Genomic DNA, 114542 nt, shown 5'->3' with positions numbered 1-114542 from the left:
CGTCTTCGCGTTGTCGCAGACGGTCAGCGCCTTGTCGAGATCGGCGCGATCGTCGACGTACACGTGGCAGATGCCGTCGAGGTGCTTGATCATCGGCACGCGTGCCTCGTTGATCAGCCGTTCGATCAGGCTCTTGCCGCCGCGCGGCACGATCACGTCGACGAATTCGGTCATCGTGATCAGCTTGCCGACCGCCGCGCGATCGGCCGTCGCGACGACCTGCACCGCGTCCTGTGGGAGGCCTGCCGCCTCGAGCCCTTCGCCGATCAGCTTCGCGAGCGCCGCGTTCGACTCGAGCGCTTCGGAGCCGCCGCGCAGGATCGTCGCGTTGCCCGACTTCAGGCACAGCGCGGCCGCGTCGATCGTCACGTTCGGGCGCGATTCGTAGATGATGCCGATCACGCCGAGCGGCACGCGCATCTGGCCGACCTGGATCCCGCTCGGGCGGAACTTCAGGTTGCCGATCTCGCCGATCGGATCGGCCAGCGACGCAACCTGACGCAGCCCTTCGACCATCGTGTTCAACGCCTTGTCCGACAGCGTCAGGCGGTCGACGAACGCCGCATCGAGCCCCTTTTCACGGGCGCGGGCGACGTCGCGTGCATTCGCGTCCTTCAGCGCCTGCGCGTCGCGTTCGATCGCGCGGGCCACGGCGTCGAGCGCCGCGTTCTTCGCGGCCGTGCTGGCGCGCGCCATCGCGCGGGAGGCGTGCCGGGCGCGACGGCCCAGGTCGGTCATGTACTGATCGATATCCATCGTGTGACTCGAGAAGCGAGCCGCGCGGAGCGGCATGAATTCGTGGGGGAAGCGGGGACGGCCATGCGGAGACGGCTATCCGGGACGACCATCCGGGCGGGGTAACGGCCGCAAGACCGCGCCGCGCAGGGCGGCGCCCCGGTCATCGAAGCATTGTAAGCGGGTTGCGCAGCGCGCGCTGAAGGCCCGAACGGGACTTAGCGTCGCACGCGACCCGCGGTCGGCGGTCGCTCGCCGCGCTCGCCCGCGACCGTCATCGCGAGCTGGAACAGCCCGTCCCACGGATCGGGCGGCGGTTCGTCCTGCGTGCGGCGGCCCGGCGTGACAGCCGTGAGCCCCTTGACCTGCCGGTCGAGCTTCGCGGCGAACGCGAGCGCCTTTTCGAGCACCGCTTCCGACACGCGGTTCAGCGCGGGCGCGATCAGCCGCTCGCGCGGCCCCCACACGCGATTCTCGCGCAGCAGCGTCGCGAGCGGCTTGCCGGCCGTCGTGCCGCGCTTGATCCGCAGCAGCGTGCGCAGTTCCTCAACGACGGCCCACATCACGAGCACGATCGCCTCGCCCTCGCCCTTCAGCCCGTCGATCATCCGCGCGAGCCGCGCGGCGTCGCCGGCGAGCATCGCTTCGTTGAGCTTGAACACATCGTAGCGCGCGACGTTCAACACCGCGTCGTGCACCTGCTCGAACGACAGCGCGCCTTGCGGATACAGCAGCCCGAGCTTCTGGATTTCCTGGTGCGCGGCGAGCAGGTTGCCCTCGACGCGCTCCGCGATGAACTGCAGCGCGCGGCGCCCGTCGTCGCCGGACGCGACGCGCTGGCCCTGCATCGACAGGCGCTGGCCGATCCAGTTCGGCAGTTGCGCGCGGTCGACCGGATCGATCTTCAGCGCGACGCCGCCGTTCTGCAGCGCGGTAAACCACGCGGATTTCTGCGTGGCCGCGTCGAGGCGCGGCAACGTGACGAGCATCAGCGCATCGGGATTGGGCGTGGCCGCGAGCATCTTCAGCGCATCGGCGCCTTCCTTGCCGGGCTTGCCCGACGGAATGCGCAGCTCGATCAGCTGGCGCTCGCCGAACAGCGACATTGCCTGGGTCGCGCCGAGCAGCACGCTCCAGTCGAAGCCGCGCTCGACCGTATGCACCGAACGCTCGGTGAAGCCGGCCGCGCGCGCGGCCGCACGAATGCGGTCGCACGCTTCCTGCGCGAGCAGCGGCTCGTCGCCGTAGACGGTATAGAGCCCGGCCAACCCCTTCGCGAGGTGCGGCTCCAGCGCATCAAGTCGCAATTGCATCGCTGCGTGCGCCCGCGATCAGAGCGGCGGCGGCGGCAGCGGCGCGCGCGGCGCCACGCCCGGCACCACGTCCTCCGGCGCCGGCGTCAGCGAATGGACGATCGCGAGACGCCGCATCAGCTGGTCGACCGCGTCGTTCTGCATGTCGCCGTACAGGATGTCGGCTTCCTGCGCCTTCGCGTTCGTGTACTGGTCGCTGTACGTCATCGCGCGGTTCAGCGCGATCGCGCTCGGCGGGATCAGCACGGTGCCGTCCTTGCTCGTCAGCGTGTAGTTCAGCGTGTAGAACAGCGCGTATTCCTGCGCTGAGCCGTACTTGTTGAGCGTCAGCGTGTTCTGGCCACGCGACTCCCACATGCGCAGCACGGCGTCGGCGTCGTCCGGCGACTTGACGATCTTCGTGTCGCTGCCGGCCTCGACGAGGCGCGTGAGCCGCGCCCCGACGGACGCCGGCGCACCGGCCACGAACAGGTGCTTGAACGCGTAGTCCTGCTGGCCGCGCAACTGGAAGCCGCATGCCGACAGCACGACCGCGCTGCCGACGAGCATCAAAAACGATCTGCGGATCACCTTCGCTCCTTCTGGGTACGTCCGACGGCCGGCGGCCGTCAGACGACGATGTTCACGAGGCGGCCCGGCACGACGACGATCTTCTTCGCCGGCTTGCCGTCGCTGAATTTCGCGAATGCCTCGTCGGCCACCGCCGCTGCTTCGATCGCGTCGCGGCTCGCGTCCTTCGCGACCTTCAGCGCGCCGCGCACCTTGCCGTTCACCTGCAGCACGAGTTCGATCTCGGCCTGCTCGAGTGCGGCCTCGTCGACCTTCGGCCACGGTGCATCGAGCAGCGGGCCGAATTCGTCCGCGTAGCCGAGCGCCTTCCACAGCTCGAACGTGACGTGCGGCACGACCGGGTACAACACGCGCAGCAGCACGCCGTACGTCTCGCGCAGCACGGCGGGCGTCGCGCCCTTCGCGCCGTCGATCGCGTTCAGCATCTTCATCGCGGCCGACACGACCGTGTTGTACTGCAGGCGCTGGTAGTCGAAGTCGGCCTGCTTCAGCACGCTGTAGATCTCGCGGCGCAGCGCCTTGTCGGCGTCGCCGAGCGTCGCCGCGTCGAAACCGGCGCGGGCGGCAAGCGCTTCACGATTGCCGGCGCCGAAGCTCCACACGCGGCGCAGGAAGCGGCTGGCGCCTTCAACGCCCGCGCCCGACCACTCGAGCTGCTGCTCCGGCGGCGCGGCGAACATCGTGAACAGGCGCGCGGTATCGGCGCCGTACTGGTCGATCAGCAGCTGCGGATCGACGCCGTTGTTCTTCGACTTCGACATCTTCTCGATGCCGCCGAGCACGACCGGCTGACCGTCCGCATTCAGCGTCGCGCCGACCGGGCGACCCTTGTCGTCGTGCGTGACCGTCACGTCGAGCGGGTTGTACCAGGTCTTCTTGCCCGCCGCGTCCTCGCGGTAGTACGTCTCGTTCAGCACCATCCCCTGCGTGAGGAGGTTCTTCGCCGGCTCGCCGAACTTCACGAGGCCGAGATCGCGCATCACCTTGGTCCAGAAGCGCGAATACAGCAGGTGCAGGATCGCGTGCTCGATGCCGCCGATGTATTGATCCATCGGCATCCAGTAATCGGTGCGCGCGTCGACCATCGTCTCGGCGTCCGGCGCCGTGTAGCGCGAGAAGTACCACGACGAATCGACGAAGGTATCCATCGTGTCGGTTTCGCGCTTCGCGGCCGCGCCGCACTTCGGGCACGTGCAGTTCAGGAACGCTTCGGACTTCGCGAGCGGGTTGCCCGAGCCGTCCGGCACGAGGTCTTCCGGCAGCACGACGGGCAGGTCCTGCTCCGGCACCGGCACGTCGCCGCACGACGGGCAGTGGATGATCGGGATCGGCGTGCCCCAGTAGCGCTGGCGCGACACGCCCCAGTCGCGCAGGCGCCACGTGACCTGCTTGTCGCCGAAGCCGCCGGCGTTCAGGTCGGCCGCGACCGCGTCGACCGCGTCCGCGTAGCGCAGGCCGTCGTACTTGCCGCTGTTCACGCAGACCGCGGTGTCCTTGTCGCCGTACCACTCCTGCCATGCGTCGAGCGAGTACGTCTGCCCTTCGCTCGCGATCACCTGCCTGATCGGCAAATCGTATTTCTTCGCGAACGCGAAATCGCGCTCGTCGTGGCCCGGCACGCCCATCACCGCGCCTTCGCCATAGCTCATCAGCACGTAGTTGCCGATCCACACCTCGACCGGCTCGCCGGTCAGCGGGTGCTTGACCGAGAAACCGGTCGCAACGCCCTTCTTCTCCATCGTCGCGACGTCGGCTTCGGCCACGCCGCCGCGCTTGCATTCCTCGATGAACGCGAGCAGTTCCGGCTTGTCCTGCGCGAGGCGCGTGGCGAGCGGGTGCTCGGCCGCGATCGCGCAGAACGTGACGCCCATGATCGTGTCGGCGCGCGTCGTGAACACGCGCAGCAGCTTCTGCTCGCCGTCGAGTTCGTACGGGAAACCGAAGTTCACGCCGAAGCTCTTGCCGATCCAGTTCTGCTGCATGATCTTCACGCGCTCGGGCCAGCCGAGGCCGTCGAGATCGTTCAGCAGCTCATCCGCGTACTGCGTGATGCGCAGGTAGTACATCGGGATCTCGCGCTTCTCGACAAGCGCGCCCGAGCGCCAGCCGCGGCCGTCGATCACCTGCTCGTTCGCGAGCACGGTCTGGTCGACCGGGTCCCAGTTCACGGTGCCCGTCTTCTTGTACGCGATGCCCTTCTCGAGCATCTTCAGGAACAGCCACTGGTTCCACTTGTAGTACTCGGGCTTGCACGTCGCGATTTCGCGCGACCAGTCGATCGCGAGGCCCATCGACTGCATCTGGCCCTTCATGTAGTCGATGTTGTCGTAGGTCCACTTCGCGGGCGGCACGCCGTTCGCCATCGCGGCGTTCTCGGCCGGCATCCCGAACGCATCCCAGCCCATCGGCATCAGCGTGTTGTAGCCGTTCATCCGCAGATAGCGGTACATCACGTCGTTGATCGTGTAGTTGCGCACGTGACCCATGTGCAGCTTGCCGGACGGGTACGGCAGCATCGACACGCAGTAGAACTTCGGCTTCTGCGAATCTTCCTTCGTCTTGTAGGCATCGGCTGCGCGCCAGTCGCCCTGGGCGGCGGCTTCGACGTCGGCGGGTACGTATCTCTCGTGCATGGTGTGGTTCGGGCTAGGCTTTAAGCGGCGCGACGGCTCGCGCGCAGGATTGGATCGAAAATCGTGCGTACCCGGCGCGGGAACGGGCTGACCGGTTCCGGGCCGGGAAAAACGTCGATTATACCGCCCGGGCGGGCCCGCACGGCCGGTCTCGCGGGCTAGGGCCTGTTCACGCTAATAACGGGCTTGCGCTGGCCCCGCGAATGAATTTTTCCAAACAGGGGAACGTGCCTTTGCGCCCGCAGGGCGGCGTATCAGGGTTTCGCGCCCGCGGCGGCCGGCGCGGCGGCGCTCCCGGCCGGCGGCACGTCGGTCACGAAGCCGATCCGCGTGAGGCCCGCGGCCTGCGCGGCGCCCATCACCTGCGCGATCACGTCGTAGCGCGTCGCGCGCGACGCGCGCAGCCGCAACTCGGGCGGCGCGGCGCCCGCGGCGGCGGCCCGGAACCGCGCGGGCAGCGCGTCGAGCGCCACGGGCGCGTCGTCCCAGTAGAGCTTGCCCGCGTCGTCGATCGACAGCGTGACGGATTGCGGCGTGTCGCGCGCGACGCTCGCCGCGACCTTCGGCAGGTCGAGCCGGATCGCGTGCGTCATCAGCGGCGCGGTGATGATGAAGATGACGAGCAGCACGAGCATCACGTCGATCAGCGGCGTCATGTTGATCTCCGCCATCGGCGCGGACGTCTTGTGGTGCTCGAGCCCGCCGAATGCCATGGTCGTTCCTCCGGAGCCGGCGCGTCAGGCACCCTGCGCGCACACGAATACGTGCAGATCGCGCGCGAAGCCGTCGAGTTCCTCGGCGAGCTGCCGGACGAGCCGGCCGAGGATGTTGTACGCGAGCACCGCGGGAATCGCGACGACCAGCCCGAACGCGGTCATGATCAGCGCCTCGCCGACCGGCCCAGCGACGTTCTCGATCTGCGCCTGCCCGCTCGCGGCGATGCTGCCGAGCGCGTGATAGATGCCCCACACGGTGCCGAGCAGCCCGACGAACGGGGCGGTGCTGCCGATCGACGCGAGCAGCACCTGGCCGAATTCGAGGCGCCGCTGCGAGCGCAGCATCGCATGACGCAACGCGCGCAGCACGCGTTCGCCGCGCTCGACGCGCGCGGCCAGCGCGGCCGGGTCGTGGTCGTCGGCCGCGTCGCGCGCGGCTTCGGCGAGCGGCACGAACACGCGCTCGCGATCGGCGCCGGCCAGCGCGGCGATGCCGGCATCGAGCGATGGCGCGCGCCAGAACGCGGCGAGCGCGCGCGGCCCCTGCCGCTTCGCGCGGACCAGGAGCCAGGTTTTCATCAAGAGGAAGCACCAGCTGGCGACGGACATCGCCAGCAGCACATAGGAGACGGCGTGCGTGATCGCATCGCCGCTTTCGAGGTAGTGGACAACGCCGGTGGGAATCGCCATCGGAGTTTCCTCGCGGGTCAGCGCAGGCCGAGCACGTCCTGCATGTCGAACAGGCCGGCGTCGCGCGCCGACAGGAAGCGGACCGCACGCAACGCGCCCTGCGCGTACGACACGCGGCTCGACGACTTGTGCGTGATCTCGATGCGCTCGCCGATCCCGGCGAACAGCACGGTGTGGTCGCCGACGATGTCGCCGCCGCGCACCGCGGCAAAACCGATCGACGACGGATCGCGTTCGCCGGTCGCGCCATGGCGGCCGTACACCGCGCAGTCGTCGAGCGAGCGGCCGAGCGCGCCGGCGACGGCCTCGCCCATCATCAGCGCGGTGCCCGACGGCGCATCGACCTTGTGGCGGTGATGCGCTTCGATGATCTCGATGTCGTAGCCGTGCGAGAAATGCTGCGCCGCGAATTCGAGCAGCTTCAGCGTGACGTTCACGCCGACGCTCATGTTCGCCGCGAACACGATGCCGATCTTGCCCGCCGCGGCCTGCAACTCGGCCTTCTGCTCGGCGGTGAAGCCGGTCGTGCCGATCACGAGCTTCACGTCGTGGCGCAACGCGGCCTCGATGTGGGCCATCGTGCCTTCCGGACGCGTGAAATCGATCAGATAGTCGGCCTGTGCGAACACGGCGTCGAGGTCGTCGGTCAGCTTGACGCCGGTGTCCTTGCCGACGAACGCACCGGCGTCCTGGCCGAGGAACGGCGAACCGGCGCGGTCGAGCGCGCCGACGAGCTGCGCGTCGGCATCGTTGAGAACGGCTTCGATCAGCATCCGGCCCATTCGGCCCGATGCGCCGGCAATCGCAATCTTCATGGCTTTCTACACGACAGGTCTAAAGGCGGGCGGCGCATGCCGCCCCGTTTCCGCAGGCCGGCCGCTTACTGCGCCGGGGCGGTGAGCGGCTGGTTCTGCAGGTTGTCCGAGCCTTGCGGGCCGACCGGCGGCGCCGCTTCGTTCGTCGCGTTCGGCTGCGGCGGACGATGGAACTGGAACTGCGGCTGGATCGCCGGCGCGGCGCCCGGCGGCTGGCCGCCCGGCACCGGCGCGCCGCCCGAGGCCTGCGCGGCCGGCGTGAACCGGCGCGACCCCGAACCCTGCCCCGACACCTGGTTGGTCGCACGGTTCGCCGCGCGCGCCGCCTGGGCGTTCGCATCCTGGTCGACCACCGCGCCGGGCGCCGGCTCGGTAGCCGGGCTCGCGGCAGCGGCAGCCTGCGCGGCGCTCGCGGCCGCAGCGGCTTCGGACGCCTTCTTCGCCGCGGCAGCGGCCTTCGCCTTCTTGCCGCCGCGGTCGCCGTCGATGTCGGCCAGCAGGTCGAGCTCGGACGGCAGGTTGTCGGCGCCGGTCCAGCTGGCGACGCGATCGCCCGCGAAGGTCACCGCGAGGTCGCGCTGCTGGACGATCGACGTCGAGCCGCGCTTGAAGTAAAAGAGGTAATCCCAGCGATCCGCGTGGAACATGTCCGCGAGCAGCGGCGTGCCGAGCAGCGCGCGGACTTGCTCGCGCGTCATGCCGACCTGCAACTGGGCGGCCTTCTCCTGCGACACGAAGTTGCCCTGCACGACGGTGATCCGATACGGCGTGATGCTCTGCGCGATGCGCTGCGTCACGCTGTCGTACGACGAACAACCCGCCAGCGCGACGACGGCGGCGGCAGCGATGATGGCACTCCGCATGCGACTCCTCTGAAAGTGCGAAAGCGATTCTGGGATCATTTCCTTCACCGTGCTGGCCCGCGTGCAGGCCGCGCGTATATCTGGAACGGCGAAAAGCCGGTAACATTGAAGCCCTGCATTGTACTCTAGGGATGCCTAGCCATGACCAATCCGACGGATCTCAAGAATATCGGGCTAAAGGCCACCCTACCGCGCCTCAAGATTCTCGAGATCTTCCAGCAGAGCCCCGTGCGCCACCTGACGGCCGAAGACGTCTACCGCAACCTGCTCAACGAGCAGCTCGACATCGGGCTCGCCACCGTCTATCGCGTGCTCACGCAGTTCGAGCAGGCCGGCCTGCTGTCGCGCAGCAACTTCGAGTCCGGCAAGGCGGTGTTCGAGCTGAACGAAGGTTCGCACCACGACCACCTCGTGTGCCTCGATTGCGGCCGCGTCGAGGAATTCTTCGACGCCGAGATCGAGAGCCGCCAGCAGGCAATCGCGAAGGAGCGCGGCTTCCGGCTCCAGGAGCACTCGCTCGCGATGTACGGTTCGTGCACGACCGAGAACTGCCCGCACCGCAAGCACTGAATCGCGCCACCCGCACACGGCACGGCCCGGCCGGCATCTCGCCACCCGGGCCGTGTGCTTTTTCGGCGCGCGTGCCGCGCGCCCGGCATGCTTACGAAAGCCCTTCGGCGCGCGCGCAGGCCGGCTCGAAATCGAGCGCCCACGCGCATTCCAGCGGGATCTCGTCACAGTTCGGCTGCGGGCCGCCACGATCGACGATCACGAAATCGCTGACCGCATCGAGCGCGAGCAGCGGATGGTGCCAGACGCCCTTCGCATAATTGACGCCCTGCCAGCCCTCGGCCAGGAACGCGCGCATCGCGTCGGGCCGGAATTCGCCGGCCGGCGCGACGACGATCGCGTAGCGCGACACCGCCGCGAGCGGGATGAATGCCTGGCTGCCGTGCGGGTGGCGCTCCATCAGCGTGACCGCGACCGGCAGCGCGCGCGGCTGCGCACGAAACACGCTGACGAGCGGCCGGCCGCCGTCCGCGCACACGTCGATCGTCGCGAGATCGTGAAAGCGCTCGGTCGTGCCGCCGTTGATCGGGAAATGCCGCGCGCCTTCGAGCGCGATCACGTCGCCGAACGGCGCGAACGCTTCGCGGGTCAGGCGCTCGACGCGCAGGATCGGAGTTCCGCTCATGCCGCTGCCCTCCTTCAAGCCGGCTCGCCCCACAGACGCAGGCGCGACACGCCGCCGTCCGGGAAGATGTTGAACCGCACGTGCGTGACGGGGCCGAGCGCCGCGAGCTGATCGAACGTGTGCACGTGGTCCATCTGCAGCTTCTGCTCGCCGAGCAGTTCGGCCCAGAACATCGCCTGCGTGACGAGCGAATCGTCGGTGCCGCCCGTCACGTGCGCGGCCTGCAGCGAGCAGCGGTCGGGGAAATTGCCCTTGAAGAACGCCGTGTCGACCTCGACGCGCCGGATGATGCCCGGCCGCGCGAGCGCGACGATCGCCCAGTCGTTGCCCGGCTCGCGGCGGCGCCGCGTTTCCCAGCCGTCGCCCATGTTCGCGCCGCGCCCCGGCATCAGCATCTGCGAGGCCGGGCCGAAGTGCTGGTTGTTCGCGGCCACCAGATAGCCGCCGTTCTCGATCGCCGCGAGATCGACGAGCTCGCCCGCCGGCACGTGGCGCCAGTCGCGCTGCGGCTGGCCGTACACGCGCAGCCGCGCGAGCCCGCCGTCCGGATACAGGTTCACACGCAGGTGCGTGACCGGCCGCGCATCGTCGACGCTCACGTAGTGATGCGAATTGCCCTGCAGCGTCGTCGCGGGGACGATCGTGCGCCACTCGGCGTCGTCCGGCGGCGTGTCGCCGTCCACCGCGCACGCGTCGATCGACGCGGCCGGCGGGAAGTTGCCGGTGAAGTGGCTCGTATCGAGATCGACGCCATAAATCACGCCCGGCCGCGCGAGACGCACCACGCAGAAGTCGTGGCCGGTCGTACGCTTGCGGCGCGTTTCCCAGCCGTCCATCCACTTGCCGTGGTCGTCGTACTTGCCGGGAATGAACACGGCCGGCTCGGGATCGAGCATCCGCTCCTTCGGCGCGAAGAATTCGTCGCTGGCGAAGAGCGCCTGCGCGCCCAGACGCGGGTCGGCGAGGTTCATGTAGCGCCGCGTGAAAGCCGGCGCGTTCGGATCGAGGATGGGGGCTGCCATGTCGTCTCCATTATGTTGAGAGGCGCCGGCGCGTCAGCGCGCCGGTCGCATGAAGGTCGGTCGCGCGGTGCGGCCGGGGAAGCCGCGCCGCGCGAGAGCGGTGTTCAAAGCGCGTGGGCCTGATCGCCGGCGACCGGTGCGGCGGCGCCCGGCGCGTCGGCCACGTAGCGCAGCTCGCGGTTCAGCACGCGCGTCGCCCGAGCGCGGTCGATGTCGTTCTCCCACACCGCGACGACCACCGTCGCGACGCAGTTGCCGATCAGGTTGGTCAGCGCGCGGGCGATGCCGACGAACCAGTCGACCGGCAGGATCAGCACGAGGCCGAGCACCGGAATCGCGGGAATCGCCGACAGCGTCGCCGCGAGAATCACGATCGCCGAGCCGGGGATGCCGTGCGCGCCCTTCGACGTCACGAGCGACACGAGCAGCACGACGATCAGGTCGTGCGTGGACAGCGGCGTGTTGGTGGCCTGCGCGATGAACAGCACCGCGAGCGTCAGGTAGATCGAGAAGCCGTCGAGATTGAACGAATAGCCGGTCGGGATCACGAGGCCGACCGTCGAATCCTTGATGCCCATGTATTCGAGCTTGCTCATCACCTGCGGCAGCACCGCATCCGACGACGCCGTGCCGAGCACGATCGACAGTTCCTCGCGCAGGTAGCGGATCAGCTTGAACACCGAGAAGCCCGCGAGCCGCATCACCACGCCGAGCACGACCGTGACGAACACGAAGCAGCTCAGGTAGAACACCGCGACGAGGTAGCCGAGCTGCTTGAGCGACGCGACGCCGTACTTGCCGGTCGTGAACGCGATCGCGCCGAGCACGCCGAGCGGCGCGAGCTTGATGATGAAGCCGATGATCCTGAAGAACACGTGCGACAGTTCCTCGATCAGCGAATTGACGCGCTGCGCCTTGTCGCCGAGCAGCGACAGCGCGGAGCCGAACAGCACCGCGAACACGAGGATCTGCAGGATGTCGCCCTTCGCGAACGCGTCGATCGCGGTGTCGGGGATGATCTTCATCAGGTAGCCGGCCGTGTCCTTCAGGCTTTCGGCGTTCTTCGCGTACGTCGACAGCGACGCCGCGTCGAGCGAGCGCAGGTCGATGTTCATCCCGACGCCCGGGCGCGTGACCCAGGCGAGGACGAGCCCGATGCCGAGCGCGAGCGTCGTCATCACCTCGAAGTAGACGACGGCCTTCAGGCCGACCCGGCCGACCTTCTTCAGGTCGCCCGCATTGGCCATCCCGCTGACCACGACGCAGAACACGATCGGGCCGATGACCATCTTGATCAGCTTCAGGAAGCCGTCGCCGAGCGGACGCAGCGACTCGGCGAAATGCGGGAAGAACGCGCCGAGCGCGACCCCTAGTATCAATGCGACGACTACCCGGCCAAACAGCGAATTGAGGAATTTCGACACGGCGCTCTCCCGATCCAACGGTTGCAGTTTCGTCTGTTCATACTGGTAAGACCAGTGATGTTATGGTGGATAGTAGGAAGCCGATATAGTCGCGTCAAGGACGAACAAAATAGGGATTTCCCGCCCCTCCAGCGGGGCCGGAACGCGCGGGAATCGGCTTGATCGTGGCTTACCCGTAGGCCGCTCATGCGCCGAGCGCGTGCGGATTACAATGCTGGTCAGACCGGCCATCACTCATATCATGAAGAACGTTCCGCACACCGTGACCGACGCCGCCATCGCGACGATCCGCGACCGGATCGAGGCAGGCGTGTATCCGGTCGGCAGCCTGCTGCCGGCCCAGCGCCAGCTCTCCGAGGAGCTGGAGATCAGCCGCGCGTCGCTGCGCGAGGCGCTGTCGACGCTCGAGGCGCTCGGGATGCTGCGCATCCGCGCGGGCAAGGGCGTGTACGTCGAAAGCGCGCAGGCGTCGGCCGCGCACCCGTGGCAATTCGCCGAGCAGTCGTCGCCGCCCGATACGTACCAGATGCGCTATGCGCTCGAAGGCTTCGCCGCACGGATGGCCGCGCACGTCGTCAGCGACGATGACATCGCGTGGTTCGAGGACAACCTCGCCGACCTGCACGTCGCGCTGACCGAAAGCGCGCTCGACGAGGCATCGCGGCTCGACTTCGACTTCCACATGCGGATCATTCATCTGGCCGGGAATGCGGCGATCGAGTCGATCCTGCGCAGCAGCGCGGACATCATGAAGGAAAGCCAGCGCATGCCGTTCTACCGGCGCGAGCTGCTGCTGTCGACGTGGCACGAGCACCGCGCGATCGTCGATGCGCTGATCGCGCGCGATGCGGCCGCCGCCGGCACCGCGATCGAAACGCACATCGCGAACGCCGCGCAGCGCGCAGGCGTGTTCTTCCCGACGCCCGGCGCGTAATCCTCCCGCGCCGCGTCGGCACGCGGCCGGTCACGCAGTCATGCGGCGGGCCGGCAATCCGTTTCCGCCGCACGACGAAAAAGGCACGCGCCGCGCATCGCGGGCGTGCCTTTTTGCAAAGGGCGCCGCTGCCGTCGCGACGCTAACGCCGCACCGTCACGCGGCCTCGTTCGCGAAATCGATCAGCACCTTCATCGCACGTTGGCGATCGCCGGCCAGTTCGAACGCGAGGTTCGCGTCGCGCATCGGGAACACGCGCGTGACGGCCGGCCGCAGATCGACGCGCCCCGCGTTGATCAGTTGCACCGCGAGCGCGAATTCCGCGTGAAAGCGGAACGAGCCGCAGATCGACAGCTCCTTCGCGACCATCACGTTCTGCGGCAGGCTCACGTCGCCGCCGAGCCCGAGCTGCACGACGACACCGCGCGGACGCATCACGTCCAACCCGTCGCGCAATGCACGCGCATTGCCCGAACACTCGATCATCACGTCGAACGTGCCCTTGTCGGCGCTGTAGCGCTCGACCCAGCCGGTATCGGCCGCCGCATTGATCGTGCGGTCCGCGCCGAGCGCGCTCGCCACCGCCAGCGGCGCTTCGACGACATCCGTCGCGACGATCTCCGCCGCGCCGTGCACGCGCGCCGCCGCGACCGCCAGCACGCCGATCGGCCCGCAACCCGACACGAGCACGCGCTTGCCGATCAGCGGGCCCGCGCGCGACACCGCGTGCAGCCCGACCGCGAACGGCTCGGCCAGCGCCGCGAGCGACAGCGGCACGTGATCGGCGACCTTCACGCATTGCACCGCGTCGCACACGAGCGCATTGCGGAACGCGCCCTGCACGTGCGGCATCCGCATCGCACTGCCGTAGAAGCGCATGTCGAGACACTGGTTCGGCAGCCCTTCGAGACAGTAGCGGCATGCGCCGCACGGCCGGCTCGGATTGACCGCGACGCGATCGCCGACCTTCACCGACGTCACGTCCGGCGCCACTTCCGCGACCGTGCCGGCGACCTCGTGGCCGAGCACCATCGGCTGCCGCAGCCGGATCGCGCCGAAGCCGCCATGCCGGAAGTAATGGAGGTCGGAGCCGCAGATGCCGCCCATCGCGACGTCGACGCGCACCTGGCCCGGGCCGATCTCGCCCGCGTCCTGCTCCTCGACCCGCAGGTCGTTCGGCCCGTGGATCACCACACACATGCAACGCATACGCACGACATTCTCCTTGTCAGACCGCACTCGTCAGCCCGCCGTCGACGAACAGCGTCTGCCCGTTCACGAAATCGGATGCGGCCGATGCGAGGAAGATCGCCGCGCCGCACAGCTCGTCGACCTGCCCCCAGCGGCCGGCCGGCGTGCGCTTGCACAGCCAGTCCGAAAACGCCGCGTCGTCGACCAGCGCGCGATTCAGTTCGGTTTCGAAATAGCCGGGTGCGAGGCCGTTCGCCTGGATCCCGTGGCGCGCCCAGTCCGCGCACATCCCTTTGGTCAGCATCCGCACCGCGCCCTTGGTCGCCGCATACGGCGCGATCGTCGGCCGCGCGAGCTCGCTCTGCACCGAGCAGATGTTGATGATCTTGCCGCGGCCGCGCGCGATCATGTGCCGCGCGACCGCCTGCGCGACGTTGAACACGCCGTCGAGATTCACGCGCATCAGCGCATGCCAGTCGTCCGGGTCGAAGGCGTCGAGCGGCGCGCGACGCTGGATGCCCGCGTTGTTCACGAGAATGTCGATCGCGCCGACGCGCGCCTCGAAATCGTCGACCGCCGCGCGTACCTGCGCGTGCTCAGCCACGTCGAACACCGCATGGTCGGCCGCGAAGCCTTCATCGCGAAACTGGCGCGCGAGCGTCGCGGCCTTCTCTTCATTGCGATCGTTGATGACGATTGCCGCGCCAGCTTCCGCGAGCCCGCGGGCGAGCGTCAGCCCGATCCCGCGGCCGGAGCCGGTAATCAGCGCGCGGCGGCCGTCGAGGCGGAACCGGTCAAGCGCGTGGGTCATGGATGTCTCCTCGTGCCAGTCGAGCCGGCTGCCCGTCGCGGCCGGTCTCGCGTTGACGGTATCTTCGGCCGCCGGTCGGGTCCGCGCCAATGGTCTTTTTTGATCCGGTTATCATGAAAATTGATTACCGTTCTCCCGTACTCGCCACCGCCCATGGAACTCAAGCAATTGCGCGCGTTCGTCACGCTCGCGGAAGACCTGCATTTCGGGCGCGCCGCGCAGCGCCTGTGCATCGTGCAGCCCGCGCTGAGCATGCAGATCAAGACGCTCGAGGCGGAACTCGGCGCGCGCCTGTTCGAGCGCGACCGGCACAAGGTCGAGCTGAGCGACACCGGGCGCGTGTTCCTGCCCGAAGCGCGGGCAACGCTGCAGCAGGCCGCGCGCGCGGAACAGATGGCGCGGCTGTCGAGCCGCGGCGAAATCGGCACGCTGCGGATCGCGTTCGTGTCGTCGGTGTTGCCGGCGCTGCTGCCGGCCGTGCTGCGCACGATGCGCGAACGCTATCCGTCGATCGCGCTCGAACTGAAGGACATGCCGACGCCCGACCAGATCGCCGCGCTACGCGACCGGCGGATCGACTTCGGGATGATCCGGCTGCCGGCCGCGTATGCGGGCATCGACACGCGCGTGGTGCTCGAGGAAGGGTTCGTCGTCGCGCTGCCGCTCGACCATCCGCTGGCCGCGCGCGATGCGATCGCGCCGGCCGACCTGCGCGGCCACCCCGCGTTCGTGCTCGCACGCCGCTATGCGCCTGGCTTTCACGACGACATGCTGCTCGCGCTGAGCCGTGCAGGCACGACGCTCGAGATTGCGCAGGAGTTCGGCGAATTCACGACGATGCTCGCGCTCGTCGCGGCGGGAATGGGGATCGGGCTGATCCCGGCGCAGGCGGCGAGCGCGCTGCCGCCGAACGTGCTCGCGCGGCCACTCGATCTGGCCGGTCACCGCAGCGGCATCGGCCTCGCGTGGACCGATCTCGACAGCCCGCTCAAACGGGCTTTCGTCGATGCGATCGAGCACGTGACGGCGAACGCCGGGCAATAAAAAACCCGGCCGGAGAACTCCGGGCCGGGTTCGTTCGCCACGCCGGCCGCCTTCCAGCGGCCGAGCGACGTGCGCGATTACTTCGCGTTCGCGAATGCGATTGCCGTATCGAGCATGCGGTTCGAGAAACCCCACTCGTTGTCGTACCAGCTCGACACCTTCACGAGGCGGCCCGACACCTTGGTCAGCGTCGCGTCGAACGTCGACGAAGCCGGGTTGTGGTTGAAGTCGATCGACACCAGCGGTGCGTCGTTGTAGCCGAGGATGCCCTTCAGCGCGCCTTCCGATGCTTCCTTCATGATCGCGTTGACTTCCTCGACCGTCGTGTCGCGCTTCGCGATGAACGACAGGTCGACGATCGACACGTTGATCGTCGGGACGCGGATTGCGTAACCGTCGAGCTTGCCGTTCAGTTCCGGCAGCACGAGGCCGACGGCCGATGCCGCACCCGTCTTCGTCGGGATCTGGCTGTGCGTCGCCGAACGCGCGCGGCGCAGGTCTTCGTGATAGACGTCCGTCAGCACCTGGTCGTTCGTGTACGCGTGGATCGTCGTCATCAGGCCGGTTTCGAGGCCGATCTTGTCGTTCAGCGGCTTGACGAGCGGCGCGAGGCAGTTCGTCGTGCACGATGCGTTCGAGATGACCGTGTGCTCGGCCTTCAGCACGTCGTGGTTCACGCCGTAGACGATCGTCGCGTCGACGTCCTTGCCGCCCGGCGCCGAGATGATCACCTTCTTCGCGCCGCCCTTCAGGTGCGCGCTCGCCTTTTCCTTCGTCGTGAAGAAGCCCGTGCATTCCATCACGACGTCGACGCCCAGCTCGCCCCACGGCAGTTCGGCCGGGTTGCGGTTCGCCAGCACGCGGATCTTGTCGCCGTTCACGACGAGGTAGTCGCCGTCGACCGACACTTCGCCCGGAAACTTGCCGTGCGCGGTGTCGTACTGGGTCAGGTGCGCGTTGGTCTTCGCATCGCCCAGGTCGTTGATCGCGACGATCTCGAGATCGTGCTTCTTGCCGTTTTCATAGAACGCGCGCAGCGTGTTGCGGCCGATACGGCCGTAGCCGTTGATTGCGACGCGAATCGTCATGGTTATCTCCTGATGGCTGAAAAAATTCGTTTCGTGCAGCTTCACGGTGCGACGCGCGCAACGGGTGGCGCGCGCCGCGTAGGCTTTTAGGCCAGCACGGCCTTGGCCGTCTCGACGACGTGCTCGACGGTGAAGCCGAAGTACTTGAACAGCACGCCGGCCGGCGCCGATTCGCCGAACGTGTCGATCCCGACGACGCCGCCTTCGAGGCCGACGTACTTGTGCCAGAAGCTCGTCACGCCCGCTTCGATCGCGACGCGGCGCACGCCGTGCGGCAGCACGCGTTCGCGGTATTCGGCGTCCTGGCGATCGAACACGTTGGTCGACGGCATCGACACGACGCGCGCCGCGATGCCCTGCTGCGCGAGCGGTTCGACGGCCTTCATCGCGAGTTCGACTTCCGAGCCCGTCGCGATCAGGATGATCTTGCGCGCGACGATCTCTTCATCCCAGTCCTTCAGCACGTAGCCGCCCTTCTCGATGTTGGCGATCTGCGCATCGGTACGCGGGTTGAACGCGAGGTTCTGGCGGCTGAAGATCAGGCTCGACGGACGGTCGGCGGCGACCGCGTGGGTCCATGCGACGGCCGTCTCGACCGTATCGGCCGGACGCCAGACGTCGTGGTTCGGGATCAGGCGCAGGCTCGACACGTGCTCGATCGACTGGTGCGTCGGGCCGTCCTCGCCGAGGCCGATCGAATCGTGCGTGAACACGAAGATCGACGGCACCTTCATCAGCGCGGCCACGCGCAGCGCGTTGCGGCTATAGTCGGAGAACGTCAGGAACGTGCCGCCGAACGGCTTGTGGCCGCCGTGCAGTGCGAGGCCGTTGATCGCGGCGCTCATGCCGAATTCGCGCACGCCGTAGTTGATGTGGTTGCCGAGCAGCACGCCCGCGCCTTCCGGATTCGCGCGCACCGCCTTCGACGCCTTCCAGTTGGTCAGGTTCGAGCCGGTCAGGTCGGCCGAGCCGCCGAGCAGCTCGGGCAGCGCGGCGGCGAGGCCTTCGATCGCCTGCTGCGACGCCTTGCGGGTCGCGACCGTCTCGGCGCGCTCGTTCGCGCCGGCGATGATCGCGGCAGCCTTCTCGGCCCAGTCGGCCGGCAGCTTGTTCGCCATCCGGCGCTCGAATTCGGCGGCTTCTGCCGGGAACTTCGCGCGATAGGCCGCGAACGTCGCGTCCCATTCGGACTCGGCGCGCTTGCCGGCTTCCTTCGCGTCCCATGCCGCGTAGACTTCCTGCGGAATCACGAACGGCTCCCACTTCCAGCCAAGTGCTTCGCGCGTCTTCGCGATTTCTTCCGCGCCGAGCGCAGCGCCATGCACGTCGTGGCCGCCGGCCTTGGTCGCCGCGCCCTTGCCGATCACCGTCTTGCAGCAGATCAGCGTCGGCTTGTCCGACAGCTTCGCCTTCGCGATGGCCGCGTCGACCGCATCGACGTCGTGGCCGTTCACGTTCGGGATCACGTTCCAGCCGTACGCTTCGAAGCGCTTCGGCGTGTCGTCGTGGAACCAGTTCACGACGTCGCCGTCGATCGAGATGCCGTTGTCGTCGTACAGCGCGATCAGCTTGTTCAGCTTCAGCGTGCCCGCGAGCGAGCAGGCTTCGTGCGAGATGCCCTCCATCAGGCAGCCGTCGCCGAGGAACACGTACGTGTGGTGATCGACGATCTTCGCGCCGTCACGGTTGAACTCGTCGGCCATCAGCGCTTCGCCGAGCGCCATGCCGACCGCGTTCGCGAGACCCTGGCCGAGCGGGCCGGTGGTCGTCTCGACGCCCGGCGTGATCCCGTATTCCGGGTGGCCCGGCGTCTTCGAGTGCAGCTGGCGGAAGTTCTTCAGCTCTTCGATCGGCAGGTCGTAGCCGGTCAGGTGCAGCAGCGAGTACAGCAGCATCGAGCCATGGCCGTTCGACAGCACGAAACGGTCGCGGTCGGCCCAGTGCGGGTTCGTCGGGTTGTGCTTCAGATGGCGCGACCACAGCGCGACGCCGATTTCGGCCATGCCCATCGGCATGCCGGGGTGGCCGGAGTTCGCTTGCTGGACGGCGTCCATCGCGAGCGCACGGATCGCGTTGGCCATCAGGGTGGTGGAGGCGGGAGACGAAGTCGTCATGTCGAGTCCGGAGAACGAGTCGAGGAAACGGGGGCACGGCGGCATCCGGAAGCTCGAGCGTCAATCGTTCCCGGCGCGCGGTGCGGCGCCTGACGGACGCGAAGCGGACGGAGCCAACGGACGGGGCTGCAAAGCTCGTCATTTTAACAGATGGGCCGACATTTCCCTTGTCGGCGCGTAGTGTTCCGGCACGGTTTTCCGTCGAACCGCCCGCCTCCTATAATTCAGGCGTCGGAACTGCCTGCCCCAGCGGCCCGCCCGTGAGCACCACCCTTCTCTTTCACCCGACGCCCGACGCCACCTACGGCTTCCCGAATGCGCGGCGGCTCGCGCACGTCGCGTCCGCGCACCAGCAGATCGAAGTCTGGGAAACGCCGCAGCTCGGCCGGCTGTTCACGCTGGACGGCCGGCCGATGACGTCGGTCGGCGACGAGTTCGTCTATCACGAGTGCATGACGCACCCGGCCGCGCTCGCGCATCCGTGCCCGAGGAAGGCGCTCGTGCTCGGCGGCGGCGACGGCGGCGCCGCGCGCCAGTTGCTCAAGCACGCGTGCATCGAGCGGATCGTGATCGCCGAACTCGACGACGAGGTGGTCGGGATGGCGCGCCGCTATCTCGACGACGTGCACCAGGGCGCGCTCGACGACCCGCGCGTCGAGGTCGTGATCGGCGACGCCGCGCATTTCGTCGAGTCGACGGTCGAACATTTCGATCTCGTCGTGTTCGACCTCACGCCGCCCGATTCGCCGGCGGCCGGCCTCTACACGCGCGACTTCTACGCACGGCTCAAGCGGATCCTGACGCCGCGCGGCGTGATCTCGATGCATCTCGGCTCGCCGGTGTTCCATGCCGCGCGCATCGCCGCGCTGCTCGACGACCTGCGCGCGCGCTTCGCGGTCGTCGATCTGCTGTCCGCGCACGTGCCGCTGTACGGCTCGCAGTGGCTGATGGCGATCGCGAGCGACACGCTCGATGCGGCGGCGCTGTTCGCGCACGACGTCGACGAACGGCTCGCGGCCCGCCGCGTCGGCGGCTTGCGCTATTACGATGCGCGGCTGCATGCGTCCCTCTTTACCCTGCCGCGCGCACTGCGCGATACACTGGGCGTTCGCCGCTGAACATCAGGACGGCCGCACCGTTCCGCTGCTCCAGCATGAGACCAGCGCAGGCGCCGACGCGCCGACACCGAGCAACAGGAGATTTTCATGACCGATCCACGTCCGGCCAACGTGCCTTGGTTGACGCCCTACCTGGCCGTACGCAACGCGCGCGCGGCCATCGAGTTCTTCAAGGCCGCATTCGGCTTCACCGTACGCGACGTGCACGACGAGGACGGCGCGATCATGCACGTCGAGATGGCCTATCGCGGCCAGCTGATCGTGATGTTCGCGCCCGAAGGCGCGTTCGGTTCGCCCGCGCTCACGCCGAAGCACGCGAACGCCACCGCGCCGCAATCGTTCTATCTGTATGTCGACGACGTCGACGCCACCTGGCAGCGCGCGCTCGATGCGGGCGCGAAATCGCTGAGCGCGCCGCAGGACCAGTTCTGGGGCGACCGGTTCGCGCAGATCGAGGATCTCGACGGCTACCGCTGGGCGCTCGGGTGCCGTCTCGACGCATGACCGAAACCGCCACACGCATGAACGAAGCCACCACCACCGCGGCCGTGCCGCGCTTTTTCGTCGATGTCGCGCTGCGCGCCGACGCCACGCTCGCATTGCCAGCCGACGTCGCGCGCCACGTGCAGGTGCTGCGCCTGCAGCCGGGCGACGTGCTGGCGTTGTTCGACGGCACGGGCGGCCAGTACCGCGCACGGCTCGTCGAGGTCGACAAGCGCAGCGCGCTCGTGCAGGTCGATACGTTCGAGCCCGTCGAGGCCGAGCCGCCCTATCGCGTGACGCTCGCGCAGGGGATCGCGGGCGGCGACAAGATGGACTGGGTGATCGAGAAGGCCGTCGAGCTCGGCGTCGCGGCGGTCGTGCCGCTGTCGACCGCGCGCGGCGTCGTGAAGCTGTCCGGCGAACGGGCGGACAAGCGCGTCGCGCACTGGCGCGGCGTCGTACGCGCGTCGTGCGAGCAATGCGGACGCAACCGCGTGCCCGACGTCGCACCGGTGGCCGGCTTCCACGCATGGCTCGATGCGCGGCAGGCCGCGCCGGCCGACGGCGAGCTGCGGCTGCTGCTGTCCCCGCGCGCGAGCATCCCGTTCGCGTCGCTGCCCGACGCGCCGCCCGCGGCGGCCGTCACGCTGCTGATCGGGCCCGAAGGCGGGCTGTCGCCCGACGAGGAAAATGCGGCCCGCGCACGGGGGTTCACCGCGCTGTCGCTCGGGCCGCGCGTGCTGCGTACCGAGACGGCCGGCGCGGCCGTGCTCGCGGCGTTGGCGGCGCGCTGGGGCGGGTGGTAAAGCGCGTCAGCGCGCCGCGCCATGCAGCCGAGCGCGAATCGCACACGCAAAAAAGCCCGCTCGAAGCGGGCTTGTTACCGAATCGGCCGCGCGGGCCGACCGTGCGCTTACGCGAACGAGTAGAACACGCGGAACGCGACCTTGCGCTCGGCCCAGAATTCGGCCGCCTCGCGGAACACGTCGAGCAGCGTTTCGCGCCCTTCCTTGTCGAATTTCTGCGCGATCGGCAGCCCTTCGAGGACGATCACGAAACCGGGCTGCGCGCCGGCCTTCGCGACGAGGTCGGTGAGGCAGTCGTACAGCGCGTCGTAGTTCTTCCCGAAATGCTTCGGAAACAGGAACGAGGTCGCGATCGTTTCCATCACTTCCTGCTTCGACTGCGCGGCGCCGCAATACGCATACAGGAAATGCTGGCCGAGCCGACCGGCTTCGTCGGCGAGATCCTGCACGCGGAACGCGCGGATCGACTGCACGAGATTGGGTCGCACGGTCGTGAAAAGGCTCATAGGCTCCTCGTTCGATGAAAGCCCGGGCTCGGCTTCCTGTTGCTCCGGCGTGCCGCCGGCCTGCGCCGCCGCGTGCAACTGAATCACACGCTGAAACAGATTGCCGTCGCCGGCCGCGAACAGTTCCGCCGCCGCCGTATCGTGCGCGTAGATGGAGTCGCTCATGCCATTCGTCCCGAAGTCATTCAACAATACGTTTAAAACTGGTGTAGTGGTCGCCCGTGTAATAACAGTTGTCGATCCGGCGCAACGGCCCGCCACAGACGATCCGGCGCGCGCCGCGATTGCGCGCACGCGGTGTCGGCACCGTGTACTCATGGTAGTAGCCGCGCTTCGCCTTCGGCAGGATCCGCTCGCGGTTGCCGAACACGACGCCGTCCTTCTCGTACGGATAGGGGCCGCCGGCGCCGATCAGGCCCAGCGTGGTCACGGCCTCGCGCGGAAGACGGGCGGTCGGGATCGTATCGAGCCCGCTCGCGGCCACGTCGGCCGGAACGGCCTCCCGTGCGTAAGCGGCGGAAACCAGACTGCCCGTCGGCGTGCCGACGATACCCATCGCGAACATCGCGAAGACGGACGCGAGCGCGCCGTTGCGGAGCCACTTGCGTGCCATGAACCAGGGTTCCCGCTGTTAAATCAAGTAGTTGACGACCAACAAAGGCGTTAGCGTAGCGTTATTGGCCGCGCGAATCAATGTCCGTTTGGGAATCGAAAGCCTCTCGGCACTCGAGATTCCGTATTTCTTACCGAAATTACACTACATTTATCTTGCATGAGATAAAATGCGGGCGGCATCGCTCATATGGCAAGACCCTGCCTCCTTGCCACACTCGCTACCCGGAGTGGAGAGATGCTGCTGTTGCTTTATGGGAAGCGCGGTTGCGCCCTACCCGCGGCGTGCCCCTTGCGGGCACGCCTCTTTTTGCCTTTGTTTACAATTTCGCCCGACCCGGGACGCCGGTTCGACCGGCGCCGCGGGTTCGTTCCGGCTCAGCGTGCGGCGTTGACGTCGGCGACCAGCAGCGCCGCCATGTTGACGATGCGACGAACGGTCGCCGATTCGGTCAGCACGTGCACGGGCTCCGCGGCGCCCAGCAGAATCGGCCCGATCGCGATGTTGTTGCCCGCGGCCGTCTTCAGCAGGTTGTACGCGATATTCGCGGCGTCGATGTTCGGCAGGATCAGCAGGTTCGCGTCGCCTTCCAGCGTCGATTCCGGCAGGATTTCCTTGCGCAGCGCCGCGTCGAGCGCGACGTCGCCGTGCATTTCGCCGTCCACCTTCAGCTCCGGCGCGGTTTCCTGCAGGATCGCGAGCGTATCGCGCATCTTCTTCGCCGAAGGGGCGTTGCTCGTGCCGAAATTCGAATGCGACAGCAGCGCGACCTTCGGCTCGATGCCGAAGCGGCGCACTTCTTCCGCGGCCATGATCGTGATTTCGGCCAGTTCCTCAGGGGTCGGATCGACGTTCACGTGCGTATCCACGAGGAAAATCTGGCGGCCGGGCAGCACGAGGCCGTTCATCGCCGCGTACACGCTGCAGCCCGGGCGCTTGCCGATCACTTGGTCGATGAAGTGCAGATGGCGGTGCGTGGTGCTGATCGTGCCGCAGATCATCCCGTCCGCTTCGCCCTTCTTCACCAGCATCGAGCCGATCAGCGTCGTGCGGCGGCGCATCTCGACGCGCGCAAGCTGCTCGCTGATGCCCTTGCGCGCCATCAGCTTGTGATACGTCTGCCAGAAGTCGCGGTAGCGCTCGTCGTGCTCGGTGTTGACGACCGTGAAGTCGACGCCCGGATTCAGGCGCAGGCCGTAGCGCTGGATACGGTGCTCGATCACCGACGGACGGCCGATCAGGATCGGCTTCGCGAGTTTTTCGTCGACGATGATCTGAACGGCGCGCAACACGCGCTCTTCTTCGCCTTCCGCGAACACGACGCGCTTCTTCTCTTCCGGCGCGGCGCGCGCGATCTGGAAGATCGGCTTCATCGTCGTGCCGCTGTGATACACGAACTGCTGCAGATGCTGCTTGTACGCGTCCATGTCCTCGATCGGGCGCGTCGCGACGCCGCCGTCCATCGCGGCCTGCGCGACGGCCGGCGCGATCTTCACGATCAGGCGCGGATCGAACGGCTTCGGAATCAGGTATTCGGGCCCGAACGACAGATCCTGGATACCGTACGCGGTCGCGACGATGTCGCTCTGCTCGTGCTGCGCGAGTTCGGCGATCGCATTGACGGCCGCGATCTCCATTTCACGCGTGATCGTCGTCGCGCCGACGTCGAGCGCGCCGCGGAAGATGAACGGGAAGCACAGGACGTTGTTGACCTGGTTCGGGTAGTCGGTGCGGCCGGTCGCGAGAATCGCGTCGGGGCGCACTTCGAGCGCCGCTTCCGGCAGGATTTCCGGCGTCGGGTTCGCGAGCGCGAGGATCAGCGGGCGCTCGGCCATGCCCTTCACCATCTCCTGCTTCAGCACACCCGCGGCCGACAGGCCGAGGAAGATGTCCGCGCCGTCGATCACTTCGGCCAGCGTGCGGGCGTCGGTTTCGCGCGCGAAACGCTCCTTGTCCGGATCCATCAGCTCGGTGCGGCCCTTGTAGACCACGCCGGCCAGGTCCGTCACCGTGATGTTCTCGAGCGGCAGCCCGATGTCGACCAGCAGGTCCAGACACGCGAGCGCGGCCGCGCCCGCGCCGGATGCGACGAGCTTGACCTTCTTGATGTCCTTGTTGACGACCTTCAGCCCGTTCGTGACGGCCGCGGCCACGACGATCGCGGTGCCGTGCTGGTCGTCGTGGAACACCGGGATCTTCATCCGCTTGCGCGCTTCGCGCTCGACGATGAAGCAGTCCGGTGCCTTGATGTCTTCGAGGTTGATCCCGCCGAAGGTCGGCTCCAGCGCGGCGATCACGTCGACGAGCTTGTGCGGGTCCGACTCGTTCAGCTCGATGTCGAACACGTCGATGCCCGCGAATTTCTTGAACAGCACGGCCTTGCCTTCCATCACCGGCTTCGACGCGAGCGGGCCGATGTTGCCGAGACCGAGCACCGCCGTGCCGTTCGTCACGACGCCGACCAGGTTGCTGCGCGCGGTGAAGCGCGCCGCGTTCAGCGGATTCTCGACGATCTCCTCGCACGCGTACGCCACACCCGGCGAATACGCGAGCGCGAGGTCGCGCTGGTTGATCATCTGCTTGGTCGGGGCGATCGCGATTTTGCCGGGGGTCGGAAATTCGTGATAGTCGAGCGCGGCTTCGCGGAGCTTGGCTTTGGAGGAGGCTTGGGTGGACATGTGTCTCGTGACGGGCGGATTAGAATAACTGTTCGACGGCATTGTAGCGCCAATCATCGGCCGCCAGACCGGCGATTCGGGTGCGACAGCCGCGACAAAAATGAACTGGACAGTACAGGCGCGCCGCCGCCCGCCTCGTACAATGCCGTTCCTTCAACCGTTTCGGATCGCCCGCCGTGCCAGCCGCCCTCTCCGAGTTCTCGCTGATCGAACGCTTCTTCACGCGCCGCGCCGCGCAGGGCGCCCGCGCGTCGACGCTCGGCATCGGCGACGATTGCGCGCTGATCGCGCCCCGATCCGGGAAATTGCTGGCCATTTCGACGGACATGCTGGTGGAAGGCCGCCACTTCTTCCCCGATGTCGCGCCGGACGCGCTCGGCCACAAGACGCTCGCGGTCAACCTGTCGGACCTCGCGGCGATGGGCGCCGCGCCGCGGGCGTTCACGCTCGCGTGCGCGCTGCCGCGCGCCGACGCGGCGTGGCTCGAGGCGTTCAGCGACGGCCTGTTCGCGCTGGCCGAGCGCTACGGTTGCGAGCTGATCGGCGGCGACACGACGAGCGGGCCGCTGAACCTGTGCGTGACCGTGTTCGGCGAAGTCTCGCCCGACGCGGCGCTGCGGCGCGATGCCGCGCGCGACGGCGACGACGTATGGGTGTCCGGCACGCTCGGCGATGCACGCGCGGGCCTCGGCGTCGCCCGCGGCGAATGGACGGCCGGCGCGGAAGAAACCGCCGCATTCCGGCGCGCGCTCGAGCGTCCGGAGCCGCGCGTCGCGCTGGGGCTTGCGCTCGCGGGCGTCGCGCATGCGGCGCTCGACCTGTCGGACGGCCTCGCCGGCGACCTCCAGCACATCCTGACGCGCTCGAACGTGCGCGCCGAGATCGACGCCGACGCGGTGCCGCGCTCGGCCGCGCTCGCGACGCTGCCGGCCGACGTGCAGCGCCGCTGCACGCTGGCCGGCGGCGACGACTACGAACTGTGCTTCACCGCGCCGGTCGCGGCCCGCGCAGCGGTCGAAGCGGCGGCCGCCACGGCCGGCGTGCGGGTCACGCGAATCGGTACAATACGCGCGTTGTCCGCGCCGTCGGCGCAACCCGCCATCGCGTGGCGCGACGCCGCCGGCGCGCCCCTCGCTCTCACGTTGCACGGTTTCGACCACTTCCATGCAGACTGATCCGACGCCCGCGCACGCCGCGGCCGAGCCCGGCGCCGCGCCGCCCGCGCCGACCCGCACGACGGCCCGCTTCATGCTGTCGCACCCGGCGCATATCGTGTCGCTCGGCTTCGGCAGCGGGCTCGCGCCGATCATGCCCGGCACGTTCGGCTCGCTGTTCGGCTGGCTCACGTTCGTCGTGCTCAACCGCTACCTGACGGTGCCCGAATGGTGGGCGCTGATCGCCGTCGGCTTCGTGGCCGGCACCTGGGTCACCGGTTTCACCGCGAAGAAGGCCGGCGTGTCCGATCCGGGCGCCGTCGTCTGGGACGAGATCGTCGCGATCTGGCTCGTGATGCTGTTCGTCACGCCCGCGACCTTCGTCGGCCAGCTGTGGGCGTTCGTCGCGTTCCGCTTCTTCGACATGCTCAAGCCGCCGCCGATCCGCTACTTCGAGCGCCGCCTGAAAGGCGGGCTCGGCATCATGGTCGACGACCTCGTCGCCGCGTTCATGACGCTGCTGGTGATCGCGCTGTGGCGCTCCGTCGCCGGCTGACCGATTTCCCGACTCCCGTTTCCCGACGCGCATGCCAACCGATTCCGTCGTCCACCAGCTTGCGATCCGCGCAGGCAACAAGCTGCGTGACGAGCACCTGACGCTCGCCACCGCCGAATCCTGCACCGGCGGCATGATCGCCGCGGCGATCACCGATATTTCCGGGAGCAGCCAGTGGTTCGAGCGCGGCTTCGTCACGTATTCGAACCAGGCCAAGATCGAGATGATCGGCGTGCCGGCCGACCTGATCGACAAGCACGGCGCGGTCAGCGAGCCCGTCGCGCGCGCGATGGCCGAAGGCGCGCTGCGCAACAGCCGCGCGCAGGTCGCGCTGTCCGTCACCGGCATCGCGGGCCCGGGCGGCGGCAGCGAGAACAAGCCGGTCGGCACCGTGTCGTTCGGCTGGAGCAACCGGCTGCATACCGACGTCGAGACGCTCGTGTTCAAGGGCGATCGCGAACAGATCCGCACGCAGGCGGCCGCGCATGCGCTGCGCGGGCTGCTGAAGCTGCTCGACGAGCGCGAACGCTGACCGGGCGGGGCGCGCGTGCCGCGCCCGCTCTACTCGCTTACTGGATCGCGTCGGGCTTCACGACGATCCAGTTCTTGTCCGCCGTCACCGGCAGCCCGAGCGCCTTCTGCTTCGCGGCCGATTCGTCCGACCACGCGCGGATCTGCGTCATCTGCTTGTCCTTCTTGTTGACCCACACGCGCACGCCGCCGCGCGCGACGTCGGTCGCGTTCAGCAGCATGTAGCCGTCGGACGTCGGCGTGTCGCCCGCGACGAGCACCGGCTTCTTCCACTGATCGATCCAGCCGACGATCGAACCGAGCTTGCCTTCGTACCACGTCATCGGGTTCATCAGGAACGGCGTGATCACGAGATTGCGGTTCGCAGCCTCGTCGTACTTGCCGGCCTTGATCTGCAGCCGCGACGTCGTCAGCGCGCCGGTCGCCGGGTTGCGCAGCAGCGTCGTCACGCCGATCACGTTCTGCGGCTTCACGTTGTAGCCGTACTTCGGGTCGGCCAGCACGAGCCGCGCGAGCTCCTCGTGCGCGGCCGTCATCACGTAGACGTCGATCCCGTTCTCGCGCAGCGCGTTGTACAGCTCCTGCATCCCGCGGAAGAAGCGCGGCGGGTTCACCGTGCCGTCGACCACCTTGTCGCCCTGCCAGTAGCGGATCGGAATCGGCTTGCCGTCGGCGAGCATCGCGTCGATGTGGCGCTTCAGGTCGGCGAGCGACTGCCCGGCAAACGCCTGCGCGATCCACGGATAGCAGACCAGATCGTCGATCTCGCAGAGCCGGTAGTAGTAGCTCGTCAGCGATTCCTGGTAGTCGGCGGAATCCTTGAACGGGATCAGCTTCAGCGACGGATCGAGCGAATCGCGCGTCAGCACCCCATGGTTCTCGAGATACGGCAGCAGCGCTTCCTCGAGGTCATAGCGGTAGGTCGTGTTGTCGGCGTCGAACACCGCGTAGTCGCCGCGGTTCGCGTGCGCGGCGATCATCGCGTTCAGCGCCTTCGCGCTGTCGGCTGGCCAGTGCGACAGATCCGCCGCATGGGCGAACGTCATGCATAGCGACGCGGCGAACGCGCTCAGAAGACGGCGGAACAGCTTGGGCATGGCGTCGCTCCTTTTCTTGACATTTTTGTGACGGATTGGTGACAACCGGCAGCATCGCGCGCCTAAATTGCGCATAGGCGATACGGAAGCGACGGGAAATTGTTCGTGTGCGCCAGGACGGCGAACACGCGATGAACGCGCGCGGCCCGCGGACGCGGGCGCGGCGATTGAAGGCCGCCCGGGGCGGGCGGCCGGTATTTCAGCGATGCGCGTTGATCGTGTCGCGCGTCTTCTGCGCGGCAAGCGCCGCGGCTTCAGCGAAATCCTCGCCCTTGCTCGCGTACAGGATCGCGCGCGACGAGTTGATCATCATCCCGGTGCCGTCGGCCGTGCGGCCCGCGTTGACGGTCGCCTGCACGTCGCCGCCCTGCGCGCCGATGCCGGGGATCAACAGCGGCATGTCGCCGACGATCCCGCGCACGATCTCGATTTCCTTCGGGAACGTCGCGCCGACCACGAGGCCGAGCTGGCCGTTCCTCGCGTTCCACTTGTTCGCCGCGAGATCGGCGACGACCTGGTACAGCGGCCGCCCGTTCGTATCGAGGAACTGCAGGTCCGAGCCGCCCGGGTTCGACGTGCGGCACAGCACGATCACGCCCTTGCCTTCATGCTCGAAGTACGGCTCGACCGAGTCGTAGCCCATGTACGGGTTCACCGTGACGGCGTCCGCGCGATAGCGCTCGAACGCTTCGCGCGCGTACTGCTCGGCCGTGCTGCCGATGTCGCCGCGCTTCGCGTCGAGGATCACGGGCAGGCCCGGATGCTGGAGATGGATATGCGCGATCAGCCGCTCGAGCTGGTCTTCCGCGCGATGCGCGGCGAAGTATGCGATCTGCGGCTTGAACGCGCTCGCGTACTGCGCGGTCGCGTCGACGATCTGCCGGCAGAATTCGAAGATCGCGTCGGGCTGGCCGTCGAACTGCACGGGAAAGCGCGACGGCTCGGGATCGAGGCCGACGCACAGCAGCGAATTCGTGCGCTGCCACGCGGCGCGCAGCGATTCAATGAAAGTAAGCGGGGAAGACATGGCGGATACTCGCGGCAAACCGTTGGTAGACCGCGTATTTTACCCGCGTCGCCGGTGTCCCTCGCGTGTCGCGGCATGGCTGCGCACATCGGTGCGTCCGACGGTGAACGCGAAACGCCGCGTGAGCCGCTCGCCGGGCGCGAGCAGCGTCATCCCGTGCGCGGTCGCGCCGCCCGGCAGGTTCACCGCATTGATCGGATGATCGACCGGCTCGAAGCAGAAGAAATCCGCGCCCGGCGGCGTATAGAGCACGTACGCGTCGGCGTCGGCTGCGACGGTCAGCGACAGGCGGCGGCGCGGCCAGCTCACCGTCGCGTGGCCGCCCCAGCCGGTGAACGCGTGATTGACGAGCGTGGCCGGCAGCGGATACGCGACGCCGAACTGCCAGGCCGGCGGCACGCTGACGTGCCGCACCGGCAGGAAATCGGCGCCCGACAACCACAGCCCGCCCGCCGCCGCGGCCAGCTCCGTCACCGCATCGCGCACGAGGAACGGATGCACGCCGAGCCCGAACGGCAGTCGCGCGCGGCCCGCGTTCTCGATCGTCAGCGCGATCGACAGCGTCGCGTCGTCGAGTTCGAACGACTGGATCGCGCGGAACGCGTACGGCGCGCCGGCGGCGCGGTCGAGCGACAGTTGCAGCGACGTGTCGGTCGCATCGTCCACCTGCCACGGCGCGAGCCAGCCGTCGCCATGGATCGGCAGCGGCTCGTCGCGGCGGTTGCGCGGCACCGCGACCTTGCGCCCGTCGCATTCGAAGCGCCCGTCGCCGATCCGGTTCGAGTACGGCAGCAGCGGATAGCACGCGAGCTCGTTCGGGTCCGTCGCCGTCTCCGGGTGCTCGCACCGGCGGAACACCGGCATCAGCACGCCGTTGTCGCCGCGCCAGTCGAAGCGCGCGATGCCGCCGCCGAGGTGCGGCAGCACGTCGAGCCGCAGCGATGCGTTCGACAGCGTGACGACCGCCGCATGCGCGGCGCCGACGCCCTGCGCGAACACGGCCGTCTGCGGGCCGGGGCTGACCGGCTGGGCGGCGGCCGCCAGGCGCGCGCGGCGCGACTGGCTGGTGGACGACGATGCGCGCGAGGACGTGGCGGTCATGGTGAGCTCCTTTCCTTCGTCGAAGAAACGATGCAGGTCGTGCGAGCGGTCAGGCCCAGCCGCCGTCGACGATCACGTCCTGCGCGGTGATCATCCGGCTGTCGTCGGCCGCGAGAAACAGCGCCATCCGCGCGAGATCGGCCGGCAGCAGTTCGGCGTCGATGCACTGGCCGGCCTTGATCGCCGCCCGGCCCGCGTCGTCGAGCCACAGCCGGCGCTGCTTGTCGGTCATCACCCAGCCGGGCACCAGCGAATTCACGCGGATGCCGAACGGGCCGAGATCGCGCGCGAGGCCGCGCGTCAGGCCCTGCACGGCCGCCTTCGCCATCACGTAGACGGGATAGCCGCCGTTCTTCAGCATCCAGCTGATCGAGCCGAGATTGATGATCGCGCCGCCGCCCTGCCGCTTCATGTCGTCGATCACCGCCTGCGCGGCGAAGAACTGGTGACGCAGGTTCACCGCGATGCCCGCGTCGAACGACGCGGGCGTCACGTCGCCGATCGTGTGGCGCGTGTCGTTCGCCGCATTGTTCACGAGCACCGCGATCGCGCCGATGCGTGCGCGGATCGCGTCGATCGCGCGGCGCAGCGCGTCGATGTCGGTCAGGTCGCAGGACAGGAACAGCGGCGCATGCCGCACGTGCGCGAGGCGTTCGGCCAGCGCGGCGCCGGCCGCCGCGTCGAGGTCGACGAACGCGACGCGCGCGCCCTGTTCGGCGAAGTGCTCGACGAACGACGCGCCGATGCCGGTCGCGCCGCCCGTGATCAGCACCGCGCGATCCTCGAGGCTCGGGTAGCGCGCGTCGCTCGCCGCCGTGTTCGCGCCGTGCACTGATGTATCGATGGTCATGCGGATCGTCTCCGTGGAAACAGGTCGGTCAGTCGCGTACGCCGCGGTTCTTCAGCTGGTCGAGCAGCACGGCCGCGAGCAGGATCGCGCCGCGCACCAGGTACTGGTAGAACGCGTCGATGTTCAGCAGGTTCATCACGTTCTCCACGGTGCCCATGATCAGCACGCCGATCACGACGCCCGAGATCGTCGCGCGGCCGCCCATCAGCGACACGCCGCCGAGCACGCACGCGGAGATCACGTTCAGCTCGAAGCCTTGCGCGGCGTTCGGCTGGCCCGACGTGATGCGCGACGCGAGAATCACGCCCGCGAGCGCGGTCACCGCACCCTGGATCAGGAAGATGTACACGCGCGTGCGTTCGACGTTGATCCCCGCGAGCCGCGACGCTTCCGGGTTGCCGCCGATCGCGAGCGTGTTGCGGCCATAGACGGTCTGGTTCAGCAGCACGCCGAAGCCGATGAAGCACAGCAGCGTGACCCAGATCGGCAGCGACACGCCGAACATCGACAGCCCGCCGAGCGCGATGAACGTATCCGACGACACGCCGACCGCCTGCCCCTTCGACACGATGAAGCCGAGCCCGCGCACGATCTCCATCGTCGCGAGCGTCGTGATCAGCGCGTTGATCCGCAGATACGCGATCACCGCGCCGTTCACGAAGCCGATCGCGGCGCCGGCCGCGACCGCCGCGACGATCGCGACGAACGTGTTGTCGGTTGCGTTCAGCACCATCGCGCACAGCACGCCCGAGAACGCGACGGTCGAGCCGATCGACAGGTCGAAGTCGCGCGACGCGAGACAGAACATCATCGTGCACGCGACCATGCCGATCTGCGAGATCGACAGCGCGAGGCCGAGCATGTTGTCGATCGAGAAGAAGTGATCGACGGTCAGCGACATCGTGATGAACATCACCGCGAAGATCGCGATCAGGCTGTATTCGGTCAGATGCTGCCACCACTTCTGGCGGTCGCTCTGCTGCGGCACCAGCGCGTCGGCCGACTTCACTGCGGCGCTGGCAAGGTTTTCGTTGGCTTGCATGGTGTGTCTCCTGCTCCTGCATCGCGCGGCCCGCGCCGCGCGTGTTCGATTCGAATGTCCCGGGCTTGTCCGGACGTAGCCGGCCGCGTCAGGCTGCCTCGACCGCGCTCGTCTGCGGCAGCGCGAGGTTCAGCACCGCGTGCTCGTTCGCGTCGGCGCGCGGCAGCTCGCCGGCGATCCGGCCTTCGCGCATCACGACGATGCGGTCGGACACGCCGAGCACTTCCGGCAGTTCCGACGACACCATCACGATCGCGCAGCCGCGCTCCGCGAGCCGGTAGATCACGTCGTAGATCTCGTGCTTCGCGCCGACGTCGATCCCGCGCGTCGGCTCGTCGAGGATCACGACCTTCAGGTCGGGCTCCGCGAGCCAGCGCGACAGGATCGCCTTCTGCTGGTTGCCGCCCGACAGGAAGCGGATCTTCTGCCGCCGGTTCGGCGTCTTGATCTTCAGCCGCTGGATGAAGCGGTCGGCCGTCGCGCTTTCGGTCTTGCCGTTGATAAACAGCCCCGCGCGCAGCGAATGGCGGCGGCAGCTGATGTTGATGTTCTCGGCGACCGACGCGATCGCGATGATCCCTTCTTCCTTGCGGTCCTCGGGGCACAGCACGATGCCGTGGCGGATCGCGTCGCCGGTGCGCTTCACGTCGATGCGCTTGCCGTCGAGCGTCAGCACGCCCGCGCGCCGGCGGTCCGCGCCGTACACGAGCCGCATCAGTTCGCTGCGGCCCGCGCCGACGAGCCCGAAGAAGCCGACGATCTCGCCCGCGCGCACCGAGAAGCTCGCGGGTTCGCGCAATGCCGGGCCGTCGACGCCTTCGGCGGAGAACCGCACGTCGCCGAGCGCGCGCGGCGCGTAATGGTAGATGTCCGCGATCTCGCGCCCGACCATCTCGGCGACCAGCCGCTCGCGCGGCACGTCGGCCAGCGCTTCGTGCGACGCGATCTTGCGCCCGTCGCGAAAGATCGTGCACGCGTCGCACAGCCGGTAGATCTCGTCCATCCGGTGCGAGATGTAGATCAGCGCACGGCCCTGCGCGCGCAGGTCGTCGACCAGCTTGAACAGCACTTCCGTCTCGCGATGCGACAGCGAGCTCGTCGGTTCGTCGAGCGCGATCACGCGCGCATTGCGCATCAGCGCCTTGCAGATCTCGACCATCTGTCGCTGCGCGATCGACAGCCGCCCGAGCCGCGCGTCGGGATCGAGGTCCACGCCCATCTCGGCGAGCCGCTCGCGCACGTAACGCTTCGCCTCGCGCTTCCTGACCCAGCCGAACGCATTCGGCAGGCGGCCGAGCAACAGGTTCTCCGCGACCGTCAGGTCGGGCACGTACTGCAATTCCTGGTGAATCACCGCGATGCCGGCCGCGATCGACGCGGCCGCATTCGCGAACTGCACGGGCTGGCCGTCGACCAGCACGCTGCCCGCATCGGGCTGATATTCGCCGCCGAGAATCTTCAACAGCGTCGACTTGCCCGCGCCGTTCTCGCCCATCAGGCCATGCACCTCGCCCGCATGCACGTCGAACGAAATGCCGTCGAGTGCGCGCACGCCGGGAAATACCTTGCCGATATTGTCAAAACGCAGTGCCGCTGACACGTCGTCTCCCCACTTCCAGATCCATCGACCGCCGGCCGCCGCGTCGCCGCGGCAGCCGGCGGGCCGCTTACTTCGACGCGAGCCCCATCTCCTCGCGCACCTTCGACACGTTGTCGCGCGTCGCGAGCATGCCCGTCGTCAGCGTCAACGGCGGCGGCGCCTTGCCCTGCGTGATCCACGTGTACATCAGGTCCGAGGTTTCCTCGCCGTGGCGCTTCGGGCTGATGATCACGGTGCCGTAGAAGCCCGTCGGCTGCGGCTTCTTGAACTCGTTCAACGCCGAATCGGAACCGCCGATACCGATGCCGATCATGTTGTCGGCCTTGAAGCCGCGCCCTTCGGCCGCGCGCACCGCGCCGAGCACGGCCTCGTCGTTCAGGCCGTACGCGACCCAGTGCTTGAACTGCGGGTTCTTGGTCAGCGCGATGTTCGCCGCGTTGAACGCGTTCTCGGTGTCGGTCTTCGCCTGCGGCGCCGCGATCACGTTCGCCTTCGGGAAGCCGGCGGCGACCAGCGCGTCGGTCGCGCCGCTCGTGCGGTCGTGCGCGGTCGGCAGCTGCTCGTAGGTGATGTCGATCGCGCCGACGTCCTTCATGTCCCAGCCGCGCTTCTTGATCTCGGCCGCGATGCCGTCGCCGACCTGCTTGCCGATGTTGTACGCGGAAATTCCCATGTGCGGCACCGCGTCGATCGGCTTGCCCGCGCCGTCGACGAGGCGGTCGTCGACCGTCATCATCTTCAGGTTGTGCGACTTCGCCTTCGCGACGATGCCCGGCCCGAGCTTCACGTCGGGCGTGCAGATGATGAAGCCCTGCGCCTTCTGCGCGGACAGGTTGTCGATCGCGCTCATCACCTTCTCGCCGGACGGCGCGCCGATCTTCACGAGCGTGAAGCCCTTCTGCTTCGCGGCGATCTCGGCGAATTTCCATTCGTCCTGGAACCACGGCTCTTCCGGCTGCTTCACCAGGAAGCCGATCTTGACCGGGTCGGCCGCGTGCGCAACCGGGCTGCCCATCACCACCGCGGCCGCGGCGGCCAGCGTTACGAACGTTCTGCGTTTCATCTCCAGTGTCTCCTTGTTTTCATCGAACAGGATGCAGCCGCTTGTTGGTTTCGACGCAGCGTGCGCGCGGCCGTCGCACGTGCGGTCTTTCGAATCATTGCGTCAATCGTGTCAGTCGTGATACAGCGCCGCGCGCCCGCCATCGACGGTGATGCACGCGGCATTGATGAACGGCGCCTCGTCGGACGCGAGGAACACGGCCGTCATCGCGACCTCCTCCGGTTTTCCGATGCGCTTCATCGGCTGCAGCGCGAGCGTCTCGGCGCGCGCGGCGGCCGGATCGGGTTGCGCGTCCCACCAGTCGCGCGTCAGTTGCGTCTCGATGTAGCCCGGCGCGATCGCGTTCACGCGTACGTTGCGCGCCGCGTATTCGATGCCGAGCGCACGCGTCAAGCCGAGCACGCCGTGCTTCGCGACCGGGTACGGAAAGCAGCCCGGGATGATCCTGAATGCATGCGTCGACGCGATGTTCACGATGCTGCCGCGACCGCGCTCGACCATGCCCTCCAGCGCCGCGCGGCAGCCGTGCCACACGCCGTCGAGATCGACCGCGAAGCAGCGGCGCCAATCGTCGTCGGTCATCGTCAGCGGATCGGCGAACACGTTGATGCCCGCGTTGTTCACGAGCACGTCGAGCGGGCCGAACGCCGCTTCCGTCTGCGCGAGCGCGTCGCGCACCGCCTGCTGCCGCGCGACGTCCGCCTGCAGCGGCAGCACGCGCGCGCCGTCGCATTCGCGTGCGATCGCGGCGGCCGTGTGCTGCGCCTGCGGGAAGTCGAGATCGACGAGCGCGACGGCCGCGCCTTCGCGCACGAACGCACGCGCGATCGCGGCGCCGATGCCACGGCCCGCACCCGTCACCATCGCGACCTTGCCCGCGAGGCGGCCCATCATGCGGCTCCGCCGCGCGCGACGCGCAAGCCGGCCTGGAACGCGCGCGCATTCGCCGCGGTCGCATCCGCCGACTGGCCGGGACGGTACAGCGCCGAGCCGAGCCCGAAGCCGTTCGCGCCGGCGTCGAGGAACGGCTGCATGTTGTCCGGCGCGATCCCGCCGACCGGAATCAGCGGCACCGCGCGGTCGATCACCGCGCGCCAGGCCTTCACGACCGTCACGCCGAGCTGCTCGGCCGGGAACATCTTCAGCACGTCGGCGCCGTTCGTCAGCGCCGCGAACGCTTCGGTCGGCGTCGCGACGCCCGGCGCGCTCGCGAGCCCGCGCTCGCGCGCGCGGCGGATCACGGCCGCGTCGCTGTGCGGCATCACGATCAGCGCGCCGCCCGCGTCCTGCACGCGGTCGACGTACTCGGCGCGCAGCACGGTGCCCGCGCCGACGATCATGTCGTCGGGCAGCGCACGCCGCAGCGCCGCGATGCTGTCGAACGGCTCCGGCGAGTTGAGCGGCACCTCGACGATCCGGAAGCCGGCTTCGTACAGCGCACGGCCATGGTCGGCCGCTTCGGCAGGCGTGATGCCGCGCATGATCGCGATCAGCGGACACGCGGCGAACGCACGCATCAATGCGGCGTGGGGCATGTACGGTGCGGGCAAGGTCAGGTCGGACGGCATCGGCAATTCCTCTTCAAGCAGTTCACTGGTCAGCACAGACGGGCTCGCCGTCCGCGCGCACGAGCCCGGCGCGCGACGCGATCCGCCACAGGCCGCGCTCGGTCGCATGCGGGGCGACACGCGCATGCATATGGCCGAATACCCGGAGCGCATCGACGTAGCGCGAACACAAAGCGTCGTCGCCGATCAGCAGCAGCGGCTGGTCCGCGAGCGCGATGCCGCGCTCCGCGAGCATCGCGTCGAGCGCGTTCAGCTCATGGCCGATCAGCAAGCCGGACAGGTAGTCGCCCTGCGCATCGGGGGCGAGCCGGTCGGTCAGCCCCAGCGTGCGCGTGCTGAAAATCGTCGCGAGCAGGCCCGTGCGCTGCGCGCCGCGGGCGACTGCCACGCCGCGCAAGAACGCCGCGCGATCGGGTGATTCGCCCGCGCGCATCGTGCGGCCGAGGATCGTGTGGTCGCGCAATACCGCGAACAGCTCGCCGGTCATGAAGGTCTGGAAGCGTTCGATCAGGCCGTCCTTCACCCACGCCCATTTCGCATGCGTGCCCGGCAGGCCGATCAGTACCCCTGAACGATCAGCGCCAAGCGTGGGATCGCTCGCAAGCGCGCCGACGATCTGCGTTTCTTCGCCGCGCATCACGTCGGGCAATTCGCCCGTCGCGATCACGCCCGGCACGATCGAAACCGTCGTGCCGCGCGCCGTCGTCACGGTGATGAGACCTGCGACGAGCGCGTCGGCGCCGGCCGGCACCGCGACGTACGGCGCTTCGCGCCAGCCCTGCGCGCTGCCGACCATCCCGGCGGCGAGCACCGGCAGGCCGGGCGTACGGTCGAGCCAGTCGCCGCACGCTTCCTCGAACACCGCGTCGAACGCACGCGCGCCGCCGCCCGGCACGTGCATCACGCCGGCCGCCCGGCTGCGCGTGTCGATCGGCACGCCGTGCGCGTCGTACAGATACGCGCGCAGCGACGTGGTGCCCCAGTCGAGCGCGATCAGCGACGGGGAGGCGGAACTGGCATCCGGAACGGGCCGGGTCGAAGTCGTCATCGTTTGATCCTGCGGGTACCCTGCGGCGGGCTCCAGCCCAGCTCCGCGGAAATGGCTCGCGCTTCGCGCTGCACGAGCGGAATCAGTTCGTCCATGCGGTCGTGCGGCATGTACGGAATCGTGCTCGCGACCGACACCGCCGCGACGATCGCACCCGATGCGTCGCGGATCGGCGCGGCCACGCAGCGGATCGACGCCTCGTTTTCCTCGAGATCGAACGTATAGCCGCCGGCCGCGTAATGGGCCATGCGCTGCAGGAACGCGCTCGTCTCGGGCCGGTTGTCGGGCTTGAAGTTGACGCCGGCCAGCGCGCGCCGCGCGGCTTCGAACAGCGAGCGCCACAGATCCGGATCGAGGTCGAGCATCATCGCCTTGCCGATGCCGGTCGACGCAAGCGGCATCCGGTGGCCGACGCGCGAGCGCATCTCAAGGCCGCGCGTGCCGGGAATCTTGTCGATGTACAGCACGTCGTCGCCGTCGCGCACGCCGAGATGGATCGTGTCGAGCGTCGCTTCCGCGAGTGCTTCCAGATGCGGGCGCGCCACCGCGGTCAGCGGCATCTGCTCGAGCGCGATCGTGCCGAGCTCGATCAGCTTCGGGCCGAGCAGGTAGCCGCCCTGCACCTGGCGCAGATAGCGCGCCTGCACGAGGCTGCTGACGAGACGGTGCGTCGTGCTGCGCGTCGTGCCGAGCGCGGCGCCGATCGCGCGCATGTCGCGCGCACCGTTCGCGATCGCCTCGAGGATCGCGAGGCCGCGCAGCAGCGTCTGCGTGCCGGCCTGCTGCGCGGCGAGGTCGAGCGGCGTGCTGGTCGCGCCGATGCTGTCGGTCAGCGACGGTTCGGCCGGCATCGCACGCCGGGCGTCGAGGGCAAGAGAGTCTGGCATCTTGGTCATGGAACGTGGCGTCTTCAACGGAATCGGTGAAGCCGCTCGCGCGGCGCCGGAACTGCGTCCGGTGCGGCGGCGTGGCGGCGGTCGATGCACCGAGTAAGGCGCCCGGCGAACTTCATGGAAGGTGTCTCCGTGTGCGACGGGCGCCGCGCGATGCGTGGGTCCGAAGCTGTCGATGTGCTTCGGATTGTAGGAGCGCACGCACTCGTCTCCAATATTTGAATGCGTTGTCCAGATAATGAGAATTCAGGCGAAATCGGCGGCGGGCTCGATGTGCCGGCCGCGCCATGCATACGGGGACGGGACCTGCCGTGTCGCAGGTTCCGCCCCCGTTTGTCCATGCCGTACCGCGCTTACTGCTGGCTCGTGCTGCGCGCCTGCATGTAGCGCTGGACGTCGGCGAACGACACGCGGCCGCTGCCGCCCGCGTCGATCTGCCGGAAGTGGTTCGCGACATAGCCGAGGCCGGCCGCGCGCGCCTGCGACTCGGTGATCGAACCCGTGTTCTGCGTGTCGGCCGCGCTGAACTGCCGCGCGAGCTTGCGCACCACCTGCGCATGCAGCGCGGCGCCGGTGGTCTGCGTGCCGGCGGTCGCGTGGCGCGCGGCCGGCGGCACGTACGGATCGCCGAGCTGCGCCTGGCGCGCACGCGCCGGTGCGGCAGCGGCGTCGCTCGCCTGCGCGAACGCGGAAACGGATGCGGCGGCGCCGACGCATGCGAGCGCCGCGGCAACGACGATGAAACGATTCTTCATGTCAGGCTCCAGTCTGGAATGAGGTCGTCGACTGCCGGCGAGCGGCGCTGCCGAGGGCGCCCGTCGCCGGCGTGGCGCAATCAGTGCGCGGCCGCGTTGTAGAAGGTCACGAGGTCGGCTTTCTCCTGCGGACGCGACGTATCGTCGAGATAGACCATGTGCCCGCCCTGATAGTCCTTGATCGTCAGGTTCGGTTGCGTGCCGAGCCGCGCGAGGTCGAGCTCGGTCTGGTAGAACGGCGTCGCGATGTCGTGATAGCCGTTCAGCGACAGCACCTTCAGCGCCGGGTTCAGCATCAGCGCCGCGGCCAGATCGGGGATCGTGTCGGGCATCGCGAGGCCGTCGTGCGTCCAGTCCCACGTGTTGATCGCATTGCTGCTCACCGAGTAGGCCGACTGCGCGGTGTACTTCAGCTCGTTCGGCAGGTAGCTGCCGATCGTGTCGGTGAACGGCTTCGTGATGAACGAGCTGGACGGATCGCCGTCGGCCGCGAGCGGGCTCGACACGGGCACGTTCACGCGTGCGTCGTAGCGGCCGATCAGCGTGCCCGGCACCAGCGACAGCTGGAAGCTGTTGTCGAAGAAGGTCGGGACCACGTTGAAGTCCGCATTCCACAACGCCTGCTTCACGCCGGTCGAATTCGCCATCGTCGTGACGAGATTCGGCGGCGGCGGCGTATGGCTCGCGAGGTACGCGTTCACGGCGGGCGCGTAGCTGCCGGCCGTCAGCAGCCGCATCTGGTCCGCATACTGGGGCAGGTTCGACGGGTTCGGGTTGTCGAGCTGGTAATACGCGCCGACCGTGCCATACGACGGCACGAAGCCCGCGCAACTCACCGGGCTCGCGCCGTTGTTCGAGTTGCCGACATAGTCGCTCGCCATGTCGCAGTTCGTGTTGTAGTTCAGGATCGACGACTGCAGCACGATGCCGTCGAGCTTCACGCCGGCCGTCTCGAGCAGGTTCGCGAGCACGTCGGTGCGCGGCGTCCCGTACGATTCGCCGAACAGGTATTTCGGCGAATCGTTGCGCTGGTTCACGCTCAGGTAGCGCGTCACGAAATCGCGGAACGCGCCGGCGTCCTGGTCGACGCCCCAGAACGTCTGGTTCGTGTTCGGCGCGACCGCTTCCGAGAAGCCGGTGCCGATCGCATCGACGAACACGAGGTCGGTCGTGTCGAGCAGGGTTTCCTGGTTGTCGACGAACGGGAACGTCGACGCGTTCGCGTTCGGGTCGCCGGTCTGGATCCGGCGCGGGCCGAACGAGCCGAGGTGCAGCCACACCGACGCCGAGCCGGGGCCGCCGTTGTACAGGAACGTGACGGGCCGTTTCGCCGCGGGCTGGTTGTCGGCCGTGTACGCGACGTAGAAGAACGAGGCTTCGGGCGCGCCCGTCTGCGGATTGCGTGCGACGAGGTGGCCGGCCGTGGCCGTGTACCGGATCGTCTTGCCGTTCAGCGTGATCTGATGGTGCGTGACGGCGGCCTTTTCGACCGCGGCGGATGCATCGAGCGACGCGTTGGCGCTCGACGAATAACTGTTTGGATCGTTGTACGCGCGGTCGACCTGACCGGCAGGGTCGGCTGAATTGGCGGCGCTCGCTGCAGACGACGACGTCACGTCGTCATTGCAGGCCGTCAGTATCAGCGAAGAACACACCACTCCCAACAACAGCTTCGCTTTGCTCGCTGGCATCGTTGCGTCCCTTCTCGCATGTTTTTTTGTCGAGCAGCCGGATAAGCCGCCCCCCGCCTCGATTGCGGCCGATGAGCCGAGGCGCCGGCCAATATACGCGAGCCCGCCGGCTTTGAAAAATTTGGAAATATTCGGCGCGCAAGCAGTGCAGCGCACACCTTTCAGGAATGCTTCGATTCGCGAAACGTTGCATTTCACGTCGCTTTCATCGACTTTCGCGTTTACTGGTAACGACTAAAAAAGCACCCGTTTCGTGCGATGACGCTCAACAAAAACATGCAGTCGCCGATATTGCTCAGCAAAGCGAAATAGACGGATTCGTCTAAAGGATGCGGCCCGAAAGGGTGATGACACGAATGCGCTGCAACGCAGCAATCCTGCGCGAACGGCAGAACGGACAACGCAGCGACGCGGGCGCGCCGCTTACTCGGATTGCGGCAGCTCGGCCGCGCCCATCCGGCGTGCGATGATCGCCGCACGCTGCGCCTGGTAGGCCGAGCCGCGATGCGCATCGAACCAGCGCGGCTTCGGCAGCATCACCGCGAGACGCGCCGACTGCCACGCGCCGAGCCGGCTCGCGGGAATCTTGTAGTAATAATGGGCGGCCGCTTCCGCGCCGTACACGCCGCGCCCCCATTCGACCGAATTCAGGTAGATCTCGAAAATGCGCTCCTTGTCGAGCACCGTTTCGAGCATCCACGTGATGATCAGCTCCTGCCCCTTGCGGATGTAGCTTTTCTCGCGCGACAGGAACAGGTTGCGTGCGAGCTGCTGCGTGATCGTCGAGCCGCCCGCGACGATCCTGCCGCGCGCCTTGTTCTTCTCCCACGCCTGCAGGATCGCGTCGACGTCGTAGCCGTTGTTGGTCGCGAAGGTCGAATCTTCGGACGCGATCAGCGCACGCTTCAGGTTGCGCGAGATCTGGTCGTACGGCACCCACTGGTGCCGGATCTGCGCGGGCGGCGTGTCGCGCGACAGCCACCACGCGTCGGTGCGCATGAACGCGGTCGAGCCGGGATTCACGAACGACCACAGCGCGATCTGCGCGAGATAGAACAGCTGCGTCGCGAGCCACGCGAGCGCGAACACCGATCCCGCATAGACGATCCAGCGCGCGATGCTCACCGTCCGCGTGCGCTGCGTGCCGCTCACCGCCGCCACGTGCCGCGCTCCGTTCAGCTCGCCGCGAGCGCCTGGCGCAGCGCGGCCAGCACCGGTGCGCCGTCCGGCCGCACGCCGCGCCAGATGAAGAACGATTCGGCCGCCTGCTCGACCAGCATCCCGAGCCCGTCGGCCGTGCGCGCGCCGAGCGACGCCGCGTGCTGCATGAACACAGTCGGCTGCGCGCCGTACATCATGTCGTACGCGAGCGTGCCGGCGCCGAACGCGGCCGCGTCGCATTCCGGCAGCGCGGCATCGAGGCTGCCGGCCGTCGCATTGATCACCACGTCGTACGGCTCGGCCCGCACGACGCCGGGGCCACCGCCCACGAGCGTGCAGCCGGCATCGTGCGCGGCCTGCATGAACTGGCCGACGAGCGCCTCGGCCTTGCTCGCGGTGCGATTGACGATTCCGATCGACAGCGGCGCGCGGTCGAGCAGCGGCAGCACGACGCCGCGCGCGGCGCCGCCCGCGCCGAGCAGCAGGATGCGCGCACCCGCGAGCGACACGCCGAGATTCGCTTCGATGTCGCGCACGAGGCCCACGCCGTCGGTGTTGTCGCCGTAAAGGCGGCCGTCGGCGTCGATGCGCAGCGTGTTCACCGCGCCTGCCACCGCCGCGCGCGGCGACAGCGTGTCGGCGAGCGCATGCGCGTCGAGCTTGAACGGCACCGTCACGTTCGCGCCGCGACCGCCTTCGGCGACGAACGCGCGCACGGCGGCCTCGAATCCGTCGACCGGCGCGAGCCGGTGCGCGTACTCGATCGGCTCGCCGGTCTGGGCGGCGAACTGCGCGTGGATGAACGGCGACTTGCTGTGCGCCACCGGGTTGCCGAACACGACATAGCGGTCCGTTCCGCTCGTCGACGCAACTGCGTTCATGATGCGCGTCCCTCTTCGCCGTCGTTGCCGCTCGCGGCTTCGCCGCCCTGTGCCGCCGCGTCGCCCGATTCGGCCAGCGCTTCGGCCTCGGTTTGCGCCGACGCGTCTTCCGCGTCGACCAGCGTGTCGTCGCCGCCTTCGGCATCATCCTCTTCGTCGGCCTCGGCCGTATCGCCGCTCGTCACGGTCGGCGCGTCGAGCACGTTCAGCAGACGCACCGACGCCTCGATCGTCAGTTCGTCGAGCGACATCACGTCGAGCAGCACGCGCGTGCCGCGCGCATGCACGCCGAGTCCCGGCACGTGCAGCAGCAGCGGGATTTCCTCGAGGCGCACGAGATCGCCCTTGACGACGCTCGCGACGACCTGCTTCTTCTGCTCCTGCTTGAGCCAGCGCAGGCACCAGAAGTACTCCATCCGGCGCTGGTAGTCGGCGTAGGCCGTGTACGTATCGTCGAAGCCCTGCACGACCGCGTAGAGATCGGCGTCCTTCGGCTTGAACGGCGCGGCGAGCTTCGCGGTGACGCCGTGCTGCACGCACGCGAGCAGTTGCCACTGGTTCACGAGGTCGACGTAGCGGCGCAGCGGCGACGTGCTCCACGCGTACTGCGCGACGCCGAGGCCTTCGTGCGGCGCGGCCGTCGTCTGCATCCGCGTGCGCTTCGGGCCCGGCGCGCCGAAGCCGCGCTGGGACCGGTAGATGCCGGGCACCGTGTGATCGTGCAGGAACGCGCCCCAGGTCGAGTTCGCGAGGATCGCGAGCTCCGACACGATCAGGTCGAGCGGCGAGCCGCGGCGGCGCGGCGTGATCGTCACGTGCTCGCCTTCGACGTAGAAGTTGTAGTCGGTGTTGCGCTGCACTTCGCGCTTCAGGCCGTAGCCCGCGCGCGCGACCTGGCGCTTCTCGAACAGCGCCTGCGCGAGCGGCCACAGCACGGCGATGTCGTCCTTGTGCGGGTAGTCGCCGGTGCCCGCCGCGAGCGTCTCTTCGTTGACGAGCTCGTCGAGCGTGTTGTGGCGCAGGTTGTTCTTCACGAACACGAGCTCGGCGCGGGTCTCGTTCGCGACGATGTCCTGCGTGTCGCGGTTCACGATGATGTACAGCGACAGCGCCGGCCGGTAATCGCCCTCTTTCAGCGTGAACACGTCGACGACGTCGTCCGGCAGCATCGTGATCTTGTCGCCCGGCATGTAGACGGTCGACAGGCGCGCGCGCGCGATCGCGTCGACCGGATCGCCGCGCACGATGCCGAGCGCCGGCGCCGCAATGTGCACGCCGATCCGCACCCGGCCGTCGGCCAGGTGCTCGACCGAGAACGCGTCGTCGATTTCGGTCGTCGTGATGTCGTCGATCGAGAACGCCTCGACGTTCGCGCGCGGCAGGTCGTCCGGCAGCGGGCCGACCGTGACGGGCGGAAAGCCGGTGCCGTGCGGGAAAAATTCCGCGAGGAAGCGCGCTTCGTGCAGCGCACGCGGCGACTCGATGCCGCCGCAGTCGAGCATCAGCCGCGCCGGCGACACGCCGCGCGCGCCGGCCGCCGCTTCCATCGCCTTGTATTCGATCGAATTCTTGTCCGGCCGCGTCAGCAGCCCGAGCACCTTGCCCGCGAACGCTTCCGGCAGCTTGCCCGCCTTCAGCTCTTCTTCATACTGCGCCTGCACGAGCGCCTGCTGGCGCTTGCGCTCGAGCGACGCGAGCGCCATCTTGAGCTGCTCTTCCGGCGCGCGCTGGTACTGGCCGCGCCCCTTGCGGCGGAAATAGACGGGCGAGCCGTGCAGCCGCAGCACCAGCGCCGCGCGCTCGACCGGGCCGTACGTCGCGCCGAAGTATTCGGCGGCGAGCGCCGTATACGCGAACTCGTCGGCCGGCGCGCATTCCCACAGGAAGTCCAGATCGATCTGCTGCGCGGCCGTGTCGGCCTCCTGCATCAGTTCGCCTGCAGCCGGCTTGTCGAATTCGATCAGCACGTCTTTCGCGCGCACCTTCGCGCGCCGCCCGCCGGGCAACTCGACCTGAAATGCGTCGCCCTGACGCGACAGCACGCTGCCCGCCTTGAAACTGCCCGATTCCTCGAAGAAAACGTTCACTCAGTACTCTCGTTCAGACTGCCGGGCGCCGCGTCGGCGGCGCCGCATGATGATGGGAATTCGATTGGCACGTGGCCGGTTTATGACGTCTTTCCGTCGCAAAACGCGAGAACGTCGTCGACATAGTCGGCAAATTCGCTAATTCCGTGGTCGCTGCCGTCGATCACGCGGGTTTTCGCGCCCGGGTAATGGGCGAGCATCTCGCGGTAATCGAGCACTTCGTCGCCGGTCGCCGCGAACAGATAGTAGCGGTCGGCGCGCGTGATCGCCGGCACGCGCAGCGCGTCGAGTTCGTGCAGGTGGCGGCGCTCGACGACGATCGTGCCGCCGCCGTGCCACAGCGGCTGCTCGCCCAGATGTTGTTCCAGATCCCGCTGCGGCACGATCGCCGGATTCAGCAGCACGGCTTTCCAGCCATGCTTTTCGGCGAGCCACGTCGCGTAATACCCGCCGAGCGAGCTGCCGATCACGGTCACGTCGCGCGCGCCCGCGACCTCGGCTTCCGCCACCGCGATCGCCTCCAGCGGCGACACCGACAGCGACGGGCACCGCCACTCGTCGGCGCGGCCGAGTTCGGCCATCCGCGCGGCGAGCAGCCGCGACTTCTGCGATTCCGGCGACGACCGGAAGCCGTGCAGATACAGGATCACGGGCGGCTCCCGAGCGCGTCGAGCAGCTTCTGGTGCACGCCGCCGAAGCCGCCGTTGCTCATCACGAGCACGTGGTCGCCCGGACGCGCGGCCTCGACCACCGCCTTCACCAGCAGATGCAGATCGTCGAATGCGCGCGCGCGCTCGCCGAGCGGCGCGAGCGCCTCGGCGAGATTCCAGCCGAGCGCATCGCGCCCGGTCGGCGCGCCGTAGCCGAACACGAGATCGGCATCGGCCAGGCTCGCCGGCAGTTGCGACTTCATCACGCCGAGCTTCATCGTGTTCGAGCGCGGCTCGAGCACGGCGAGGATGCGGGCATTCTGGCGGCCGATGCGCGCACGAAGACCGGCGATCGTGGTGTCGATCGCGGTCGGATGGTGCGCGAAATCGTCGTAGACGGTCACGCCGTCCACGCTGCCGCGCACTTCCATGCGGCGCTTCACGTTGCGGAACGACGCGAGGGAAACCGCAGCCTGCGCCGGCGGCACGCCGACGTGGCGCGCGGCGGCGATCGCCGCGAGCGCGTTCATCCGGTTGTGGTCGCCTTGCACCTGCCACGCGACTTCGCCGACGCGCTCGGCTTGGCGATACACCGCGAAGCGTTCGTCGACCGGCACGCCGTCCTCGGCCGGCAGCGCCTGCCAGCCGCCGTCGACGCCGAAACGCTCGACCTCGCTCCAGCAGCCGCGCGCGAGCACGCGCTCGAGCGCATCCGAGCGGCCGTTCGTGAGGATCCGCCCGACGCCCGGCACGGTGCGCACGAGATGGTGGAATTGCGTCTCGATCGCGGCGAGATCGGGGAAGATGTCGGCGTGATCGAATTCGAGGTTGTTCAGTACCGCGGTGCGCGGCCGGTAGTGCACGAACTTCGAGCGCTTGTCGAAGAATGCCGTGTCGTACTCGTCGGCTTCGATCACGAAGAAGCTCGAATCGGTGAGCCGCGCGGACACGCCGAAGTTCAGCGGCACGCCGCCGATCAGGAAGCCCGGGTTCAGGCCGGCATCTTCCAGCAGCCATGCGAGCATCGACGACGTGGTCGTCTTGCCGTGCGTGCCCGCGACCGCGAGCACCCACTTGCCGGCGAGCACGTGCTCGCCGAGCCACTGCGGACCCGACACGTAAGGCAGGCCGCGATCGAGGATTGCCTCCATCAGCGGATTGCCGCGCGTGACGACGTTGCCGATCACGAACAGGTCCGGTTTCAGGTCGATCTGCTCGGCGCCGTAGCCCTCGATCAGCGTGATGCCCTGCGCCTCGAGCTGCGTGCTCATCGGCGGATAGACGCCCGCGTCGCAACCCGTCACCGTGTGGCCCGCCTCGCGTGCGAGTACGGCGAGACCGCCCATGAAGGTGCCGCAGATGCCAAGAATGTGGATGTGCATAGAGGAATGCTTTCGCGCCGCCGGGCGCCGTCGATTCGGAAAGGATGCGTGTGCGGCGCGCCGGCGAGGCCGTGCGGCCGGCGCCCGGCCAACGACCTGGCCGCGACACAAAGAGCAGTATTGTAACTGACGGCCTGCGATGCCCGGCGGCCCGAACGATGCGCGCGAGCGGCGCCGGCACCCTCGGACGGCGGGCCGCCGCACCCGCGCTCGGGCGCCGTGGCGATCGAGTATGATTGCCGGATCATGTCTCGCAAACCTCTTGTCGACCCGCGGCGCGTCCGCGAGGAAATCGCCCAGTCCGCCGCCCGCCTGATCGCGGAGGACGGCCAGGACTATGCCGGCGCGAAGCGCAAGGCCGCGCGCCAGTTACTGGGCGATTCGCGCGTTGCCGGCGAATGGCTGCCGGATAACGACCAGATCGAGGAAGAACTGCGCGAGTACCTCGCGCTGTTCCAGAGCGACACGCAGCCGGACGAACTGCGCCGCCTGCGTGAAATCGCGCTCGACTGGATGGGCCGGCTCGCCGAGTTCCATCCTTATGTGACGGGCGCCGTGCTGAACGGCACTGCGAACGCGCATTCGGATATCCATTTGCAGGCCTTCACCGACAACCCGAAGGACGTCGCGATCTACCTGCTGAACCAGAACGTCCAGTACGACGTGTCCGAGACGCGGCATTTCGCGGGCCGCGGCGACGTCGAGACGCTCAGTTTCCTGTGGCGCCCGCGGCGCGACGTGGATGCGATCGGCATCCATCTTGCGCTGTATGCGAGCGACGACCTGCGCGGCGCGGTGAAGGCCGACGCGCGCGGCCGCGTCGCCCGCGCGGACGCCGCGGCGCTGCGCGCGCTCGTCGATGCAGGCCAGGCTCCTTCCGAACCGGAATGATTCAACGATGATGATGAAACGCATGTTGGCGCTCGCGGTGGTCGCGGCCGCCGCCGTTGCCGGCGGTTTCGCCGCCGGCCACTGGTTCCGCGGCGGCAGCGCCGACGACGGTGTCGCCGTCGCCGCGCCGGCCGCCCACGGCAATCCGGTCGACCAGCTGTGGGCGTCGTCGCTGACCGGCGTCGACGGCAAGCCGGCGTCGCTCGCTTCCTTCAAGGGCCAGAAGGTTGTGGTCAACTTCTGGGCGTCGTGGTGCGGCCCATGCGTCGAGGAAATGCCCGAGCTCGTCGCGCTGTCACATCAGTACAAGCAGAAAGGCATCCGTTTCGTCGGAATCGGCGTCGATTCCGGGCAGAACGTGAAGAACTTCCTGCAGAAGGTGAAGGTCGACTATCCAGTCTTCGTCAGCGGCTACGCAGGCGCCGATCTGGCCCGAAATTTCGGAAATACCGCCGGCGCGCTGCCGTTTACCGTCGTCATCGACGAAACCGGCAAGATTCGCGAGACAAAATTGGGACAAATCCAACCGGCCGAGCTGAAAAAGACGCTCGACGCACTGTAATCGGTCCGAACGGCAGCCCGCACGTTGGCGGCGATTTGCAGGTCGATCGCGGCAATTTCGCGTGAATTCGCGGACACTTTGCGCCCGCGCCGGTAATTCTTGCAGGTCCGGCGCGCCTGGCCGTTCGGCAAAACTAGACAAATTTCTCTAAATAGCGCTAAAGTTCGCGCAATTCCGCAGAAATAGAAGCGACCATGACACGATTGCTGGTGTTGCACGGCCCCAACCTGAACCTTCTCGGCACCCGGGAACCGGAGGTGTACGGCCGCGTCACGCTCGCGCAGATCGATCAGGCGCTTGCCGCGCGCGCCCGGGAAGCCGGCGCCGAACTGTCGTCGTTCCAGAGCAACCATGAAGGCGCGCTGGTCGACCGCATCCAGGCCGCGCGGGAGGAACAGACCGATTTCATCCTGATCAATCCGGCCGCGTATACGCACACGAGCGTTGCGATCCGGGACGCGATCGCCGGTGTCGGCATCCCGTTCGTCGAGGTTCACTTGTCGAACGTGCATCGCCGCGAAGCGTTCAGGCACCACTCCTACTTTTCCGACCAGGCCGAAGGCGTGATCTGCGGGCTCGGCTGGAAAGGTTATCTGTACGCGCTCGAGTACGCGCTGGACAAGCTGCAAGGCGCGTCGCGCGGCTGATTTCGCGATCTAGATTCAGCGCCGGCCCCTCACCGGCGCTTTCACGTATTGAAAGGGGAATTCCCGATGGATCTTCGTAAGCTGAAAACTCTGATCGACCTCGTTTCCGAATCCGGCATCTCCGAGCTGGAAGTGACGGAAGGCGAAGGCAAGGTGCGCATCGTCAAGAACGCGCCGCCGGTCTACGTGCAGCCGACGGCTGGGTATGCCCCGCAAGTCAGCGCGCCAGCTCCGTCGGCCGCGCTGCCGACCGACGGCGCGGCGCCGGCCGCCGGCGCAGCCGCCGCACCGGCCGTCCCGCAGGGCCACGTCGTGACGTCGCCGATGGTCGGCACGTTCTATCGCGCGCCGTCGCCGGGCGCCGACCCGTTCGTGCAGGCCGGCGACACGGTCAAGGAAGGCCAGACGATCTGCATCATCGAAGCGATGAAGCTGCTCAACGAGATCGAGTCGGACAAGGCCGGCGTGATCAAGGAAATCCTCGTCGAGAACGGCCAGGCCGTCGAATACGGCCAGCCGCTTTTCGTGATCGGCTAAGCCCGCCGCGCGGCCCTGCCGGCCGCGCGCCGCCGAGATGCTCGCCAGGCGCCGTTCGCGCGCCCCTCGAAGAGACGAATACTCGCTATGTTTGAAAAAATCCTCATTGCCAACCGCGGTGAAATCGCGCTGCGCATCCAGCGCGCGTGCCGCGAACTCGGCGTCAAGACGGTGGTCGTGTACTCGGAAGCCGACAAGGAAGCCAAGTACGTGCGCCTCGCCGACGAAGCCGTCTGTATCGGCCCGGCCCCGTCGAACCTGAGCTACCTGAACATGCCGGCGCTGATCAGCGCCGCGGAAGTCACCGACGCCGAGGCGATCCACCCCGGCTACGGCTTCCTGTCCGAGAACGCCGATTTCGCGGAGCGCGTCGAGCAGTCGGGCTTCACGTTCATCGGCCCGCGCCCGGAAACGATCCGCATGATGGGCGACAAGGTCACCGCGAAGCAGACGATGATCAAGACCGGCGTGCCGTGCGTGCCGGGCTCGGAAGGCGCGTTGCCGGACGATCCCAAGGAGATCGTCAAAATTGCGCGCGCGATCGGCTATCCGGTCATCATCAAGGCGGCGGGTGGCGGCGGCGGGCGCGGGATGCGCGTCGTGCACACCGAAGCCGCGCTCGTCAACGCGGTCAACATGACCCGCGAGGAAGCCGGCCGTGCGTTCGGCAACCCGCAGGTGTACATGGAGAAGTTTCTCGAGAACCCGCGCCATATCGAGATCCAGGTGCTGTCGGACGCGCACAAGAACGCGATCTGGCTCGGCGAGCGCGACTGCTCGATGCAGCGCCGCCACCAGAAGGTGATCGAGGAAGCGCCTGCGCCCGGCATTCCGCGCCGCCTGATCGACCGCATCGGCGATCGCTGCGCGGACGCATGCAAGAAGATGGGCTACCTCGGCGCGGGCACGTTCGAATTCCTGTACGAAAACGGCGAGTTCTACTTCATCGAGATGAACACGCGCGTGCAGGTCGAGCACCCGGTATCGGAACTGATCACCGGCGTCGACATCGTGCAGGAACAGATCCGCATCGCGGCCGGCGAGAAGCTCACGCTGCGCCAGCGCGACATCCAGTTCCGCGGACATGCGATCGAATGCCGGATCAACGCCGAAGATCCGTTCAAGTTCACGCCTTCGCCGGGCCGGATCACGTCGTGGCATACGCCGGGCGGCCCCGGCGTGCGCGTCGATTCGCACGCCTACAATGGCTATTTCGTGCCGCCGAACTATGATTCGATGATCGGCAAGCTGATCACCTACGGCGCGACACGCGAGCAGGCGATCCGCCGGATGCGCATCGCGCTGTCGGAAATGGTCGTCGAAGGCATCCAGACCAACATCCCGCTGCACCGCGAGCTGATGATCGACGCGAAGTTCGTCGAAGGCGGCACCAGCATCCATTACCTCGAAAACCGGCTCGCACAGAAGCAGCAGGTCGCACCGGAAGAAGCGTAAGCATGAGTTATCGCGAACTCGTCGTCGAACTGGCCCGCGAGCATGCGGAGGCCCTGTCCGACGCACTGCTCGATCTCGGCGCGCTGTCGGTGTCCGTCGAGGACGCCGACGCCGACACGCCCGACGAACAGCCGCTCTTCGGCGAGCCGGGCCTCGTGCCCGATCGCACCGCGTGGCAGCACTCGCGCGTGGTCGCGCTGCTGTCGACCGATCACGAGCCGGCCGTGCTGCTCGCGGCGGCCGCGAACGAGATCGGCCTCGCCGAGACGCCCCAGTTCGTCGTGCGCGAAGTCGAGGAGCAGGACTGGGTGCGGCTCACGCAGTCGCAGTTCGAGCCGATTCCGATCGGCGAGCGGATCTGGGTCGTGCCGTCGTGGCACGACGCGCCCGATCCCGATGCGCTCGTCCTCGAGCTCGACCCCGGCCTCGCATTCGGCACCGGCAGCCATCCGACGACCCGTCTGTGCATGGAGTGGCTCGAGCAGTCGGTGAAGCCCGGTCAGTCGGTGCTCGACTACGGCTGCGGCTCGGGCATTCTCGCGATCCTCGCGAAGAAATGCGGGGCGAACCCCGTGATCGGCATCGACATCGATCCGCAGGCAGTCGAATCGGCGCGCCAGAACAGCGAACGCAACCGGGCGGAAGTTACGTACGGGCTGCCCGATGCGTGCCCGGACGGCGAATTCGACATCGTCGTCGCGAACATCCTGTCGAATCCGCTGAAGCTGATGGCGTCGATGCTCGCATCGAAGGTCAAGCCGGGCGGGCGCATCGCGCTGTCGGGCGTGCTCGCGCGCCAGGCGGACGAAGTCGCGGCCGTTTATGCGCGCTACGTCGACATTTCGGTCTGGCGCGAACACGAAGGCTGGGTATGCCTTGCCGGAACGCGCCGCGAAAGCCATTAGAATAGCGCTGTCCTTCACTCTGGCCAGCAGGCCGCCCGGCTCGACATGCTTCTTGCGACGCGCTGCCCTCATTGCGAAACCGTCTTCCGGCTGCAGCAGGAACAGCTCTCGCTGCATCAGGGGCTCGTGCGCTGCGGCCATTGCCACGAAGTCTTCAACGCCGCCGAATCGCTCGTCCCCGAGTACGCGCCGCAGCCCGAGCCGGTATTGACCGAACCGGCTGCCGCGCCGCACGGCGGCGACGCACATCCGCAGGCCACCCCGGCCCGGCTGTTCACCGCCGACGCGCCGCCCGAATTGCCGACCGGCGCCGATTACAAGCCGGAAGGCTGGGACATGTGGGCGCCGTGGCTCGACGCCGGCGTCGATCCGTCGCTGCAGCACAGCGTCGAGACCGTGCGAACCGAGCCGTTGATACCGCTCGCGCTGCCGTCCACGGAAGCGGGCGTCGTCCACCTGTCGGGTACGCCCGAGCCGTTCGCGTCGTCGCCAGCCGAGCTCGATGCTTCGGCTGCCGTCGAGCAACCGGCCGAACCGCATTCGCCGCAGACGCGGCACGAACCGCACGAAACCGAAGAAGCCGCGCCGTCGCCCGTACCCACCGCGCCCGTCGAGCGCGATCCGCGCGAGCCCCGCTTCGTCGCTCACGTTCCGTCCGACACGGAAACCGCCGCCGGACCGGTCGAACCCGCGCCGATCGAACCCGTCGTCCCCGCGCACTTCGTGGCGCCGGACGACGAACGCGCGCCACGCGAACCCCGTTTCGCGTTCACGCCCGCACCGGCCTTCACCGAAGCCGAGACCGCATCGGAACCCGGCACCTTCACCCGGCACGACAACGCGTCGACGGCGGCGGCAGCCGATGAACCGGTCGCCCGGACGGTCACCCAACCGCCGGCCCAGCCCGACGCCCAGCCGGTCGCCCCCTTCCCCGCCGCCCTGACCGACGACGATCGCCCGCACTTCGCCGTCACGCGCGAGACGCGCGCGCCGCAGCGACACGGGATGCTCGGCGGCTTTTTCGGCGGCCTCGTCGCGGCCGCGCTGGTCGGGCTGCTCGTCACGCAACTGGCGTGGTGGCAGCGCGAGACGCTGATGATCTACTGGCCCGTCACGCAGGGCTGGTTCCGGCAGGCGTGCGCGCCGCTCGGCTGCACGGTCACGCCGCCGCGCGCGATCGACGGGCTGCGGCTCGACCCGACCGACCTGCGCCAGCTCGACGGCCCGCGCGAGCTCGAACTGAAGGTGCCGCTGACGAACCGCTACCGCGTCGCGCTCGCATACCCGTCGCTCGAGCTCACGCTGCTCGACGACACCAATCACGTCACCGTGCGCCGCGTGCTCGCGCCGCGCGACTACGTGCGCCCGGGCACGCCGATCGACGCCGGGCTGCCGCCCGGCACGACGCAGACGATGGTCGTCCGCCTCGAAACGAACGGCACGCCCGCCTCGAATTTCCGCGTCCAGATCTTCTATCCGTGACGCGCCGCGGCGCGCTTGCGCGCCCGTCTCAACCCGCGCGCCCGAGCGGCGCGCTATTTCGGAGCACGAACATGAGCAAAGTTACGCTGGGTGGCAACCCGATCGATCTCGCCGGCACGTTCCCGGCCGTCGGCGCGCAAGCCGCCGATTTCAAGCTGGTCGGCAAGGATCTCGCCGATCTGACGCTCGCCAGCTTCGCCGGCAAGCGCAAGGTGCTGAACATCGTGCCGAGCCTCGACACGCCGACCTGCGCGACGTCGACCCGCAAGTTCAACGAAGCCGCGTCGTCGCTCGACAACACGGTCGTGATCGTCGTGTCCGCCGACCTGCCGTTCGCCGCCACGCGCTTCTGCACGACCGAAGGCCTCGCGAACGTCGTGACGGCATCGACGTTCCGCACCGGCCGCGCGTTCGCGAACGCCTACGGCGTCGACGTGACGAGCGGCCCGCTGAACGGCCTGACCGCGCGCGCGGTGGTCGTGCTCGACGCACAGGACAAGGTGATCCACGCGGAACTCGTCGGCGAAATCAAGGACGAGCCGAACTACGATGCAGCGCTCGCCGCACTGAAGTAAGCTTTCTTCCGCTTTCCCCTGCCGCGCCGCGCCCTTCGCGCGGCGTTGTCGCGCAGGGCCCCTCATTTCTACAGGAACGCACACCTTGGCTACGCTGATTTGCGGCTCGATCGCCTACGACTCCATCATGACCTTCGAAGGGCGGTTCCGCGAGCACATCCTGCCCGACCAGGTGCACCTCATCAACCTGAGCTTCCTCGTGCCGACGATGCGCCGCGAATTCGGCGGCTGCGCGGGCAACATCGCCTACGCGCTGCACCTGCTCGGCGGCGATGCGCGCATCATGGCCACGATGGGCGCGTTCGACGCGCAGCCGTATCTCGATCGGTTCGACCAGCTCGGCCTGCGCCGCGATCACGTTCGCGTGCTACCCGATACGTACACCGCGCAAGCAATGATCACGACCGATCTCGACAACAACCAGATCACCGCGTTCCACCCGGGCGCGATGATGCAGTCGCACCTGAACCACGCGGGCGACGCGCCGGACATCAAGCTCGCGATCGTCGGCCCGGACGGCTTCGACGGGATGGTCCAGCACGTGGAAGAGCTCGCCAAGGCCGGTGTGCCGTTCGTGTTCGATCCGGGCCAGGGCCTGCCGCTGTTCGACGGTGCGACGCTGCGCCGCAGCATTGAACTTGCGACCTATGTCGCGGTCAACGACTACGAGGCCAAGCTGGTGAGCGACAAGACGGGATGGTCCGAAGATGAAATCGCCAGCCGGGTCGACGCGCTCGTCATCACGCGTGGCGAGCACGGCGCGACCATCCGCCACAAGCAGGGTGCGGAGCAGATTCCGGTCGTGCCGGCCGAGCGCATCGCCGATCCGACCGGCTGCGGCGACGCCTTCCGGGGCGGCCTGCTGTACGGCATCGAGCACGGCCTCGACTGGGCAACCACCGGCCGCCTCGCGAGCCTGATGGGCTCCGTCAAGATCGCCCATCAAGGGCCCCAGACTTACGACCTGACGCGCGCCGAAATCGACGCACGCTTCGAGACTGCGTTCGGTTACAGTCTCAAATGAATATTGTGGGAGAGCAAAGATGTTGACGAAAAAAACCCTCACGCTCGCGGCCATGCTGGCGGCCACGCTGACTCTCGCCGGCTGCTTCACGGCACCCGGTTCGGCGGATGTCTATAGCGTCGGCCAGGCGCAGCGCGAACAGACGGTCCGCATGGGCACGGTCGAAAGCGTCCGTGCGGTGCGCATCCAGTCCGACGGCGGCGGCAGCGCGATCGGCACGCTCGGCGGCGGCGCGCTCGGCGCGGTCGCGGGCAGCGCGATCGGCGGCGGCAAAGGCTCGATCCTGACGGCGATCGCCGGCGGCCTCGTCGGCGCGGTCGCGGGTAACGCGGTCGGCGAAAACCTCAGCACGGCGAACGGTGTCGAAATTACCGTGCGCCTCGACAACGGCGATCTGCGCTCGATCACGCAGGCAGCCAGCGGCGAAGCGTTCCGCGCCGGCGAGCGCGTACGCCTGCTGTCGAGCGGCGGCGTCACGCGCGTCACGCACTAACCGGTATCCTCAGCACGCGGCGCAAGCCGCGGTCGAACGCATGTGCGAAGCCGCGCATGCGTTTTTTTTCGTCCATGCGCTTTCGTCCACGTTCGCGTCGGCCGGCCGATCGACGACCCATACGGACGAAAAAAATCCCGCCACCTGAGCCAGATGGCGGGACTGATTGAGTAGCGCTACTCAACCCACGGACACCACGTGAGTGTCCGGGTGATGCTGCTCAGCCGCGATTACGGACGGCTGCCGGTCGGGAACGGCCATGCCGCTGCCGGGTTGAGCGCGGTCTTCACGCCCGATGCCGGCGCAACCGATGCGGTCGACGCGGTCGTTGCCGGCGCAGCCTTCTTCACGACGGCCTTCTTCGGCGCAGCAGCCTTCTTCGCCGGTGCGGCAGCCGTCTTCGCAGGGGCAGCCTTCTTGGCGGGCGCAGCCTTCTTCGCGGCAGCCTTCTTCGCAGGCGCGGCCTTCTTGGCAGCAGCCTTCTTCGCCGGCGCAGCCTTCTTCGCAGCAGCCTTCTTCGCCGGTGCGGCCTTCTTGGCGGCAGCCTTCTTCGCCGGTGCCGCCTTCTTCGCAGCAACCTTCTTCACTGCGACTTTCTTGGCTGCAACCTTCTTCGCAGCGGCCTTCTTGGCCGGTGCCGCCTTCTTCGCTGCGACCTTCTTGGCTGCAACCTTCTTCGTTGCGACCTTCTTTGCAGCGACCTTCTTTGCAGCGGCCTTCTTCGCCGGTGCTGCCTTCTTCGCGGCAACCTTCTTCACCGCGACCTTCTTCGCAGCAACCTTCTTCACTGCGGCCTTCTTCGCCGGCGCAGCAGCCTTCTTCGCAACGGTCTTCTTGGCAGCAACCTTCTTAGCAGCCGGTTTCTTCTTGGCAGTAGCCATGTTGTTCTCCTTCAGGTTCAGATGAGAGTCAGTTCAAACTACACCCTTCGTCAAAACCCGCTTCCCGCGGACGCTGTTCAGGACGTGCGCTTCGAAGCGGGCTATTCATCGGCGTACGCAGATACCGCGCGCTTACGCTAATGAATACGGTATGGCGCGCGTGACCCCATGGCCTCGCACGCCAAATCAAGTCGGTAGCCGGCGCACCTCGCGCCGCTACCCCTAATCGCTTGATCAAGCGGACCGCCACACGGCCGTCCGCTTTTTCCGGAGGGAAGTTTGCCCATCCCACTGAAGGGTTCGCAAAGTGCCTGTCGTATCGTTGGGCCGTTAAGGCACCGGGCATGCTTTGCATCAGGCGTTCTTGCTCCTAAACCTTGGGCCAGGGCCGAGAGGCCACCGGCTGCTCCATCATGTAACGGGTTCGCTGCTGCGGGTTATTCCCAGGACAGCGCGCCCCCCGTCTGATACTCGATCACACGCGTCTCGAAGAAGTTGCGTTCCTTCTTCAGGTCGATCATCTCGCTCATCCACGGGAACGGGTTTTCCTCGTTCGGATACAGCGGGTCGAGGCCGATCTGCTGGCAACGGCGGTTGCTGATGAAGCGCAGATAGCTCTTGAACATCGACGCGTTCAAACCCAGCACGCCGCGCGGCATCGTGTCCTCGGCGTAGCGGTATTCGAGTTCGACAGCCTGCTTGAACAGCTCGCGGATCTCGGCGCGGAATTCCGCGGTCCACAGATGCGGGTTCTCGAGCTTGATCTGGTTGATCAGGTCGATGCCGAAGTTGCAGTGCATCGACTCGTCACGCAGGATGTACTGGTATTGCTCTGCAGCACCCGTCATCTTGTTCTGGCGGCCGAGTGCGAGGATCTGCGTAAACCCGACATAGAAGAACAGGCCTTCCATGATGCAGGCGAACACGATCAGCGACTTCAGCAGCTTCTGATCCGCTTCGAGCGTGCCGGTCTTGAAGGCCGGGTCCGTCAGCGTATGAATGAACGGGATCAGGAATTCGTCCTTCGCGCGGATCGACGTGACCTCGTGATACGCGTTGAAGATCTCGCCTTCGTCGAGGCCGAGCGATTCGACGATGTATTGGTACGCGTGCGTGTGGATCGCTTCCTCGAACGCCTGGCGCAGCAGGAACTGCCGGCACTCCGGCGCCGTGATGTGGCGGTACGTGCCGAGCACGATGTTGTTCGCCGCGAGCGAATCGGCCGTCACGAAGAAGCCGAGGTTGCGCTTCACGATGCGGCGCTCGTCCTCGGTCAGACCGTTCGGGTCCTTCCACAGTGCGATGTCGCGGGACATGTTGATTTCCTGCGGCATCCAGTGGTTCGCGCAACCGGCCAGATACTTTTCCCACGCCCACTTGTACTTGAACGGCACCAGCTGATTGACGTCAGTCTGGCCGTTGATGATGCGCTTGTCGGCGACATTGACCCGCGCTTCCGACCCGCCGGCGGGAACAGCCGATGCTTGCGGCGGCACCGCAAGATCGCCTTCGAAAATGTCGCGGACCTGATGGGCGGCAGGCGTTGCAGCCTGCATTCCGACAGCCATCCCGGCGGAGGTGCGCATCGCGTTTTGCTGCGCTCCGCTCGCGGGGGTTACGGCAGTCTTCTCGTCATCCCAGTTGAGCATAAATTCTCACCATCAATTTAGAACGGTTTGTACCATCTTTTCCTGAGCGATAAAAGGGTTCGCTCACGAAAAATCCTTTTTTCGATTCGCGTTGCGACCTCGATACAACACTTTGAGCAACGCATCGTCGTTCATGCAGCGCGCGATGTGAGTCGCGCGTGTATCGCGAGGTGCGCTCGACGCATCGAACGCCGATCGAAACGCGACGCCGTCGGAGATGTTTCGATCGCTTGTCATTGCCTGCAACGCAGGTGTCGCGTTACAGATTCCTTATCATTTTTTTAGTTGAGCGCGGCGCACACTTCAACCTCGATCGGTCGTCGTGTGCGCCGCGCAGGCCTGCTTCTCAGGTCAGGCGCACTGCGTTACTGGCACGCTTCGCACTCGTCGAAGCCGGGGTCGCCCGGACGCATCGTGCACACCGGACCATCCGCTTCGACCGGCGCGAGTGCCGGCGCCGCGTTGACCGCGCCCGACGACGCACCGCCGCCCGCCGCACCGAAGCCGCCCGCCGCGCCTTGCGCGCCGCCGCTGCTCGAGCCGCCACCCGCACCGCCCGTCGGCACTGCGTTCAGCGCGCCGTGTGCGACCGTCGACTTCTCGACGTGCGTCGCCGCCATCGTGCGGAGGTAGTAGGTCGTCTTCAGGCCGCGCAGCCATGCGAGCTTGTAGGTCTCGTCGAGCTTCTTGCCCGACGCGCCGCCCATGTAGATGTTCAGCGACTGCGCCTGGTCGATCCACTTCTGGCGACGCGATGCCGCTTCGACCAGCCACGTCGGGTCGACCTCGAACGCGGTCGCGTAGATCGCGCGCAGGTCGGCCGGGATGCGGTCGATGCGCGACAGCATGCCGTCGAAATACTTCAGGTCGGCGACCATCACTTCGTCCCACAGGCCGCGTTCCTTCAGATCGCGGACGAGGTACTCGTTCACCACCGTGAATTCGCCCGACAGGTTCGACTTCACGTACAGGTTCTGGAAGGTCGGCTCGATACAGGCCGACACGCCGATGATGTTCGAGATCGTCGCCGTCGGCGCGATCGCGACGCAGTTCGAGTTGCGCATGCCGTGCGCGGCGATCCGCGAACGCAGCGTCGTCCAGTCGAGCGATTCCGACGTGTCGACCTCGACGTAGCCGCCGCGCGCCTCCGTCAGCAGCTTCAGCGTGTCCTGCGGGAGGATGCCGCGATCCCACAGCGAGCCGCGGTAGCTCGAGTAGCGGCCGCGCTCTTCGGCCAGCTCGGTCGACGCGTAGTACGCGTAGTAGCAGACGGCTTCCATCGAACGGTCGGCGAACTCGACCGCCTCTTGCGACGCGTACGGCGTGCGCAGCAGGTGCAGGCAGTCCTGGAAGCCCATGATGCCCATGCCGACCGGGCGGTGCTTCAGGTTCGAGTTACGCGCCTTCGGCACCGCGTAGTAGTTGATGTCGATCACGTTGTCGAGCATGCGCATCGCGACGCTGATCGTGCGCTTGAGCTTGTCGTGGTCGAGCGCGTAGCTGCCGTCGGCCTGCTTCACCAGGTGGGCGACGAGGTTCACCGAGCCCAGGTTGCACACCGCGATTTCGGTGTCGCTCGTATTCAGCGTGATTTCCGTGCACAGGTTCGACGAATGGACGACGCCGACGTGCTGCTGCGGCGAGCGCACGTTGCACGGATCCTTGAACGTGATCCACGGGTGGCCCGTCTCGAACAGCATGCCGAGCATCTTGCGCCACAGCTGCTGCGCCGGGATCTTCTTGAACAGCTTGATCTCGCCGCGCGCGACCTTGTCTTCGTAAGCCGTGTAAGCCTTCTCGAATTCGGCGCCGAACTTGTCGTGCAGGTCCGGGCAGGTCGACGGCGAGAACAGCGTCCAGTCGGCGCCTTCCATCACGCGCTTCATGAACAGGTCGGGAATCCAGTTCGCCGTGTTCATGTCGTGCGTACGGCGACGGTCGTCACCGGTGTTCTTGCGCAACTCCAGGAACTCCTCGATGTCGAGGTGCCACGATTCGAGGTACGCGCAGACCGCGCCCTTGCGCTTGCCGCCCTGGTTCACCGCGACGGCCGTGTCGTTCACGACCTTCAGGAACGGCACCACGCCTTGCGACTTGCCGTTCGTGCCCTTGATATGCGAGCCGAGGGCGCGCACGCGCGTCCAGTCGTTGCCGAGGCCGCCGGCGAACTTCGACAGCAGCGCGTTTTCCTTCAGCGCTTCGTAGATGCCGTCGAGATCGTCCGCGACCGTCGTCAGGTAGCACGACGACAGCTGCGAGCGGTGCGTGCCCGAGTTGAACAGCGTCGGCGTCGAGCTCATGAAGTCGAAGCTCGACAGCACGTTGTAGAACTCGATCGCGCGCGTTTCGCGGTCGATCTCGTTCAGCGACAGGCCCATCGCGACGCGCATGAAGAATGCCTGCGGCATTTCGATGCGGGTGCCTTCGACGTGCAGGAAGTAGCGGTCGTACAGCGTCTGCAGGCCGAGGTAGCCGAACTGCAGGTCGCGGTTCGCGTCGAGCGCTTCGCCGAGGCGCTTCAGGTCGAACTGCAGCAGCTTGTCGTCGAGCAGGCCGGCGTCGACGCCGCGCTTCAGGAACTGCGGGAAGTATTCGGCGTAGCGGGTCGACATCTCGGCCTGCACGACTTCCTCGCCGAGAATCTCGCGACGGATCGTGTGCAGCAGGATGCGGGCCGTGACCTGGCTGTACGCCGGGTCCTTTTCGATCATCGTGCGCGCCGCGAGGATCGCCGAGTCGTAGACCTGGCTCATCGGCACGCCGTCGTACAGGTTCTTCACCGTCTCCGCGACGATCGGGTCAGGGTTAACCGCAGCGCCGAGGCCGTCGCACGCCGACACGATCAGCGCGCGCAGCGCGTTCAGGTCGAGCGGGCGCGTGACGCCGTTGTCGACGACGTTGATGCCGGTGGTCGACTCGCCGCCCGCTGCCGCCGCTTCCTCGCCCGCATGCTGGCGCTCGAGGTGACGCTTCTCGCGATACAGCACGTACGCACGCGCGACGTTGTGCTCGCCGCCGCGCATCAGCGCGAGTTCGACCTGGTCCTGGATGTCTTCGATATGGAACGTACCGCCGTTCGGGCGGCTGCGCACGAGCGCGCGAACGACGTTGTGCGTCAGTTGTTCGACCTGCTCGCGCACGCGCGCCGATGCCGCGCCCTGCCCGCCATTGACGGCCAGGAAAGCCTTGGTCACCGCGATCGCGATCTTCGAAGGTTCGAACGACACCACGCTGCCGTTGCGGCGGATCACCTTGTAGTCGGCGAACGTGGCCTGCGGCGCGAGCGCCTTCGCGCCCTGTTCGGTCCCGCCGAGCGGACGGCTCGAGGCGCTCTCGTACTGGGACGTCGCGTTGTCGGTGGTTTGCATGTGCAAAGCTCCTGGTGTTGGATGGTGCGGAGAGAACCGCGGATTAAAACGAACGCTGCGCAATGCGGTGCGCGAGCGGTAAGAGGCGAGCGATGCGCCGGGGAAGCCGGTTCGGTCGATGCGCGACAACCCAGCCGGTCGTGTGCTTCGTCATGTGTACCCTGCCCCGTCGATGTTCGCTGCGCTGGTCGCGACGCCCGGACCGCCCGGCCTGACGCGCCGCCGTGAGAACCCTGTCCGCCGACGTTGCCCGCCGGCCGGTGCCGCTCGGGTTTTCCCCTGCGACACACACTATATCTAGTACAGAACTGCTCAACTGGCACCAAGTATAGTGGACATTCGGAGGACGTCCAAACGGATAATTTGCGGCGAAGGTCTTGACATCGCTCGCGCGCAGACACGGCAAGGCATTGGTCGGAGAAAAAACTTTCTCCGCTCAAAAAACCCCGCGATCAGTGCTGACGGAAAGGAAAGTATTCGGCGGAAAAACCGGCATCGCTCGCGAAGCGTTGCCAATCGAAGTGCGGGCCCGGGTCGGTCTTGCGGCCCGGCGCGACGTCCGAGTGACCCGCGAACGCGTCGACCGGATAGTGCGCGGCGAGCGCGCGGGAGAGCGCGGCGAGCACCGCGTATTGCGCATCGTCGAACGGCACGTCGTCCGCGCCTTCGAGCTCGATGCCGATCGAGAAATCGTTGCAGCGGGTGCGGCCGAAGAACTCGGACGAGCCCGCGTGCCACGCGCGCTCGTCGCACGACACGAACTGCACGAGTTCGCCGCCGCGGCGGATCAGGAAATGGGCGGACACGCGCACGCCGCGCAGGTGGCGCTGGTAATAGGGGTGCGCATCGCAGTCGAGGCGATTCAGGAACAGCGCCTCGATCGCGTCGCCGCCGAATTCGCCGGGCGGCAGGCTGATGTTGTGGACGACCACGAGCGTCGGCGCCGCACCCGCGGGCCGCGCCTCGAAGTTCGGCGACGGCGCATGGCGCGCTTCGCGCACCCAGCCGTTCGCGTCGACCGACAACACCGGCGCGTCGCTCATCGCGCGTCGCGGCCGTTCACGCGCGTGGCGTGGCGCTGCGCATGCTCGGCGCTGCAGAAGTATTCGCCGCTCGCGGCGACGGCGTCGCCCTTCGGCGCGTGCACGCCGCATTCGGCGCAACGCACCATCGGCTCGGGCAGCGACCGCGCGTCGCCGTTCGGGCGCGCGGCGCCACCACCGGCACCGGCACCAGGCGCGCCGTCGTAACCGGCGCCGCGGCCGGTGCGCGCCTGCGCCTGTTCCTGCGCGTGGCGCAGCTTGCGCGCGAGCCAAGAACCGGCGAAGAAGAGAAGGATCAGGAGAAGAATCTGTCGCATCGGAAACCTGCGGTCAAACCACGGAGCGGTGCAGCAGCACCTCGAACACGAATCGGCTGCCGACATACGCGAGCAGCAGCGCGGCGAACGACACGAGCACCCAGCGCGCGGCGCCGCGGCCGCGCCAGCCCGACGTCTTGCGGGCGACCAGCAGGCCGCCGAACATCAGCCACGACAGGATCGCGAACACCGTCTTGTGGTCGAGCCGCAACGCGCGCGCGTCGACCTGTTCGCTGAACAGGATGCCCGACGCGAGCGTCAGCGTCAGCAGCACGAAGCCGGCGCCGATCAGGCGGAACAGCAGCTTCTCGAGCGTGAGCAGCGGCGGCAGCGTTTCGAGCCAGCTCGCGATCCAGCCGGTCGAGCCGTCGCGCCCGCCGTGCCGCAGCGACTGCAGGCGCCGCTCGACCATCAGCATCAGGATCGCGTGCAGCGCGGCGATCGCGAAAAGGCCGTACGCGATGTTCGCGATCAGGAAATGCAGCTTGAACAGCGGCGCTGCGGCATAAGGCAGCACCCGCACGCCGCCGAACACGAGCGGCAGCAGCGACGCGCCGCACGCGAGCGGCAGCACCAGCAGGCGCAGGCTGTCGAGCGGGAAGAAGAAGCTCTCGATCCAGTAGATGCCGGCGCCGAGCCAGAACATCGCGGACAGCGCGAACGCGAAGCCGAACACCATCGCGTCGTTCGGAAAGATCGTCATGTGGAGCAGCACGCCGTGCGCGAGCAGCGCGGCGAACAGCAGCGCGCGACCGGCCCCGCTCATCCCGGACGCGGCCGATGCAGGGACCGGCACGGCCGGCACGCTCGCGACGAGCGGCGTCGCGCCCTGGCGATGCGTGCGCCAGCCTGCGACGGCGAGGCCGCCGTACAGGAATGCGGTGAGGGCATACAGTACAATATCCATGTTCGAAGTTTACACTAGGCCCCCTTCCCGCGACGGCTCCCTTTGTTCGGTTCCGCCGCGCCTTCGGGCCCCACTGTCCATCGCTCCCCATGCTCGACAATCTCACTCAACGGATGGCGCGCGTCGTCAAGACGCTGCGCGGCGAGGCCCGGCTCACCGAGGCGAACACGCAGGAGATGCTCCGCGAGGTGCGTCTCGCGCTGCTGGAAGCCGACGTGTCGCTGCCGGTCGTCCGCGAATTCATCGCCAAGGTCAAGGAAAAGGCGCTCGGCGAAGAAGTGATCAGCAGCCTGTCGCCGGGCCAGGCGCTCGTCGGCGTGGTCCAGAAGGAACTGACCGCCGTGATCGGCGGCGACTACGAAGGCAAGGCCGCCGAGCTGAACCTCGCGGTCACACCGCCCGCCGTGATCCTGATGGCCGGCCTGCAGGGCGCGGGCAAGACCACGACCGTCGGCAAGCTCGCGAAGCTGCTGCGCGAGAAGTACAAGAAGAAGGTGCTCACGGTGTCGTGCGACGTGTATCGGCCGGCCGCGATCATGCAGCTGAAAACGGTGACCGAGCAGGTCGGCGCCGACTTCTTCCCGTCCACGCCGGACCAGAAGCCCGTCGACATCGCGCTCGCGGCCGTCGACTGGGCGAAGCGCCACTACCATGACGTGCTGCTCGTCGACACGGCCGGCCGCCTCGGCATCGACGAGGCGATGATGCAGGAAATCGCCGCGCTGCACGGTGCGCTGAAGCCGGCCGAAACGCTGTTCGTCGTCGACGCGATGCTCGGCCAGGATGCCGTCAACACCGCGAAGGCGTTCAACGACACGCTGCCGCTCACCGGCGTCGTGCTGACCAAGCTCGACGGCGACTCGCGCGGCGGCGCCGCGCTGTCGGTGCGTCACGTCACGGGCAAGCCGATCAAGTTCGTCGGCGTCGCCGAGAAGCTCGACGGCCTCGAGGTGTTCCACCCCGACCGGATGGCGAACCGGATCCTCGGCATGGGCGACATCCTCGCGCTCGTCGAGGAAGCGCAGCGCGGCGTCGATGTCCAGGCCGCGCAGAAGCTCGCCGACAAGGTCAAGAAAGGCGGCGATTTCGACCTGAACGATTTCCGCGCGCAGATCTCGCAGATGAAGAACATGGGCGGTTTGTCGTCGCTGATGGACAAACTCCCCGCGCAATTCCAGCAGGCGGCTGCCGGCGCCGACATGGGCCAGGCCGAGAAGTCGATCCGCCGGATGGAAGGCATCATCAGCTCGATGACGCCCGCCGAGCGCGCGAAACCCGAAATCATCAAGGCGACGCGCAAGCGCCGCATTGCGGCCGGCGCGGGCGTGCCGGTGCAGGAAGTCAACCGGATGCTGAACCAGTACGACCAGATGCGTACGATGATGAAGAAGCTGAAGGGCGGCAACATGCAGAAGATGATGCGCGGCCTGAAAGGCATGATGCCCGGCATGCGCTGATTACGTCCGTCGGCCGGCGCGCGGGTTTTTGCCGTAGCGCGCGCCTGCCGTTCTGCTTCATCCTTATTTGTATACCGACTGCCCGCCAGAACACATGAACCGCGAAGAAGCCCTCCACATTTTCGACCACTCCGAAGAGATCGTCTCGGCCGACGCCGTCAATGCGTCGATCTCGAAGATGGCCGACGCGATCCGCGCCGAGATCGGCGACGCGTTCCCGCTCGTTCTCTCGGTGATGGGCGGCGCTGCGGTGTTTACCGGGATGCTGCTGCCGCATCTCGATTTCCCGCTCGAATTCGACTACATCCACCTGACCCGCTACCGCAACACGACGCAGGGCAGCCCGGAGATGCACTGGCGCGTCGCGCCGCGCGAATCGGTGAAGGACCGCATCGTGCTCGTACTCGACGACATCCTCGACGAAGGCGAGACGATGGCCGCGATCCGCGACCGCATCCTCGACATGGGCGCGAAGCGCTTCATGTCGGCCGTGCTGTGCGAGAAGACGCTCGCGAAGGCGAAACCGCTGCACCCCGACTTCTGCGGCTTCTCGGTGCCGGACCGCTACGTGTTCGGCTGCGGGATGGACGCGAAGGGCTACTGGCGCAACCTGCCGACGATCCGCGCGCTGACCGCGAACGTCTGATCGCCGCGCTGTCCGCTATATAAATAGAAAGCGGCGCTCCGGTTGCCCGGAGCGCCGCTTTTTTTCGTCGGCCCGCCGCGCCGCCCGCGCTACGGCTGCAACTGGTGCACGAACGCGCGAATGCCCGCGAGCAGCATCTCGACCGAGATCGCGACGAGCACGAGGCCCATCAGCCGCTCGAACGCGGCGACGGTCCGCTCGCCGAGCCACGCCTGAATCCGTTCGGCCAGCACCAGCGTGATCGCGCAGACGATCATCGTGACCGTCAGCGCGCCGACCCACTCGAGCATTTTGCCGGGCGCCTGCGACGTCAGCAGCATCACCGTCGCGAGCGCGGACGGCCCGGCCAGCGCCGGAATCGCGAGCGGCACGATGAACGGCTCGCCGCCCGCGCGCGGATCGCTGCCGAGCGCGCCGTCCGGATGCGGGAAGATCATCCGCAGCGCGATCAGGAACAGCACGATCCCGCCGCCGAGCCGCAGCGACAGGTCGGTGAGGCTCATCATCCGCAGGAAGCGGTCGCCGACCAGCATGAAGAACAGCAGGATCACGAACGCGATCCCCACTTCGCGCAGGATCAGCTTCACGCGCCGCTCGCGCGGCACATCCCGCATCGCCGTGATGAACAGCGGGATGTTGCCGAGCGGATCCGTGATCAGCACGAGGAGCACGGTGGCCGACAGGAACGTGTATTCCATCGTGTCCCCCGGTCGCCGCGCTTAGTGCGCGAGCGCAGCGCGGATCTTTTCGGCGACCGTCGCCGCGGCCGTGTCGGCCGGCAGCAGCGTCGCTTCGGCGTCGCGGCGGCCCTGGTACTCGATCTTGCCTTCCTTCAGGCCGCGCTCGCCGATCACGAGACGATGCGGCACGCCGATCAGCTCCCAGTCGGCAAACATCACGCCCGGGCGCTCGCCGCGATCGTCGAGGATCACGTCGATGCCGGCCGCGACGAGTTCCGCGTACAGCTTGTCGGCCGTCTCGCGCACCATGTCGCTGCGGTCATAGCCCATCGGGCACAGCACCACCTCGAACGGCGCGATCGACTCGGGCCAGATGATCCCGCGGTCGTCGAAGTTCTGTTCGATCGCCGCGCCGAGAATACGCGTGATGCCCACGCCGTAGCAGCCCATCAGCATCGGCTGCGGCTTGCCCGACTCGTCGAGGAACGTCGCGCCCATCGCTTCCGAGTACTTGGTGCCGAGCTGGAACACGTGGCCGACTTCGATGCCGCGGCAGATGTCGATCGCGCCCTTGCCGTCCGGCGACGGATCGCCCTTCTTCACGTTGCGCACGTCGGCGACGTCCGGCTCCGGCAGGTCGCGGCCCCAGTTCACGCCCGCGATGTGATAGTCGACCTCGTTCGCACCGACGACGAAATCGCTCATGTTCGCGACCGTACGGTCGGCGATCACCTTCACCGGCTTCTTCGTGCCGACCGGGCCGAGATAGCCCGGCGGCGTGCCGAACCACTCGACGATTTCCTGCTCGGTCGCGAAGCGGTGATTCTTCAGGCCCGGCAGCTTCGACACCTTGATCTCGTTCAGGTCGTGATCGCCGCGCAGCATCACGAGCCAGATGGTCGGCTCGGCGCCTTCGTTGTCGGTCGCGAGCACGATCGACTTGATCGTGCGCTCGAGCGGGATCGCCAGCAGTTCGGCGACGGCCTCGCACTTCGCCTTGCCGGGCGTCGCGACCTTTTCCATCGCTTCGGCCGGCGCCGCGCGCTCAGGCGTCAGCGGCAGCGCTTCGGCCGCCTCGACGTTCGCCGCGAATTCGGACGTCGGGCAGTACGCGATCGCGTCCTCGCCGGTATCGGCGATCACGTGGAACTCGTGCGAGAAGTTGCCGCCGATCGAGCCGCTGTCGGCCGCGACCGCGCGGAACTCGAGGCCCAGGCGCGTGAAGATGCGCACGTACGCGTCGTACATCTTGCGGTACGACTCGTTCAGGCCGGCCGCATCCTTGTCGAACGAATACGCGTCCTTCATGATGAATTCGCGGCCGCGCATCACGCCGAAGCGCGGGCGGATCTCGTCGCGGAACTTCGTCTGGATCTGGTAGAAGTTCACCGGCATCTGCCGGTAGCTCTTGATCTGGTTGCGCGCGATGTCGGTGACGACTTCCTCGTGCGTCGGCCCGATCACGAAATCGTTGTCCTTGCGGTCCTTGAAGCGCAGCAGCTCGGGGCCGTACTGCTCCCAGCGGCCCGACTCCTGCCACAGCTCGGCCGGCTGCACGGCCGGCATCAGCAGCTCGATGGCGCCCGCCCGGTTCATTTCCTCGCGCACGATCGCCTCGACCTTGCGAATCGAACGCAGGCCGACCGGCAGGTAGTTGTAGATGCCGCCGGCGACGCGACGGATCATGCCGGCGCGGACCATCAGCTTGTGGCTGACGATCTCTGCGTCGGCGGGTGCCTCTTTCAGGGTGCCGATAAAGAAACGGGAAGCTTTCATGCGGACGGTTCCAAAAACGGCGCCCCCAGGCGGGGCGCCCGAAAAAGTTTCAAGGTGAAAAAGCGGCGCGCCGCGAACGACGATGGCGCAGATGACGTAGCAGACTAATCAGGGACAATTCAGCCGGTGTGCCCCGCGCGGATTCGCTCCGTCACGGTGCGCAGCGCCCGTTATCTGTTTATAATCAAAGCAATTTTAAAGGATTCGAAGGTGGTTGTATGCTGGATCGTGAAGGCTTTCGCCCGAACGTCGGCATCATCCTCTTGAACGCGCGCAACGAGGTGTTTTGGGGCAAGCGGCTCCGCGAGCATTCCTGGCAGTTTCCTCAAGGTGGGATCAAGTACGGCGAGACCCCCATGCAGGCGATGTACCGGGAACTGCACGAGGAAACGGGCCTGCATCCGGAACACGTCAAGATAATCGGCCGCACCCGCGACTGGTTGCGTTACGAGGTGCCTGACAAGTTCATCAAACGCGAAGTACGCGGTCATTACCGCGGCCAGAAGCAGATCTGGTTCCTGCTGCGGATGGTTGGACGCGATTGCGACATTTGCTTGCGCGCGACCGACCACCCGGAGTTCGATGCGTGGCGCTGGAACGAGTATTGGGTACCGCTCGATGCGGTGATCGAGTTCAAGCGGGATGTCTATCAGTTGGCGCTGACGGAACTGTCGCGCTTCCTGCGCCGCCCGGCGCAGCGAGCCGAGAAGCCGCGCGGGCCGCGTGTGTCGCGCTATCCGCGCGTCATTGGCGCACAGGCTCAAACGCTGACGATTGTCGACGCATCGGTGGTTTGTTCGGAGATCGAAGTGGACGCGAGCACGCTCGACGAGATGCCGCCCCACGTGATCGTCGGCAAGTGACGAGTCGGACTGCATGACCGGGCGCGACCTTGGTGTCGCGCCCTTTTTTTACGAGGAATGCATATTGAAAGCGATTGCTCTCGCGCTCGCATCGATCGCCGCGATGGCCGCCCTGGCCGGCTGCGCGAACTCGAAAGCGCCGTCCAACAAGGATGACAGCGAGTTCGTGTACCTGCTCGACCGTCAGGGAACCTGGAAGGAAAACGCCGTCGACACGCTGCCGCCGCTGCCGCAAACGGGCGATCTGCTGCCGTTCAACGTGTCGCAGAACACGCCGCTGAAGTTCTTCGTCGATGCGAAGTCGCTCGAGGTCGGCAGCGACGGCGTCGTGCGCTACGCAGTCGTCGTCACGAGCCCGGCCGGTGCGCGCAACGTGAACTACGAAGGCATCCGCTGCGACACCTACGAATGGCGCCAGTACGCCGGCCTGAACTCGGACCACAACGGCTGGGATCGCACCGTCGAGAACGACTGGCGGCGCATCGAGAACGGCGAGCTGAACGCCTACCACTCCGCGCTCTACCAGGACTACTTCTGCGCGAACAAGATGCCGCAGGGCTCGACCCGGCAGATCCTCGAAAACATCCGGTTCCACCGCACCGCGATGACGCAGTTGCGCTGACGGCACGCGATGCGGGTCGTCCGCATCGCCCTCCCGCCGGACAAAAAAGCCCGCATCGCGCGGGCTTTTTCATTTGAACGGCGGCATTTGGCCGGCGCTCACACCAGCACGAGGTTGTCGCGATGAATCAGTTCGGGCTCCAGCATGTAGCCGAGCACGGTCTCGATCTCGCCGCTCGGCTTGCGGTGAATCAGCTTCGTTTCCGCGCTGCTGTAGTTCGTGAGCCCGCGCGCCACCTCGCGCCCGTCCGGGCCGACGCACGCGATCACCTCGCCGCGCGCGAACGCGCCCTGCACGTCGATCACGCCGATCGGCAGCAGGCTCTTGCCGCCGGCCGTCAGCTTCTCGACCGCGCCCGCGTCGATCACGACATGGCCGCGCACCTGCAGATGGTCGGCCATCCATTGCTTGCGTGCCGCCATCCGCGCGGTACGGGCGATCAGTTGCGTGCCGATCGCCTCGCCGGCCGCCAGGCGCACGAGCACGTCGGACTCCCGGCCGCTCGCGATCACGGTATTCGCGCCGCTGTGGGCCGCACGCTTCGCCGCGAGGATCTTCGTCAGCATCCCGCCGCGACCGAGGCTCGAACCGGCCCCGCCCGCCATCGCCTCGAGCTCCGGTGCGCCCGCATTGGCCTCGCCGACGAGCGTCGCATTCGGGTCCTTGCGCGGATCGGCCGTGAACAGCCCCGACTGGTCGGTGAGGATGATCAGCGCATCGCCTTCGATCAGGTTCGCGACGAGCGCGCCGAGCGTGTCGTTGTCGCCGAACTTGATTTCGTCGGTCACGACCGTGTCGTTTTCGTTGATGATCGGCACGACACCGAGCCGCAGCAGCGTGAGCAGCGTCGAGCGCGCATTCAGGTAGCGCTCGCGGTCCGCCAGATCGGCGTGCGTGAGCAGGATCTGCGCTGTGCGAATGCCGTGCTCGGTGAAGCGGCTCTCGTAGACTTGCGCGAGCCCCATCTGGCCGACCGCGGCAGCGGCCTGCAGCTCGTCGATTTCCCGCGGCCGCTTGCTCCAGCCGAGCCGCTGCATGCCTTCGGCAATCGCGCCCGAACTGACGAGCACGACTTCCTTGCCCTGCGCACGCAACGCGGCGATCTGGGCTGCCCAGCGGCCGATTGCAGCATGATCGAGCCCCTTGCCGTCGTTGGTCACGAGGCTGGAACCCACTTTCACCACCAATCGCTTCGAATCCGCGATGATCGAACGCATCCTGCACTGTCTCCTGTATCTGATGCCGGCCCGCCGGGCGCGATTGAACACCGACGCCGGGCGGCACGCCCGGCGCGTGATCTGACCGCCTGACCGTTCAGGCGTCGTCGCCCGGGGCCGCGCCGCCCTTCGCCGGCGGCGCATCGCGGAAACGCACGTCCGCCGCGAGATCCTCCGCCTCCGCCGCGCGATGCGCGTCCGAATGTTCGGAGAGGTAGTCGTAGATCGCGTAGCACAGTGCTTCGCAGCCCTGGCCCGTCAGCGCCGAGATCTCGAACACCGGGCCGTCCCAGCCGAAACGGTCGAGGAAATCCGCGACGCGCGCCTCGCGCTCGTCTTCCGGCACCATGTCCAGCTTGTTGAGCACGAGCCAGCGCGGCTTCTCGTAGAGCGCCTCGTCGTACTTGCGCAGTTCGCCGACGATCGCCGTCGCTTCCGCGACCGGATCGACGCTTTCGTCGAACGGCGCGAGATCGACCAGATGCAGCAGCACGCCGGTACGCTGCAGGTGACGCAGGAATTGATGGCCGAGGCCCGCGCCTTCGGCCGCCCCTTCGATCAGCCCCGGGATATCGGCGATCACGAAGCTCTTGCTCGGGCCGACCCGCACCACGCCGAGATTCGGCGCAAGCGTCGTGAACGGGTAGTCGGCGATCTTCGGCTTCGCATTCGACACCGACGAGATGAAGGTCGACTTCCCCGCGTTCGGCATGCCGAGCAGGCCGACGTCGGCGAGCACCTTCAGCTCGAGCTTCAGCATGCGCCGCTCGCCCGGCTTGCCGTCCGTCTTCTGGCGCGGCGCGCGGTTCGTGCTCGACTTGAAATGCAGGTTGCCGAGACCGCCGGCGCCGCCCTGCGCGAGCATCACCTGCTGGTCGTGCTCGGTCAGGTCGGCGATCAGCTCGCCCGTTTCCATGTCGCTGATGATCGTGCCGACCGGCATGCGCAGCGTGACGTCGTCGCCGCCCTTGCCGTAGCAATCCGAGCCGCGACCGTTTTCGCCGTTGCGCGCGAGGTGCTTCTTCGCGTAACGGTAGTCGATCAGCGTGTTGATGTTGCGGTCGGCGATCGCGTAAACGCTGCCGCCCCGGCCGCCGTCGCCGCCGTCCGGCCCGCCGAACGGGACGAATTTCTCGCGGCGCATCGACGCGCTGCCATCGCCTCCGTCGCCGGCGATGACTTCGATTCGTGCTTCGTCAATGAACTTCATTCGTCACTCCGCCCAGTATTTCCGCTATTGTGCCGCGCGCCGGCACGCTTGAACAATCTGCCGTTCGGCCGATCGACCGCCGGTCGCGCGAGGGTCGCCGGTCCGCACTGGCGGGCGGCGACCCAATAAAAAAGGCCCCGCGAAGACTGCGGGGCCTTTCGGCTACGAAGCCCGTGGGTGCCTGACTTAGGCAGCCGCCGGGACGACGATGACCAGATGCTTCTTGTCCGCGCCCTTCGTCGCGAACTTGACGTGACCGTCGACCAGCGCGAACAGGGTGTGATCCTTGCCCATGCCGACGTTCTCGCCAGCGTGCATGCGCGTGCCGCGCTGACGCACGATGATGCCGCCAGCGTTGATTGCCTGGCCGCCGTACACTTTCACGCCGAGACGTTTCGACTCGGAGTCGCGGCCGTTCCGGGAAGAGCCGCCTGCCTTTTTGTGTGCCATCTGATTGCTCCTTTACCGAGGCGCTTACGCGTTGATCGCGTCGATGCGCAGCTCAGTGTAGTTCTGGCGGTGGCCGCCGTGCTTTTGGTAGTGCTTCCGGCGACGCATCTTGAAGATGGTGACCTTGGCATGACGACCGTGCGACACAACGGTGGCCTTGACGGAAGCCCCACTGACCAGCGGCGTACCGAACTGAATCGATTCGCCTTCGCCCACTGCGAGAACCTGGTCGAGCGTGATTTCAGCGTCAATGTCAGCCGGTATCTGTTCTACTTTGAGTTTTTCGCCAACGGCAACCTTGTACTGCTTGCCGCCGGTTTTTATGACCGCGTACATTGAGAACCTCACTCTGGATCCAATTTTTCCGCACACCACGCGCGGAAAACACGTGATTATACATGGGCTTAGCATCCAAGTCAAAGCCGATCGACGATTGCCGCGCGCGGGCTTCGGCCGGACGGCCAAAATCGCGCCGCCGGTACGTCTGACAGACCGGCATATCGCGGATTCGACTTATAATCCGCGGCATCACCCAATTCCATCATCATGTCGTCGTCCACCGCCTCCCCCACCCTCAGCGCCGCCCACCTGCTCGCCCCGATCACCAGCGACATGGAGCAGGTGAATCGCGTTATCCGGCAAAGCCTCGCGTCCGACGTGCTGCTGATCAACCAGATCGCCGAATACATCATCGGCGCGGGCGGCAAGCGGCTGCGTCCGGCGTTGCTGCTGCTCGTCGCCGGCGCGCTCGGCGAAACGTCGCACCAGCGGCACGTGCTGGCCGCCGTCGTCGAGTTCATCCACACGGCCACGCTGCTGCATGACGACGTCGTCGACGAATCCGAGCTGCGCCGCGGCCGCCAGACGGCCAATGCGCTGTTCGGCAACGCGGCGAGCGTGCTGGTAGGCGACTACCTCTACTCGCGCTCGTTCGAGATGATGGTCGGCGTCGGCAAGATGCGCGTGATGGAGATCCTGTCCGAAGCGACGACGATCATTTCGGAAGGCGAGGTGCTGCAGCTCCTCAACATGCACGACGCGGACGTCGACGAAACGCGCTACATGCAGGTGATCCGCTACAAGACGGCGAAGCTGTTCGAGGCGTCGGCGCGCCTGGGCGCGGTGCTCGCGGGCGCCGATGCGCCGACCGAGGCCGCCGCCGCCGAATACGGCCGCCGGATCGGCACCGCGTTCCAGATCATGGACGACTGGCTCGACTATGCGGGCACCGCCGAGGCAATGGGCAAGAATGCCGGCGACGACCTGCGCGAAGGCAAGCCGACGCTGCCGCTCATCTATCTGATCGAGCGCGGCACGCCCGAACAGTCGGCGCTCGCACGCGAGGCGATCGAACACGGCGGCACCGATCGCTTCGACACGATTTTCGAAGCGATCACGCGCTCGGGCGCGCTCGATCACACGCTTGAATGCGCACGCCAGGAAGCGCAGGCGGCCGCCGCGGCGATTGCCGCGTTCCCCGATTCGATCTACAAGGAAAGCCTGCTCGGGTTGTGCTCATACTCGACGTCGCGGCAATCGTAAACACGCCGCGAACGCGAAGCGATGCGTTGTCTCGAAAATTTTCTTCATCAAAGTATTCCCTTTTAGAAAAAACATCGTTATAGTTACGTTCTTGCTTGTGACGACGCAGCGATTCTTAACGAAGACGGCGAAGTCAGAAGAGCAAAAATCGGGGTGTAGCTTAGCCTGGTAGAGCGCTACGTTCGGGACGTAGAGGCCGGAGGTTCGAATCCTCTCACCCCGACCAGATTTAAAAAAACCGTGCACCGCGTGCACGGTTTTTTTTCGTCCGGCCGCCGCGGGCCCTCGTGTCGCGCGCGACACATCGCGGTCGCCGGCCTCTGCTATATTTCCCCCATCCCTGTCCTTCACTGCCCTTTCCAACGCGTGGACCAAATTCCCTTATGGGCGCAAATCGGCGCCGTCTTCCTGCTTCTTCTCTGTTCCAGCTTCTTTTCCATTTCCGAGACCGCGATGATGGCGCTCAACCGCCATCGGCTGAAGCATCTCGCCGGCCAGGGCGCACTCGGCGCGAAAACCACGCAGGGGCTTCTCACGCGCACTGACTTGCTGCTCAGCGTGATCCTGATCGGCAACAACCTGTTCAACACGATCATCCCGGTCCTCACGACGTCGCTCGCGCTCCATACGTTCGGCCGCAACAACCTCGCGCTGTCGATCGCCACCGGCGTCGTCGCGTTCCTGATCATCGTGTTCGCGGAAATCGCACCGAAGATCGTCGGCGCGACGTTCCCCGAACGCATCGCGCTGCCCGCGAGCCTCGTGATCGCCCCGCTGATGCGCGTGTTCAAGCCGGTCGTGTGGTTCGTCAACGCGCTCGCGAACGGCGTGCTGTGGGTACTGCGCATCAACACGAAGACAGGCCGCGACCAGCGGATGTCGGCCGACGAGCTGCGCGCCATCGTGCTCGAATCGAGCAGTTTCATGCCGACCAAGCACCGCAGCATCCTGCTCAACCTGTTCGACCTCGAGAACATCACGGTCGACGACGTGATGGTGCCGCGCCGCCAGATCGAGTCGCTCAACTTCTACGCGCCGCTCGACGACATCCTGCATCAGCTCGAAACCTGCTATCACAACCGGCTGGTCGTCTACGAAGGCGACATCGACAAGGTGCTCGGCGTGCTGCACGTGCGCAAGACGCTCACCGGGCTGCACAACCAGGATTTCGACCGCGAGACGCTCCGCGCGCTGCTCGCCGAACCGTACTACGTGCCGTCCGGCACGCCGGTGGTCCAGCAGCTCCAGTTCTTCCAGGAAACCCGGCAGCGCACCGCGCTCGTCGTCAACGAGTACGGCGAACTCCAAGGGCTCGTCACGCCCGAGGACATCATCGAGGAACTGATCGGCGAATTCACGACGTCGATGCCGCGCAGCGAACGCGCGGGCGGCTGGGACGAGAACGGCGAATGCATCGTGTCGGCCAGCATGCCGCTGCGCGAGCTGAACCGCTGGCTGCACCTGAAACTGCCGACCGACGGGCCGAAGACGCTGAACGGACTGGTACTCGAGATCCTCGAGGAAATTCCGGAAGACGACGTGTGCCTGAAAATCGGCGACGTGATGCTCGAGGTGATGCGCAGCGACGATCAGGCAGTACGCACCGTCAAGCTCTTCAAGCCGCGCGGCACGCGTACCGGGCGCGCCGCCTCGCGCTAGGGCCGGTTCACGCTAATAACGGGCTAGCGCTAGCCGAACGGCCGACTGCCGGCGCCGGCCGCGACGCGCGATGATCTGCGCATCACGGTCAACTGGCGGCCAGCGTGCCGGCTCACATGCACTTTCCTTCCTCCGCGGCGTCGCTGCACGCGCGGTCGGCGCCCGCGCACGCCGACGCGCCGCCCGCCGACGCGCCCCATGCACTCGATGCGGCCCAGCTCGACGATGCCCCCGCCGTACGGCTGCTGACGGACACGCTGCACGCGGCGCGCGTGCGCGACGCGTCGGACATCCACGTCGAGCCGTTCGAAGCCGGCTGGCGCATCCGTCTGCGCATCGACGGCGTGCTGCATGAACACGCGCGACCGCCGCTGCACCTGCGCGATGCGCTCGTCACGCGGATCAAGGTGCTCTCGCGCATGGACATCGCCGAGCGGCGGCTTCCGCAGGACGGCCGGCTGCGCATCGCGATCGACGGCGGCACGCGCGGCGACTATCGTGTCAGTTCGCTGCCCACGCTGTTCGGCGAAAAGCTCGTGCTGCGGCGGCTCGAAACGCTGCCGCCCGATCTCACGCTGGCCAACCTCGGCTTCGATGCGCGGCAGGCGGCCGCGATGGAGGCCGCGATCCGCGCGCCGCATGGCCTCGTGCTCGTCACGGGCCCGACCGGCAGCGGCAAGACGCTGTCGCTCTACTGCGCACTGCAAATGCTCGATCGCGACGCGCACAACGTCTGCACGGTCGAGGATCCCGCCGAGATCCAGCTCGACGGAATCAATCAGGTCGGCGTCGCCGACAAGGCGGGGCTCACGTTCGCGACGGCGCTGCGCGCGCTGTTGCGACAGGACCCGGACGTCATCATGGTCGGCGAGATTCGCGATGCGGAGACGGCCGACGTCGCGATCAAGGCCGCGCAGACCGGCCATCTCGTGTTGTCGACGCTGCACACGAACGACGCGCCGGCAGCCGTCGCGCGGCTGCTCGACATCGGCGTCGCGCCGTACAACCTCGCCGCCGCGCTGCTCCTCGTCACCGCGCAACGCCTCGTCCGGCGCCTGTGCGTTCATTGCCGCGCGCCTTCGGACGCATCGGCGCGCGCGCTGCGGGAATCCGGCTGCGACCCGGCGGCGCTGGCGGCCGGCTGGCGGCCGTTCGTCGCGCGCGGCTGTTCCGCCTGTCACGGGATCGGCTATCGCGGCCGCATCGGCCTGCATCAGACGATGCCGGTCTCACCCGCGCTGGCCGAGCGCATCGTCGCGCGGGCGAGCGTCGGCGAACTCGCGCACTGCGTGGCGGCCGAGGGCGTGCGCACGCTACGCGACGCGGCATTCGCGCGCGTCATGGACGGCACGACGAGCCTCGCGGAAGCCGTCGCCGCCACCCCCGCCGCGTGAACGTGCGCACGCCGCCGCGCGAAACCCGCTTCGCATGGCGCGGCCGCCATCGCGACGGCTCTCCACGCCGCGGGATCGTCATCGCGTTCGACGCCTCGGCCGCGCGCGCCACGCTCGCGCGCGACGGCATCGCGGTACTGTCGCTCGACGTCCGCGGGCCGGCCCGTCCGCCTACGGCGGCCGCGCGCGACATCACGCGCTTCACGCGCCAGCTCGCGAGCCTGCTGCAGGCCGGCCTGCCGCTCGCGCCGTCGCTCGAGATGCTCGCGCGCACCCGCACGCGCGACGGCGTGCCGCGCATTGCCGCGGGTCTCGCCCGCGAGATCGTCGGCGGCCGGCGCTTCGCCGATGCGCTCGCACGCTATCCATCGCAATTCGGCACGCTGTATCGTCAGTTGATCGAGGTCGGCGAAGCGTCCGGTTCGCTCGGCGTCGTGCTGACACGGGTCGCGGAACACCGCGAGCGCACCGATGCGCAATGGCGCAAGCTGCGCGCCGCACTCGCGTATCCGGCCGCCGTCATCCTGTTCGGGCTCGCGATCTCCGCTGCATTGATGATGTGGGTCGTGCCGACCTTCCGGCAGATCTTCGACGGTTTCGGCGCCGCGCTGCCCGCGCCGACCCGCGCGCTGCTCGCGCTGTCCTCCGCGCTGTCGGTGTGGGGCGGCGTACTCCTGGCCGGCGCGGCCGCCACGGGCCTTGCCGCGCGGCACGCGCTGCGGCGCTCGGCCGCGCTGCGTCACGCGCTCGCGCGGCGCCTGCTGCGCGCTCCGCTCGCAGGCAGCGCGCTCGAGCGATACGCTGCCGCACGCTGGTGCCGCTCGCTGGCGACCCTGCTCGGCGCCGGCGTGCCGCTCGCCGATGCGTTCGCCACGCTGGAGCGCACGGCCGGCCACCCGGTGTTCGCGCACGCCACCGCGCACATCGCCGCACGCGTGTTGCGCGGCGTACGTCTGGCCGATGCGATGCATTCGGCCGGCTGCTTTCCGGACGACGTCGTGCAGCCGATCGCCGTCGCCGAGGAAACCGGTGCGCTCGACACGATGCTCGCCGACATCGCCGCGCTGTGCGAACGCCAGCTGGACGCGCGCCTCGATGCGCTCGCGGCGCTCGGCGAACCGTTGATCGTGATCGTGCTGGGCGCACTCGTCGGCGGTCTCGTGATCGCGATGTATCTGCCGATCCTTCAACTCGGCAACGTGGTGTAGCATCGCAACCGATTCTGTCGCCTTTTAAGTCCGAACCTTGAGCCTCATGACGCCCGCGCCCCTGTCCGCCGTTTCCGATTCGCCCGAGAGCACGCTGCTCGCGCTGGCGATGCTGCCGCCCGCGCTGCAGTATGCGTTCGCGGTCGTCGTCGGCCTTTGCATCGGCAGCTTCCTGAACGTGGTCGTGCACCGGTTGCCCGTGATGATGCAGCGCGCGTGGCAGGCCGAGATCGCCGAGGCGACGGGCACCGCGAGCGCCCCGCCCGACGACGGTTATCCGCCGCGCTACGATCTGTGGCGCCCGCGCAGTGCCTGCCCGCATTGCGGCCACGTATTGCGCGCGTGGGAAAACATCCCGCTCGTCAGCTACCTGATGCTGCGCGGGCGCTGCCGGCGCTGCGGCCATGCGATCGGCATCCGCTACGTGCTCGTCGAGATCGCTTGCGCAGGGCTCGCCGCCGGCTCGCTCGCGGCGTTCGGCCCGACCGTCGCCGCGCTTGCCGCGTTCGCGTTGTGCGCGGCGCTGCTCTCGATGAGCGCGATCGATATCCGGACCGGCTACCTGCCCGACTCGATGACGCTGCCGCTGCTGTGGGCAGGGCTCGTGCTGAACCTCGGCGGCACCTTCACGTCGCTGCGCTCGGCCGTGATCGGCGCGATGGCCGGCTACCTGTTCCTGTGGTCGATCTACTGGCTGTTCAAATGGCTGCGCGGCATCGAGGGCATCGGTTTCGGCGACCTGAAGCTGCTTGCCGCGCTCGGCGCATGGATGGGCTGGGCCGCGCTGCCGCAGGTCGTGCTGTTCGCGGCGGTGACCGGCGCGATCGTCGGGCTCGTCGCAACCTGGCGCGGCCGCATGCGCTTCGAGGAGCCGATTCCGTTCGGCCCGTTCCTCGCGGCCGGCGGCGTCGCCACGCTGTTTTTCGGCACCCCTTTCTATGCGGCGCTCGGAGGCTGACATGTTTTCCGTAGGACTCACGGGCGGCATCGGCAGCGGCAAGACGACCGTTGCCGACCTGTTCGGCGCCCGTGGCGCATCGCTCGTCGATACCGACCTGATTGCCCACCGCATCACCGCGCCGGGCGGCCTCGCGATGCCCGCGATCGAGCAGGCTTTCGGTCGCGACTTCGTGGCCGCCGACGGCTCGCTCGATCGCGCGAAGATGCGCACGCTGATCTTCAGCGACGACGCCGCGCGCCGGCGCCTCGAAGCGATCACGCATCCGCTGATCCGCGCGGAGACCGATCGCGACGCGCGCAAAGCGCGGGGCCCGTACGTAATGTTCGTCGTGCCGCTGCTCGTCGAGTCGGGCACCTGGAAGGCGCGCAGCGATCGCGTGCTCGTCGTCGACTGCCCGGTCGAAACGCAGATCGCGCGCGTGATGCGGCGCAACGGTTTCACGCGCGAACAGGTCGAAGCGATCATCGCGCGACAGGCGTCGCGCGAAGCCCGCCTCGCAGCGGCCGACGACGTGATCGTCAACGACGCGCTCACGCCCGACGCGCTCGCCGCGCAGGTCGATGCACTGCACCAACGCTATGTCGAATTCGCGGCCGCCGCGCACTGAGCATCGCGCGCAATCGTGATGGTGTACGAAATTGGCGCGTTGCTAGGGTAGAGAGGGGGCATTAGAATGTCCTTCATTGTTTCAATCCCTACCCAAGAGGCGAGCGCGCTTGATTCTTTACGAGTATCCGTTCAACGAGCGAATTCGCACGCTGTTGCGTCTCGAAGATCTGTTCGAGCGCTTCACGTTCTTTTTGGCTCAGGAGGACCCGCGTGAACACCACGTCGCGCTGACGACGCTGTTCGAAATCGCCGAGGTAACGGGCCGCGCGGACCTGAAATCGGATCTGATGAAGGAGCTCGAACGTCAGCGCCAGACGCTCGCCCCCTTTCGCGGCAATCCGGGCATCGAGCAGAACGCGCTCGAAGCCGTGCTCGGTGAAATCGAGCAAACGCTCGCGAATCTCGCGCAGATGCAGGGCAAGACCGGCCAGCACCTCGTCGACAACGAGTGGCTCGCCAGCATCCGCAGCCGCGCGGTGATTCCGGGCGGTACCTGCAAGTTCGACCTGCCGTCGTACTACGCGTGGCAGCAATGGCCTGCGGAGCAGCGGCGCCAGGACATCGCGAAGTGGGTCCTGCCGATGCTACCGTTGCGCGACGCCGCGGCGATCGTGCTGCGGCTCGCGCGCGAATCGGGTCAGGCGTCGAAGGTCATGGCGATGCAGGGCAGCTACCAGCAGATGCTGTCCGGCCGCACCTACCAGCTGATGCAGGTACGGGTGCCGCCGGAGCTGCGCGTCATTCCCGAAGCGAGCGCCAACAAATACATGCTGTGGGTGCGGTTCACCATGCAGGACGGCGATGTACGGCCGCGCGCGGTGGACATCGACGTGCCGTTCCATCTGACACTGTGTAATCTGTAACGGCCACGTGCCGGATCGATGCTTTCGTATGACTACCGTTGTGAAATGTCCTTCGTGCGGCGCCGAAGTGCGCTGGACGCCTGAAAACAAGTTCCGTCCCTTCTGTTCGGCCCGCTGCAAGCAGCTCGACCTCGGCGCATGGGCCGCGGAAAAGTATCGGATCGGCGGCGCCTCCGACGAGGGTCCGTCGTCGGAAGAAGACGGCACGGACAACCGCCGCGACAGCTGAGCGACGCCCCCGTCCGCCGATACGGCCCGCCTTTCCGGCAGGCCGCCGCGGCGTCATTGCGACGCCGCTTCCTTCTCGAGCAGTTCGAGCACCGGCAGCGCCGCCGGCAACAGCGGCGCAACCTCGACCGGCAGTTGCTGCCACACGAACGCCTGCCCTTCCTTGCTGTGCGGCTCGCCCGTCCAGCCCGTCACCTTGCAGAAATAGAGCCGCACATACGCGTGCGGATAATCGTGCTCGAGCGTGTGCCAGCGATGGCTGGCCGTGACTTCGATGCCGAGTTCCTCGTGCAGCTCGCGCGCCAGCGCGTCCTCGACGCTTTCGCCGGCCTCCAGCTTGCCGCCCGGAAACTCCCAGTAACCTTCATACGGCTTGCCCGGCAGGCGCTGCGCGAGCAGATAACGCCCGTCCGGCTGCACCATCACGCCGACCGCGACTTCCGTCACCTTGCGGCCGTCCGGCGCCCGCACGGCGCCCTGTGCCAGATCCGCGCTCATGCCTGCTCCTTGCGGCCCGACCAGTCCCGTGCGAACTGCCACGCGACGCGGCCCGAACGCGAGCCGCGCTCGAGCGCCCATACGAGCGCGTCGCCGCGCGCGGTCTCGATCTCCGCATCCGGGCAGCCGAAGTGACGCAGCCAGTGCGCGACGATGTCGAGGTAGTCGTCCTGCTTGAACGGATAGAAGCTGACCCACAGGCCGAAGCGCTCCGACAGCGAGATCTTCTCCTCGACGACTTCGCCGGGGTGAATCTCGCCGTCCGGCAGATGCTTGTACGATTCGTTGTCGCTCATGTACTCGGGCAGCAGATGGCGGCGGTTCGACGTCGCGTAGATCAGCACGTTGTCCGACTGCGCGGCGATCGACCCGTCCAGCGCGACCTTCAGCGCCTTGTAGCCCGATTCGCCGTCCTCGAACGACAGGTCGTCGCAAAACACGATAAACCGCTCCGGACGCTGCGAGATCAGGTCGACGATGTCGCCGAGATCGTGCAGGTCGTCCTTGTCGACTTCGATCAGCCGCAGCCCGTCGTTCGCGTACGCATTCAAGCACGCCTTGATCAGCGACGACTTGCCGGTGCCGCGCGCGCCGGTCAACAGCACGTTGTTGGCCGGCTTGCGCTGCACGAACTGCCGCGTGTTCTGGTCGATCAGCGCTTTCTGGCGATCGATGTTGTGCAGGTCGCCGAGCGTGATCGACGACACGGCCGGTACCGGCTGCAGGTAGCCGCGCCCCTGGCGCTTGCGCCAGCGGAACGCGTGCGCCGCGTTCCAGTCGATGGCCGCCGGTGCGGGCGGCAGCATCCCTTCGAGACGGCCGAGCAGCGCTTCCGCGCGCGTCAGAAACTGTTCAAGCTTGTCCATGTCGTTCGAGCGCTCCCGATCAGGAGCGGTAATCCGCGTTGATGCTCACGTAATCGTGCGACAGGTCGCACGTCCAGACGGTGGCCTGCGCGTCGCCACGGCCGAGCAGCACGCGGATCGTGATCTCGCTCTGCTTCATCACGCGCTGGCCGTCCTCTTCCTGGTAGGCCGGGTTGCGGCCGCCCGCCTTCGCGACGAGCACGTCGTCCAGATAGAGGTCGATCTTGCCGACGTCGAGATCCGCGACGCCCGCATAGCCGATCGCCGCGAGAATCCGGCCCAGGTTGGGGTCGGATGCGTAGAAGGCCGTCTTCACGAGCGGCGAATGGCCGATCGCGTACGCGATCTGGCGGCATTCGGCGACGCTCTTGCCGCCTTCGACCTGCACCGTCATGAATTTCGTCGCGCCTTCGCCGTCGCGCACGATCAGTTGCGACAACACCTGCGCGACTTCCGTCACCGCGTCGCGCAGCGCCGCATAGGCCGGCGAATCGGTCGACGTGATGGCCGGCAGCGAGCTCTTGCCCGATGCGATCAGGATGAACGAGTCGTTCGTCGACGTGTCGCCGTCGATCGTGATGCAGTTGAACGAGCGGTCGGCGACTTCCTTCACCAGCATGTCGAGCACCGGCTGCGCGACGTTCGCGTCGAACGCGAGGAAGCCGAGCATCGTCGCCATGTTCGGCTTGATCATGCCCGCGCCCTTGCTGATGCCCGTCAGCGTGACCGTGTGACCGTCGATCGTCACCTGGCGCGACGTCGCCTTCGGCAGCGTGTCGGTCGTCATGATCGCCTGCGCGGCGTCGAACCAGTTCGCGGCCTGGCGGTTCGCGAGCGCGGCCGGCAGGCCGGCCTTCAGGCGGTCGATCGGCAGCGGCTCGAGGATCACGCCGGTCGAGAACGGCAGCACCTGCGCCGGTGCGATGCCCGCGAGACGCGCGAGCTCCGTGCAGGTCTCGCGTGCGTTCACGAGGCCCGGCTCGCCGGTGCCCGCGTTCGCATTGCCCGTATTCACGACCAGCGCGCGGATGCCCGCGCCGCCCGCACGGACCTTCGCCAGGTGCTCGCGGCAGACGGTGACCGGCGCCGCGCAGAAACGATTTTCGGTGAACACGCCCGCGACCGTCGCGCCTTCGTCGACGGAAATGACCAGCACGTCCTTGCGATTCGGCTTGCGGATGTTCGCTTCCGCCCAGCCGAGCGTGACGCCGGCGACGGGATGCAGTTGGGCGGGATCGATCGACGGAAAATTGACAGCCATGGGGCACACCTGCCGGATGGAAAATGCCGGCATGCGCCGGCATCGATTGGAAGAACCGGCGGCCGCACGCGCGGGCCGCCACAACTCACATCACTGACTCGAAGCTGCGAACGACGCGGCACGCGTGACGCGCGCCGCCGCCGATCATGACAGCTTCCCGTGACATTGCTTGTACTTCTTGCCGCTGCCGCACGGGCACGGGTCGTTGCGGCCGACCTTCGGCATTTCGCCGCCGGGGCCGCTGTGCGTCATCGCGCTGCCGACCATGTCGGCCGTCGCCGTGGCCGCCGCGGCGGCCGTGACGTTCGCGACCGGCGCACCGGCGTCCGCGTAGTCGGCGTGCTGGTATTCGACGTTCTCGAGATGACCGCCGCGCTCCTCGATCTGCTCGGCCGCCTCCTCGAGCTGCTCCGGCGACTGGATCTGCACGTTCATCACGACGCGCGTGACTTCCTGCTTGATCGCGTCGAGCATCGCGGCGAACAGCTCGAACGCCTCGCGCTTGTACTCCTGCTTCGGATTCTTCTGCGCATAGCCGCGCAGATGGATGCCCTGACGCAGGTGGTCGAGCGCCGCGAGGTGCTCGCGCCACAGGCGGTCGACCGTCTGCAGCATCACCGAACGCTCGAACGCGCTGAACGATTCGCGGCCGACCAGCGCGACCTTCGCGTCGTACTGCTCGTCGGCGGCCGTCGTCACCGCGTCGAGAATCTCCTCGGCCGTGATCGACGACGACTCGTTCACCATTTCCTGGATCGCGAGGTCGAGCTGCCAGTCGTTGCGCAGCGCTTCCTCGAGCTCGGGTACGTCCCACTGCTCTTCGATGCTGCCTTCCGGCACGAACTGGCGGACGACTTCGGTGATCACGCCGTGACGCATCGCGGTGATCGTCTCGGTGATGTCGTGCGCCTCGAGCAGTTCGTTGCGCTGCTGGTAGATCACCTTGCGCTGGTCGTTCGACACGTCGTCGTATTCGAGAAGCTGCTTGCGGATGTCGAAGTTGCGCGCTTCGACCTTGCGCTGCGCCGATTCGATCGACCGCGTGACGATACCCGCCTCGATCGCCTCGCCTTCCGGCATCTTCAGGCGATCCATGATCGAGCGCACGCGGTCGCCCGCGAAGATGCGCAGCAGCGGATCGTCGAGCGACAGATAGAAGCGCGACGAGCCCGGATCGCCCTGGCGGCCCGCACGGCCGCGCAGCTGGTTGTCGATCCGGCGCGATTCGTGGCGCTCGGTACCGATGATGTGCAGGCCGCCCGCGGCCTTCACCTGCTCGTGCAGCGTTTCCCACTCGTCGTGCAGCTGCTTGATGCGGCGTGCCTTTTCGTCGGCCGGGATCGCGTCGTCGGCGTCGATGAACGCGGCCTGCTTCTCGGCGTTGCCGCCGAGCACGATGTCGGTACCGCGACCGGCCATGTTGGTCGCGATCGTGATGCGCTTCGGACGGCCGGCTTCCGCGACGATCGCCGCTTCACGCTCGTGCTGCTTCGCGTTCAGCACTTCGTGCGGCAGCCCGGCCTGCTTCAGCAGGTGCGACAGCAGCTCGGAGTTCTCGATCGAGGTCGTGCCCACCAGCACCGGCTGGCCGCGCTCGTAGCAGTCGCGGATGTCGCGGATCACCGCGTCGTAGCGCTCCTTGGCCGTCTTGTAGATCTGGTCCTGCTTGTCGATCCGCTTCGGCGGGCGGTTGGTCGGGATCACGACCGTCTCGAGGCCGTAGATCTCGTTGAATTCGTACGCTTCGGTGTCCGCGGTGCCGGTCATGCCGGCCAGCTTCGCGTACATCCGGAAGTAGTTCTGGAACGTGATCGACGCGAGCGTCTGGTTCTCGCTCTGGATCTTCACGTGCTCCTTCGCCTCGACCGCCTGGTGCAGGCCGTCGGACCAGCGGCGGCCGGCCATCAGGCGGCCCGTGAATTCGTCGACGATGACCACTTCGCCGTTCTGCACGACGTAGTGCTGATCCTTGTGGAACAGCGTGTGGGCGCGCAGCGCGGCGTACACGTGGTGCATCAGCGTGATGTTCTGCGGCGCGTACAGGCTCTCGCCCTCGCCGATCAGGCCCCATTCGGCGAGCAGGCGCTCGGCCTTCTCGTGGCCCGATTCCGTCAGGAATACCTGGCGCGCCTTCTCGTCGAGCGTGTAGTCGCCCGGCTTCTCGACGCCTGTGCCGTCGGCCTTCTCTTCGCCGATCTGGCGCTCGAGCAGCGGCGGCAGTGCGTTCATCCGCACGTACAGCTCGGTGTGATCCTCGGCCTGGCCCGAAATGATCAGCGGCGTCCGCGCTTCGTCGATCAGGATCGAGTCCACTTCGTCGACGACTGCAAAATTCAGTGCCCGCTGCACGCGCGCGTCGGTCTCGTAGACCATGTTGTCGCGCAGGTAGTCGAAGCCGAATTCGTTGTTCGTGCCGTACGTGATGTCCGCCGCGTACGCCTGCTGCTTCTGGTCGTGCTCCATGCCGGACAGGTTGATGCCGACCGACAGACCGAGGAAGTTGTAGAGGCGCGCCATCCATTCGGCGTCGCGCTGCGCGAGGTAATCGTTGACGGTCACGACGTGCACGCCGCGGCCGGCCAGCGCGTTCAGGTACACGGGCAGCGTCGCGACGAGCGTCTTGCCCTCGCCGGTGCGCATTTCCGCGATCTTGCCGTAGTGGAGCACCATGCCGCCGATCATCTGCACGTCGAAGTGCCGCATCTTCAGCACGCGGCGGCTCGCCTCGCGACAGACCGCGAAGGCCTCGGGCAACAGCTTGTCGAGCGACTCGCCGGCCGCGACCCGCTGGCGGAATTCGTCCGTCTTGCCGCGCAACTGGTCGTCCGTCAGCTGCTCGATCTGCGTTTCGAGCGCATTGATCGTCGCGACGGTCTTTTGGTATTGCTTGACGAGCCGCTGGTTGCGGCTGCCAAAAATTTTCTGGAGAAAACCGGTTGTCATCGGATCGGATCCTGCGTCGCAGCACCGGCGCCCGGCGCGTGGTACGCGCCCCGGCGCCCGAGCCTCGGCGGCTTAGCGAATTAGTGGACTCAAACGACGAATTTTAGCACGCGGGGCCGCATGCGCCTGCGTCCCGGCCGGACGGCCATTGCGCGCCGGGGCCGGGTGGGCGTGGGCGAAAGCCGCCCGTGCGCGGGCCGGCGCGGGTACAATCGGCTGCAACGTCCGCGCGCGTGCGCGCTCGAAGAAAGCCTCGATGAACCGATTTTCCAAGCGTTTCGGCCCGCTCGCCGCCTATCGCCCGCAACCCGTGTCCGAAGTGCTCGGTCGTACCGACGCATTCGCGGCGCTGCGCGCCGGCGTCGAGCAGATCGCGTCGCTGCAGCGCGACCTCGGCGCGTGCCTGCCCGACTATCTGGCGAATCACGTCGAACCGGGCTTCATCAAGGACGGCACCCTGACCCTCTTTGCCGCGCACAATGCGCTGGCCGCCCGGCTGCGACAAGTCGAAGTGCGACTGCTCGGCGATCTCCAGAAGCGCGGCTGGCCCGTGACGACGCTGCGCGTGCGCGTGCGGCCGAAGGACGCGCCGGAGCCGCCGCACGTGAAGCAGGCGCGGATGACGTCAACCGGCGCCGCCGCGCTGCGCGACCTCGCCGACCACCTCGAACCGTCGCCGCTGCAGGCTGCGCTCGCACGGATGGCGGCGCGGCACGGCGCGAAACCGCGCTGACTGCCCCGGCCGCCAGCGGCGGCCAGCCAACAAAAAAGCGACCCGAGGGTCGCTTTTTTATCGCTTGCGGTAACGAATGCCGGTCACGCGAAGGCCGTCTGCGCGTCGAACGCGAACCCCTTCGGCGCAGCCTGCGGATCGTCGAACGTCACGATCTCGTACGCGTCTTCGTGTGCGAGCAGTTCGCGCAGCAGCGCATTGTTCAGCCCGTGGCCCGACTTGTACGCGGTGTACGATGCCAGCAGCGGATGGCCGACCACGTAGAGGTCGCCGATCGCATCGAGCATCTTGTGCTTCACGAACTCGTCGTCGTAGCGCAGCCCGTCGTTGTTCAGGATCCGGTACTCGTCGAGCACGATCGCGTTGTCCATGCTGCCGCCGCGGGCGAGACCCAGCTCGCGCATCATTTCGACTTCATGGGCAAAACCGAACGTGCGCGCGCGCGCGATCTCGCGCACGTACGACGTATTCGCGAAATCGACCTCCAATTCCTGGCCGGTCTTGTCGACGGCCGGGTGACGGAAGTCGATCGTGAACTTCAGCTTGAAGCCGAAATACGGATCGAGACGCGCGAACTTGTCGCCATCGCGGATTTCGACCGGCTTCTTCACCTGGATGAAGCGCTTCGGCGCGTTCTGCTCTTCGATGCCGGCGGATTGAATCAGGAACACGAAGGACGCGGCGCTGCCGTCCATGATCGGGATTTCCTCGGCCGTCACGTCGACATAGAGGTTGTCGATGCCGAGGCCGGCGCACGCCGACATCAGGTGCTCGACCGTCGACACGCGCGCGCCATCCTTCTGCAGCACCGACGCGAGCCGCGTGTCGCCGATCGACATCGCGGAGGCCGGGATATCGACGGGCGTGGGCAGGTCGACGCGCGTGAACACGATACCCGTGCCCGGCGCAGCCGGACGGAGCGTCAGTTCGACCTTGCGGCCCGAGTGGAGACCGATACCCACGGTCTTCACGATGGATTTGATGGTGCGCTGCTTCAACATGGTCTTCTTCGTCTTGATTGAAGATATCAATCAGGAGTTATATTCGATAGGCGAGATTATAGCGTAATTCCCAATTCAACGCTGTTTGAAACTGCGTATCAATCTGTTTCGTCTGTTTACCCGCGCCGATACGGGACGGGCCAATGCCCGGAACGGAGGCGTTTCCGGTCATCGGCCCGTGTTACAACTGCCCTGCGGCCGGTGAGCAGCGTTGCCGGAAGGCAACGGCGCACCGCACGATCAGGACGTCAACGTCGCGAGAACACTCGCCGCATCGCTCACTTCGAACTTGCCCGGCGCCTCGACGGCCAGCGTCTTGACCACACCGCCGTCAATCACCATCGCGTAGCGCAGGGAACGAATTCCCATGCCACGCGCGGACAAATCCTGCGTCAGCCCCAGCGCATGAGTGAAAGCCGCGCTGCCGTCCGCCATCATGCGCACCTTGCCCGCGGTGTGCAGATCACGTCCCCATGCGCCCATCACGAATGCGTCGTTGACGGACACGCACCAGATCTCGTCGATCCCCGCCGCGCGCAGTTGCTCGGCGTGTTCGACGTAGCCCGGCACATGCTGCGCCGAGCAGGTCGGCGTGAACGCGCCCGGCAATCCGAAGATCACCACCCGCTTTCCCGCAACCTGGTCGCGCACGCTGTAGGCGTTCGGCCCCAGCGTGCACCCTTCGCGCGCATCGTCGATGAACTCGAACAATTGCGCGTCGGGCAGCGCGTCGCCCACTTGAATCATGGCTGGTCCCTCATAGCGATACGGTTTTTCAGCGTGTCGCGGACAGCACGGCCCATCCCGCTCCGCTCACGCGAAGAGGGCACGTTTCCCGGCCCGGCGTCGCATCCGACGCGGCCTGTCGTGGTCCGTGGCATCCGTCACGCCGGCGTTACCGCGGCAACTTCGCCGCGGCTTCGCCTGTGTGCGTCGTCAGTCAGCCTGCTTGCGCAGGAAAGCCGGGATGTCGTACGTGTCCACCCCCTTCTCCTGCAGCGCCTGCACGTGCGATGCCGCGGTTTCGCGCGAGTTGCGCCACACCGCCGGCGTATCGAGCGCGCCGTAGTCGGCCGTGCTGACGTGTTGCGCCGGCGCATAGCCGTGCGACACCGCGCTGACCGGCTGGTTGTCCGTACCCGTGCGCAGCAGCGTCATCGGTGCCGACTGCTGCTTCTTCGCCGCACGGCCCAGCCCCGTCGCCACGACCGTCACGCGCAGTGCATCGCCCATCGCGTCGTCGTACACCGCACCGAAGATCACCGTCGCATCTTCCGCCGCGTAGCTCTTGATCGTGTTCATCACTTCGCGCGTTTCCGACAGGCGCAGCGAACGGCTCGACGTGATGTTGACCAGCACGCCGCGCGCGCCCGACAGATCGACGCCTTCGAGCAGCGGGCTCGCCACGGCCTGTTCCGCCGCGAGGCGTGCGCGATCGACGCCGGCAACCGTCGCCGTGCCCATCATCGCCTTGCCCTGCTCGCCCATCACCGTCTTCACGTCTTCGAAGTCGACGTTCACGAGGCCGTCGACGTTGATGATTTCCGCGATACCCGCCACCGCGTTGTTCAACACGTCGTCCGCGCACTGGAAGCACTTGTCCATCTCGGCGTCATCGCCCATCACGTCGAACAGCTTGTCGTTCAGGACGACGATCAGCGAGTCGACGTGATCCTCCAGTTGCTGCGAGCCTGCTTCGGCGACGCGCATGCGCTTGCCGCCCTCGAACTCGAACGGCTTGCTGACGACACCGACCGTCAGAATGCCCATCTCCTTCGCGATCTGCGCGACCACCGGTGCCGCGCCCGTGCCCGTGCCACCACCCATGCCGGCCGTGATGAACACCATGTGCGCGCCGCGCAGTGCGTCGGCGATGCGCTCGCGCGCTTCTTCCGCTGCCGCACGACCCATTTCCGGCTTCGCACCGGCGCCCAGACCCGTGTTGCCGAGCTGGATCACCGACGATGCGCGCGAACGCGACAGCGCCTGCGCGTCCGTGTTCATCACGATGAAGTCGACGCCCTGCACGCCGCGGTTGATCATGTGCTGGACGGCATTGCCGCCAGCGCCGCCAACGCCGACCACCTTGATGATGGTGCCGTTGGTCTCGGTTTCCAGCATTTCGAATTCCATTGTTGCCTCCGTCAAGAGAATGACTGCTACTCGGCCGTTATTCGGCAGGAGATCGGGCAACCCCCTGTCGCGCGCCAGCCGCCGGCACCAGCGCGAATTTCGATTCGGTATTTCAGAAGTTGCTCAGGAACCATTCCTTCATCCGCGAGAACACCTGCCCCGCGTTGCCGGACTGCACGGCGACCTTGCGGCCGCGCATGCGCTGCGCACTGCCTTCGACGAGCAGCCCCATCGCCGTCGAGTAGCGCGGATTGCGCACGACGTCGGACAGGCCGCCTGCATATTCAGGCGCACCGATGCGCACCGGCTTCAGGAAAATGTCTTCGCCGAGCTCGACCATGCCCGGCATCATCGACGCGCCGCCGGTAATGACCACGCCGGAGCTCAGGAGTTCTTCGTAACCCGATTCGCGCACGACCTGCTGCACGAGCGAGAACAGTTCCTCGACGCGCGGCTCGATCACGGCCGCGAGCGCCTGGCGCGACAGCGTGCGCGGGCCGCGTTCGCCGAGGCCCGGCACTTCCACCATTTCGTCCGGATCGGCAAGCGCCTGCTTCGCGATCCCGTAGCCGACCTTGATGTCTTCCGCATCCGGCGTCGGCGTGCGCAGCGCCATCGCGATGTCGCTCGTGATCTGGTCGCCAGCGATCGGAATCACCGCCGTGTGGCGGATCGCGCCTTCGGCGAAGATCGCGATGTCGGTCGTGCCGCCGCCGATGTCGACCAGCACCACGCCGAGATCCTTCTCGTCTTCGGTCAGCACCGCCAGCGACGACGCGAGCGGCTGCAGGATCAGGTCGTTCACTTCCAGCCCGCAGCGGCGCACGCACTTGACGATGTTCTGCGCGGCGCTCACCGCGCCCGTCACGATGTGCACCTTCACTTCCAGCCGGATGCCGCTCATCCCGATCGGCTCGCGCACGTCTTCCTGGCCGTCGATGATGAATTCCTGCGTGAGGATGTGCAGCACCTGCTGGTCGGTCGGGATGTTGATCGCCTTCGCGGTCTCGATCACGCGCGCGACGTCCGTCTGCGTGACTTCCTTGTCCTTGATCGCGACCATCCCGCTCGAGTTGAAGCTGCGGATGTGACTGCCCGCGATCCCGGTGAACACGTTGGTGATCTTGCAGTCGGCCATCAGCTCGGCTTCCTCGAGCGCGCGCTGGATCGACTGCACGGTGGCCTCGATGTTGACCACCACACCTTTCTTCAGACCCTTCGACTCGCTCTGGCCGAGACCGATCACCTCGTAGTGACCCTCGCCCTTCAGCTCGGCGACGATGGCCACCACCTTCGACGTGCCGATGTCGAGGGAAACCAGCAGATCCTTGTAGTCTTTGCTCATAAAGTGCTCTTGCGTGTGATCTCTCGTTACTTCTTGCGCTTGTCGGTATCGGTCAGGAACCGCATGCCTGCCGCGCGAATCGCGAATCCGTTCGGATAGCGCAGGTCCGCGTACTCGATGTCGTTGCCCCAACGCTCCGTGACGGCCGGCCACGCGGCGACCAGACGCTGGCTCCGGTCATGCAGCGTGTCGCTGTTGCGTTCCTTGCCCAGCTCGACCTGCATGCCGTTCGACAGCTTCACCGTCCACGCGTACCGCGCCGACAGCGTCACTTCTTCCGGCGCCGCCTTCAGCGGCGCGAACCATTTCCCGAAGTCGCGATACCGCGTGACGACTTCCTTCGCACTGCCTTCCGGGCCGTCGAACGCCGGCAGTTCCTGCTCCAGCTCGCCCTGGTTCGCGGTGAACAGCTCGCCGTCGACGCTCACCAGTTGATCGCTGCCCCAGGTCCCGAGCGGTTTGTACTCCTCGAGCGTGACAGCCAGCGCATTCGGCCACACCCGGCGCACGCTCGCGTGACGCACCCACGGCATCTGCTCGAACGCCGCGCGCGCCGTATCGAGATCGACCGTGAAGAAATTGCCCTTCAGCCGGCCGACCACGCCCGCGCGCACCGTGGGCGAATTGATGTGCTCGGTGTCGCCGTCGATCCGGATCTCCCGCAGCGCGAACGTCGGGCGCTGGATCAGCCAGTAGCAGCCGGCCGCCGCCAACACGAGCAGCAGCAGCGCGTACAGCGCGCTGGCGGCAAGGTTGAGTTGGCGAACGTTGTTCCACATACGTCGTTCCGTTCCTGCGTCAGTCGTTGAGCGTGAGCGACAGCACCTTCACGACCAGCTCCGAATAGCCGATGCCGACCGCGCGCGCGGCCTTCGGCGGCAGCGAGTGGTCGGTCATCCCGGGGGCCGTGTTCACTTCCAGGAAATACGCATTGCCGGCCGCGTCGACCATGAAATCCGCGCGCCCCCAGTCGGTGCAGCCGAGCACGTCGAACGCGCGACGCGCGATGCGCTTCAGTTCCGCTTCCTGTTCCGCCGGCAGGCCGCACGGGATCAGGTACTGCGTATCGTCGGCGACGTACTTCGCGTGATAGTCGTAGAACTCGCCGGCCGGCACGATCTTGATCAGCGGCAGGTCGAGATCGCCGGCGATGCACGCGGTGTATTCGCCGCCGCCTTCGATGCTCTTCTCGACGATCACGATCTTGTCGTGCGTCGCGGCTTCCGACAGTGCGGCGGGCAACGCGTCGGCCGTCTTCACCTTCAACACCGCAACGCTCGAACCTTCACTCGCCGGCTTCACGAACAGCGGCAGGCCGAGCTTCGCGACGATCTCCGTCGCGCGCGCCGCGTAGTCGTCACCGCGCATCACCGTCTCGAACGGCGGTGTCGGCACGCCCGTCTGCTGCCACACGAGCTTCGTGCGGAACTTGTCGAGGCCGAGCGCCGACCCGAGCACGCCGCTGCCCGTGTAGCGGATCCCGTAGAAATCGAGCGCGCCCTGGATCTGGCCGTTCTCGCCGTAGCCGCCGTGCAGCGCGTTGAACGCGCGCACGAAGCCTTCGTCCTTCAGCGCCGACAGCGGCCGCTCGGCCGGGTCGAACGGATGCGCGTCGACGCCTGCGTCGCGCAGGCCCTGCAGCACGAGGCGGCCCGAGGTGAGCGACACCTCGCGCTCGGCGGATTCGCCGCCGAACAACACCGCCACCTTGCCGAAACGTTTCGGATCGATCCCGCTCATGTCATCCCTTCTGTTGCGTGTTCTGCACGACCTTCGCCGGCACGCCGCCGATCGAACCCGCGCCCATCGTGATCACCACGTCGCCGTTCTGCGCGACCTTCGCCAATGCGTCCGGCACGTCGTCGACCGTCGCGACGAACACCGGGTCGACCTTCCCCGCCGTGCGCAGCGCACGCGACAGCGCGTCGCCGCTGGCCGTCGGGATCGCGGCCTCGCCGGCCGCGTAGACTTCCGTCAGCACCAGCGCATCGACCGTCGACAGCACGTTGACGAAATCGTCGAAGCAGTCGCGCGTGCGCGTGTAGCGGTGCGGCTGGAACGCCAGCACGAGGCGGCGGCCCGGGAACGCGCCGCGCGCGGCCGCGATCGTCGCTGCCATCTCGACCGGGTGATGACCGTAATCGTCGATCAGCGTGTACTGGCCGCCGTCCGCGCTCGGCACGTCGCCGTAACGCTGGAAGCGCCGGCCGACGCCGTTGAATTCCGCCAGCGCCAGCTGGATCGCGTCGTCCGACACGCCGAGATCGGTCGCGATCGCGATCGCCGCGAGCGCGTTCTGCACGTTGTGCAGGCCCGGCATGTTCAGCACGACCGCGAGCGGCGCACGCCCTTCGCGGATCACCGTGAAGTGCATCCGGCCGTCGCGCGCGTCGATGTCTTCCGCGCGCACCTGCGCGTCCGGCGACAGGCCGTAGCGCACGACCGGCTTCGAGATGAACGGGATGATCTGCCGCACGTTCGGATCGTCGACGCACACGACCGCGCTGCCGTAGAACGGCAGGCGCTGCGTGAATTCGATGAACGCCTGCTTCAGCCGCGCGAAATCGTGGCCGTAGGTGTCCATGTGGTCGGCATCGATGTTCGTGATGACTTCGATCACCGGATACAGGTTCAGGAACGACGCATCCGACTCGTCGGCCTCGGCGACGATGAAGTCGCCCGTGCCGAGCCGTGCGTTCGCGCCGGCGCTGATCAGCCGGCCGCCGATCACGAAGGTCGGGTCCAGCCCGCCCGCCGCGAGCACGCTCGCGACGAGGCTCGTCGTCGTGGTCTTGCCATGCGTGCCGGCGATCGCGATGCCCTGCTTCAGGCGCATCAGCTCGGCCAGCATCACCGCGCGCTGCACGATCGGCACGCCCTGGTGGCGCGCGGCCAGCACTTCCGGGTTGTCCGAGCGCACGGCCGTCGACACGACGACCGCGTTCGCGCCCTCGATGTTCGCCGCGTCGTGGCCGATCGCGACCCGCGCGCCCAGCGCCTCGAGGCGATCGGTCACCGCATTGCGCGACAGGTCGGAGCCGCTGACCTCGTAGCCGAGGTTGACGAGCACTTCGGCGATGCCGCTCATGCCCGCGCCGCCGATCCCGACGAAATGAATGTGTTTGACGATGTGTTTCATTGCAGTTGTTCCAGGTTCGCGCCGGCCGCCTTCGCGCACACGCGCGCGACTTCGTCGGTGGCCTCGGGCTTCGCGAGCGAGCGCGAACGTTCCGCCATCTCCGCGAGCGATGCCCGCGACTGGCTGCGCAGCCAGTCGGCGAGCAGTTCCGCCGACAGGTCGCGTTGTTGCACCAGCACGGCCGCGCCCGCATCGGCGAGGAACGCGGCGTTGGTCGTCTGGTGATCGTCGACCGCGTACGGGAACGGCACGAACAGCGCCGCCACGCCCACCGCCGCGATCTCCGACACCGTCATCGCGCCCGACCGGCAGATCACCAGATCCGCCGCCGCATACGCGGCCGCCATGTCGTCGATGAACGGCACGAGCCGCACGTCTTCGCCGGCCGCGAAACCGGCCGCTTCGTAATTCGCCTTCAATGCTTCGATGTGCTTCACGCCCGCCTGGTGCACGACGCGCGGGCGCTCGCCCGGCGCCAGCAGCGCCAGCGCGCGCGGCACGACTTCGTTCAGCGCGGCGGCCCCGAGGCTGCCGCCGACGACCAGCACGTTCAACGGGCCGCTGCGCGACGCATAGCGTGCTTGGGGCGGTTCCGTGTGCGCAAGTTCCGCGCGAATCGGGTTACCCGTCCATTCCGCGTGCGGCAGCGCGCCGGGGAACGCGACGAGCACGCGCTTCGCGAGTTTCGCGAGCACCTTGTTCGTCAGGCCGGCGATCGAGTTCTGTTCGTGCAGCACGAGCGGACGCCCCGACAGCGCGGTCATCACGCCCGCCGGGAACGTGATGTAGCCGCCCATCCCGAGCACGACGTCCGGCCGCACGCGGCGCAGCGCGCCGAGGCTCTGCCAGCATGCGCGCAGCAGGTTGACCGGCAGCGTCAGCTTGGTCTTCAGGCCCTTGCCGCGCAGCCCGCCGAACCGCACGTACTCCATCGGAATGCCGTGCTTCGGCACGAGCGTCGCTTCCATCCCGGCCGGATTGCCGAGCCATACGACGCGCCAGCCCGCCGCCTCCATCCGGTGCGCGACCGCGAGCCCCGGGAACACGTGCCCCCCGGTGCCGCCTGCCATCACCATCAGCGTGCGTTGCGACGCGGTCATACCTTCCCTCCGCGCATCAGCACCCGGTTCTCGTAGTCCACGCGCAGCAGCACCGCGAGCGCGACGCAGTTCAGCAAAATGCCCGAACCGCCGTAGCTCACGAGCGGCAGCGTCAGCCCCTTGGTCGGCAGCAGCCCGAGGTTCACGCCCATGTTGATGAACGTCTGCGCGCCGAACCAGATGCCGATGCCCTTCGCCATCAGGCCCGCGAACGTGCGATCGAGCGCGAGCGCCTGGCGGCCGATTTCGAACGCACGGCGCACGATCCAGTAGAACAGCAGGATCACGACCAGCACGCCGACGAAGCCGAGTTCCTCGCCGATCACCGCGAGGATGAAGTCGGTATGCGCTTCCGGCAGGTAATTCAGCTTCTCGACGCTGCCGCCGAGGCCGACGCCGAACCACTCGCCGCGGCCGAACGCGATCAGCGAGTGCGTGAGCTGATAGGCCTTGCCTTGCGCGTAGCGCTCGTCCCACGGATCGAGATACGCGAAGATCCGCTCGCGACGCCACGGCGACAGCCACACAAGCATCGTGAACGTGCCGACCGCCGTCGCGACGAGGCCGCCGAACAGCTTGCCGTTCACGCCGCCGAGAAACAGCACGCCCATCGCGATCGCGGCGACCACCATGAACGCGCCCATGTCCGGCTCGAGCAGCAGCAGCGCGCCGACGAGGCCGACCGCGAACGCCATCGGCAGGAAGCCCTTCGCGAAGCTCTGCATGTATTCCTGCTTGCGCACCGTGTAGTTCGCCGCGTAGATCGTCACCGCGAGCTTCATGATTTCCGACGGCTGCATGTTCGTGATGCCGAGCGGAATCCAGCGGCGCGCACCGTTCACGCCCTTGCCGACGTGCGGGATCAGCACGATCACGAGGCCGACCAGCGCGATCAGGAACAGATGCGGCGCGTATTTATCCCAGGTCGACACCGGCACGCGGAACGCAACCACCGCCGCGATGAACGCGACGGTAAGCGACACGCAGTGGCGCATCAGGAACGCGTAATCGTGATACGACGCGTATTTCGGCGAATCGGGCATCGCGATCGACGCCGAATACACCATCACGACGCCGAGCCCGAGCAGCGCGATCGCGACCCACAGCAGCGAATAGTCGAAATCGAGCATCCGCGAACGGCTCGGACGCACGCCGTTGACGACGCTCGCGAGGCCGCCCGTCGCGGCGCGCGTGGCCGATGCGACGCGGCCGCCCGCGGCATTGCCGCCGGTGTCGCGCCGGTCGTTGAAACGGGAGACGAGGCGATCGGACCAGCTCATGACGTCGCTCCTTTGTCGATGGCGACTTCATCCACCGCCGCGCGGAACACTTCCGCGCGATGGGCGTAGTTCCTGAACATGTCGAGGCTCGCGCACGCGGGCGACAGCAGCACCGCATCGCCCGGCTCGGCCAGCTCGGCCGCCGCGTGCACCGCGCCTTCGAGCGTCGCATGGTCGGAAAGCGGTACGCCCGTTTCGGCGAGCGTGTCGCGGATCGCCGGCGCGTCGCGGCCGATCAGCATCACCGCGCGGCACCAGCGCGCGACCGGCACGACCAGCGGCGCGAAATCCTGCCCCTTGCCGTCGCCGCCCGCGATCAGCACGATCTTCTGCGCGAGTCCGTCGAGCGCGGCCACCGTCGCGCCGACGTTCGTGCCCTTGCTGTCGTCGACGTAGTCGACGTCGTCGATCGTCGCGATCACCTCGACGCGATGCGCTTCGCCGCGGTATTCGCGCAGTGCGTGCAGCAGCGGCGCGGCGGGCAGGTCGATCGCCCGCGCGAGCGCGAACGCGGCCAGCGCGTTCGCCGCGTTGTGCAGCCCGCGGATGCGCAGCGCGTCGGCCGGCATCAGGCGCTTCTGTGCGATGTCGGGCGTATGCGCGTCGCGCTTGCGCCGGCGGGTCGTCGTCGCTTCATCCGGCGCGTCGCGATCGACGGCTTCCACGAGCCACGCGATGCCGTTGTCGCGCGACAGCCCGTAGTCGCCGTCCTGCGTCGGTTCGTTCAGGCCGAACGTGACCGTGCGCGGTGCGTCGGCCGCGCCGGCTGCCGGCGCGAACTTCATCACGGCCGCGTCGTCGCGGTTCAGTACGCGCGTCGTCGTCGCGCCGAAGATCCGGCCCTTTGCCTGCGCGTACGCGTCGAAGCCGCCGTGCCAGTCGAGGTGGTCCTGCGTGATGTTGAGGATCGCGGCCGCATCGGGCGCGAACGTGCGCGCGGTCTCGAGCTGGAAGCTCGACAGTTCGAGCACCCAGACGTCGGGCAGCGCGGTTTCGTCGATCGCGCTCGCGAGCCGATCGAGCATCGCCGGGCTGATGTTGCCCGCGACCGCGACCTGCTTGCCCGAGCGGTGGCACAGCAAGCCCGTGAGGCTCGTGGTCGTGGTCTTGCCGTTGGTACCGGTGATCGCGAGCACCTTCGGCTGGTAGCCGCTCGTGCCGAGCGCGCGCAGCGCCTGCGCGAAGAATTCCAGCTCGCCCCAGACCGCGACACCGCGCTCGTTCGCGGCCGCGACCAGCGCCGCGAGTGCGGGTTCGAGCGGCGACAGCCCGGGGCTCAGCCCGACGATCTCGACGCCGCCGTCGAGCAGCGCGGGCGTGAACGCCCCGCCAACGAACTCCGCATCGATGCCTTCGGCCTGCAGCGCGGCAAGGTTCGGCGGCGCCTCGCGGGTATCGGCAATACGCAGCCGGCACCCGTGCCTCGCGCACCATCGCGCGATCGCGAGACCCGATTCCCCGAGCCCCAGTACGAGCACCATCGGCCGTTGCCGATCTCCAAACATCTCGCCAGACATCCTTGTTACCTTTCCTTTACCGCAGCTTGAGGGTGGTCAGACCGAACAGGCACAACATCAGGGTGATGATCCAGAAACGCACGACCACCTGCGTTTCCTTCCAGCCGGACAATTCGAAATGGTGATGCAGCGGCGCCATCTTCAGCAGGCGCCGCCCTTCGCCGTAACGCTTCTTCGTGTACTTGAACCACGACACCTGCAGCATCACCGACAGCGTTTCCGCGACGAAGATGCCGCCCATGATGAACAGCACGATTTCCTGGCGCACGATCACCGCGACCGTGCCGAGCGCGCCGCCCAGCGCCAGCGCGCCGACGTCGCCCATGAATACCTGCGCGGGGTGCGTGTTGTACCAGAGGAACGCGAGCCCGGCCCCGCCCATCGCGGAACAGAAGATCAGCAGTTCGCCCGCGCCCGGGATGTGCGGGAACAGCAAATATTTTGAATAGACCGCGCTACCCATCACGTACGCGAACACGCCGAGCGACGCGCCGACCAGCACGACCGGCATGATCACGAGGCCGTCGAGGCCGTCGGTCAGGTTCACCGCGTTGCTCGCGCCGACGATCACGAAGTAGGTCAGCACGATGAAGCCCCACACGCCGAGCGGGTAGCTGATCGACTTCAGGAACGGCAGCATCAGGTCGGCACGCGCCGGCAGCCCCATCGACAGGCCGCTCCTCACCCATGCCATGAACAGGTCGAACACGCGTACGTTGTTCGCCTCGGACACGCTGAACGCGAGATAGACGGCCGCGAACAGCCCGATCACCGACTGCCAGAAATACTTCTCGCGCGACGACATCCCGCGCGGATCCTTGTGGACGACCTTGCGGTAATCGTCGACCCAGCCAATTACGCCGAAGCCGAACGTGACGAGCATCACGATCCAGATGAACCGGTTCGTCAGGTCACCCCACAGCAGCGTCGCGACCGCGATGCCGATCAGGATCAGCACGCCGCCCATCGTCGGCGTGCCGGACTTGACGAGGTGGGTCTGCGGGCCGTCCTTGCGCACGGCCTGCCCGACCTTCATTTGCGTCAGCTTGCGAATCACCCACGGTCCGCACACGAGCCCGATCCCCAGCGCGGTGATGGTGGCCATCACCGCCCGGAACGTGAGGTACGTGAACAAGCGCAAAAAGCTTGCGTCTCCTTGCAGCCATTGCGCCAGCGCCAGCAGCATGCTTCCTTCCTTCTACTCAGTGTGCGGCGGGCACGGTGCCCGTCGCGGGTTGGTTCGTCAGCGCGTCGACCACGCGCTCCATCTTCATGTACCGCGAGCCCTTCACGAGCACCGTCGCCTGCGCGCCGTAACCGGCCGCGAGCAGCGCCGACACGAGCGCGCCGACGTCGCCGAAATGGCGTGCCGTGTCGCCGTAGGCGGTGCACGCGTCGCGCGATGCGTCGCCGAGCGCGAACAGCGCGTCGATCCCGCGTTCGCGCGCGTACGCGCCGACCTCGCGGTGGAATGCCGGCCCTTCGTCGCCGACTTCGCCCATGTCGCCGATCACCAGCACGCGCGGCGCCGGATGCGCGGCGAGCACGTCGATCGCGGCACGCATCGAATCGGGGTTCGCGTTGTACGTATCGTCGACGACCGTCGCGCCCGCGAGGCTGCCGACGCTCGCCTGCTTCACCTGCAGCCGGCCCTTGACCGGTTCGAACGCTTCGAGCCCCTGCCGGATCGCCGACAGCGCGACGCCGGCGCCGAGCGCCGCGGCCGTCGCGGCCAGCGCGTTGCGCGCGTTGTGCTCGCCGAGCGCACGCAGCCGGACCGTGACGGCGCCCGCCGGCGTGTCGATCGCGAGCTCGCCGCCGTGCACGCGGCCGACCACCTGCGCGTCGTTCTGCCGTTCGACGTCGTGCAGCGCGAAATCGAGGATCCGGTTGCCGGTCGCCGCAACGCGCCAGATGCCCGCGTACGCGTCGTCGGCGGGGAACACCGCGACGCCGTCCGGCGGCAGCGCGTGGATCACGGCCGCGTGTTCGAGCGCGACGGCTTCGACCGTCGCCATGAATTCCTGGTGCTCGCGCTGCGCGTTGTTGACGAGCGCGACCGTCGGCGCGGTCAGACGCGCGAGGACGTCGGTTTCGCCCGGGTGGTTCATGCCGATCTCGATCACCGCGAGACGATGCACGGCCGACAAGCGCAGCAGCGTCAGCGGCAGGCCGACGTCGTTGTTCAGGTTGCCGGCCGTCGCGAGCCGCGCGTCGGCGCCGACCGCCGCCGCGAAGATCGACGCGATCATTTCCTTGACGGTCGTCTTGCCGTTGCTGCCCGTCACCGCGACCAGCGGCAGCGGGAATCGCATCCGCCAGCCGTGCGCGAGCGCACCGAGCGCGGCACGCGTTTCGCCGCCTTCGATCATCGGCATCGCGACGCCTGCGGGCGCGTGCGCGACGAGCGCGGCGGTCGCCCCGCGCGCGGCGACGTCGCCGAGGAAATCGTGCGCGTCGAAGCGCTCGCCCTTCAGCGCGACGAACAGGTCGCCCGGGCCGACCGTACGGCTATCGGTCGACACGCGGTCGAACGTGACGCCCGCGTCGCCGTGGACGGTGGCGCCGGGAATCAGGCGGCCGGCTTCGCCGAGACTGAGCATCGTCATTCGGCGCCTCCCTTGCCGTGCGTCGCGCGCGCGGCGAGCGCGAGCCTTGCATGATCCTGATCGGAGAACGTGCGCTTCTTGCCCATGATTTCCTGCGTGGCCTCGTGGCCCTTGCCGGCCAGCACGACGACGTCCTCGCGAGCGGCGCCGCGCACGGCCTGCAGGATCGCGCTCGCGCGATCCTCGATCCGGCGTGCGCGATCGGGCGCGGTCATGCCCGCGACGACCTGGTCGATGATGCGCTGCGGATCCTCGCTGCGCGGGTTGTCGCTCGTGACGACGGTTTCATCGGCGAGCCGCTCCGCGATCGCGCCCATCAGCGGACGCTTCGTCGCATCGCGATCGCCGCCGCAGCCGAACATGCAGACGAGCCGGCCGCCGCGCGCCGCGGCGATCGGGCGCAGCGCGTCGAGCGTCTTTTCGAGCGCGTCCGGCGTATGCGCGTAGTCGATCACGACGAGCGGCTCGTCGTTCTGCAGCCGGCCGCCGAGCCGCTGCATCCGGCCGTTGACCGACTCGAGCCGCTCGATTTCGCCGAGGGCCGCGTCGAACGGCACGTCGGCCGCGAGCAGCGAGCCGAGTACCGCGAGCAGGTTGCTGACGTTGAACGTGCCGAGCGTGCCGACCTCGACGTCCGCGTCGCCCCACGACGAACGCAAGCGGAAAGCGGTGCCGGTCGCGGTCGCGCGCACGTCGAGCGCGATCAGTTCGCGATCGGCGTCGGGCGCCGGCACGTCCCCGATCCCATACGCGATCGTGCGCACACGGCCGGCCAGCTTCTCGAGCAGGCGACGGCCCGCTGCGTCGTCGCGGTTGATCACCGCCGCGCGCAAACCGCGCCACGCGAACAGCTTCGCCTTCGCCGCCTCGTACGCATCCAACGTGCCGTGATAGTCGAGGTGATCCTGCGTGAGGTTCGTCAACACCGCGATGTCGAACGCCGTCCCGTTCACGCGCCCCTGGTGCAGCGCGTGCGACGACACCTCCATCGCGACGGCCTGCGCGCCCGCGCCGCGCAACTGCGCAAGGCTGCGCTGAAGTTGCGGCGCGTCGGGCGTCGTGAAGCCGGTCGGCACGAGCTGGCCGGGCATCCCGCTGCCGAGCGTGCCGATCACCGCGCACGGCTGGTGCAACGCCGTCAGCGCGGTGGCGATCCATTGCGTGCACGACGTCTTGCCGTTCGTGCCGGTGACGCCGATCGCGAGCAGGCTGTCGCTCGGATCGCCGTACCAGCCGCTGGCGATCTCGCCGGCGAGCTGGTCGAGCGCCGGCACCGCGAGCGCGACGGGTACGGCCGGCGCGGCCGGTGCCGCGCTCAGCCCTTCCGGCTGATACAGCACGGCGGCCGCACCGCGTGCGACGGCGTCGGCCATGAACGCGCGGTTATCTGCCCCGTCGACCGCATACGCGACGAACACGTCGCCAGCCTTCAGGCTGCGCGTGTCCGCATGCAGTTGCGCCGCGGGGGTCACATGCTGACGCAACCACGCGAGCGCGGCTGCGATCTGCTGATGCGCCGGATGGGAACTGCGGGCGGCGCTCATCGAACCACTCCTGGTGAATTACGTGTCGTGCTGGATACGATCATATGCTTCGCACCGCTGCCCGCGGCCAGCTTTTGCGGGCCCTTTGCGGTAGCAGATTCCGGCGAATCGTCGGACACGACGAGCTGCTTGATCGGCATGTTCGGCGGGACGTTCAGCGCACGCATCGTGTCGCCGGCGATCGCCGAGAATACGGGGCCCGACACCTGGCCGCCGAAGTGGCTGCCGGCAGTCGGCTCGTCGACCGACACCGCGATCACGACGCGCGGATTCGGCATCGGCGCCATCCCGACGAACGACGCGCGGTATTTGCGCGTGTAGCCGTGACCTTCATGTTTGTATGCGGTACCGCTCTTGCCGCCGACGCGGTAGCCCGGCACGGCCGCATCCGGCGACGTGCCGCCCGGCGCGACCACCGTCTCGAGCATCGCGCGCACTTCGCGCGCGGTGGTCGGATTGAACACCTGCGTGCCCGCGATCGGCTGATTGGGGTCGGTCTTGAAAATGGTCACGGGCATCAGCTCGCCGTCGTGCGCGATCGCCGTGTACGCGCGGGCGAGCTGGAACAGCGACACCGACAGGCCATAGCCGTACGACATCGTCGCCTGCTCGATGCGGCGCCAGCTCTTCCACGGACGCAGTCGGCCGGCCACCGCGCCCGGGAACCCGACCTTCGGCGCCTGGCCGAGGCCGATGCTCGTATACATATTCCACATTTCCTCGGGCCGCATCGTCATCGCGATCTTCGTCGCGCCGATGTTGCTCGACTTCTGGATCACGCCGCCGACCGTCAGCGTGCCGAAACCCGCGTCGTCGGTGATCGGCGCGCCGTCGAGCACGAAGTGCCCGTTGCCCGTCTCGACGAGCGTGTTCGGCGTCACGCGATGCAGATCGAGCGCGAGCGACACGGTGAACGGCTTCATGATCGAGCCCGGCTCGAACACGTCGGTCATGATCCGATTGCGCAACTGCTCGCCCGTCATGCGCGAACGGTCGTTCGGGTTGTACGTCGGGTAGTTGACGAGCGCGAGCACTTCGCCGGTCCGCACGTCGACGACCATCGCCGCGCCGGCCTTCGCCTTGAACTTCTCGACGGCGGCCTTCAGGTTCGCGTACGCGATGTACTGGATCTTGCTGTCGATCGACAGGTCGACGTCGGTGCCGTTGTGCGGCGGGATCTGCTCGGCGACATCCTCGATGATGTGTCCCATCCGGTCCTTGATCACGCGACGCATGCCGGACGTGCCGGACAACATCTTCTGGTCGCCCAGTTCGACGCCTTCCTGCCCTTCGTCCTCGACGTTCGTGAAACCGATCAGGTGAGCGGTGATCTCGCCTTCCGGATAGAAGCGCTTGTATTCGTTGCGCTGATAGATGCCGGGAATGTCGAGCGCGGCGACCTTGTCCGCGACGTCGATCGGCACCTGGCGCTTCACGTAGACGAAGCCCTTGTCTTGCGACAGCTTCACGCGCAGTTCCTTCGACGTCATGCCGAGGAGCTTGCCGAGCTGGTTGACCTTGTCGGTATCGAGATCGTCGGGCACCGCGTCCGGAATCGCCCAGATCGCGCGCACCGGCAAGCTCGTCGCGAGCACGAGCCCGTTACGGTCGAGAATCTTGCCGCGCGTGGCCGGCAGCTCGAGCGTGCGCTGGTAGCGGCTTTCGCCCTGCTTCTGATAGAACGCGTTGCCGGGCCCCTGGATCCAGAACGCCCGGGCGGTCAGCGCGACGAACGCCATGAACAGCAGGAACACGACGAGCTTCGAGCGCCACATCGGCAAATGCACGCCCAGCACGGGGCTCGACGAGAACTTCACGTTCTGGCGCTTCGGGGACGGCTTCATCGCGCGCCCCCGTTGCCCTTGCCGGCCGTGTCGGCCGATGCCGCCATCGGCGCGTCGATCGCCTTCGCCGCACCCGCCGGCAGCGTCAGGTATTGCGTGCGACCGGTCGAAATCGGCTGCATTTTCAGCGAATCGTTCGCGAGCTGCTCGATGCGCGACGTCTTCGACAGCGCGCTCTGCTGATATTGAAGCTGCGCGTAGTCCTGCTGGAGCTGACGCTCCTGCGACTGCGCGCGCTGCAGCTGGATGAAGATCTGGCGTTGCTGGTTCGTCGAGTTGACGACCGACAGCGCGCAACCCATCACGATGATCAGCAGGAAGATATTGAGACGGCTCATGGCGTGACGCGCTCCGCAATGCGCATCACGGCCGAGCGGGCGCGCGGATTCGCGGCGACTTCCGCTTCGCTCGGGAACTGGCGGCTGATGATCTTGAGCGGCGGGCTCGGCAGGTCGACGGCGCGGATCGGCAGGCGACGATCAATCGCAGGCGCACTCGCGTGCGCCTGCATGAATCGCTTGACGATCCGGTCCTCGAGTGAATGAAAGCTGATGACCACCAGCCGCCCCCCTTGCTCCAACAACGACAGTGCCGCGTCTAGTACGACTTGCAGGTCCGCAAGCTCTTGATTGACGTGAATCCGTATAGCCTGAAAGGTGCGGGTTGCCGGATCCTTGCCCTTCTCACGGGTTTTGACGACGTGACCCACGATTTGGGCAAGCTCGCCCGTGGTGTCGAGAGGCCCAAGACGGTCGGACTCTGCCCGGCGAGCAACAAGCGCCTTTGCAATCTGAAAAGCAAACCGTTCTTCCCCATAATCCCGTATCACCTCCGTCAATTCCTGCACCGATGCCCGCGCGAGCCATTCGGCCGCCGACTCGCCGCGCGTCGGATCCATTCGCATGTCCAGCGGACCATCCGCGCGGAAACTGAAGCCGCGCGCCGGATCGTCCACCTGCGGCGAGGACACGCCCAGGTCCAGCAACACCCCCGACACCTTCTCGACGCCGCGCGCCGCAAGCGCGTCGCGCATCGATGCAAAGCTGTCATGCACGATCGAGAAGCGCGCATCCTCGATGCCCTGTGCCGTCTCGATCGCCCTCGGATCCTTGTCGAACGCGATCAGCCGCCCGCCCGACGCCAGCCGCGCGAGCACCGCGCGGCTATGGCCGCCGCGCCCGAACGTGCCGTCGACATACACGCCGTCCGGCCGCGTCACGAGCGACTCGACCGCCTCATCCAACAGCACCGTCCGATGCCGCAATTCATTTCCCATCGCGGGCGTCTCCGTCACCGCAATCAGAACGTGAAATTCTTCAGCGCGTCGGGCATGCCCTGCGCCATCGCCGCCTGCTCCTTCGCGTTGTAGGTCTGCGAATCCCACAGCTCGAAGTGACTACCCATTCCCAACAACATGACTTCCTTTTCCAGTCCGGCTGCCATGCGCAGCTCGGGCGATACGAGAATCCGGCCCGCGCTGTCGAGATCGACATCCATCGCATTGCCGAGAAAAATTCGCCGCCACCAGTGCGCGTCCATCGGCAGCGCGGCGATCTTGGCGCGGAACACTTCCCATTCGGGGCGCGGAAACAGCAACAGGCAGCCGTCCGGGTGCTTGGTCACAGTCACCCGTCCTTCTGCCTGTCCTTGCAGCGCTTCGCGATAGCGAGCCGGCACCGACATCCGCCCTTTCGCATCGAGCGTCAGCGCCGACGCCCCTTGGAACACTTTCCGCTCTCCCGTTCAGGGCACCGAAGCACCCGCTCAATGCTGAGAATTTAGCCGGAACAGCCGGCTAAATCACACAAAAATACACTTTCTCACACTGTCTCCCACTTTAGAGGAAGGGTGTGGCACGGTCAAGGGAGCGGCCCGCTTTTTTGACGAATTTTGTTAGTTAGAACAAGGACTTACGCGCACATGCTCATGCGACCCCTCATTCCAAAAACCGTTATAAATGAATGAGCTAGTGCAACTTGTGAAGGTGATACGTGAGAAAGACGGGCCAGACTGGCGTGCGGACGGGGCTTTCGGGGGCGGGAAAACGAGGAGTGAGCGGACGGTATCGGGGGCGGTGAACCGGGGCGGCGTCCTGCGCCACCCCGGCCAAATCTCAGAGATAGTAAGCAGTGCGCGTCATGACTTTCGACGCGGCGCGCATCAGCATCCGCGCGGGTAGCGGCAGCTCGATCCCGCCGGCGTCGGTCGCGGCCTTGCCGTGCTTCACCTCGTCGATCCGCATCTGTTCGACGATCGCGCGCGATGCGGTGTCGGTCGCCGGCAGCTCGGACATGTGACCTTCGAGATGGCTCTCGACCTGCCGCTCCGTCTCCGCCATGAAGCCGAGGCTGACCTTGTCGCCGAGCGTGCCGGCCGCCACACCGATCGCGAGCGCGCCGGCATACCACAGCGGGTTCAGCAGGCTCGGGCGCGAATCGAGTTCCTTCAGGCGGTGCGCGGTCCACGCGAGGTGATCCTCCTCCTCGCGCGCGGCCTCCTCGAACATCGCCTTCGCCGACGCGGTGCGCGCGGTGAGCTTCTGCGCCTGGTAGAGCGCCTGCGCGCAGACCTCGCCGACGTGATTCACGCGCATCAGGCCGGCCGCGTGCGTGCGCTCGGCGGGCGTCAGCTCGACGTCCGTCGTATCGACCGGCACGGGCACCGGCCGGCTCATCCGGCTAATGCCGGTCAGCGATCGCAGGCCGCGATCGAATTCGCTGATCAGTTCATCCAACACCATCCTGTTCTCCTGGCTGCAGATGCCGCTGCGCGCGGCAAGGGCACGAGTCCGCTGCGTAACCGACTTGATTATTCAGCGGAAATTGCGGTTAACCCGTGATTTTAACCATTGTTGCATAAAGGAAACATGGCGGCGTTGAGCTGCAGCATTTCGCTTTGTGGCAAAAACCGGCTTTGCTACATTACGTGCGACTTCTTGCGAAGTTGATGGGGCCCGTCGACAGAACATAACTATCCGCCCCGCCAAAAAAATTCAGTGATTCTTGGAGATCCGCTAATGAAAAAGTCGCTTCTCGCGCTCGTCGCGCTGGGCGCGTTCGCTGGCGCTGCTCATGCGCAAAGCAGCGTGACGCTTTACGGCATCATCGATGAAGGCTTCCTCTTCAACAACAACGCAGGCGGCAAGCACCTGTACGGCCTGGCGAGCGGCGTGATGCAAGGCAGCCGCTTCGGCCTGCGCGGCACCGAGGACCTCGGTGGCGGCCTGAAGGCGATCTTCACCCTCGAAAACGGTTTCGACGTGAACAGCGGCCGGCTCGGTCAGGGCGGCCTGATGTTCGGTCGTCAGGCTTACGTCGGCCTGTCGAGCCCGTACGGTACGGTCACGCTGGGTCGTCAGTACGACTCCGTCGTCGACTTCGTCGGCCCGCTCGAGGCAGGCGACCAGTGGGGCGGCTACATCGCCGCTCACCCGGGCGACCTCGACAACTTCAACAACGCGTATCGCGTGAACAACGCGGTCAAGTTCACGAGCCAGAACTACGGCGGCCTCACGTTCGGCGGCTTGTACAGCTTCGGCGGCCAGGCAGGCCAGTTCTCGAAGAACCAGGTCTGGTCGCTCGGCGCAGGCTACAACAACGGCCCGCTGGTCCTCGGCGTCGGTTACTTGAACGCACGTACGCCGAACCAGTTCGGCGGCATGTTCAACAACGGCTCGGCATCGTCGTCGGTCTCGTCGCCGGTCTACGGCGCGTACGCGAACAACGCGAACACGTACCAGGTCATCGGTGCAGGCGGCGCGTACACGTTCGGCGCAGCGACGATCGGCGCGACGTACTCGAACACGAAGTTCAAGGGCTTCTCGGCAGGCCCGTTCGTGAACCAGACCGCGACGTTCAACAACGGCGAAATCAACTTCAAGTACCAGTTGACTCCGGCGTTGATTCTCGGCGCCGCGTACGACTACACGCAAGGCAGCAAGATCGACGGCAACTCGGCAGCCAAGTACCACCAGGGCTCGCTGGGCGTCGACTACTTCCTGTCGAAGCGCACGGACGTGTACGCGATCGGCGTGTACCAGCACGCATCGGGCAACGTGCTCGATTCGAACGGCAACGTCCTGAAGGCAACGGCGGCGATCAACGGTCTCGCAGGTTCGAGCACCAGCAACCAGGTCGCAGCACGCGTCGGTATCCGTCACAAGTTCTAATCAGCTTGTCTGACAAGCCGCAGCATATTGAAGGCGCCTTCGGGCGCCTTTTTCTTTGCTGGCGCGGCGGGGATGTCGATTGGTGGCCGGGCGGTGAATCGATCGGTCCGCGGGTGGCGGTAGACGCGCGTCGCGGTACGCCGTCCCGGCCGTCAGGTCGAAACGCGAGGCTTGCGCCGCCGCTCGCACGAAACAGGCGCCTCCTGGTCAATCACCCGCAGCCGCAAACAAAAAGCCCGGCACAGGCCGGGCGTTTCGTTCAACCGCATCGTTGCGTGCGTTACGCACGTCCGTCGCGCAGTTCGCGCCGCAGGATCTTGCCGACGTTCGTCTTCGGCAGCTCCGTGCGGAACTCGACCAGCTTCGGCCGCTTGTACCCGGTGAGCCGCTCCTTGCAGTAGGCAAGGATGTCCTTGTCGGTCAGCGCCGGATCCTTTTTGACGACGAACAGCTTCACGGCTTCGCCGGAATGCTCGTCCGGCACGCCAACTGCCGCCACCTCGAACACGCCCGGATGCGACGCCACCACGTCCTCGACTTCGTTCGGATAGACGTTGAAGCCGGACACGAGAATCATGTCCTTCTTGCGATCGACGATCTTCACGTAGCCGCGCGCATCCATCACGCCGACGTCGCCCGTCTTGAAGAAGCCGTCCGCGAACATGACCTTCGCGGTCTCGTCGGGCCGGTTCCAGTAGCCGGCCATCACCTGCGGGCCACGGATGCAGATCTCGCCCGGCTCGCCGAGCGCGACGTCGTTGCCGGCATCGTCTCGGATCGCGACTTCGGTCGACGGCAGCGGCAAGCCGATCGTGCCGCTGTATTCGGTCGCCGTCACAGGGTTGCAGGTCGCCACCGGCGACGTTTCGGACAGCCCGTATCCTTCGATGATCGCCGTACCGGTCTTTTCATACCAGCGCTTCGCGACGCCTTCCTGGATCGCCATGCCGCCGCCGTTGGCGATCACGAGCTTCGACAGGTCGAGCTGACCGAATTCCGGATGGTTCAGCAGCGCGTTGTACAGCGTGTTGACGGCCGGAATCGTCGAGATCTGGTAGCCCTTCAACTCCTTGATCATGCCGCCGATATCGCGCGGGTTCGGGATCAGGATACCCATCCCGCCCGTGCGCATCGTCAGGAAACCGCACACGGTCAACGCGAACACGTGATACAGCGGCAGCGCGACAACCGTCACGAACTGTTTCACGTCCGGGTACTTGTCGTGAGCCGGCTGATGCCACGCGCCGGCCTGCAGCACGTTCGACACGATGTTCCGGTGCAGCAGCGTCGCGCCCTTCGCCACGCCGGTCGTCCCGCCCGTGTACTGCAGGAACGCGACGTCGTCGGGGCCGATTTTCTGCGATTTGAAGCCCTGTCGCCCGCCCTCCGACAGCGCGGCCTTGAAGCGCGTGAACGACGGCAGTTGCCACGCAGGCACCATCTTCTTCACGTTGCGCACGACGTAATTGACGAGCCAGCCCTTGATGCCCAGCAGGTCGCCCATCGACGCGACGACCACGTGCTTGACGGCCGTATTGGCGATGACGGCCTGCAGCGTCGACGCGAAATTCTCCAGGATGACGATCGCCTCCGCACCGCTGTCCTTCAGCTGATGCTCGAGCTCACGCGGCGTATAGAGCGGGTTGACGTTGACGACCGTGTAGCCGGCACGCAGGACCGCGGCAATCGTGACCGGGTATTGCAGCACGTTCGGCATCATGATCGCGACGCGCGCCCCGCGAGCCAGGCCGCGGGATTGCAGCCACGCGCCGAACTCGCGCGACAGCTTGTCGAGTTCGCCGTACGTGATGCCCTTGCCCATGCAGACGAACGCGGTACGGTCTCGGTACTGCCGGAAGCTCTCGTCGAGCAGGTCCGGCACGGACGGATAAGGAGAGGCGTCAATTTCGGCTGGAACGCCGGGTGGGTACGATTTCAGCCAAATTTGATCCATACCGCGCGTCTCCTCACAGATTTTCGAATGGTCGTGCTAAAACGCATCGTAACGGCTCCCCCGCCCCGAGACAACAGGGTTAGATGTCCACTTCGAACTTGCATATCAATTTCGTCTGATCATACGGCGATATTCGATCAAATCCGCTCAACTTCCACAAGACAATCGTAAAACGTCGCCGAATTGCCCAGGTCTGTCAGCGCCTGGCTCGTCACCTCGTTCGCGTTCCTGCCGTCCGGCGACAGCTTCTTCCACCAGATCGACAGCCCGACGACGAGCCCGGCACGCGCGCGATCGGTTACTCGCGCGAGCGCCTGCATCGATCCGCGGTCGTTGAAGATACGGACGACGTCTCCCTCTGCGATGCCGCGCGCGCGGGCGTCGGACGGATGCATGTCGAGGTGCGGCTCGCCTTCCGTCGAACGCAGGCTGTCGACGTTCACGAACGTGCTGTTCAGGAAGTGGCGGGCCGGCGGCGAAATCATCGCCAGTGGATAGCGTGCGGCAAGCTCGGGCGCGGCTTCGGCCGATTCGAACGGCGGCAGATAGTCAGGGACGGGGTCCAAGCCCATCTGCTCGAGCCGCGGGCTGTAGAACTCGCACTTGCCGGAGGGTGTGCGGAAACCGCCGTTCGCGAATGGCGCTTCCGGCAGCTTGAGCTTCAGCCAGCCTGCGCGCTTCAACGTGTCCCAGTCGCTGTCGAGCGCCGGATCGTCCCAGCGAAGCGCCGCACGCGCGACCTCTTCGTCGCTGTGATAGAGCGCGGGCTCGTCGAGTCCCATGCTGCGCGCGATTCCGCGAAAGATCTCCGTGTTCGGTCGCGCGTCTCCCACCGGCGGAATCGCCGGCAGGTTGGCCATCACGTAGGTATGGCCGTACGACTTATGGACATCCAGATGTTCGAGCTGCGTCGTCGCCGGCAAGACAATGTCGGCGAAATCGACCGTATCCGTCTTGAAGTGTTCGAGAACGACCGTGAACAAATCGTCACGTGCGAAGCCCGCGGCAACCTTCGACGAGTCCGGCGCAACCGCCACCGGATTCGAGTTGTACACGATCACCGCTTCGACTTTCGGCCCGAACGTCGCGTCGCCCGGGTGTAGCAGCGCATCGCCGAGCGCGTTCATGTTGATGATGCGCGGCAGCTTGTGCGGCCAACCCGGCATCAGGTCCGGACGCACCAGCGTCGCCTGATTGACGGGCGCCGATTCCGACGACGAGAGCAGCAGGCCACCCGCCCGATCGCGCCACGCCCCCGTCAATGCCGGCAGGCTTGCGATTGCGCGCACGGCATTGCCGCCGCCGCGAACGCGCTGCATGCCGTAGTTGAGGCGAATCGATGCCTTGCGGGTGGCGCCGTAGCGACGCGCAAGGTCGACCAGCTCCGATGCGTCGATGCCGCAGATCTGCGCAACGCGTTCCGGCGGGTAGGACAAGGCGCGCGCCTTGAGTGCGTCAAAGCCGAGTGTGTGGTCGGCGATGTAATCGTGATCGAGCAGGTTTTCGGTAATCAGCACGTACATCATGCCGAGCGCAAACGCGCCATCGGTACCGGGCTTCAGTGCAATGTGCTGATGACATTTCTCCGCGGTGAGCGAACGGTACGGGTCGATCGCGACAAGATGCGCGCCACGACGCTTCGCTTCCTGCGCGCGGGTCCAGAAGTGCAGGCTCGATGCAATCGGATTCGCGCCCCATATCAGGATCAGCTCGCTTTCCTCGAAGTGCTCGACGTGCATGCCGACACTACCGCCGTATGTGTATCGCAGCCCCGCCGCGCCGGCCGCCGAGCAGATCGTGCGCTCCAGCCGCGACGCGCCGAGCTTGTGGAAGAAGCGCTGGGCAATGCCCTCGCCTTGCACGAACCCCATCGTCCCCGCATAGCTGTACGGCATGATTGCTTCCGGCGCGCGCTCGGCGATTTCACCGAGGCGACGCCCGATCTCGTCGAATGCCTCGCTCCAGCTAATCGGCACGAAGCGCCCTTCCCCCTTCGCGCCGACGCGCTTGAGCGGGACGGTGAGGCGATCGGGATGATGAACGCGATCCGCGTATCGGCTGACTTTCGTACACAACACACCCTGCGTCGGCGGATGATCGGGATCGCCGGTGACCTTGATGGCCTTGCCGTTCTCGACGGTCACCCGCATTGCGCACGTGTCCGGACAATCATGCGGGCAAACGGCCCGGGCTATCTGGGTGGCGGCGTTCATCGTTTTTGAATGCAGAGATGGGGATTCGCAAATTTTACGTGGGGACGTCGAATAAAGCGTTCATTTCGCACGGATTTTGGATTATTTGACCGAAGACGGGACGGGTAGCTGGCTGCAGGAAGCGGGTCGCGCAATCGCGCTCGTCGATATACGTTTGCGGGGAGCAAATTGCGGTTTTGATCGAAGATATGATCAATAATCGGCGGAATCGCTGGAGATGGAAGCGATTGAGGCAGTTGGACGCTGCAATGGTTTGCGGCAGAGGAGCCCGGCGTACGTAGCCTCGGTAACACCTCACCACATGCTTTTTGGGACGCCGAAATGCAAAAACCCCCGCCTGTTCGGGCGGGGGTTCTTGGCTTGAGGGGAGCCTGACGATTACCTACTTTCACACGGGAATCCGCACTATCATCGGCGTAGAGTCGTTTCACGGTCCTGTTCGGGATGGGAAGGGGTGGGACCGACTCGCTATGGTCATCAGGCAAAGGGGGTTGTCCTGCTGGCGTGGCCAACAGAACCAATCTGGGAAGAAGCAGTAATTTAGGTTGTGTGTATCACACACGAGAATTCAACTTGTCTCGTCTTGCTACGCAGGTCGCCGGTACTTCAACCGGCGCGCCGCATCGATCAGCTTCGCTGCTCGACGCTCTGCGTGGGATGCTCGTAAGTGCTGAAGCACTAACGATCATCGACAAGGCAGACTTGTTATAGGATCAAGCCTTACGGGCAATTAGTATCAGTTAGCTGAACGCATTACTGCGCTTACACACCTGA

106 protein-coding genes, 1 tRNA gene and 1 rRNA gene (1 of these 108 running past the window's edge) are annotated in these 114542 nt (G+C 67.0%); 34 read left to right on the top strand and 74 right to left on the bottom strand.

Features of this window, described 5'->3' with window-relative positions; genetic code table 11:
• The 8 genes from J8I35_RS13415 to bamE form a co-directional block, all read right to left on the bottom strand.
• Window positions 1-756, bottom strand: the 5' portion of a protein-coding gene (locus J8I35_RS13415; protein ID WP_124555623.1) for a glutamate-5-semialdehyde dehydrogenase. Its footprint begins 516 nt before the window's first position; only the first 756 of its 1272 coding nucleotides appear in the window; it begins with the start codon at window positions 754-756; the stop codon falls past the left edge of the window.
• A 197-nt stretch (window positions 757-953) separates the two neighbouring features.
• Window positions 954-2048: a DNA polymerase III subunit delta gene (holA, locus tag J8I35_RS13410; protein WP_209925756.1), complete on the bottom strand. Its 1095-nt coding sequence runs from the start codon at window positions 2046-2048 to the stop codon at window positions 954-956.
• Window positions 2049-2066: 18 nt separating this feature from the next.
• Entirely contained in the window at window positions 2067-2618 is a 552-nt protein-coding gene (lptE, locus tag J8I35_RS13405; RefSeq protein ID WP_050013828.1) for an LPS assembly lipoprotein LptE, read from the bottom strand.
• 38 nt (window positions 2619-2656) lie between these two features.
• A complete protein-coding gene (gene leuS, locus J8I35_RS13400; protein WP_209925753.1) occupies window positions 2657-5251 on the bottom strand; it encodes a leucine--tRNA ligase in 2595 nt (864 codons plus the stop codon).
• Window positions 5252-5505: 254 nt separating this feature from the next.
• Window positions 5506-5964 (bottom strand): biopolymer transporter ExbD, encoded by a 459-nt coding sequence (locus tag J8I35_RS13395; protein WP_050013830.1) that lies wholly within the window; start codon window positions 5962-5964, stop codon window positions 5506-5508.
• Between the two features lie 24 nt (window positions 5965-5988).
• Window positions 5989-6657: a MotA/TolQ/ExbB proton channel family protein gene (locus J8I35_RS13390; protein ID WP_209925751.1), complete on the bottom strand. Its 669-nt coding sequence runs from the start codon at window positions 6655-6657 to the stop codon at window positions 5989-5991.
• A gap of 17 nt (window positions 6658-6674) precedes the next feature.
• Complete coding sequence (gene dapB / locus J8I35_RS13385; RefSeq protein ID WP_209925749.1) at window positions 6675-7472, bottom strand: 4-hydroxy-tetrahydrodipicolinate reductase; 798 nt, start codon at window positions 7470-7472, stop codon at window positions 6675-6677.
• A 65-nt stretch (window positions 7473-7537) separates the two neighbouring features.
• Window positions 7538-8335: an outer membrane protein assembly factor BamE gene (gene bamE, locus J8I35_RS13380; protein WP_209925747.1), complete on the bottom strand. Its 798-nt coding sequence runs from the start codon at window positions 8333-8335 to the stop codon at window positions 7538-7540.
• Between the two features lie 141 nt (window positions 8336-8476).
• On the opposite strand from bamE, the gene fur reads away from it, so the two are divergent.
• Window positions 8477-8905 carry a ferric iron uptake transcriptional regulator gene (gene fur / locus J8I35_RS13375; RefSeq protein ID WP_006400349.1) on the top strand — a complete coding sequence of 143 codons (429 nt, stop codon included), beginning with the start codon at window positions 8477-8479 and terminating at the stop codon, window positions 8903-8905.
• A 91-nt stretch (window positions 8906-8996) separates the two neighbouring features.
• Here fur and J8I35_RS13370 read toward each other — a convergent pair whose 3' ends face one another.
• The 3 genes from J8I35_RS13370 to J8I35_RS13360 all read right to left on the bottom strand — a co-directional run bounded on the left by J8I35_RS13370 (window position 8997) and on the right by J8I35_RS13360 (window position 11976).
• Window positions 8997-9530 (bottom strand): ureidoglycolate lyase, encoded by a 534-nt coding sequence (locus J8I35_RS13370; RefSeq protein WP_209925745.1) that lies wholly within the window; start codon window positions 9528-9530, stop codon window positions 8997-8999.
• Window positions 9531-9544: 14 nt separating this feature from the next.
• Window positions 9545-10552, bottom strand: coding sequence for an allantoicase (gene alc, locus J8I35_RS13365; RefSeq protein WP_124681561.1), 1008 nt, complete (start codon window positions 10550-10552; stop codon window positions 9545-9547).
• 104 nt (window positions 10553-10656) lie between these two features.
• Window positions 10657-11976, bottom strand: coding sequence for a C4-dicarboxylate transporter DctA (locus J8I35_RS13360; RefSeq protein WP_050013920.1), 1320 nt, complete (start codon window positions 11974-11976; stop codon window positions 10657-10659).
• A 211-nt stretch (window positions 11977-12187) separates the two neighbouring features.
• Here J8I35_RS13360 and J8I35_RS13355 point away from each other — a divergent pair, with 211 nt between their 5' ends.
• On the top strand, window positions 12188-12910 hold the full coding sequence (locus J8I35_RS13355) for an FCD domain-containing protein (protein WP_176015575.1): 723 nt from the start codon (window positions 12188-12190) through the stop codon (window positions 12908-12910).
• Window positions 12911-13066: 156 nt separating this feature from the next.
• Here the strand turns inward: J8I35_RS13355 and J8I35_RS13350 are convergent, their stop codons facing one another.
• Complete coding sequence (locus J8I35_RS13350; RefSeq protein WP_209925743.1) at window positions 13067-14125, bottom strand: L-idonate 5-dehydrogenase; 1059 nt, start codon at window positions 14123-14125, stop codon at window positions 13067-13069.
• 13 nt (window positions 14126-14138) lie between these two features.
• Entirely contained in the window at window positions 14139-14912 is a 774-nt protein-coding gene (locus tag J8I35_RS13345) for an SDR family NAD(P)-dependent oxidoreductase (RefSeq protein ID WP_069616843.1), read from the bottom strand.
• A gap of 153 nt (window positions 14913-15065) precedes the next feature.
• Between J8I35_RS13345 and J8I35_RS13340 the strand changes: the two genes are divergently transcribed.
• A complete protein-coding gene (locus J8I35_RS13340) occupies window positions 15066-15956 on the top strand; it encodes a LysR family transcriptional regulator (RefSeq protein WP_209925741.1) in 891 nt (296 codons plus the stop codon).
• A 77-nt stretch (window positions 15957-16033) separates the two neighbouring features.
• Here J8I35_RS13340 and gap read toward each other — a convergent pair whose 3' ends face one another.
• Window positions 16034-17044, bottom strand: coding sequence for a type I glyceraldehyde-3-phosphate dehydrogenase (gene gap / locus J8I35_RS13335; protein ID WP_006476940.1), 1011 nt, complete (start codon window positions 17042-17044; stop codon window positions 16034-16036).
• An 86-nt stretch (window positions 17045-17130) separates the two neighbouring features.
• Window positions 17131-19203, bottom strand: coding sequence for a transketolase (gene tkt / locus J8I35_RS13330; protein WP_006485709.1), 2073 nt, complete (start codon window positions 19201-19203; stop codon window positions 17131-17133).
• Between the two features lie 215 nt (window positions 19204-19418).
• On the opposite strand from tkt, the gene speE reads away from it, so the two are divergent.
• From speE to J8I35_RS13315, 3 genes are all read left to right on the top strand, one after another.
• Window positions 19419-20276 (top strand): polyamine aminopropyltransferase, encoded by an 858-nt coding sequence (speE, locus tag J8I35_RS13325; protein WP_050013840.1) that lies wholly within the window; start codon window positions 19419-19421, stop codon window positions 20274-20276.
• An 87-nt stretch (window positions 20277-20363) separates the two neighbouring features.
• A complete protein-coding gene (locus J8I35_RS13320) occupies window positions 20364-20780 on the top strand; it encodes a glyoxalase/bleomycin resistance/extradiol dioxygenase family protein (RefSeq protein ID WP_089488163.1) in 417 nt (138 codons plus the stop codon).
• A gap of 17 nt (window positions 20781-20797) precedes the next feature.
• Entirely contained in the window at window positions 20798-21565 is a 768-nt protein-coding gene (locus tag J8I35_RS13315) for a 16S rRNA (uracil(1498)-N(3))-methyltransferase (protein ID WP_050013842.1), read from the top strand.
• Between the two features lie 107 nt (window positions 21566-21672).
• Here J8I35_RS13315 and J8I35_RS13310 read toward each other — a convergent pair whose 3' ends face one another.
• The 3 genes from J8I35_RS13310 to J8I35_RS13300 all read right to left on the bottom strand — a co-directional run bounded on the left by J8I35_RS13310 (window position 21673) and on the right by J8I35_RS13300 (window position 25362).
• Complete coding sequence (locus J8I35_RS13310) at window positions 21673-22236, bottom strand: barstar family protein (RefSeq protein WP_006476945.1); 564 nt, start codon at window positions 22234-22236, stop codon at window positions 21673-21675.
• A gap of 16 nt (window positions 22237-22252) precedes the next feature.
• On the bottom strand, window positions 22253-22684 hold the full coding sequence (locus J8I35_RS13305; RefSeq protein WP_050013843.1) for a ribonuclease: 432 nt from the start codon (window positions 22682-22684) through the stop codon (window positions 22253-22255).
• 377 nt (window positions 22685-23061) lie between these two features.
• The gene (locus J8I35_RS13300; protein WP_050013844.1) at window positions 23062-25362 is read right to left on the bottom strand and encodes an NADP-dependent malic enzyme; all 2301 of its coding nucleotides are present in this window, start codon (window positions 25360-25362) and stop codon (window positions 23062-23064) included.
• 176 nt (window positions 25363-25538) lie between these two features.
• On the opposite strand from J8I35_RS13300, the gene thiL reads away from it, so the two are divergent.
• The 3 genes from thiL to J8I35_RS13285 are packed head-to-tail and all read left to right on the top strand — an operon-like array spanning window position 25539 to window position 27604.
• The gene (thiL, locus tag J8I35_RS13295; protein WP_209925740.1) at window positions 25539-26537 is read left to right on the top strand and encodes a thiamine-phosphate kinase; all 999 of its coding nucleotides are present in this window, start codon (window positions 25539-25541) and stop codon (window positions 26535-26537) included.
• Window positions 26527-27072: a phosphatidylglycerophosphatase A gene (locus J8I35_RS13290; RefSeq protein ID WP_124594265.1), complete on the top strand. Its 546-nt coding sequence runs from the start codon at window positions 26527-26529 to the stop codon at window positions 27070-27072. The genes thiL and J8I35_RS13290 overlap by 11 nt, the downstream gene beginning before the upstream one ends.
• Window positions 27073-27103: 31 nt before the next feature.
• On the top strand, window positions 27104-27604 hold the full coding sequence (locus tag J8I35_RS13285) for a CinA family protein (RefSeq protein WP_050013847.1): 501 nt from the start codon (window positions 27104-27106) through the stop codon (window positions 27602-27604).
• Window positions 27605-27641: 37 nt separating this feature from the next.
• Here J8I35_RS13285 and J8I35_RS13280 read toward each other — a convergent pair whose 3' ends face one another.
• The 18 genes from J8I35_RS13280 to mpl all read right to left on the bottom strand — a co-directional run bounded on the left by J8I35_RS13280 (window position 27642) and on the right by mpl (window position 47499).
• Window positions 27642-28700, bottom strand: coding sequence for a haloacid dehalogenase-like hydrolase (locus J8I35_RS13280; protein ID WP_209925738.1), 1059 nt, complete (start codon window positions 28698-28700; stop codon window positions 27642-27644).
• 199 nt (window positions 28701-28899) lie between these two features.
• Entirely contained in the window at window positions 28900-29727 is an 828-nt protein-coding gene (pyrF, locus tag J8I35_RS13275) for an orotidine-5'-phosphate decarboxylase (protein ID WP_050013849.1), read from the bottom strand.
• 39 nt (window positions 29728-29766) lie between these two features.
• Window positions 29767-30828, bottom strand: coding sequence for an aldose 1-epimerase (locus tag J8I35_RS13270; RefSeq protein ID WP_209925736.1), 1062 nt, complete (start codon window positions 30826-30828; stop codon window positions 29767-29769).
• A 49-nt stretch (window positions 30829-30877) separates the two neighbouring features.
• Window positions 30878-31678: an SDR family oxidoreductase gene (locus tag J8I35_RS13265; protein ID WP_209925734.1), complete on the bottom strand. Its 801-nt coding sequence runs from the start codon at window positions 31676-31678 to the stop codon at window positions 30878-30880.
• A gap of 28 nt (window positions 31679-31706) precedes the next feature.
• Window positions 31707-32720 (bottom strand): L-arabinose ABC transporter permease AraH, encoded by a 1014-nt coding sequence (gene araH, locus J8I35_RS13260; protein WP_069616785.1) that lies wholly within the window; start codon window positions 32718-32720, stop codon window positions 31707-31709.
• An 88-nt stretch (window positions 32721-32808) separates the two neighbouring features.
• On the bottom strand, window positions 32809-34320 hold the full coding sequence (gene araG, locus J8I35_RS13255; RefSeq protein WP_124556636.1) for an L-arabinose ABC transporter ATP-binding protein AraG: 1512 nt from the start codon (window positions 34318-34320) through the stop codon (window positions 32809-32811).
• Window positions 34321-34387: 67 nt separating this feature from the next.
• On the bottom strand, window positions 34388-35383 hold the full coding sequence (locus J8I35_RS13250) for an arabinose ABC transporter substrate-binding protein (RefSeq protein WP_050013854.1): 996 nt from the start codon (window positions 35381-35383) through the stop codon (window positions 34388-34390).
• 111 nt (window positions 35384-35494) lie between these two features.
• On the bottom strand, window positions 35495-36274 hold the full coding sequence (locus J8I35_RS13245; RefSeq protein ID WP_050013855.1) for an SDR family oxidoreductase: 780 nt from the start codon (window positions 36272-36274) through the stop codon (window positions 35495-35497).
• Window positions 36274-36951, bottom strand: a complete 678-nt coding sequence (locus J8I35_RS13240) for a 2-dehydro-3-deoxy-6-phosphogalactonate aldolase (RefSeq protein ID WP_209925826.1) — start codon at window positions 36949-36951, stop codon at window positions 36274-36276. The genes J8I35_RS13245 and J8I35_RS13240 overlap by 1 nt, the downstream gene beginning before the upstream one ends.
• Window positions 36952-36973: 22 nt before the next feature.
• A complete protein-coding gene (locus J8I35_RS13235; RefSeq protein ID WP_050013857.1) occupies window positions 36974-37999 on the bottom strand; it encodes a 2-dehydro-3-deoxygalactonokinase in 1026 nt (341 codons plus the stop codon).
• Complete coding sequence (locus J8I35_RS13230) at window positions 37996-38895, bottom strand: IclR family transcriptional regulator (RefSeq protein ID WP_050013858.1); 900 nt, start codon at window positions 38893-38895, stop codon at window positions 37996-37998. Before J8I35_RS13230 ends, J8I35_RS13235 begins: the two co-directional genes overlap by 4 nt.
• A 350-nt stretch (window positions 38896-39245) precedes the next feature.
• Complete coding sequence (locus J8I35_RS13225) at window positions 39246-39647, bottom strand: EF-hand domain-containing protein (RefSeq protein ID WP_050013859.1); 402 nt, start codon at window positions 39645-39647, stop codon at window positions 39246-39248.
• 80 nt (window positions 39648-39727) lie between these two features.
• Complete coding sequence (locus J8I35_RS13220; protein ID WP_209925730.1) at window positions 39728-41338, bottom strand: peptidase S10; 1611 nt, start codon at window positions 41336-41338, stop codon at window positions 39728-39730.
• Between the two features lie 423 nt (window positions 41339-41761).
• Complete coding sequence (mtgA, locus tag J8I35_RS13215) at window positions 41762-42499, bottom strand: monofunctional biosynthetic peptidoglycan transglycosylase (protein ID WP_050013861.1); 738 nt, start codon at window positions 42497-42499, stop codon at window positions 41762-41764.
• 14 nt (window positions 42500-42513) lie between these two features.
• Window positions 42514-43380 (bottom strand): shikimate dehydrogenase, encoded by an 867-nt coding sequence (aroE, locus tag J8I35_RS13210; protein WP_209925728.1) that lies wholly within the window; start codon window positions 43378-43380, stop codon window positions 42514-42516.
• A complete protein-coding gene (locus J8I35_RS13205) occupies window positions 43377-45467 on the bottom strand; it encodes an RNB domain-containing ribonuclease (RefSeq protein WP_050013863.1) in 2091 nt (696 codons plus the stop codon). Before J8I35_RS13205 ends, aroE begins: the two co-directional genes overlap by 4 nt.
• Window positions 45468-45547: 80 nt before the next feature.
• Window positions 45548-46117 carry a YqiA/YcfP family alpha/beta fold hydrolase gene (locus J8I35_RS13200; RefSeq protein ID WP_050013864.1) on the bottom strand — a complete coding sequence of 190 codons (570 nt, stop codon included), beginning with the start codon at window positions 46115-46117 and terminating at the stop codon, window positions 45548-45550.
• Complete coding sequence (gene mpl, locus J8I35_RS13195; RefSeq protein ID WP_209925726.1) at window positions 46114-47499, bottom strand: UDP-N-acetylmuramate:L-alanyl-gamma-D-glutamyl-meso-diaminopimelate ligase; 1386 nt, start codon at window positions 47497-47499, stop codon at window positions 46114-46116. Before mpl ends, J8I35_RS13200 begins: the two co-directional genes overlap by 4 nt.
• Window positions 47500-47745: 246 nt before the next feature.
• Between mpl and J8I35_RS13190 the strand changes: the two genes are divergently transcribed.
• The 10 genes from J8I35_RS13190 (at window position 47746) to J8I35_RS13145 (ending at window position 56070) form a co-directional block, all read left to right on the top strand.
• Window positions 47746-48390: a UDP-N-acetylmuramate--alanine ligase gene (locus J8I35_RS13190; protein ID WP_124556634.1), complete on the top strand. Its 645-nt coding sequence runs from the start codon at window positions 47746-47748 to the stop codon at window positions 48388-48390.
• Between the two features lie 7 nt (window positions 48391-48397).
• Window positions 48398-48952 (top strand): TlpA disulfide reductase family protein, encoded by a 555-nt coding sequence (locus J8I35_RS13185; protein WP_176015579.1) that lies wholly within the window; start codon window positions 48398-48400, stop codon window positions 48950-48952.
• Between the two features lie 194 nt (window positions 48953-49146).
• Window positions 49147-49599: a type II 3-dehydroquinate dehydratase gene (aroQ, locus tag J8I35_RS13180; protein WP_027783493.1), complete on the top strand. Its 453-nt coding sequence runs from the start codon at window positions 49147-49149 to the stop codon at window positions 49597-49599.
• Window positions 49600-49665: 66 nt separating this feature from the next.
• A complete protein-coding gene (gene accB, locus J8I35_RS13175) occupies window positions 49666-50136 on the top strand; it encodes an acetyl-CoA carboxylase biotin carboxyl carrier protein (RefSeq protein ID WP_050013868.1) in 471 nt (156 codons plus the stop codon).
• An 87-nt stretch (window positions 50137-50223) separates the two neighbouring features.
• Window positions 50224-51591 (top strand): acetyl-CoA carboxylase biotin carboxylase subunit, encoded by a 1368-nt coding sequence (gene accC / locus J8I35_RS13170; RefSeq protein ID WP_050013869.1) that lies wholly within the window; start codon window positions 50224-50226, stop codon window positions 51589-51591.
• Between the two features lie 2 nt (window positions 51592-51593).
• The gene (prmA, locus tag J8I35_RS13165; protein ID WP_209925724.1) at window positions 51594-52496 is read left to right on the top strand and encodes a 50S ribosomal protein L11 methyltransferase; all 903 of its coding nucleotides are present in this window, start codon (window positions 51594-51596) and stop codon (window positions 52494-52496) included.
• A 45-nt stretch (window positions 52497-52541) separates the two neighbouring features.
• Window positions 52542-53978, top strand: coding sequence for a zinc-ribbon and DUF3426 domain-containing protein (locus J8I35_RS13160; protein ID WP_209925722.1), 1437 nt, complete (start codon window positions 52542-52544; stop codon window positions 53976-53978).
• A gap of 71 nt (window positions 53979-54049) precedes the next feature.
• Window positions 54050-54553, top strand: coding sequence for a thiol peroxidase (gene tpx, locus J8I35_RS13155; protein ID WP_050013872.1), 504 nt, complete (start codon window positions 54050-54052; stop codon window positions 54551-54553).
• Between the two features lie 85 nt (window positions 54554-54638).
• Window positions 54639-55577 (top strand): carbohydrate kinase family protein, encoded by a 939-nt coding sequence (locus tag J8I35_RS13150; RefSeq protein ID WP_176015581.1) that lies wholly within the window; start codon window positions 54639-54641, stop codon window positions 55575-55577.
• Window positions 55578-55596: 19 nt separating this feature from the next.
• On the top strand, window positions 55597-56070 hold the full coding sequence (locus J8I35_RS13145) for a glycine zipper 2TM domain-containing protein (RefSeq protein ID WP_176015582.1): 474 nt from the start codon (window positions 55597-55599) through the stop codon (window positions 56068-56070).
• Between the two features lie 230 nt (window positions 56071-56300).
• Here the strand turns inward: J8I35_RS13145 and J8I35_RS13140 are convergent, their stop codons facing one another.
• From J8I35_RS13140 to ccsA, 7 genes are all read right to left on the bottom strand, one after another.
• Entirely contained in the window at window positions 56301-56951 is a 651-nt protein-coding gene (locus J8I35_RS13140) for a histone H1-like DNA-binding protein (protein WP_089488157.1), read from the bottom strand.
• A gap of 28 nt (window positions 56952-56979) precedes the next feature.
• On the bottom strand, window positions 56980-57306 hold the full coding sequence (locus J8I35_RS13135; protein WP_080334256.1) for a hypothetical protein: 327 nt from the start codon (window positions 57304-57306) through the stop codon (window positions 56980-56982).
• Between the two features lie 82 nt (window positions 57307-57388).
• Complete coding sequence (locus J8I35_RS13130) at window positions 57389-58600, bottom strand: ribonucleotide-diphosphate reductase subunit beta (protein WP_014898151.1); 1212 nt, start codon at window positions 58598-58600, stop codon at window positions 57389-57391.
• A gap of 365 nt (window positions 58601-58965) precedes the next feature.
• On the bottom strand, window positions 58966-61968 hold the full coding sequence (locus J8I35_RS13125) for a ribonucleoside-diphosphate reductase subunit alpha (RefSeq protein ID WP_050013876.1): 3003 nt from the start codon (window positions 61966-61968) through the stop codon (window positions 58966-58968).
• A 452-nt stretch (window positions 61969-62420) separates the two neighbouring features.
• Window positions 62421-63011, bottom strand: coding sequence for a 1,6-anhydro-N-acetylmuramyl-L-alanine amidase AmpD (gene ampD / locus J8I35_RS13120; protein WP_050013877.1), 591 nt, complete (start codon window positions 63009-63011; stop codon window positions 62421-62423).
• Window positions 63008-63328, bottom strand: coding sequence for a PP0621 family protein (locus tag J8I35_RS13115; RefSeq protein WP_124556627.1), 321 nt, complete (start codon window positions 63326-63328; stop codon window positions 63008-63010). The genes ampD and J8I35_RS13115 overlap by 4 nt, the downstream gene beginning before the upstream one ends.
• Window positions 63329-63341: 13 nt before the next feature.
• Window positions 63342-64235 (bottom strand): cytochrome c biogenesis protein CcsA, encoded by an 894-nt coding sequence (gene ccsA, locus J8I35_RS13110; RefSeq protein WP_050013879.1) that lies wholly within the window; start codon window positions 64233-64235, stop codon window positions 63342-63344.
• Window positions 64236-64324: 89 nt separating this feature from the next.
• Here ccsA and ffh point away from each other — a divergent pair, with 89 nt between their 5' ends.
• Together ffh and J8I35_RS13100 are read left to right on the top strand one after the other, a co-directional pair.
• On the top strand, window positions 64325-65692 hold the full coding sequence (gene ffh, locus J8I35_RS13105; protein WP_050013880.1) for a signal recognition particle protein: 1368 nt from the start codon (window positions 64325-64327) through the stop codon (window positions 65690-65692).
• Between the two features lie 94 nt (window positions 65693-65786).
• On the top strand, window positions 65787-66338 hold the full coding sequence (locus J8I35_RS13100; RefSeq protein ID WP_023477519.1) for a hypoxanthine-guanine phosphoribosyltransferase: 552 nt from the start codon (window positions 65787-65789) through the stop codon (window positions 66336-66338).
• An 89-nt stretch (window positions 66339-66427) separates the two neighbouring features.
• Here J8I35_RS13100 and J8I35_RS13095 read toward each other — a convergent pair whose 3' ends face one another.
• Window positions 66428-67036, bottom strand: a complete 609-nt coding sequence (locus tag J8I35_RS13095; protein ID WP_050013881.1) for a MarC family protein — start codon at window positions 67034-67036, stop codon at window positions 66428-66430.
• A 21-nt stretch (window positions 67037-67057) separates the two neighbouring features.
• Window positions 67058-68794 (bottom strand): proline--tRNA ligase, encoded by a 1737-nt coding sequence (locus J8I35_RS13090; RefSeq protein ID WP_050013882.1) that lies wholly within the window; start codon window positions 68792-68794, stop codon window positions 67058-67060.
• Window positions 68795-69012: 218 nt separating this feature from the next.
• On the opposite strand from J8I35_RS13090, the gene J8I35_RS13085 reads away from it, so the two are divergent.
• Both J8I35_RS13085 and J8I35_RS13080 read left to right on the top strand, forming a co-directional pair.
• The gene (locus tag J8I35_RS13085; protein ID WP_209925720.1) at window positions 69013-69657 is read left to right on the top strand and encodes an RNA pyrophosphohydrolase; all 645 of its coding nucleotides are present in this window, start codon (window positions 69013-69015) and stop codon (window positions 69655-69657) included.
• Between the two features lie 13 nt (window positions 69658-69670).
• Window positions 69671-70279: a CNP1-like family protein gene (locus J8I35_RS13080; RefSeq protein WP_050013884.1), complete on the top strand. Its 609-nt coding sequence runs from the start codon at window positions 69671-69673 to the stop codon at window positions 70277-70279.
• 98 nt (window positions 70280-70377) lie between these two features.
• Here J8I35_RS13080 and proB read toward each other — a convergent pair whose 3' ends face one another.
• The 4 genes from proB to rplU all read right to left on the bottom strand — a co-directional run bounded on the left by proB (window position 70378) and on the right by rplU (window position 73492).
• Entirely contained in the window at window positions 70378-71496 is a 1119-nt protein-coding gene (proB, locus tag J8I35_RS13075; RefSeq protein ID WP_050013885.1) for a glutamate 5-kinase, read from the bottom strand.
• Window positions 71497-71593: 97 nt separating this feature from the next.
• On the bottom strand, window positions 71594-72706 hold the full coding sequence (gene obgE / locus J8I35_RS13070) for a GTPase ObgE (protein ID WP_050013886.1): 1113 nt from the start codon (window positions 72704-72706) through the stop codon (window positions 71594-71596).
• Window positions 72707-72892: 186 nt separating this feature from the next.
• Complete coding sequence (rpmA, locus tag J8I35_RS13065) at window positions 72893-73156, bottom strand: 50S ribosomal protein L27 (protein WP_006476999.1); 264 nt, start codon at window positions 73154-73156, stop codon at window positions 72893-72895.
• A 24-nt stretch (window positions 73157-73180) separates the two neighbouring features.
• The gene (rplU, locus tag J8I35_RS13060; protein ID WP_004194344.1) at window positions 73181-73492 is read right to left on the bottom strand and encodes a 50S ribosomal protein L21; all 312 of its coding nucleotides are present in this window, start codon (window positions 73490-73492) and stop codon (window positions 73181-73183) included.
• Window positions 73493-73702: 210 nt separating this feature from the next.
• On the opposite strand from rplU, the gene J8I35_RS13055 reads away from it, so the two are divergent.
• The 9 genes from J8I35_RS13055 (at window position 73703) to J8I35_RS13015 (ending at window position 81621) form a co-directional block, all read left to right on the top strand.
• Window positions 73703-74698 carry a polyprenyl synthetase family protein gene (locus J8I35_RS13055; protein ID WP_050013887.1) on the top strand — a complete coding sequence of 332 codons (996 nt, stop codon included), beginning with the start codon at window positions 73703-73705 and terminating at the stop codon, window positions 74696-74698.
• A 149-nt stretch (window positions 74699-74847) separates the two neighbouring features.
• Window positions 74848-74924 (top strand) — tRNA-Pro (locus J8I35_RS13050).
• Between the two features lie 140 nt (window positions 74925-75064).
• Complete coding sequence (locus tag J8I35_RS13045) at window positions 75065-76357, top strand: HlyC/CorC family transporter (RefSeq protein ID WP_124556626.1); 1293 nt, start codon at window positions 75065-75067, stop codon at window positions 76355-76357.
• Between the two features lie 116 nt (window positions 76358-76473).
• Window positions 76474-77751: an ATPase, T2SS/T4P/T4SS family gene (locus J8I35_RS13040; protein ID WP_209925717.1), complete on the top strand. Its 1278-nt coding sequence runs from the start codon at window positions 76474-76476 to the stop codon at window positions 77749-77751.
• A complete protein-coding gene (locus J8I35_RS13035; protein ID WP_209925710.1) occupies window positions 77748-78959 on the top strand; it encodes a type II secretion system F family protein in 1212 nt (403 codons plus the stop codon). Before J8I35_RS13040 ends, J8I35_RS13035 begins: the two co-directional genes overlap by 4 nt.
• A gap of 46 nt (window positions 78960-79005) precedes the next feature.
• A complete protein-coding gene (locus J8I35_RS13030) occupies window positions 79006-79917 on the top strand; it encodes an A24 family peptidase (RefSeq protein ID WP_050013891.1) in 912 nt (303 codons plus the stop codon).
• Between the two features lies 1 nt (window position 79918).
• Window positions 79919-80527 (top strand): dephospho-CoA kinase, encoded by a 609-nt coding sequence (coaE, locus tag J8I35_RS13025; RefSeq protein ID WP_050013892.1) that lies wholly within the window; start codon window positions 79919-79921, stop codon window positions 80525-80527.
• A 109-nt stretch (window positions 80528-80636) separates the two neighbouring features.
• The gene (gene zapD, locus J8I35_RS13020; protein ID WP_050013893.1) at window positions 80637-81392 is read left to right on the top strand and encodes a cell division protein ZapD; all 756 of its coding nucleotides are present in this window, start codon (window positions 80637-80639) and stop codon (window positions 81390-81392) included.
• Window positions 81393-81420: 28 nt separating this feature from the next.
• On the top strand, window positions 81421-81621 hold the full coding sequence (locus J8I35_RS13015) for a DNA gyrase inhibitor YacG (RefSeq protein WP_011544509.1): 201 nt from the start codon (window positions 81421-81423) through the stop codon (window positions 81619-81621).
• A 53-nt stretch (window positions 81622-81674) separates the two neighbouring features.
• Here the strand turns inward: J8I35_RS13015 and J8I35_RS13010 are convergent, their stop codons facing one another.
• From J8I35_RS13010 to secA, 4 genes are all read right to left on the bottom strand, one after another.
• Window positions 81675-82118, bottom strand: coding sequence for an NUDIX domain-containing protein (locus J8I35_RS13010; protein WP_209925709.1), 444 nt, complete (start codon window positions 82116-82118; stop codon window positions 81675-81677).
• Window positions 82115-82984, bottom strand: coding sequence for an ATP-binding protein (locus J8I35_RS13005; protein ID WP_027783462.1), 870 nt, complete (start codon window positions 82982-82984; stop codon window positions 82115-82117). Before J8I35_RS13005 ends, J8I35_RS13010 begins: the two co-directional genes overlap by 4 nt.
• 19 nt (window positions 82985-83003) lie before the next feature.
• The gene (argJ, locus tag J8I35_RS13000; protein ID WP_209925708.1) at window positions 83004-84245 is read right to left on the bottom strand and encodes a bifunctional glutamate N-acetyltransferase/amino-acid acetyltransferase ArgJ; all 1242 of its coding nucleotides are present in this window, start codon (window positions 84243-84245) and stop codon (window positions 83004-83006) included.
• Window positions 84246-84389: 144 nt separating this feature from the next.
• Entirely contained in the window at window positions 84390-87188 is a 2799-nt protein-coding gene (gene secA / locus J8I35_RS12995; protein WP_124556621.1) for a preprotein translocase subunit SecA, read from the bottom strand.
• A 256-nt stretch (window positions 87189-87444) separates the two neighbouring features.
• On the opposite strand from secA, the gene J8I35_RS12990 reads away from it, so the two are divergent.
• Complete coding sequence (locus tag J8I35_RS12990) at window positions 87445-87921, top strand: DUF721 domain-containing protein (RefSeq protein WP_050013898.1); 477 nt, start codon at window positions 87445-87447, stop codon at window positions 87919-87921.
• 83 nt (window positions 87922-88004) lie between these two features.
• On the opposite strand, the gene lpxC is transcribed toward J8I35_RS12990, so the two are convergent.
• From lpxC to coq7, 18 genes are all read right to left on the bottom strand, one after another.
• The gene (lpxC, locus tag J8I35_RS12985) at window positions 88005-88922 is read right to left on the bottom strand and encodes a UDP-3-O-acyl-N-acetylglucosamine deacetylase (RefSeq protein ID WP_124556620.1); all 918 of its coding nucleotides are present in this window, start codon (window positions 88920-88922) and stop codon (window positions 88005-88007) included.
• Window positions 88923-89162: 240 nt separating this feature from the next.
• A complete protein-coding gene (locus tag J8I35_RS12980) occupies window positions 89163-89669 on the bottom strand; it encodes a peroxiredoxin (protein WP_011544504.1) in 507 nt (168 codons plus the stop codon).
• A 189-nt stretch (window positions 89670-89858) separates the two neighbouring features.
• Window positions 89859-91055, bottom strand: coding sequence for a cell division protein FtsZ (ftsZ, locus tag J8I35_RS12975; protein ID WP_006487140.1), 1197 nt, complete (start codon window positions 91053-91055; stop codon window positions 89859-89861).
• Window positions 91056-91167: 112 nt separating this feature from the next.
• A complete protein-coding gene (gene ftsA, locus J8I35_RS12970; protein ID WP_006487138.1) occupies window positions 91168-92400 on the bottom strand; it encodes a cell division protein FtsA in 1233 nt (410 codons plus the stop codon).
• A 26-nt stretch (window positions 92401-92426) separates the two neighbouring features.
• Window positions 92427-93179, bottom strand: coding sequence for a cell division protein FtsQ/DivIB (locus J8I35_RS12965; protein WP_006477014.1), 753 nt, complete (start codon window positions 93177-93179; stop codon window positions 92427-92429).
• 19 nt (window positions 93180-93198) lie between these two features.
• Window positions 93199-94140: a D-alanine--D-alanine ligase gene (locus J8I35_RS12960; protein ID WP_050013901.1), complete on the bottom strand. Its 942-nt coding sequence runs from the start codon at window positions 94138-94140 to the stop codon at window positions 93199-93201.
• Between the two features lies 1 nt (window position 94141).
• Window positions 94142-95539 carry a UDP-N-acetylmuramate--L-alanine ligase gene (gene murC, locus J8I35_RS12955; RefSeq protein WP_050013902.1) on the bottom strand — a complete coding sequence of 466 codons (1398 nt, stop codon included), beginning with the start codon at window positions 95537-95539 and terminating at the stop codon, window positions 94142-94144.
• A complete protein-coding gene (murG, locus tag J8I35_RS12950) occupies window positions 95536-96639 on the bottom strand; it encodes an undecaprenyldiphospho-muramoylpentapeptide beta-N-acetylglucosaminyltransferase (protein WP_050013903.1) in 1104 nt (367 codons plus the stop codon). The genes murC and murG overlap by 4 nt, the downstream gene beginning before the upstream one ends.
• Window positions 96636-97919, bottom strand: coding sequence for a putative lipid II flippase FtsW (gene ftsW / locus J8I35_RS12945; RefSeq protein ID WP_050013904.1), 1284 nt, complete (start codon window positions 97917-97919; stop codon window positions 96636-96638). The genes murG and ftsW overlap by 4 nt, the downstream gene beginning before the upstream one ends.
• Complete coding sequence (gene murD / locus J8I35_RS12940; protein WP_209925707.1) at window positions 97916-99424, bottom strand: UDP-N-acetylmuramoyl-L-alanine--D-glutamate ligase; 1509 nt, start codon at window positions 99422-99424, stop codon at window positions 97916-97918. Before murD ends, ftsW begins: the two co-directional genes overlap by 4 nt.
• Window positions 99425-99452: 28 nt before the next feature.
• Complete coding sequence (gene mraY / locus J8I35_RS12935) at window positions 99453-100622, bottom strand: phospho-N-acetylmuramoyl-pentapeptide-transferase (protein ID WP_006477019.1); 1170 nt, start codon at window positions 100620-100622, stop codon at window positions 99453-99455.
• A 16-nt stretch (window positions 100623-100638) separates the two neighbouring features.
• Window positions 100639-102045, bottom strand: coding sequence for a UDP-N-acetylmuramoyl-tripeptide--D-alanyl-D-alanine ligase (gene murF, locus J8I35_RS12930; RefSeq protein WP_124651653.1), 1407 nt, complete (start codon window positions 102043-102045; stop codon window positions 100639-100641).
• Window positions 102042-103589, bottom strand: coding sequence for a UDP-N-acetylmuramoyl-L-alanyl-D-glutamate--2,6-diaminopimelate ligase (locus tag J8I35_RS12925; RefSeq protein WP_124594246.1), 1548 nt, complete (start codon window positions 103587-103589; stop codon window positions 102042-102044). Before J8I35_RS12925 ends, murF begins: the two co-directional genes overlap by 4 nt.
• Complete coding sequence (locus J8I35_RS12920; protein WP_124637943.1) at window positions 103586-105433, bottom strand: penicillin-binding protein 2; 1848 nt, start codon at window positions 105431-105433, stop codon at window positions 103586-103588. The genes J8I35_RS12925 and J8I35_RS12920 overlap by 4 nt, the downstream gene beginning before the upstream one ends.
• Window positions 105430-105771 (bottom strand): cell division protein FtsL, encoded by a 342-nt coding sequence (gene ftsL, locus J8I35_RS12915; protein ID WP_089488145.1) that lies wholly within the window; start codon window positions 105769-105771, stop codon window positions 105430-105432. Before ftsL ends, J8I35_RS12920 begins: the two co-directional genes overlap by 4 nt.
• Complete coding sequence (rsmH, locus tag J8I35_RS12910; protein WP_209925706.1) at window positions 105768-106709, bottom strand: 16S rRNA (cytosine(1402)-N(4))-methyltransferase RsmH; 942 nt, start codon at window positions 106707-106709, stop codon at window positions 105768-105770. Before rsmH ends, ftsL begins: the two co-directional genes overlap by 4 nt.
• Window positions 106710-106732: 23 nt before the next feature.
• Window positions 106733-107161, bottom strand: a complete 429-nt coding sequence (mraZ, locus tag J8I35_RS12905) for a division/cell wall cluster transcriptional repressor MraZ (protein ID WP_006487094.1) — start codon at window positions 107159-107161, stop codon at window positions 106733-106735.
• Between the two features lie 385 nt (window positions 107162-107546).
• Window positions 107547-108173: a 2-polyprenyl-3-methyl-6-methoxy-1,4-benzoquinone monooxygenase gene (gene coq7, locus J8I35_RS12900; RefSeq protein WP_209925705.1), complete on the bottom strand. Its 627-nt coding sequence runs from the start codon at window positions 108171-108173 to the stop codon at window positions 107547-107549.
• Between the two features lie 276 nt (window positions 108174-108449).
• Between coq7 and J8I35_RS12895 the strand changes: the two genes are divergently transcribed.
• The gene (locus J8I35_RS12895) at window positions 108450-109601 is read left to right on the top strand and encodes a porin (RefSeq protein ID WP_050013912.1); all 1152 of its coding nucleotides are present in this window, start codon (window positions 108450-108452) and stop codon (window positions 109599-109601) included.
• Window positions 109602-109881: 280 nt separating this feature from the next.
• Here the strand turns inward: J8I35_RS12895 and J8I35_RS12890 are convergent, their stop codons facing one another.
• From J8I35_RS12890 to rrf, 3 genes are all read right to left on the bottom strand, one after another.
• Window positions 109882-111555 (bottom strand): long-chain fatty acid--CoA ligase, encoded by a 1674-nt coding sequence (locus J8I35_RS12890; RefSeq protein WP_050013913.1) that lies wholly within the window; start codon window positions 111553-111555, stop codon window positions 109882-109884.
• A 137-nt stretch (window positions 111556-111692) separates the two neighbouring features.
• Window positions 111693-113768: a molybdopterin oxidoreductase family protein gene (locus tag J8I35_RS12885; protein WP_209925704.1), complete on the bottom strand. Its 2076-nt coding sequence runs from the start codon at window positions 113766-113768 to the stop codon at window positions 111693-111695.
• A 369-nt stretch (window positions 113769-114137) separates the two neighbouring features.
• Window positions 114138-114250: ribosomal RNA gene (gene rrf / locus J8I35_RS12880) — 5S ribosomal RNA — on the bottom strand.
• Window positions 114251-114542: the final 292 nt, after the last annotated feature.

It is taken from the genome of Burkholderia sp. CpTa8-5 (assembly GCF_017815045.1).
Classification (GTDB): Bacteria; Pseudomonadota; Gammaproteobacteria; order Burkholderiales; family Burkholderiaceae; genus Burkholderia; species Burkholderia sola.
The sequence above is the reverse complement of the archived record's forward strand: the minus strand, read 5'-3'. Positions and strand labels throughout refer to the sequence as shown.

Coding starts and splice junctions, on each gene's coding strand:
- mpl (WP_209925726.1), bottom strand. CDS start 47,499: ATGCACATCCACATTCTTGGCATCTGCGGCACCTTCATGGGCGGTCTC.
- secA (WP_124556621.1), bottom strand. CDS start 87,188: ATGACAACCGGTTTTCTCCAGAAAATTTTTGGCAGCCGCAACCAGCGG.
- J8I35_RS12980 (WP_011544504.1), bottom strand. CDS start 89,669: ATGATTCAAGTGGGCGACGCGCTGCCCGACGCGCAATTGTTCGAGTTC.
- rsmH (WP_209925706.1), bottom strand. CDS start 106,709: ATGGGAAATGAATTGCGGCATCGGACGGTGCTGTTGGATGAGGCGGTC.
- J8I35_RS13240 (WP_209925826.1), bottom strand. CDS start 36,951: ATGCCGTCCGACCTGACCTTGCCCGCACCGTACATGCCCCACGCCGCA.
- J8I35_RS13265 (WP_209925734.1), bottom strand. CDS start 31,678: ATGACCATCGATACATCAGTGCACGGCGCGAACACGGCGGCGAGCGAC.
- gap (WP_006476940.1), bottom strand. CDS start 17,044: ATGACGATTCGCGTCGCAATCAACGGCTACGGCCGTATCGGCCGCAAC.
- murF (WP_124651653.1), bottom strand. CDS start 102,045: ATGACGATGCTCAGTCTCGGCGAAGCCGGCCGCCTGATTCCCGGCGCC.
- J8I35_RS13235 (WP_050013857.1), bottom strand. CDS start 37,999: ATGACGACTTCGACCCGGCCCGTTCCGGATGCCAGTTCCGCCTCCCCG.
- J8I35_RS13185 (WP_176015579.1), top strand. CDS start 48,398: ATGATGATGAAACGCATGTTGGCGCTCGCGGTGGTCGCGGCCGCCGCC.
- J8I35_RS13125 (WP_050013876.1), bottom strand. CDS start 61,968: ATGCAAACCACCGACAACGCGACGTCCCAGTACGAGAGCGCCTCGAGC.
- leuS (WP_209925753.1), bottom strand. CDS start 5,251: ATGCACGAGAGATACGTACCCGCCGACGTCGAAGCCGCCGCCCAGGGC.
- J8I35_RS13340 (WP_209925741.1), top strand. CDS start 15,066: ATGGAACTCAAGCAATTGCGCGCGTTCGTCACGCTCGCGGAAGACCTG.
- J8I35_RS12990 (WP_050013898.1), top strand. CDS start 87,445: ATGAACCGATTTTCCAAGCGTTTCGGCCCGCTCGCCGCCTATCGCCCG.
- J8I35_RS12895 (WP_050013912.1), top strand. CDS start 108,450: ATGAAAAAGTCGCTTCTCGCGCTCGTCGCGCTGGGCGCGTTCGCTGGC.
- J8I35_RS13355 (WP_176015575.1), top strand. CDS start 12,188: ATGCTGGTCAGACCGGCCATCACTCATATCATGAAGAACGTTCCGCAC.
- J8I35_RS13055 (WP_050013887.1), top strand. CDS start 73,703: ATGTCGTCGTCCACCGCCTCCCCCACCCTCAGCGCCGCCCACCTGCTC.
- J8I35_RS13135 (WP_080334256.1), bottom strand. CDS start 57,306: ATGCAAAGCATGCCCGGTGCCTTAACGGCCCAACGATACGACAGGCAC.
- J8I35_RS13225 (WP_050013859.1), bottom strand. CDS start 39,647: ATGAAGAATCGTTTCATCGTCGTTGCCGCGGCGCTCGCATGCGTCGGC.
- J8I35_RS13320 (WP_089488163.1), top strand. CDS start 20,364: ATGACCGATCCACGTCCGGCCAACGTGCCTTGGTTGACGCCCTACCTG.
- J8I35_RS13230 (WP_050013858.1), bottom strand. CDS start 38,895: ATGACCAAGATGCCAGACTCTCTTGCCCTCGACGCCCGGCGTGCGATG.
- rplU (WP_004194344.1), bottom strand. CDS start 73,492: ATGTACGCGGTCATAAAAACCGGCGGCAAGCAGTACAAGGTTGCCGTT.
- J8I35_RS13390 (WP_209925751.1), bottom strand. CDS start 6,657: ATGGCGATTCCCACCGGCGTTGTCCACTACCTCGAAAGCGGCGATGCG.
- argJ (WP_209925708.1), bottom strand. CDS start 84,245: ATGGCTGTCAATTTTCCGTCGATCGATCCCGCCCAACTGCATCCCGTC.
- murC (WP_050013902.1), bottom strand. CDS start 95,539: ATGAAACACATCGTCAAACACATTCATTTCGTCGGGATCGGCGGCGCG.
- coaE (WP_050013892.1), top strand. CDS start 79,919: ATGTTTTCCGTAGGACTCACGGGCGGCATCGGCAGCGGCAAGACGACC.
- ccsA (WP_050013879.1), bottom strand. CDS start 64,235: ATGGATATTGTACTGTATGCCCTCACCGCATTCCTGTACGGCGGCCTC.
- J8I35_RS12960 (WP_050013901.1), bottom strand. CDS start 94,140: ATGAGCGGGATCGATCCGAAACGTTTCGGCAAGGTGGCGGTGTTGTTC.
- J8I35_RS13315 (WP_050013842.1), top strand. CDS start 20,798: ATGAACGAAGCCACCACCACCGCGGCCGTGCCGCGCTTTTTCGTCGAT.
- ffh (WP_050013880.1), top strand. CDS start 64,325: ATGCTCGACAATCTCACTCAACGGATGGCGCGCGTCGTCAAGACGCTG.
- J8I35_RS13095 (WP_050013881.1), bottom strand. CDS start 67,036: ATGGAATACACGTTCCTGTCGGCCACCGTGCTCCTCGTGCTGATCACG.
- J8I35_RS13270 (WP_209925736.1), bottom strand. CDS start 30,828: ATGACCGCCACGTCCTCGCGCGCATCGTCGTCCACCAGCCAGTCGCGC.
- J8I35_RS13305 (WP_050013843.1), bottom strand. CDS start 22,684: ATGGCACGCAAGTGGCTCCGCAACGGCGCGCTCGCGTCCGTCTTCGCG.
- alc (WP_124681561.1), bottom strand. CDS start 10,552: ATGGCAGCCCCCATCCTCGATCCGAACGCGCCGGCTTTCACGCGGCGC.
- J8I35_RS12885 (WP_209925704.1), bottom strand. CDS start 113,768: ATGAACGCCGCCACCCAGATAGCCCGGGCCGTTTGCCCGCATGATTGT.
- J8I35_RS12925 (WP_124594246.1), bottom strand. CDS start 103,589: ATGAGCGCCGCCCGCAGTTCCCATCCGGCGCATCAGCAGATCGCAGCC.
- pyrF (WP_050013849.1), bottom strand. CDS start 29,727: ATGTCTTCCCCGCTTACTTTCATTGAATCGCTGCGCGCCGCGTGGCAG.
- coq7 (WP_209925705.1), bottom strand. CDS start 108,173: ATGGTGTTGGATGAACTGATCAGCGAATTCGATCGCGGCCTGCGATCG.
- J8I35_RS13310 (WP_006476945.1), bottom strand. CDS start 22,236: ATGAGCGACTCCATCTACGCGCACGATACGGCGGCGGCGGAACTGTTC.
- J8I35_RS13300 (WP_050013844.1), bottom strand. CDS start 25,362: ATGTCCACCCAAGCCTCCTCCAAAGCCAAGCTCCGCGAAGCCGCGCTC.
- obgE (WP_050013886.1), bottom strand. CDS start 72,706: ATGAAGTTCATTGACGAAGCACGAATCGAAGTCATCGCCGGCGACGGA.
- J8I35_RS13370 (WP_209925745.1), bottom strand. CDS start 9,530: ATGAGCGGAACTCCGATCCTGCGCGTCGAGCGCCTGACCCGCGAAGCG.
- J8I35_RS13280 (WP_209925738.1), bottom strand. CDS start 28,700: ATGCCCAAGCTGTTCCGCCGTCTTCTGAGCGCGTTCGCCGCGTCGCTA.
- rpmA (WP_006476999.1), bottom strand. CDS start 73,156: ATGGCACACAAAAAGGCAGGCGGCTCTTCCCGGAACGGCCGCGACTCC.
- J8I35_RS13005 (WP_027783462.1), bottom strand. CDS start 82,984: ATGGACAAGCTTGAACAGTTTCTGACGCGCGCGGAAGCGCTGCTCGGC.
- J8I35_RS13115 (WP_124556627.1), bottom strand. CDS start 63,328: ATGCGACAGATTCTTCTCCTGATCCTTCTCTTCTTCGCCGGTTCTTGG.
- bamE (WP_209925747.1), bottom strand. CDS start 8,335: ATGCGGAGTGCCATCATCGCTGCCGCCGCCGTCGTCGCGCTGGCGGGT.
- ftsL (WP_089488145.1), bottom strand. CDS start 105,771: ATGAGCCGTCTCAATATCTTCCTGCTGATCATCGTGATGGGTTGCGCG.
- tkt (WP_006485709.1), bottom strand. CDS start 19,203: ATGCCGCCGTGCCCCCGTTTCCTCGACTCGTTCTCCGGACTCGACATG.
- murG (WP_050013903.1), bottom strand. CDS start 96,639: ATGACCGCGTCGCAACGCACGCTGATGGTGATGGCAGGCGGCACCGGG.
- J8I35_RS13290 (WP_124594265.1), top strand. CDS start 26,527: ATGCAGACTGATCCGACGCCCGCGCACGCCGCGGCCGAGCCCGGCGCC.
- J8I35_RS13190 (WP_124556634.1), top strand. CDS start 47,746: ATGTCTCGCAAACCTCTTGTCGACCCGCGGCGCGTCCGCGAGGAAATC.
- proB (WP_050013885.1), bottom strand. CDS start 71,496: ATGCGTTCGATCATCGCGGATTCGAAGCGATTGGTGGTGAAAGTGGGT.
- ftsW (WP_050013904.1), bottom strand. CDS start 97,919: ATGAGCTGGTCCGATCGCCTCGTCTCCCGTTTCAACGACCGGCGCGAC.
- holA (WP_209925756.1), bottom strand. CDS start 2,048: ATGCAATTGCGACTTGATGCGCTGGAGCCGCACCTCGCGAAGGGGTTG.
- J8I35_RS13145 (WP_176015582.1), top strand. CDS start 55,597: ATGTTGACGAAAAAAACCCTCACGCTCGCGGCCATGCTGGCGGCCACG.
- araH (WP_069616785.1), bottom strand. CDS start 32,720: ATGCAAGCCAACGAAAACCTTGCCAGCGCCGCAGTGAAGTCGGCCGAC.
- mraY (WP_006477019.1), bottom strand. CDS start 100,622: ATGCTGCTGGCGCTGGCGCAATGGCTGCAAGGAGACGCAAGCTTTTTG.
- prmA (WP_209925724.1), top strand. CDS start 51,594: ATGAGTTATCGCGAACTCGTCGTCGAACTGGCCCGCGAGCATGCGGAG.
- J8I35_RS13250 (WP_050013854.1), bottom strand. CDS start 35,383: ATGAAACGCAGAACGTTCGTAACGCTGGCCGCCGCGGCCGCGGTGGTG.
- aroE (WP_209925728.1), bottom strand. CDS start 43,380: ATGAACGCAGTTGCGTCGACGAGCGGAACGGACCGCTATGTCGTGTTC.
- J8I35_RS13100 (WP_023477519.1), top strand. CDS start 65,787: ATGAACCGCGAAGAAGCCCTCCACATTTTCGACCACTCCGAAGAGATC.
- J8I35_RS13160 (WP_209925722.1), top strand. CDS start 52,542: ATGCTTCTTGCGACGCGCTGCCCTCATTGCGAAACCGTCTTCCGGCTG.
- J8I35_RS13080 (WP_050013884.1), top strand. CDS start 69,671: ATGACCGGGCGCGACCTTGGTGTCGCGCCCTTTTTTTACGAGGAATGC.
- J8I35_RS13085 (WP_209925720.1), top strand. CDS start 69,013: ATGCTGGATCGTGAAGGCTTTCGCCCGAACGTCGGCATCATCCTCTTG.
- tpx (WP_050013872.1), top strand. CDS start 54,050: ATGAGCAAAGTTACGCTGGGTGGCAACCCGATCGATCTCGCCGGCACG.
- dapB (WP_209925749.1), bottom strand. CDS start 7,472: ATGAAGATTGCGATTGCCGGCGCATCGGGCCGAATGGGCCGGATGCTG.
- J8I35_RS13245 (WP_050013855.1), bottom strand. CDS start 36,274: ATGGGCCGCCTCGCGGGCAAGGTCGCGATGGTGACGGGTGCGGGCCGT.
- J8I35_RS13010 (WP_209925709.1), bottom strand. CDS start 82,118: ATGAGCGCGGATCTGGCACAGGGCGCCGTGCGGGCGCCGGACGGCCGC.
- J8I35_RS13130 (WP_014898151.1), bottom strand. CDS start 58,600: ATGCTCAACTGGGATGACGAGAAGACTGCCGTAACCCCCGCGAGCGGA.
- J8I35_RS12920 (WP_124637943.1), bottom strand. CDS start 105,433: ATGAAGCCGTCCCCGAAGCGCCAGAACGTGAAGTTCTCGTCGAGCCCC.
- ftsA (WP_006487138.1), bottom strand. CDS start 92,400: ATGAGCAAAGACTACAAGGATCTGCTGGTTTCCCTCGACATCGGCACG.
- J8I35_RS13040 (WP_209925717.1), top strand. CDS start 76,474: ATGCACTTTCCTTCCTCCGCGGCGTCGCTGCACGCGCGGTCGGCGCCC.
- J8I35_RS13090 (WP_050013882.1), bottom strand. CDS start 68,794: ATGAAAGCTTCCCGTTTCTTTATCGGCACCCTGAAAGAGGCACCCGCC.
- ftsZ (WP_006487140.1), bottom strand. CDS start 91,055: ATGGAATTCGAAATGCTGGAAACCGAGACCAACGGCACCATCATCAAG.
- murD (WP_209925707.1), bottom strand. CDS start 99,424: ATGTTTGGAGATCGGCAACGGCCGATGGTGCTCGTACTGGGGCTCGGG.
- fur (WP_006400349.1), top strand. CDS start 8,477: ATGACCAATCCGACGGATCTCAAGAATATCGGGCTAAAGGCCACCCTA.
- J8I35_RS13220 (WP_209925730.1), bottom strand. CDS start 41,338: ATGCCAGCGAGCAAAGCGAAGCTGTTGTTGGGAGTGGTGTGTTCTTCG.
- aroQ (WP_027783493.1), top strand. CDS start 49,147: ATGACACGATTGCTGGTGTTGCACGGCCCCAACCTGAACCTTCTCGGC.
- lpxC (WP_124556620.1), bottom strand. CDS start 88,922: ATGTTGAAGCAGCGCACCATCAAATCCATCGTGAAGACCGTGGGTATC.
- J8I35_RS13140 (WP_089488157.1), bottom strand. CDS start 56,951: ATGGCTACTGCCAAGAAGAAACCGGCTGCTAAGAAGGTTGCTGCCAAG.
- J8I35_RS12965 (WP_006477014.1), bottom strand. CDS start 93,179: ATGTGGAACAACGTTCGCCAACTCAACCTTGCCGCCAGCGCGCTGTAC.
- J8I35_RS12890 (WP_050013913.1), bottom strand. CDS start 111,555: ATGGATCAAATTTGGCTGAAATCGTACCCACCCGGCGTTCCAGCCGAA.
- accC (WP_050013869.1), top strand. CDS start 50,224: ATGTTTGAAAAAATCCTCATTGCCAACCGCGGTGAAATCGCGCTGCGC.
- accB (WP_050013868.1), top strand. CDS start 49,666: ATGGATCTTCGTAAGCTGAAAACTCTGATCGACCTCGTTTCCGAATCC.
- ampD (WP_050013877.1), bottom strand. CDS start 63,011: ATGAGCGACGCGCCGGTGTTGTCGGTCGACGCGAACGGCTGGGTGCGC.
- J8I35_RS13030 (WP_050013891.1), top strand. CDS start 79,006: ATGACGCCCGCGCCCCTGTCCGCCGTTTCCGATTCGCCCGAGAGCACG.
- J8I35_RS13285 (WP_050013847.1), top strand. CDS start 27,104: ATGCCAACCGATTCCGTCGTCCACCAGCTTGCGATCCGCGCAGGCAAC.
- J8I35_RS13015 (WP_011544509.1), top strand. CDS start 81,421: ATGACTACCGTTGTGAAATGTCCTTCGTGCGGCGCCGAAGTGCGCTGG.
- J8I35_RS13345 (WP_069616843.1), bottom strand. CDS start 14,912: ATGACCCACGCGCTTGACCGGTTCCGCCTCGACGGCCGCCGCGCGCTG.
- J8I35_RS13395 (WP_050013830.1), bottom strand. CDS start 5,964: ATGGCATTCGGCGGGCTCGAGCACCACAAGACGTCCGCGCCGATGGCG.